The organism is aff. Roholtiella sp. LEGE 12411 (assembly GCF_015206995.1).
Lineage (GTDB): Bacteria > Cyanobacteriota > Cyanobacteriia > Cyanobacteriales > Nostocaceae > Komarekiella.
In genome coordinates this window covers 115,343-198,419 of record NZ_JADEXR010000001.1, presented here as the reverse complement: position 1 = coordinate 198,419, position 83,077 = coordinate 115,343, and the positions used below count along the sequence as shown (strand labels likewise).

The window sequence follows — 83,077 nt, the reverse complement described above, 5'->3', positions numbered from 1 at the left end:
AGAGACAGGGCATAGGGGATGGGGCATGGGGAATAGCCTTTTACTATGCTTGAAGTTGTGAAAGCTAAGCTGATGGGATGTCAAGACTTGAAATAGCTGCGAGCTTGCACTTGTTCAACGAAAGACTCTATCCATTGCAAATATTGCAAACCAGCAACTACTGCTGTGTCGCTATGATCTGCTCCTGGAACTAAAAATAGCCTTTTCGGTTCAGGAGCAGCAGCATAAAGTTTTTGGCTCATGAAAGAGGGTACAGTGGAATCGTTAGCGCCATGAATGAATAAAACAGGCATTTTCAATTTGGGCAATTTTTTAATGGATTCAAACCGCTGTGTCAGGATTAAATCGACGGGAAACATCCAAAACAGGTTTCGATAAGCCACTAAGTCCCGGATGGAGGTAAAAGAGCTTTCCACAATTAATCCAGCAGCCTCTGAGTGTTTGACTGCTAAATCAATGGCTATTGCACCCCCCAGCGAATGTCCATAAATAAAAATTTGGCTGGGTGGAATCTTTTGCTGCTGTACCAAGTAATTCCAAGCGGTGGCTGCATCTTGATAAACCCGCATTTCATTGGGAAAGCTCCCTTCACTCCGACCATAACCCCGGTAATCAATCAGCAACACCGAAAACCCTAGTTGATGAAATCGGTTGGCATGAGCTATATTTGCGCCAATATTGATACCATTCCCGTGCAGGTACAGTAACACCTTGGCATTGGGTTGGTTAGCAGTGATCCACCAACCGTGGATACGTTCGACTTTGCCTGTTTTAACTGGTACAGATAACCAAACCTCTTTATAAGGGAGATTAAAAAACTCTGGTGTCTTTTCAATGACAGCATAAGGAAAGAATATGAAGCGAGGTTGCTGCACAAAAAGCAATAGACAGACCGCACAGTAGGCGATCGCTCCAACTATCCCTACCCGAAGTACGAGTCTGGATAATACTTGTATTAGAAGTAGCAGCTTGTTGGTGATCATGCACTATGTTTTTTAGATTTTGAGGTATTTATACACACAATATTTACACGCAGACTATTGGCTTTAATGTTTTCAAATCAACATTAAATTGATTATCAAAAAAATTGGCACCAATTCAATTAACTAGTGAATTTACGTATGCATGTTTAAGTAGTTTCAGTCTTTAATAGTAAAGATTAACCGATACTAGGAGAAGATTGTGAAGCTCTTAAATGAGACTCAATTAGAGCAGCTAAAGGAAATAAGTATACAATTACGACAAGTAAGACAAGAAAAATCTATACAAATAGAAGAAATAGCTGCTCAAATACTTATTCGCCCAGCTATTTTGCTAGCTTTAGAAGAACAACGATTTGAAGAATTGCCTGAGCTTGTTTTTGTGCAAGGATTCATCCGTCGCTACGGAGATGCTTTAGGTCTGGATGGGAATGCTTTAACACACACTCTTATAACCAAAATTCTCCGTCCAGATTCCAATCATGATAGTAACAAATTAGACAATAAAATAGCTAAACACATACCGATTTTTGGTATTTACATCCTATTATTAGTAGCTGCATCTATCGGACTCTTTTATACAGTTAATCCACAATTTATAGCTGAATCCCTGGCTCAGAAGCAAAAGCCACCCTCTCGATTCAGCAGTTCTCAAGACGCTCTTTAACATAGACAACTGATAGAGATGTTGCAGCCGGTCAAGTAGTCTCAATGCGTGGACTTGCAGCCGTAGGACATACGGTCAAGATGCGCGGCTTCGGGTAAATTCATTGGAATCCCCGCGAAGCAAGACTCCTCACACCTAAAGGTGTGAGGAGTGTCAAGGGTTTATATTTATTTGGTATCAGTTAGGGTCTTTTTTGGCTGACCCCATGTTATTAGTATTTAATGATCCCCGATTTTTGGATTCCAGTGAGATTCCTTAATTATTTCTTTAGATTTACTTTCGTGACGATTTATCAAGGTTTATGAATCTTCGTTTTTTTGGGGGTAATCGAGGCTCCTAAGATTTCTGATATCCAAACTTCAAAGTTGCGTATTGGATGAGAGCGAAGGGCAGCATCTGGATGAACAATTGGTTCGACTAAAATGGTAAACATCCCTAGGCGATTACCTGCTATAACATCAGTAAATAAGCGATCGCCTACCATTCCTACTTGATGCACTGGTAGATTCATGGACTTAAGTGCTGCCCTGATTTTGCGTCGAGAGGGTTTAGCTGCACCTAAGTAGTAAGGTAAGTTGAGAGAGCGGGCAATTCTACCAATTCGCGCTTCACTCAGATTGTTGCTCACCAAGCACAGTGCTGTACAGGGACGGATTTGCTCCACCCACTGCTGTAATTCTGGTGACGCTATCCCCACTCTCATTGGCACTAGAGTTTCATCTACATCTAATACCAATCCTTTCAACCCATATCGTTGAATAATGTCTGGCGTCAGATTCAATACTGAACCTTCTAATATCAAGTCAGGCTGTAAGAGATTGTTCCAGATCATAGTCAACAGTCAGGCTTAAAATGCAAATAAGATTGCTATCTTCAGAAGAACACATTCTGAGTACTTTTGTTAGTACTATTTAACTTTTATCTAAATACTATGCTAGTACTAATGAGCTTGTAGGGTGGGCATTACGATGTCCACCCTACTGTAGTTTATTTATATAATTAGAAATTCCCAATTAAAAATTTAAAAATGTTACATTTTCATTTTTAATTTTGAGATAAGTCGCCGCGGCGGCTTCCCTACGGGTTCTCCGTATCCTTTCAGGGAAGCAAGCTACGCAGAGCGTCCAGTAGGGAAAGAGTACCACCGTTGGTGCAGCCCGCCGCAATATCTGAATTTGGGGGGTTTTTAATCTTATTCGACTTCATTAAAAAGATGTTCTTCTAACAGTGGTTGCACTTGATGAAACTCTTCTGGAGATAGCAATTCGGGTTGACCTGTTTTTGATATCCGTGCAAAAAACAGTAGTGGATCAAGTGGTGTATAAATTGCATACTCTTGGTCTTCATAATAAAAGCTAGAGAGTAGCTGTAATTGCTCCGGCTCTAAATCTTCCCCTTCGTCTTCGATTTCTAAGGTAAAGAGTTCTGATTCTTCAACTGGAGGTAAATCACCTGCAACCGTTAGAGCGTAGGCTGTGTTTTTAAGTATCAGGTTTTGCTCAGATAGTACAGCTTGGGCTGTATCAAAAATTTGCTCAATTATGGCATCATCTTCTACTAGAAGCGCTTCTTCTTCCTCTTCCTCACCTTGCCAAGCAAAAATTTCTACAGGTGAGTCTACAGGAAGAAGTAAAACGTATTCTTGCCCGTCTACTGCAAGGGAATGCTCGATATAACATTCGAGCGATCGCCCTCTTTCATCGGTCAAAGTGATTGAACCCGCATGAGCGTGGTCATTTTCTTCAGGAAATTTAGAGGAAAACATAGCCGAAATGTGAAACTTTAATAAATACCAGCAACTGTCAAAATCGCTTAGCTGCTGAATGACAGATAATGCCAATCAGATAGCTTTAGATGTAGATAAAACTGCTGGGTAATCTTTTCAGAATATCATGTTAAAAGGTATCAATACTCAACAGCTACCACCGATGCTGCGGGAACTGGCTCGCCTAGCGTCCAGCCATTGTTGCAAAATCAAAGAAGCCGCCTTTCTGTCAATCAAACCTTTATGGCGTGATGGAGAGAGGTTTTCAGCGATCAGCATTTGCTCTGCTTGATATGAAGTTAATCGCTCATCCACATATTCCACAGGCAGTTTTAGAGCCTTAGCTAGCCTTGTGGCGAACTTCTGAACGTGACGCGCTTGAAATCCTAATGAGCCATCCATTGAATAGGGTAAGCCAATTACCAGGACTTGCACTTCACGTTCATCGATTATTTGTCGCATTTGATCTACATCCCGGTCAAAAGATGTACGCTCAATAGTGGTGATACCTGTGGCAATTAAACCCGTGCGATCGCACCCAGCTACGCCAACACGTTTGCTACCAACATCTAATCCCAAGGCTGAAATAAACGATTTTTGTTGCTCTTGGGGGATCACATCAATTCTCCTGCTGTGCATCTGCTGACTCCGGCTGGCTAGATGCTTCCATGCTACTGTTGTTACCCGAAAAATTAAGAGGTTCTGACTTAGCTGGCACCGATCTTTCAGATGATGGCGACTTTCCTGGCTGTACCCATGACATACCGCCCGGTATTGGTTTGCGTGCCGGTTGCAGACCTTGTAGCATCTCGCTCCACTGAATTCCTTCTAGGGAGACAAATTTAGACTCTCGTAGCTTGTGCCACACTGAGCGAGACATGATTAGTGTATGTTCTATACGTTTTGCCCCAATTCGCTCCAAATACTCTTCTCGCTCTGGCTGATAGTCTGAGGAAGCTAGTTGCAAACCTTGTTGGGGAAAATCTTGAGCTATACGAGCTAGTTGAGACAACAATTCTGGATACAGCCAGGTATAAGCAGGATGAACTGTCAGTATTGCTGCATGTGGGGCCCCGCCCTTGCGATCCAGTTGTACCTGAAAATGACCAATCGCTGCTTTGCGTTGTGGTTCAAACACGTAGCCACTCACTACTTCTGTTTTGGTCAGCCACTGCTTGACAGCATCAGTTAAAACGCCGAATAAACTAGTTTTAAAATCGCGGGTGTTGCGATCAAAGACTTGACGTACCAGAGGTGGCATTGATGCCGTATCTAGTTGATAAAGTAACTGGGCATCGGCATTACTTACTGGCAAGAGGTTAGGTAAGTCTGGCTCTCCTTGGGCCAATTCAGCCAGCAATTCTGGTTCAATTTCCCAGTATGTCATTTCCGCTAGGCGCTGAAATCCATTTTGTCGGTACAGTGCCAACGCCTCTATGTCATTGACGTTAACTTCCAGTAGCCAAGTGCGAGCTTCCAGAATCGATTCAAAGCAATGGCGTAAAAGTTGCGAGCCGATTCCTTGTTTATCAGCTCCACGTTCCAGCATCACTCGATCAATCCGCCAAGTGGTGCGTGTCCGGTTAAAGGGTGACACTTGAATCATCCCTAGAAGCATCCGCCCTTGTTCTGCTACATAGGCACAGAAGCGATACTGAAGCGGGTTAGGAAACCAACTCAAAAATTTGAGTAATCCATACCAGCGGCGTAACTGTTGCATCTGGCTGATGACAAAACGAGCTCCCTGGGGAGTGAGGGCTGCGAATGACTCTTGATTTAGGCGCTCAATTCCATCCAGATCCCGGTATTGGACTGGTCTGATGAGCACGCTGAGATTTCGAGGAAGTAATGAAGTCATTTTGATTCGAGCCGCCATTTAGCCTTAACTAACTGCTCTTTTAAGGCACTGCTGCCATCATTTTAATGGCTTTGTGCTCCTTGCTATTGTTCCAAAAGAGTGATTTTCGTAACTCAATACTTAAAAAAGCAGACCTTGTGGGAACACTATAGATGTTAACCCAACAATATCTGCTTTTATTTTATTTGAATTTTGGTTAAAAATTGTATAGATTATGAAACTTGCCGAGAAACTAGCTTTTCAAAATTGGCTTGGGTTTGATGGAGTAGTTGCTGGCGACTATCTTCAAGTGTCTGCTTCAGGGTTGGAACCAGGTTGCGAGCGTGCAGAGTCATGTGAAGTTGCAGGTGGGCGACGTATTCACTGATATCTTCGTTTGGTGCAACTGTGCCCGTTAAGAAATTTGATTCCATTGCCACTGTGTACTCCTTTTTTAATCCTGTGCCGTGTCTTTACATCACTACTACTTATCATGTTGTTTAGTTTATCTTGTTAATTTGCAATGAAGTTTAACGGTTGTTCGCAATTACAGTTTATCAATTCGTAAATTCGCATCAATCAGAACAGAGAGCGCACTTTGAGCAAACGTTGCTCCATTGGGTGATTGTTCGATGGTTGCCATCAAACTGGCTCCTCCAATCAGCAGAAGATATTGCTGCGAAAAGGATTCGGGATTTTTAATGCCAGCCTCATCTGCCAAACTCATAATAATTTGTCGAATCGACTCACGTAAATCAACTGAAACCTGATGCGCCTTATGAGAGCTATTGGCAATTTCCAAAACAGCATTGATGAACGGACAACCCCGAAAATTGGGACTTGAGTACCACTCACGCAACACATCAAACGTAGCTAATAAGCGTTCTTTAGGTGTATTGCCTCGCTCTGACACCGCAGCTTCAAACCATCGCAGCCACTGAAGTGCGCGATACTTCATCACTTCTTCAATTAACAAGTCTTTGGACGGAAACCAACGATAAAGCGTTCTTTTGGCGACGCCCGATGCTGCAATAACTTCATTAATGCCCACATGCTGAATTCCCTTCTGGTAGAAGAGTTCAGAAGCCGTTTCTAAAATTTGTTGCCGAGCGGGACTCAATTGGCCAGTCATAGTTTAAACGAGTAGACAAAGTTGTCTCCTTTGAAATACAATAACACCAACTTTAAGTAGACAGTCTTGTCTCCCTCTTCACACATTCGAGGTAACAACCAATGAAATTTACCATTCACACGATTGATACCGCCCCTGAAGACTCCAAAGCAACGTTAGTTCATGTACAACAAACGTTTGGGTTTATTCCAAATTTAGAAGGAATTTTTGCTCAAGCACCTGCATTGCTCAAAGGTTCCATGGCGCTATGGGATTTGTTTGCTACAACAAGTTTCAGTCCAATTGAACAGCAAATCATTTATTTAACGGCAAATTATGAACACGAGTGTCACTATTGCATGGCAGCTCACTCCGGCTTAGCAAAGATGATTGGCATGTCTGCTGACGATATTCAAGCCCTACGCGATGGAACACCACTGAAAAATCCAAAATTGCAAGCATTGCGCCATTTTACACAACGAATGATTCAAGCACGGGGTTGGATTGAAGATAGTGAAATTGAGGAGTTTTTAGCAGTTGGTTATGGTAAACACCAAGTACTAGAAGTTATTCTTGGCATAGCAGTTAAAGTAATGCACAACTATACAAATCACATTGCTAAAACGCCTCTCGATAAACCGTTTCAGCCGTATATTTGGTCAAAACCTGTAGTCACGTAGAGAGTATTTGACCGAATTATAGTGATGGTTTTGCTTGTGAAATTTATAAGTAGTCCCATGAAATGCAAAGCACGTTTACACTCTGCATATCATAGGTAGTTTTTGAGATATAAGGCTTCATCTACAAACAGTTCATCTGATTGGGCATCTCGGAAACAAAAGTTACACAAAACGCTATTGTAAAGACTTTTTCCCAACTAAAGATGAACAGTATTGGCTCCTAAGAGCGTTGGTGTTTATAAGCTACGGCAATCTATAGGATGCCCCAAAAATGCAGGAAGCCTTGACCAGAGAAAACTTCAAGTAGAACAGCGGATAAAAAACCAATCATTGCAAAACGACCGTTCCAATTTTCGCTTTGAGGGGTGAATCCCCAACGCAATGCATTGGGGTCTTCTGAAACCAAAGGCGTAGTCTTTTTGGTGCCTGTCATAACTAACACTCCAAGTTTTTGTGTTTTAACAGTTACATCTGTTATGTAAATAAATGTAACAGAGTTTTAAATAAATGCAACATAAACTTAGGGGTTCCGTAAATATAACTGTTCTCACTTCGTTGCAATACAACCGAAACCCCTCCCCGCAAGCGGGAAGGGGTGAAAGTGAAAGTGTGCTGAATTCAAACGAGAACCGCTATAAACCTGGTTTCCGGTATCTGGTGCATAAGTTCTGATTAATTGCTCTAAAGAATTTACATCATAGTGAGCAAATTGCTGAGAGTCAGCGTCAGGAGGAGCACCGGAACCGTTAAGCGATTTTGTCGATGGTTTCCCGTAAATTTTGATTTGTGGGGTGAAGGCTAGCTACAAACTACCTCAAGCTTTTGTTAAGAAGATTTTTTACCATCTGTGACAATCTGGGAGAGAAGGTTTCCTGTGAAATCTAGCAACTGATCCAGCAACAAGCCAATGATACCGATGTAAAGTATTATCTCGATAATGTAATCAGTATTGCCAGCTTTATAAGCATCCCAGGCGAGAAAGCCAAGTCCTCTTGTTCCTGTTAGCATTTCTGTAGCAATAACTGTAAACCATGCTACCCAAATGCCAACTTTCAAAGCATGAAATATATGAAAGATAGCTACTCGAAAGTTATTGCCCTGTCTGCGAAAATGTTGTATACCTATTGCCGTATTAATAATCACCGTCCAGAGTGTCCCAATAAAAATTACGCTCACAGCTGCCGGTTCTATCTCTTTAAATGCTATGAGTGCAATGGGTAACAAGGCTATAGGAGGGATGCTATGTGGTATCTGAAATAACCGCCTAAATATCTGATAAATCGGGTCATTTATACCTATTAAATATCCAGTAAAACTACCTAAAACAGCGGCTGGAATGTAGCCTATAAATAATCTTTGTAGGCTAGCTAAAAAGTCTAAGAATATATTATTCTCCATGCCTCAGTTCTCATTTATATTATCTGGGGAACACTGCGGCAATAACACACAATAGCAAATCGAAAAGTGACTTGAATTACACTTTTTTCCTTTCTACTACAAGTTTATCTATGCCATCTCCTCCTTGGAGATTCCTCCACAAATTTAGGTATTTTTCCAATGAGGCAGGAGTAGTCTGAAGAAGCCAGGACTTACGCAAGTGTCATATTTTTAACGCCAGAGGTTGTCCAGAGTCAAAGGTCAAAAGTCCAAAAAACCTTGATTCTTGAACGCCACTTGCTTCAAGTCGGCAGAGCCGCAAGGGCGCAGTGGCTCCCCTTGACCCTTGACCCTTGACTCTTATACCAGAAGCCTTGTGTGCCAGTTGCGTAAGTCCTAGAAGCGTTAACAATACGCTTAACTAAAATTTATCAGATAAGTGAACCCTGATTAGAAAATTAAATAAAGTTTCAATAATTCACTTACTGGACACTTTTAGGAAGTGTGAATGTGCGAAAGTTTTACTAATAAGAATTGGCAAAATCTGTTTCGAGGAATACAGATAATATATAGTAATCCCATTTGATTAGTGAATTGATTCGTAGAGACAGGGAATGGAGAATAGGGAATAGGGAATAGGGAACAGGAAAAAAGGGAGTTAGAGGTGTACGCAGTTTTTTCACTTAATCAAATAGGAATCCTATAGAAATCCAGTTTGATGTTTGAAAAAGACTCAGGGAGAATACTGAGGGGTGTACAAGTCTTACAGCAAAACAATTAAGCCGCAATGCGGATTTAGAGATTGTTCAACAAGCGATCGCATCGCAGATTACAAAGTAGCAGAAAACCTTTCACAGCAATATTTAAGTGGGAATTTTGGAATTTGACGTTTCCTAAATGTTGACGCGATCGCCCTAAAGCTTGAAACTTTTAGATCACAACTCCAAAATTTTAGCTTTGAACTAGGATATCAAGTTTTATACTCACATATCCCAGATCAAAGCTTTAAATTTCAACTTCTTTTATATGGCTAACCATGTTTACGGCTGGGCTTTCCAAGAGTTACTAGTGAACCTACACTTTATGCCAAGAATTGTAGATATTTAGCCTGACTCTCAAATTTTTACCTTCCTATTTCCCCGTCTCCAGTTGCTCTCGTTGTTTACCATACTCCCGTAGTTGCTTCAAGAGGTTTTCTTGAGATGATTTGGAGGTAGACTGACTGGGGATTAGTTCAGGAATTGTGCCAGCATTCTGAAAAGTAGCAGATGGATCAGTTGTGTAGACGCGTGAGGGCTGGTTATGAGACATTGCTTGTTGGGTTGGGACTGGACTCTTAATCGCAGCATTTGTGTCAACATCAGCTGTTACCGAATCTAAAATACCAGCAATCTGCCGTTGTTGCTGCGTTGTCGCCTGCTGGGTTGGTGCTGTCTTAATTACAGTATTTGGTTGATTCACAGCAGCTTTTATCGAGTCTAGGGTAGTAGCAACCTGCGCTTGCTGCTGCATCTGCTGGGTAGAAGACACCAAGCCACTTAAACCATTCACCAGTTGTCGGAGATTTTGCCGGAAAGCAGGATCACCTGTCAACTCATCCAAATCAGATGTAATTTTTTGGGTGTTTTCAAATGTTACCCGTGCTGAATCTAAGGTTTGTTGCAGTAGCACTACATTATTTGGATCGTTTAAGGTTTTTGTAGCATCACGTAAGTTAGCTGACGCTTGGGCTGCATTTGTCGAGAGAGTTTCTAAGTTTTGCAGTAATTGTCCTTGGGTCAACCGATTTACAGTAGGTGATAAGCTACTAACTGTAACGCGCAGTTGGTTGCTGGTTTCGGTGATGTTGTTCAAAGCGCCAACCAGGGAGGAACGGTTTGTGGTTAGCAAATTATCTAGATTGTTCAGCAAACGATTCGCTTGATTTGCAGTTGCACCAAATTGATCTACTGTTTTAGCCGTGGATGTGCTGAGTTTATTTGACGCCCGTTGCACAGAATTAGCAGTAGCTGAAAACGTGCCTAGTTGCTGCCTTAGGCTTTTAGTCAAAGCTTGGAGATCCTCACTTAGTTCAGCAAAATTGGACGCTGCTCCTGTAGTGGTTTCCAAAACTCTATTGACGTTGTTATAAAATTTGGGGTTAGTGTATGTAGTAGCTAGGTCAGTTGAGCTGCGAATCAAGTCATCAACACTGATGCCAATCTGACCTTGTAATCGAGAACCATTACAGACGATAAGGCTGGAATCGCAATTTTTCTCTAGGGGTTTAGCCAGAACAACCCCAGGCGGTAGCGTTGTTTTTGGTGTAATGTCAATAATGCTTTCGCTAATCAGTCCGCTTTGATTAGCTTCCACCGATGCATTACGCGGGATGATTAGGTCAGTTTGAGCGATTTCAATCTCTACTTCAACGGCATTTGGTTTTGGTTGAACCCTAGAAATGTTGCCTACTTTGACGCCACGATAGCGAACCGGCGCTCCTCTTTGCATCCCGCCAGCATTGGTAAATTCCACGATAGCTTTGTACGAACTTTGAGCAGCAGTGAATCTGTTCAACCACAAAAATATTAATCCAAATACCCCCAGTCCTAACAGGAGTAGCAATCCTACAGAACCTTCTCTAAATGTTCGCATAGACGCGAAGCGGCTTGTCATTAGACCTCGCATTTTTTTTCTCCACCCAATAATTAGTCCTAAGCGCTGAGTGAAAATAATTTTACTCAGAACTCAGTACTCATCACTCAGAACTGATTAGCCGACTACCTGAATCGGCCCGTGTACACTTCCACTGATGAATTGTCTAATCAATGGATGTTCTGTGCTATCTATTTCACTCACTGTACCTTGCCACTGGATTTTACCTTCATAGAGAAACACAACTCTGTCAGATGTACGGCGTATAGTACTGTCTTGGTGCGTAACAACAGCATAAGTACCACAAACTCCTTGGGCGCTTTGCAAATAGCGGATTAAATCTTCAATCACTGTTGAAGCAATTGGATCAAGTCCGGCTGTTGGTTCATCGTATAGTAAAACTTCTGGAGTGTCCGAGGGACTATCAGGGTTAGACATAATTGCACGGGCAAAACTTACCCGTTTTCGCATTCCCCCCGAAAGTTCGGCTGGGTAAAGATTGCTGATTCCCGCCAAACCTACCATCTCCAATTTTTCTTTTACCAGTTCTTGAATACGCGATCGCCTTAGTTTTGAATTTTGATAAAGTAAAAATCCCACATTCTCTTCTACCGTTAACGAATCAAATAATGCCGCCTGCTGAAACACCATACCAATACCAATCAGGTCGCTACCATCCTCAATCAAGCCGCCTCGCCGTACCCCTTGCACATAAATTTCTCCTTCATCAGGAGCCAGTAACCCCGCGATTATCCGTAAAACCGTGGATTTACCAGTCCCAGAAGGGCCAATTATCCCCAGTGCTTCTCCTCGGTAAATGGTCAAATCCACGTTATCTAAAACTTTATGGCTACCAAAGGACTTAGAAACACCTTTTAGTTCAATTAATGGTTCAGTCATTGGTTATAAATCAGTGGTCAAGGGTTAAGGGTCAAGGGTCAAGGGTCAAGGGTCAAAATAAGTTACTGTGGACTTTTAAGTTTTGACTCTGGACTCTGTAAAGCGGCAAACATGCAAGATAGTGATGTCATTGTTATTGGTAGTGGTATCGGCGGGTTATGTGCTGCTGGGTTACTTGCTCGTTATGGGAAGCGAGTTATTGTGTATGAAAGCCACACAATTGCTGGAGGTGCTGCCCATAGCTTTAAACGGCGCGGATTTGAGTTTGATTCTGGCCCCTCCTTTTATTGTGGTCTGACTGATACCCAGAGTTTGAATCCGCTAAAACAAGTTTTGGATGTTCTCGGCGAATCCATTCAAGTTATATCCTATGATCCCTTGGGACATTACCACTTTCCTGAAAGTACTTTTGCAGTTTATAGTAATGCTGAGCGTTACCGAGAACAAGTAACTAAGATTACGCCTCAAGGTGCTAAGGAACTCCAACGGTTTGAAGAACGCTTGTTAGGTTTATATAAGGCGATGAAAGGCATTCCTACCCTGGCTCTGAGAGCAGATTGGCAGGTAATTCTGGTATTGCTGAGCCGTTACCTGCCATCTTTGGGGAAAATTTTACCTAATTTGCCGCTTATCCAAGCTTCTGTAGGCGATGTGATGGATGCAACAGTGCAAGATACTTGGGTGCGGCGGCTCATCGACCTGGAATGCTTTCTGCTTTCTGGCTTAAAGGCACACGGTACGATCGCCCCAGAGGTAGCTTTTATGTTAGGAGAACGCTCCCGTGCTGGAGTTGAGTATCCTGTGGGTGGTAGTGGCGCAATTGTCAAGGCTTTAGTGCGAGGATTAGAACGCTGGGGTGGTGAGTTGCGGACGGGATGCCACGTCGAGCAAATTTTGGTGGAATCTGGTAAAGCTGTGGGTGTCAAGTTGCAAAAAGGTGAAGTTATCAAAGCGCCTGTGGTGATTTCCAATGCAACGATTTGGGATACCTACAATCACCTGTTGCGTCCTGAAGATTTACCCGCATCTTACCGCCAAGTTGCTTTAAATACACCAGCAGTTGAAAGTTTTATACATTTGCATTTAGGCATCCGGGCGGCTGGATTAGAAAATTTAACCGGACATCATGTGGTAATTCACGATTCTAGTCGGGATATCACTACACCAGGTAATACATGCATGATCTCGATTCCCAGTGTCTGGGATGCGACTCTTGCACCAGATGGACATCACGTGGTTCATGCCTATACCCTGGAACCATACACCGGATGGGAACGCAATAATAGCTATGAACAGAAGAAGCAGGAGAAAGCACAATCTTTATATCGCGCCTTAGAGCGAATTATCCCAGATATTCGCGATCGCATCGTCTTGGAACTCATCGGTACACCGCTGACTCATGCCCATTATCTACGACGCTATCAGGGAACTTATGGCCCTGCCATTTCAGCAAGTAAAGGAATGTTTCCTAGTACGCACACACCAATCCAAGGATTGTACCGCGTCGGTGACAGCACTATGCCGGGAATTGGTGTTCCAGCAGTGGCGGCTTCTGGTATTTTGTGTGCTAATAGTTTAGTGCAACCACAGCAGACAGCAGAGTTATTAGATAATTTGAGAGGTTAATTTTATCTGACTTTCCACATCCCGTGAAAAGTCAGAACAGCTTACTAGTCCCAGAGTGTCTTTATAGATTTTTTTTGCCTGACAATTGCAATTACTGGCTGTACATCATTATCTATTTCCCCTGCTTTCTGTAGCTCAGAAATTGCTTGTGTTACTTTTTTGAAAAGCCTACCCCTACCTTGTCTAAAGTCACGGATAAGATCCTTTTTCTGACTGCCGAATTCAAGAATAATAGTGTTTGCTTTTTTACGTCTACCTTCTTGAAGTTTAATTTCTTTACCCTTCTCTTCCTTCTGGCCAGATTTCCTTGATTCTAGGTCGATTAACTCCAGGATTTCCCCCTCTTTAATCCCTAATCCGTTAGCAAGAACTATTCCAGCGCCACCTTGTTGAATAGAGATGTATTTGCTGTGACAACCCTTGAGTGCCACCTTGTTGTCTCCCAATTCAACTAAGTCCAGCATCTCCCATTCTTTGATGTAATCAACCCAGGTAATGTTGCCATCTGGATGTACGCTGAGGTACTGTTCTTTAAGAGGAGCTTTCAAGGCAAATTTGCCATTTTCTAGAGTAATTAACTTGAAGGTTTCCCAGATACTATTTTGAAAACTATTCGCTAACAATGAACCACCGCCACCATTTTCCGCTACTAAATACTGTCCGTTAGTAGCCTTAAAGGCTACCAATCGGAATGGATAGCTTGTAGGTAGCTTTGAAGAAATTACTAGGTCGGGTTTTTTCGGTTCTACTTTGGGATATTTCTTAAGCGTTTGTGTTTGCTCGCTTTCTGTTGTGGATTGCTTCGGGCCAACTACAAGTGTAGCTAAGATTGAACCACCTCCTACCCCTTGAGTTTCAACTGTCCTTTCACTACCCGCAAAAGCGGCAATCAGCCCTTGTCCGTTTGCATGGGTAAGGATAATTTGATTACTCTCAGAAGCTGGATCTAAATCAACAATGGGGTTGCCATTATTAAAATAGATCGCTTTGACTCCCGCAAAAATAGGGTGGGAACTATTAATGGTTTGATTCCCACTAATGCCGTTATATTCGCCCACAAGTTTGAAACCAAAGGCATTGAGAAAAGTATTCCAACGATCGGCTTCCTGTTGCTGGCCACCCGAACCTGTTCCTGCACCCAGATAAACGTTACCCCCGGCTTTGACATAATCAATTAACACCTGATTATCAGCCGAGTCTCCACAGAGAAAGATGCCATCAAAGGTTAACAAAGTCGGCAGATCAATTTTAATATTGTTGCCAACAGTCCATGTGTAACCTGCTTTAGTCAAAGTCTCTGCTAACACAGATTCGGTCAACCCAAAGTTAGTGGAGTAGGCATGGAATTTGCCTTTGCTACGCCCCCCAGTAAACCATTTAGCAATGTTGGTGACAAAAGTCGCCGTGTCAGGCGCTTGTTTAAACCCACCATTGCTTAAAGTCCATTCGTCACAGTTGACAACAATCTTACCGAATTGGCCATTATTTAATGGCTCTAAGGGATTATTCATAATGACTAATTTGCTACGTTTTCAGGGATTGTAATTTGATACAATTCGATACACAGGACAGAAGTTTACTTCATTTTTTTGAGAAATGCTATCTTTGTATATCTTTTTTATAAAAATCATATAATTGTTACAATACAATAGGAAATTGCTAATTTAAAACTGACTATCAACCACCAATCAACGCGCTCCGTGCAAATCAAAAATATTACTTTTATAAATGTTTTAGGACTTACGCAACTGGCACACAAGGCTTCTGGTATAAGGGTCAAGGGTCAAGGGTTAAGAATCAAGGTTTTTTGGACTTTTGACCTTTGACTCTGAACAACCTCAACGAAAAAATATGACACTTGCGTAAGTCCTGTGTTTGTTCAGAGCAGACGATATACAGAAGGTTCTGTTGCCAGCCCCCTGATGACACAAACTCTTTGCCAGACTTACCAGGGTTGCAAATTGGCCATAACGCTTATATTTGCTAGCTTTTTGTTGATGTTACCATTAATTTTGATATTGTATTCTCAATAAATGGAAAAGGGCAGACTACACACTTGGAAACGATTTTGCTCCATTTGATGTTTTGAGGACTTCTGATAAAAGTTTTATAGTAATCCAGTTTGGCTGGAAACTATCGCTAGCCAAATCTAATTTGGGACGAAGCCGAACTAAATAGAAGCCATCTTTTTCTACCACGGGAGTTGTGTGCTTTTCTGACTTTATCTGATACCAAATAACTGGAAGGCTGGAACGATTATAGATTGTTAAATAGACATCATAGTTATTCAGTAATGACGAATTTATTTGCAAATTTAAAGAGCAAGCCTTATAAATAACTCCATATAAAAACTCGTTATTTGTATCTCCAACAGGTAAATATTCTTTCAAAACCCATTTTTTTGGTAGCCATTTTTGGCAAATCAGTAGAATGAATATGTAATCATTAAGACAGCGGTAAAAAATATTATCTCGTTCTATTAATTTGTTGAAGTAATCGTTGACACTACCACTATTAATTAATTGAGTATTAATAATTTGATGTTCATCGACATTGATAGCTGGTAACTCAACTTTCTCCGACCAATTATAGTATCTTATTCCTAAAGTATATTGTCCCGGATCAAGTTTTAATTGATGCCATTGTTCCAGGAAATTTGAACCATGAGATGCTATATGTTGGATAGCTTTTGCCTGAGGGAAGCTATAGATACCGATAGTCCATGATTGGGCTGAATCTAGACAAGATTTTATATCTATGGCTAAGGATTCTTTTACATCAAAGGGACCAGCACCAGCAGCAATTACATGGGGATTCCAACGGGGACCAGTAACTAGAAGAGATGTTAATATTAAAGACTTTTTAAGCATTTCACCAGAGAATACTAGCCATCTGAAAGATTGTTTTTTGTTAAAATTTGCATTGATATTTACCAGAGTGCGTAGCAACAACCTCACTGTTTTAAAAAATATCAAAGATAATAAAGCTAGCGGTACTGCATACAAAAGTTCTATATCTAAAAGGGTTTTGCTATTTCTCATTTATCAATGACCTCATGGAGTTGTGTTGCAAAAAGTCGTTGCAGAAAAAACTCCGCCTAAATTATAGCTATTTTTCCAGCGATGCCGGGTCATCTGTAGTTCTACTTTAAAAAAGTGCGTTTTTATACTTTTGTTCGAAAGCCGTAAGATATGCTCCCCAAGCATCAGTATAGAAGTGCTCGATACAAAAGGGAGCAAGCAACATTTTTGCTTAAGCCAGTACTGTATCTTTGTGGGGAGTTAGGACATAGGCTACAACTTTGCCAGTGTGACGAACAATAGCATAATTTATCACGTCGCTTTTAAACTCAGTATTGCCGTTCGGCGATCGCTTTATCTTTGGGATCATCTAACAAAATTCTATTGCTCCTGGGGCCGTCTGCCAAAATCTTCAAAATATCTGAGGCAACCCGAGACCAGCTATAATAAGTTTCACTCAGGTAACGCCCCCTCCGACCCATATCTCCAGACAAATCTGGTCTAGACAAAAGGTAATTGATCTGAGTAGCAAAAGCATGAGGGTTTTGATAATCGTTGATGAGGAGACCATTTTCGTTGGGAACGATCACCTCAGAGTTGCCACCTCTAGCAGTGGTAATGATCGATAGCCCCGTTGCCATAGCCTCATAGTGGACTCGAGCTAACGGCTCTTGCCATTGAGAAGCGCAAACAAATATATCCCCTAGAAGGAAGTAATCTGGAATCTCCACTGGAGAAATGAAACCGCTAAGGCGCACATAGTCACCCAAGCTTTGTGCTAGCTTCTTGAGTTCAAGAACGTAGGCATCTTCTTCATTCTTTCCGTACCATTTGCTGCCAACTAGCAAGAGTACTGCCGACGGATGTTGCTCAATTACTTCAGAGAAAGCAGATAGCAAAATATGAGGTCCCTTTTTCTTGGACAGACGCCCCACACTTAACACCACTTTTCTGTCCTTCAAACCATGTGCAGCTAGCAGATCCGCTCGTCGTTTAGCAGCATCTGATGCCCATGGTGGTTGGAAGCGTTTTAGGTTAACCCCAGCATAAACTGGTTGTAGCTTGTGTCGGTATTCAGGAAAGAGGTCAGCAATCCCATGAGCAATAAACTCACTAACTGTAACGACCTTCTCAACTATCTGTAGGCAATGCCGAGCTACCTCAGGAGCAATCTTGCCATCTCCAAACATCTCGTTGTGCATACTGAGTAGAAAACGACTATTCGGAGCTGCTGCTGCCACCAAAGGGAGATATTTAGGGCGATTGTAAATAATAACCCAATCAAACATCTCCCCAGCAACAAAATTGGCTACCGCCTGATAGTACGCTTCAGTATCGCCTCCGGCCCGTTCGTAGCGTATTCCATCCCGAACTTCATGTTCAGCCAGATCTGGGTCAGTCACCGAGAAAACTGTGATTTTATGTTCTCGATTCAAATAAGGCAATATCTCATCAATGTAAGTCTGAATAGCTCCACCTCGGATAAAAGGGACAGGCAACTTTTCTGTACAGACTAATAAGATCTTCACGTTATTGATTTGACCTCTTGCGTTGATGTTGCAAACAGTGATTCAAAAAAAATGTCCCTATAAATCAGAACTACTTATGGCAGAGAGACCGAAGATTTGAGCAACAATATTGTACTTTAGAACAATACCTTCGCCAATTTACGAGGGTGAGTTGATGACGCTTTCACTATTAACTCGCTGTTCACTGAGGTTTGGCAAAAACAATAAGTTCTAAAAATTCCTTTAAGGTTTCCCACAAGGTTTTTTTTTACGTATTGACCGCAGCATAAGGGTTTGAGATGACCAACTACCTTTTAAGCAAAACGCTTATGCATGGGTAATTTTGGCAAAACTGGCAAAATTTTTCTAGGCTCTGATTTTGGCAAAGGTATTGTTAGAACCGATGTGTGCCTTTTCAACCTTCTTAACTAACTTGTCCTTTGCGACAATACCTTAGGAATGGTGCAAGAATAGCTTCCCTAATAATTTGACAAAGGAAGACACATTGGGTAAGCATCTGCTATGTCAACAAGTGAATCTATCAAAGCTAAGTTTAATTCCCTTGCCCCTCATTTCAATGAGAGTCTAACACGTCTTTGGGCAGCCACAGAAGCCATTGCATTGGGCAAAGGGGGCATTAGCTAGGTATCATAAGCGACGGGTCTGTCAGCAAAAACGATTAGAGGACGAATTCGCGAGCTTGAGATTGAGGTAGATACTCCGCTCAAACACACCTGATCTGAGAAAATAATTCGTGGTATTGGTGGTAGAAGGAAACTCGTATGTTCTGCCATCGAGCTAAGACAACTGAGTTAAACATTGCTTTAATCGTTTAGGAACGTGGATTTATTAACTGACAATTTTTCTTCCTCAGATAACCTGGTATTTAAAAGTCTTTAAACCAAGTTTTGTACTTCATTAAATCCACATTCCTTAGAGGATGTCTGAAAAGTAAGAAAGCTCACGTAACGGTATCCTGTCATTAGAAAAAATACTTAAGTATGACAGAGTTACGAGAGCCATGAATCCATCGTACCCAAGTAATCTGACATCTGAGCAGTGGGAACTACTATCAGGATTAATTCCTGCGCCAAAAACAGGTGGTCGAAAACGTAGTGTTGATATGCAGGCGCTCGTTAATGCCATCCTCTGCATATTGTGTGCAGGTTGTGCATGGCGAATGCTGCAACCATGACTTTCCCAAGTGGAAAACTGTGTATCATTACTGACGGCAATGGCGAAAAGATGGAACAAGTTATAGTTTTAAAAACGCTCTAGTCCCACAGTCCCTTGTTAGATTTTTTTTGCTTGACAATCACAATAACTGGCTGCACAGAATCGCCAACTTCCCCTGCTTCCTGTAGCTCAGAAATTGCTTGTGCTACTTTTTTGAAGAGCCGACCCCTACCTTCTCGAAGATCGCGGATACGATCCTTTTTTTGGCTGCCGAATTCAAGAATAATAGTATCTGTTTTTTCAGGTTTACTGCTCGTACTGGGAGTCTTTGACATTAGCTTACCTCGCTATTTTGATTGTATTTTTACATAATTCCTCAGATTAGATGACTATCATCTTTTCTACTGAGGATTTTTATTCATCAATGAAATGAGGTGAAAATTGAGATTATTTTTTTAACTCAACATCACTCAAAATCAAAATTCATGGTCTAAACTTATTCCATTTGAGAGGATGTTTTAAAAGCTACAGAAGGTATAGTTTTTTTGTTCTAAATAGGGTCAGTTCCATCAAAAAATCCAGGTTTGATCCATGACTGAGATGCTTTGTTCCATAAAGGCGGCCGCATCTAAATTGCTCTTGATCACAATCAAGCTTGAGAAGCAACGAATAATTAGCATTTTTCGTTTTATTTATTTTCCAAGACTCAATGCGATCACTAAAATGTTTGTCAATAAGCAGGAATTAATGAGATTATTTTTATCTCTATTGAGAATAAGATGCTTTTATTGACATGACGCGGCGGCCCTATTTGTTCTACTGGCAATGAAAGGTAAAGACCCTTTTAAAACATCCTCTACAATGCGACAACTCTGCTTAACAGAGGTTATTTTTACCTATGTCTTGGAAGTACTCCCTAAATGTAGATACAAACTAAAATAGATTTAGTTTGTATATACTGTATGCCCCTCCCAACTTGGACAAAGACTTGCTCGCATTCTTATTTAAATCACGAAGCCAACCGTTTTTCTTCTTTTTGTTGGATCTTTCGTGCCGATCTAGGTAAGTTCTACTTGCTTTGACTTGAGTTTTGGCCAAACTCCTAACGCTTTTTTCCCAAGGGCTTAAAAGTTTTGACTGCTTCTTCTTCTTTTTCTTTTTTTTCCCTCGGTTACCGAAGATGGTTTCAGGGTAGCCCCCTAAGGAATCTTCGCTACGAAGTACCACAACTCGTTTAATACCCAGTTTGTTGCTCATGTCTGTTATTTTTTTACAAATTTACCTTCATCGTTTGTCTTTATCATAGTATATGATACATCACAATTAAACAAAATGAAGTAAACCGACACAATAAAACTGATGTATTTTTAGTTTTCTAAAAACTATCGAATGTCAGATTTTAAAGGTATTTTTGCCCTTATCCTGGCATTCTTGTCTTTTGCTTGTGTTCACTGCTAATGTTCCTAGACTTGTTGATAAATTACGTCTGCTTGAACAAATGCTTAAGGAAAAATACATTCCAACGCCACTTGTTGAAAAAAAACAGCGAAAAAAAGTAGAAATAGTTGAAATACTTAATAGTCGTCGCTTTTCAATCACTTATGTGATATGGCGATTTATCGTTTATTTTTTAGGTGTATCATTCCGCAGATTTATAAGAAAGCCGGATCTACAAAAAACGGCAATCGGGTTGCGAGAAATATTTGAAGAGTTAGGTGGTTTATGGGTCAAAACAGGCCAATTACTAGCATTACGAACAGATATCTTTCCTGAAGAAGTATGTGATCAATTACTACGCCTGCAATATGGCGCTCTTGGATTTCCAATGGAGTTAGTACGCTCAACTATTGAATCGGAATTGGGTGCTCCAATAGAGAAAATCTTCGTAGCTTTTGATGAGGAACCCCTGGCAGCTGCCTCTATTGCTCAAATTCACACCGCAGTTTTGTCTAAAAACCAAACCTCTGTGGTAGTTAAAGTTCAACGTCCCGGCTTAGAAGTGTCTTTCAAGCGGGATTTAGATGTCATTAAATTTTTCGCCAATTTGTTGAGATATTTGAATATTGGCAATTATCTACGTTTGGATGAAGCGGTATTAGAAGTTGAGAGAATTTTTAATGAAGAGCTAGATTACCGCTATGAGGCGTCCAATATGCGTCGGATGAAAAAGACTCTCAAAAAACACGGCATTTACACTCCGTCAGTATACAAAAAATATTCCAAACGGCGGGTTTTGGTTATGGAGTACATTCCGGGTGTATTGATGGCTGACTACATCAAAGCTTTAAATAAAGATCCTGCCAAAGTGAAGAAATGGGATGAGGAAAATAATGTAAACCGTAAAAAGCTGGGAGAAAAATTATTTTTGTCCTTATTTAGACAAATATTTGAAGATAATTTATATCATGCAGATTTACATCCTGGTAACATATTTTTGTTGCGTGATAGTAAGTTTGTGCTGATTGACATGGGGAGTGTTGGCTCCCTAGACAAAGATTTGAGGACTAACTATTTAAATTACACTAATGCACTAGGGAAAGAGGATTTTCCGAAAGCAGCCGACTATATTATCCGCTTTGCCGTAGATATTCCGAGAGTCAACATACCTAGAGTCCGTGCGGAAATGTCACGTGCAATTGAAGGTTGGGCAGATAAATCCCGGCTCGACGGGTTATCATATAAGGAAAAATCCTTAGGTGGAGCTACTAGTGAAATTTCCAAGGTTTCAGTTAAATATAGTGTGCCAACCAACTGGGGATTTTTGAAGGTAAGTAGATCTCTCATAACCTTGGATGGCTCACTCCAGTACCTCATACCAGATTTTAGTTTTTTAAAGTCTATCAAGAAGTATAGCAAACAGGCGGAGCGTCGTGCTTTAATTCAGAGTCTTCGTCTTGAAAGTATTATGGCATCCGTGAACAATTTTTTTGAGACTGTGGATGAATATAATACTTTGATTCTTCCCAAATTACGGGAGCGAACCATACCGTTTGACGGAACTATTAATAAGTTTGCTCTTTCCCTAGCCTTCGTTTTACGTACGTTCTCCTATGCAATACTAATTGGCGGAGTTATCCTAGCCTATGCTTTCCTCTTTCAGCATCATTTTGCAAGCATTAAAGTCATTCATAATCAACTGTTTGATGAAATTGCCAGACAGATCCCGCCAATACCATACCTGGAATGGATTTTGATCTTTATAGCCATGACATTTATTTTCCGAACTTTATCAGCTTGTTCAGTTATTTTGGAGCAAAAGGAATATGAAGGAAAAAGTATTTTATAAATCACCATTCGTGTAATCGCCTTTGACTAAGAGGAATTATCTACCAAGTTGCTGTTGGAGTGGCTTTTACCTTCATATCTTTAACTCGAACTCAGGTTAAATACTGATTAGACAGCCAGGGATCTCCCTTGAAAAAATCGCTCTCCTCGTAAATTGTTTTTGACAACAGTGCGTTTTTTCTCCATAAATCTGATATATGCCTACCCAGAAGTGTTGAGGGTAGGGACTGCCGCGATACGTTCAATCAGTAATGCTAATTCAGAAGCAGCTTCGATGTGGAGATTGTGTCCTCCGGAAAGAAAGACCCGTTTTGCTTGAGCCATAGCTGTTTGCTGTTGTTGTAAATCTTCTGGACGATTTAGTTGACTGCTCTCTCCATAGACTAATGTGGTGGGAACTTGAATATGTTTAAGCATTTTTATATATTGAGATCGACCTCCATTAAAGCTGTTGAAACTTAGGGTAGAACGAGTCCGAAGAATCGGGTCCCAACTCCACCTCATTCCGCCCTCACAAGGTTCTGTAATTCTTTGGGCGAGAATGTAGGAAAATTCTGCTGACAAAGCAGGTGTAACTTGACGCAGTCTCTTAGCAGCAGTTGCTACATCTGGAAATATAGGATGTTGCGGGGAAGAGGCAAAATATTCTAAAAAAGTCGTTAGCTGATTAATTGGCTCTTGCTTGTTCTCCTCACTAGGTAGCGGAGGTTCTACCAACATCAAGGCTTTTACCTTCTGAGGTCGCACACTAGCAATCATTGCGGCTAACATTGCACCCATCGAATGACCTATAAGAAATAAAGGTTGGTCTGGTAATTCCTGAATCACCCGATCTATTTGAGCCAAAAATGTCAGAGAATTATAAGCAGTGACCATCTCGAAATGAGAAGAACGTCCATGACCAAATAGATCGGGAGCCACTACCCGATAATCTTTTTCTACCAGAAGATGAGCTACTTTTTGCCAAGCTAATCCTTGTTCCAAAATTCCATGAACACAGAGAACTACAGGATTATCCTGGGAACCCCAACTACAGACGCACATCTGATTTCCTCTGAATTCCAAGAAATTTTCATCCGCAATTAAAGAAACTTTGCTTTGTAGTTCGCTCTTGGGTCTATTTAAAAGATGATCGATGGGGTTAGGTAATTCATAATTGAATTGGTTTGCAATCTGTCTTGTTTCTTCTCCTAACGGATGGGGTAATTGAATACTTTTCCACTTGTCTCCTAAACTTCCGTCTACAGAATCGTGTTTGAGAAAGTTGGGGTCGCTGATTGACAATGAACTTTGATAAACACCCTCAGTCATGCGATCGCCCTCATAAGGGCGCAACAGTGCCGTATCAAAATCAACGTTGAGGAAATCGCACAGTTCTGATAAAATACCAGAGGGATCCTTTACAAGTTCTTCATAGCGAATCTGGTGATGACGATGTGGTTCTATTTGAGCCAGAAAATTTAGTATATTCTGATTACTCTTAGTCCATACCTGCTCTGCAATCTGGTAAGGATTTTCATCACCTAACCCTGCCATTTTTTGCATCCGCATCCGCACAAATGACTCAACGACTGGATAGGGATGGCGAACTAGGTGAATGTATTTGGAGTTAGCAAATATAGCTTCTCCTCGTTCTAAGATGGCACGATTCACAGCATAGGAAGGAGATTTATCTACTAGCAGACGGGGAGCTATATTTTCCTGAAGCTTCTGATACACCTGCTGAATCGACAAATTCTGCAACTCCATATCTTTAACTAAAGTCTGGCTAGCTGTTGCATCTAGATTGAGAATTTCCATTAAAGCTTTCTGTAGCCCTTCATCCAAGTGAGAAAGGTTGAGTTGTTCCTCTCGCTCTCTCATAGTATTAAAGGGTAAAAGATGCAGTTCTGGTGGTGAAAATAGGGAAGGATGACCAGCTAGCATGACCCTCAGCAAGGTTGAACCAGACCGAGGACTTGAAAGGATAAAGATAATACCAGGGAGACGTTCTTTCCTTGGAGTTACAGGAGGCAAATTAGCGATCGCTTTTGTCTCAAACAATTCTAAAGTGGTTGGGGATGGTTGATGAGAGTTAAGCGCCACGTCTTTGTTCCACAGTTCAGCACTCAAATACTCAGTTAGGAAGTCAATTCTCGGTCGTTCATAAAATTCTCTGGGGTAAATCATGAAATCTAAGTCGCGACTGAGGTGATTTACCACTTCCATAGTCATGAGAGAATCCATACCCAATTCGATGAGATTGGTATTAGTAGGAATCTGGGATAAATTAACTCTGAGGGTCTTGGCGACTAGAGATTGCAGATAATTGCTCAAAATTTCTTGACGTTCAGTTTCTGGCGCTGCCTTTAATTTCTCTAAAATTGCTTTGTCATTTTGCTGTTTTAATACAGGTTGTTGTAATTTATCCTGCTCTAACAGTTCCAAAAGTAATGAATTTGGATTTTCTAAACTCCACTGTTGTGCCAACACCGACCAATCTGCGGGTAGTACCCCCACCTGTGATGTAGACTGGTTCATAAGAAGTTGCTCTAATACTTGGAGTCCTTGTTCTGGAGAAATAGAACCTATCCCAGCTGTTTTCAATCGGCTCTGATAGTGACTCGCTACACGAGTAGCCATCCCAGTTTGAGACCATGCTCCCCAGTTAATGCTTAATCCAGGTAATCCCATCCGGCGACGATAATCAGCTAACCCATCCATAAATGCATTAGCAGCAGCATAGTTTCCTTGGCTAGGCGAACCCAATAACGAAGCCATTGAGGAGAAGCAGACAAAGAAGTCTAGCGATCGCTGTTGAGTTAATTTATGCAGATACCAAGCGCCTTTTACTTTGGGAGCCATTACCTGAGTAAAACGCTCCCAACTCATTTGCTGGATCATCCCATCATCCAAGACTCCAGCTGCATGAATCACGCCGAGCAATGGCGGTAGGGATGTCTGCACTTGCTCTAGAATTTTCACCACATCTTGTTCGCTAGAGATATCTGCACACAAGACATGAATGCTAGCTCCTGCTTGTTCTAAACGCTCAATCGTTTTCTGCGCTTGTTCAGCAGGTTGGCGACGACCAATTAAAACTAAATGTTTGGCTCCCTTCGACACCATCCACTCGGCTGTATGTAATCCTAAAGCTCCCAGACCTCCAGTAATCAGATAAGTTGCATCAGAACGCAATGACAGGGGAACAAATTCCGGCAGAGACTGCTTGACTAAACGAGCTACATAGGTATTGAGATCGCGCACAGCTAGATGGTCTTCTTTTCCGTTGTCTGCTAACAGTTGCAGTAATGTTTGTACTTCATCTTCTGAACCTTGAGGGTCTAAATCTACCAAACCGCCCCAGAGTTGTGGATGTTCAAAAGAGATGACTCGACCTAACCCCCATAAAGATGACTGAGTGACTGTTAGTTGTTCTGTCTTTGATGAGGAGACGGGCTGCGAACCTCTAGTAACCAGCCACAATTGGGTTAAAGTAGTCTTGGGGTTTTTGACTAGAGCCTGTAACAAATGCAGTACACTACCACATCCCCAAAGTTGCGCTGACTCTAAGGCAGAAATCGTTAAATCTTGTTCACAAGTAGCATCTAGACTCCACAGATGAATTACCCTTTCTATGGGTAATGTACTTGTTTCAATAATTGCCTGATAGAGTTGTTCAAATTCCTGGAGATGCTCAGGATTGATTTGATAAATTCCTCTTTCCGGACTGTGATAAGTGTCGGCTCGATAAACTAAACTGCATTCATGTCCTTGGTGTTGCAATTGAGTCATCATATCTCGTCCTAAGCCTTCCAAGTCAGCAAAAATCAACCAATGGCTAAGTTGAAAATTCGGCTTTTGCTGACTAATCTTAAAAGGTTTCCACTGAACTTGATAGAGCCAATCTTTGATAGTTACTGTTACTAATTGTTGCTGATGTTTCTCAGCTAATACCGCTAATAAATTGGGTAATAATTTTACTTGCTCTGGTGATAAATTACCAGCTTGTGCTAGTTGTTGAGCTAGCTCTGCGGTATATCCTTGACTCAGGAGGTTAACGATAGAAGTATTCCCATTTTCTGTAGCTACAGATGTGAGGTTGTGTAGGCTTTGGATTGGTTCTCTTGGATAAAGTTGCCGTTGGAACGGATAAGTTGGCAACATTACCTTACCACGAGGATAATCTCGATCAAACCCTAACCAGTCTACCTTAGCTCCCTGCACATACAACTGCCCCAAACTAGAGAGCATTTGTTCCGAATCACTTCGGGGTGAACGCAAAGAAGGTAACCACACTTGTTGATTGTCTGGTAGACATTGACGGCCCATCCCCAATAGTATCGGCTTCGGTCCTATTTCTAAGAAAACTCTATACCCTTGCTGATGTAGCGTCTCCATACCCTGAGCAAACCTCACAGGTTGTCTAACATGACGCACCCAGTATTGATGTGTAGCAATGCTTTCATTAGCTCGTTTGCCCGTCACATTAGATATTAGCGGAATTTGAGGCTGATGGTAGGTGACTTGTTGAGCTACTGCTTCAAATTCCCTTAGCATTGGCTCCATCAGTGGTGAGTGGAAAGCGTGGGATACCTGTAGGGGTTTGATCTTGATTGCTTGGGATTCTAGGTGGCTACAGATTGCCCCAATAGCTTCAATTGCTCCGGAAATCACTATACTTTCAGGACTGTTAAAAGCAGCAATTGCTACTTGTGAAGTATAAGATGCGATCGCTTCTCTTACCTGAGACTCCGATGCCAGCACCGACACCATTTCACCACCTGCGGATAATTGTTGCATTAACCGTCCCCTAGTGGCAATCAGCTTGAGACCATCTTCCAGACTAAAGACTCCGGCTATAGTTGCGGCAACATATTCTCCCACACTGTGACCCATCACCACATCTGGCTCGATTCCCCAGGATTTCCACAACTGTACTAAGGCATATTCCAGAGCAAACAAAGCTGGTTGAGTGTATGCGGTTTCATTCAGAAGATGAGATTGTTTTCCTACTTCTGTGTGAGGATAAAGTACTTCTAATAGAGGGATTTTTAGGTAAGGTTGCAGAATGCGATCGCATTGCTCCAAAGCTTGACGAAAAATCGGTTGAGTCTGGTATAACTCCCATCCCATTCGTATATACTGAGAGCCTTGACCTGTGAACAGGAAAGCTATTTTTGGTTGACTGCTGGTGTTCCTGAGTTGACTTGAGAACAACCCTAGCGTTTCGTTATTGGTACTGAAATCTCCCAACTTTTCCCTCAGTTCCGCTTTTGAAGCCGTTAGCACAGCTAGACGATACTGAAAATGAGACCGTCCAGTATTAGCGGTGTAACAGATATCTTCCAATCTTTGTTCTGGATGAATTTTCAAATGATTATAATAAGAACTGCCTAGGTCTTCCAGAGCCTTTTGAGTTTTCGCCGATAGAGTTAGTAAATGGACAGGACGTTCTAAAGAATCCTCACTTCCAACTATTGACTTTGGACTTTTAACCTGTTCTGGAGCTTCTTGCAAAATCACATGAACGTTGCTCCCACTCATACCAAAGGAACTCACTCCCGCCATTCGGGGCTGTTCTCCCCGCAGCCAGGGAATTCCGGTAGTGGGAACAACCACAGGAATTTCATTCCAAGGTATGTAAGGATTAGGCTCTGTAAAGTGCAAATGAGGCGGTATCTCCTGATGGTAAAGCGCCAACACAACTTTCATTAAAGATGATACGCCAGCCGCCGCTTCCAGGTGTCCGAAGTTGGTCTTGACCGAACCAACTACCAACGGTTCACTGTGAGGACGGTTTTTTCCATATACTGCTGCTAAGGATTCTAGCTCAATGGGGTCGCCAAGGGTAGTGCCAGTGCCGTGAGCTTCCACATAGCTCACCTGATGCGGCTCCACCCTGGCATTTTCTAGTGCTTGCTGGATGACTTCCTTTTGAGCTTTCTTATTGGGCACAGTTAAACCACCGCTAGGCCCATCGTGGTTGGTAGCCGAACCTCGAATCACTGCTAAAACTGAATCACCATCGGCTAGAGCATCTGAGAGACGCTTCAGGACGACCATCCCACATCCTTCTCCCTGACCATAACCGTCTGCCGAAGCAGCAAAAGTTTTGCAGCGGCCATCAGGAGCCAGAGCCTTCATCTTACAACGAGCTATGGTGTTGCCAGGGAACAGAATCGCATTAACTCCGCCTACGAGAGCGAGATTGCATTCTTTTAAACGTAAACTTTGGCAAGCGAGATGCACAGCTACTAGAGAGGAGGAACAAGCAGTATCTAACTGAATATTGGGTCCTTGCAACCCAAGTAAATGGGAAATACGACCCACTGCTATGCTGCGGGCAACACCTATGCCAGTGTAGCCATCAACCTCTTGATTTTGACTAGATGGGGTAAATGAGTTGATAACTGCGTTGACTGTTTGGTTAGACACATGGTCGTCTGTGCAAATGCCCACATACACACCAGTTCGGCTGTTTCTCAACTTATTTGGTGCAAGTCCGGCGTTTTCTAGAGCTTCCCAGCTAACTTCTAAAAGCAGCCTTTGCTGGGGGTCTAAACTCGCTGCTTCCCGAGGCGACATGCCAAAAAATTGAGGGTCGAACTGATCAATTTCTTGAATAAAGCTACCGTTGCGGGTGTACGACTTGGAAGGAGCTTCGGGATCTGGGTCGTAGAAGGCATCAACATCCCAGCGATCTGTTGGTATTTCGCTAACAGCATCTACACCATCTTGCAGTAAATGCCATAATGAAGCGGGGCCGTTGGCGTTCCCAGGAAATCGGCAACCCATTCCAATAATCGCTATTGGTTCGGTTTTTTCTCGATGGACTGCTTCTAGTTTATTGTGAACTTGCTCTAGAAGCTCAAACAACTGCTGGGATGAAAGAGGTTGATTCATATCATACCTCCTTATTGAGTAAGTTTTGTATCTGTTGTAATTTGGCTGCGATCGCGTATGTATCTGGCTCTTGGGAGGTTGGTTTCTCACCAGAAACATTTGCTAGCGGTTGTTGCTTACCATTGTCAGAAATCTTCTCCGTCGCTTCTAGTTTTCCTGCCAAAACATCTGTGGTTAAATACTCAGCCAGAGACTCAATATTGGAGTATTCAAACAAAATTGTTGCAGAAACAGCACAACTCAAACTGGTTTGTAGCAAATTCCTTAACTCTAAAGCCAGCAAAGAATCCATCCCGATATCAAAAAATCCTAGCTGTGGGTCTAGCATTTGAGAGTCAGGGAATCCTAGTAACTTACCCACAACACCTTGGAGGTAATTCGTCATTAGTTGGAGGCGATCGCTTGCTTTGGCTGCTTTGAGTTGTGCCAAAAACTCACTGGTTTTAGTTTCTTGGGCTACAGACTGCGAACCAATAAATGCTGACAACACTGGCATCTTCATCTCTGTCGGCAATTGTGTCACAAACACAGACCAGTTCACAGGAAACACCCCTACTGAGGTCGCCGATTCTCCCAACAACCGATCCAAAATTTGTAACCCTTGCTCTGGAGGAATACTACTCATACCCAGAGAACGAATCCGGTTCTGGAACTGATCTGCCAAACGGGCTGCCATACCCCCTTCTCCCCAAGCGCCCCAGTTGACGCTCAATCCTGGTAAACCCAGCGATCGCCGATGATCAGCCAAGCCATCCAGAAAAGCGTTCGCCGCTGCATAATTACCTTGACCAGCTGAACCTAATAAAGATGCTGCTGAGGAGAAACAGACAAAGAAGTCCAATGGCAACTCTTGGGTTAATTGGTGCAGATGCCATCCGCCTTGAATTTTCGGAGCCATCACTTTTGTAAACCGTTCCCAGTTCATCTGCTGTAAAACCCCATCATCCAAAACTCCTGCGGCATGAATCACACCTCGCAATGGTGGTAGGGATGCGTTCACCTGTGCCAAAATACTAGCTGCATCTTGTTTGACAGAGATATCACCTAACAGCACAGAGACTTCCACTCCGGCTTTTTCTAGTTGGGTGATGGTTTGTTGTGCTGTTTGTGAGGGTTGGCGACGCCCACTCAGTACCAAATGTTTAGCGCCCTTATCCGCCAGCCACTGAGCCAATTGTAATCCCAGAGCACCCAATCCACCAGTAATCAGGTAACTACCTTCAGGAACAATGGTGATCTCTGGCTGTGGTTCAGTGGTTGTCTGTCGGCGCACCAGTCGCGCTACCCGACGTTCTCCATGACGGTAAGCAATCTGGTTTTCGTCGTCTTTTGAGATGAGTTCTTGATGTAGCCACCTCACCATTTCTTCGGCTTTGCTGTTCAATTCCAAGTCGAGTAATCGACATTGCAATTCTGGATGTTCCAAAGCTACTACCCGGCCTAATCCCCACACTGGTGTTTGTTGCACTTGCACTGCTTCCCGGTCTGTACCCGCACTCATCGCACCTTGGGTCACTACCCACAGAGGTGCTACCTGCTGCTGTTGTATCTGTACCAAGGCTTGCACCAGATGTAGCAGACTGGCACAACCATGTTCTATGGCTGTTTCTAACTGACTGTTAGTTGTTGGCACAGTCCACAGATGAACAATTCCCTGGAATTGTGAGTTTTGAGCAGTGATTTCACCCAACAGACGTTTAAATTCTTCTGGAACAGTGGGGTTGAGTTGGTAGTGTTTTTTGTCTATCTGCTGATAACTTAAACCAGGAGATACTAAAATACATCCTTCACCCAATTTTTTCACTAATCCTTCCGCCACAGCACCTGGTTCTATAAACACCAACCAGTTCCCTGTAGTCTGTTCTGGAAGAATTGATGATTTCTGGGGTTGCCATTCTAGTTCGTAGAGCCAACGCTGTGGTGTTACCTCTGAGTAAGACGACAACTGAGCTAACATTTGTTGATTCCACTCAGCTATTTTCTCTTTAGATAACTGCTGTTGCTTTTGAGCTGTTAGCAACACATAGCTGGCTATTCCCTTGCTGAGAACTTTCCCTAATTGATAGTAGGATTTGAACCCTGCTTTGACGTTTTCGTCACGATTTTTTTGATACAACTGTTCCAAACGTTGCTCAAAGTCTGCGTCGTACAAAAAGTTAGATATTTCTGGGCTTACATCAATAGCTGCGACTAACTGTAGTTGATGTTCAGATAGTAGCTCTACCCATTCCGATTTGGTAATAAAGTAGGAAGATGTTTCCTGATGATCGATGGTAAATTCGCTGTTAGAGATGAAGTCTGCCAACACTAAATATCCCTGTTGGTTCAAATGATTGCCAATATTCGTAAATAATGATTTTTTATCTAGAATATGGTGGGCTACCTCAAACCCGAATACCAAATCATACTGTTCGGGAAACTCATCTTTGGCACTATCTCGATTAAATATTTTTACCCGCCCTTGGAGTTGATTTTCTTCAACTTTTGTGCTGCCAAGTTTGGCTTGTTCGCTGGAAATCGTGTAGCCATTCAATTGCAGATGCTCATGTTTTTTGGCTAGCTGAATTAAATCCGAAGCGTATCCGCAGCCAAAGTCTAAAACTTTTTGACAAGCTGAGAAATTTACTTGAGCAAACAATAATTTTCTCAACTCTTTTTGAGAATCAACAATCATCTGACGTGATTTTTCTTGATTCGGCTCTGTGAGACATTTAATCCAAGAAAAATCAGGAACTTTTTCTGGAAATAAACCAAAGGTTAAGAATGCTGATTCCGAGTGGGCATCTGCTTGATTTCCAGCTTGCTCTTGACCCAAAATTGCTACGGCATTGTAATATTCGTGAACTATACCCCCTTTGAATTCCAGATAATTTTGCTGCCGTTTCACCAAAAGTCCGAGTAGCTTTGGCAGTAATTCTCGCTCTTGTTCGCTCAGTTCTCCTGCCAGTTCTAATTCCTTAGCTAACCCCTCGGTTGCACCTTGGTTGAGCAATTGGACAATTGGTGTAGAGACAGTTTGATCTTTGTTGTCTGCTACTTCCCGCCAATAGCGTTGCTTTTGAAACGGATAGGTTGGTAGTGTCACTTTGCGACGGGGATAATCACAGTCAAATCCTGACCAGTCTACTCCTAGTCCTTGTGTGTATAGTTGCCCTAAACTTGAGAGTATTTGTTGCCAATCTTCTTGAGGGGGACGTAATGAAGGCAGCCAGGTGCCGACCTCTTCTGGTAGACATTGACGACCCATTCCCAGGAGTATTGGCTTTGGTCCAATTTCTAGGAACAGTTTATATCCTTCCCAATGCAGAGTTTGCATACTCTGAGCAAAATGCACGGGTTGTCGGACATGGTTCACCCAATATTCCGGGGTGGCGATTTTTTCTGTTGCCTGTTGTCCGGTGACATTAGAAATTAGGGGGATTCGAGGCTGATTGTAGGTAACTTCTTTGGCGACAGCTTCAAACTCCGCTAGCATCGGTTCCATCAGCGGGGAGTGGAAAGCATGGGAGACTTGTAGGGGTTTGGTCGTGATGCCCATTTCTGCCAAACTGCGACCAATTTCTTGGATTGCTTCACCAACACCGGAAATCACAATGCTGTTGGGGCCATTGATGGCTGCGATCGCTACCTTGGCTGTATAAGAGGCAATTACTTCTCGTACCTGCAACTCTGATGCCAACACAGATACCATCTCTCCGCCACTAGGCAACTGCTGCATTAATCTTCCCCTAGTCGCAATCAGTCTCAGTCCTTCTTCTAGGCTGAATACTCCTGCTACAGTTGCTGCCACATATTCCCCTACACTATGACCCATGACCACATCGGGTTTGATGCCCCAAGATTGCCACAACTGAGCCAAAGCATATTCTATTGCAAACAGGGCAGGTTGAGTGTAGGCAGTTTGATCTAGAACTGAGGAATTTTCTGCAAGTGCTGTTGACTGTGGATATAGCACTGACAACAAAGGCTTCTCTAGGTAGGGTCGCAGAATTTCATCACATTTATCTAGGGTTTGACGAAAAGTGGGTTGAGTTTGGTATAGTTGCCAACCCATATTTACATACTGGCTACCCTGACCTGTAAACAGAAAAGCTACTTTGGGTGAACTCGTGCTGTTAGAGATTTGACCAGAAAATAGTCCGGTAACCTCCTGACCTGCTGTCAGATTGCTGAGTTTGGTAGCTAGTTCAGCTTTGTCGGAGGTAATGATTGCTAGTCGATGATTGAAATGAGAGCGCCCTGTATTTGCAGTGTTACAGATGTCTTCTAGCTCTAATTCTGGATAATTTTCCAGATGATGGGCATAACTAGCAACTAATTCTTCTAGAGCCTTTGGAGTTTTTGCTGAGAGAGATAATATATGTAATTTACGCTCTAAAGATTTTTGAAGTTGGACTTGTTCTGGCGCTTCTTCCAAGATTATATGCACGTTTGTCCCACTAATCCCGAAGGCACTGATACCTGCAATCCTGGGCTGATTGCCTACATTCCAGGGAATTGCTGAAGTAGGAACTACCAGAGGAAGTTGATGCCAAGGAATGTGGGGATTGGGTTTGTTTAGGTGCAAATGGGGCGGTATTTCTTGATTCTGAAGCGATAAAACCACCTTAATCAAACCTGAAATTCCTGCTGCTGCTTCCAAATGCCCAAAATTGGTTTTTACTGAACCAACTACCAAGGGTTGATTTATGGGGCGGTTTTTGCCATAAACTGCTGCCAAAGACTCTAACTCAATGGGGTCTCCAAGGGATGTTCCTGTCCCGTGAGCTTCCACATAACTCACCTGATTGGGCTCCACTCTCGCATTTTGTAGTGCTTGCTGAATCACTTCTTTCTGAGCTATTTTGTTGGGAACTGTCAGACCGCTGCTAGGTCCGTCATGGTTAACAGCAGAACCTCGAATCACCGCTAAAATTGCATCTCCATCGGCTATAGCATCCGAAAGACGCTTCAGGACTACCATCCCACATCCTTCTCCCTGTCCATAACCATCTGCCGAAACATCAAATGTTTTGCAGCGTCCATCTGGAGCTAAGGCTTTCAATTGGCAACGACCGATAGTGCTAAGAGGCCATAAAATCAGATTGACTCCACCGGCGAGGGCGAGATTGGATTCTTTAGAACGCAAACTTTGGCAAGCTAGATGTACAGTTAGTAATGAAGAGGAACAGGCTGTATCTAGCTGAATATTTGGTCCTTGTAAGCCCAGGAAGTGAGAAATGCGACCTACAGCCATGCTGCGGGCATTACCCGTGCCAGAATGACTATCAAATAAGTGGAGCTTTTCCAGATTCGTAAACCGTTGTGCATAGTCGTCTGTACAAATGCCCACATATACGCCTGTTTGGCTATTTCTGAGTTTTGTTGGTGTTTGCCCGGCATTTTCCAGGGCTTCCCAGGTAACTTCTAAAAGCAGTCTTTGTTGGGGGTCTAAACTCACTGCTTCTCTAGGGGAAATACCAAAAAATAAGGGGTCGAACTGGTCTACTTGTTGGATGAAGCCACCTTGTTTGGTGTAGGTTTTCCCAGGAGTGTTGGGGTTTGGATCGTAGAAGGCATCAACATCCCATCGGCCAGGTGGAACTTCTGTTACACCATCAATACCTTCATGTAATAAACGCCAAAATGAGTCAGGGTCATTTGCATTACCTGGAAATCGGCAACCTAAACCAATAATCGCGATTGGTTCAGTTTTTTCTTTATTGACTGCTTCAAGTCTAGTTCGCATCTCTTTGATAGTTTGAAGCACTTGTTGGGAAGAAACAACTTGTTGTTCTGTCTCTGAATTATTGGTCATATTATATTTCCTGGTTAAGTAGAAGTTGAATTTCTTTAAGTTCATCTTGAAGAGCCGTCGCAATTAATTCCTCTTTAATGGCATTCGCGATCGCATCTTCACATAGTGGTTTAAGTTCACTATCAACAACAGGTTGTTGATGCTCATAGTTATCTATCTCAATTTTTTCCTCAAATTCCCCTACAAAAATCTTATTTATTAAATACTTAGCAAGCTGTTGAATATTAAAATGTTCAAACAATGTTGTGACTGAAATAGAACAACCCAAACTGGTCTCTAAGATATTCCTGAGTTCCAGCATCGTCGAATAGTTCATGCCCATATCAAAGAATCCTAACTGTAAATCTGGGCTTTGGGAGTCATGAAATTCTAACAATTTACCAACCACTCCTTGCAAGTAATGTATTATTAACTGCTGGTGTTCTCTCTGGGGAGTTTTCTCAAGTTGTTGTAAAATGCTTAGGCATTGTTCTGAAGATTCAGGATCATCTGAATGCTGATTAATTAAAATCTTTAGCAGTTTAGGCAGCAATTTTTGCTCTTCTTCGGTCAATTTTTCCGCAAGATTCAAATCTTGAACTAGCCCTTCTGAATTAAATTGATTCAGTAGGTTAACAATTCGACTTGAGCTATTTTCTCGGATATCTTTTTGATGTCCATTTTCAGATGTTTCCAACCAATAGCGTTGTCTTTGAAATGGATAAGTAGGCAGTGCTACTTTGCGACGGGAATAATCTTGGTCAAACCCTGACCAATCAACCTTCACCCCTTTCATATACAACTGCCCTAAACTAGAGAGCATCTGTTGCCAATCTTTTTGCCCTGGGTGTAATGAAGGCAACCAGATACCCACTTCTTCTGGCAAACATTGACTATCCATATCCAGAAGTATTGGCTTTGGTCCGATTTCTAAGAACAGTTTATATCCTTCTCGATGCAGGGTTTGCATACTCTCTACAAAATGCACAGGTTGATGGATATCGTTCATCCAGTATTCTGGAGTAGCAATTTTGTCTGTTACCTGTTGTCCAGTTACACAAGAAATTAGGGGGATTCGCGGCTGACTGTAGGTTATTTCTTTGGCTACAGCTTCAAACTCTCCTGAGATAGATTCCATTAGCCTTGCCCTAGTGGCAATCAGTTTCAGTCCATCTTCTAGGCTGAGGACTCCTGCTACGGTTGCTGCCACATATTCGCCGACACCATAACCCATGACCACATCTGGTTTGATGCCCCAAGATTGCCACAACTGAGCTAAGCCATATTCTATTGCAAACAGAGCTGGTTGAGTGTATGTGGTTCGCTCTAAAAGTGAGGAATTTTCTGCAAGTGCTGTTGACTGTGGATATAGCACGGACAACAAGGGTTTTTCTATATAAGCTCGCAAAATTTGGTCGCATTTCTCCAAAGTTTGACGAAACCTGGGTTGAGTTTGGTATAATTGCCAACCCATATTTACATACTGAGAACCCTCACCCGTAAAGATAAAACCTACTTTTGGACTTTCGCCTCTTACTTGTCCTCTCACCAGTCCATTTGTTTGATTAACCTTGAGGGAAACTTCCAGTTGTTTCTGTAATTCAACGTTAGATTCAGCTACTACAGCTAATCTTTGTTCAAAATGGGCACGCCCTGTATTAGCTGTAAAGCAAATATTTGCTATTGATGCTTCTTGATGTAACCGCAAATATCCTTGATATTTTTTTACCAGTTCCGTTAAAGCTGTCTCATTCTTTGCCGAAAGAGTCAAGATGTGTAAGGGACGCTCAAATTCTACCTTCTGAGTTTTTGGTTCTGGTGCCTCTTCAATAACCACGTGAGCATTCACACCCCCAACCCCAAATGAGCTTACACCTGCTCGCCGAGGTATGACTTCTCCATCTGGCGTTTTTAACTGCTGCCATTCTTGAGTTTCAGAAACTATATAAAAGGGGCTATTATCTAAGTCAATACGTGGATTTAATTGCTGAAAATTTAGAATCTTGGGCAATTTTTTCTGCTTCATTGCTAACAGGACTTTGATCACCCCAGCAATTCCTGCTGCTCCTTCCAAATGTCCAATATTGGTTTTAACTGTCCCCACACCACAATAATTTTTTTCAGATTTAGGCAGTTTATAATCTTGATATAGTTGTCTAAACCCTCTTTTCAGGGCATTAATTTCAATTGGGTCTCCTAAGGGAGTACCAGTGCCATGAGCTTCAATATAAGAAACTGTATTAGGAGCAACATTGGCTTTGCTATACGCAGCACGCACCACTTGGGCTTGGGCATAAATATTGGGAGAAGTCAGAGTTCGTGATTTTCCACTATGATTGACAGCACTTCCTCTAATCACACCATAAATATGATCTTGATCCTCAATAGCTTTCGCCAGAGGTTTTAATAATATTATCCCTGCTCCTTCCCCACGTACATAACCATCTGCATCACTATCAAAAGTTCGGCACTGTCCTGTGGGGGACAACATCCCTAATTTACTCATTTGGATGTATATTCTTGGCGTATTCAAAATACTAATTCCACCCACCAGTGCTATTTCACATTCCTTTTCTTTAAGAGCATTAATAGCCAGATGGAGCGCTACGAGTGAACTGGAGCAAGCTGTGTCTATAGGAACACTCGGACCACGAAAATCAAAGAAGTAAGAAATTCGGTTAGGAATCATGCAAGTCCAAGTTCCTGTTGCAATATGCCCCTCTATGTTTTCTTGATCCTGGTTCATTACAAGGATTGAATCGTAATTACAAGCTCCAATAAAAACACCAACTGGGCTTCTTGACAGTTGAGATGGTGAATATCCAGCATCTTCTAAACAAGACCAACTCAACTCAAGCATGATTCTCTGCTGCGGGTCGAGCATTTTAGCTTCACGAGGGGAGATACCAAAAAATTGAGCATCGAACTCGTCTGAAGCTTCAATCAGTCCAGACCACTTACTAATACTTTTATTTCGCTCTTGAGGATTGGGAGAATAATACTTCTGGACATCCCATCTCTGGGAAGCAATTTCGCTGATGCTATTGACTCCTGCTTCCAGGTTGAGCCAAAATTGTTCGTAGTCATTAGCTCCGGGAAAGCGACAACCAATGCCTATGATAGCGATCGCTTCACTCTTGTGGTGCGCTCTGTCTTCGATTTGGGTGCTTGCTTGCTTTTTGACTTCAACTTCTTCTTGGCTGGAAGAAAAGTCCTCTTTATCTGGTTGGGAATTTTGATTCATCTCAAAACTTCACTGTGGTGCGGAAACCTTAAGTCTTTCAATATAGGTCTTTCAATAAAGGAGGAAGCAGGAAACGAGCGTTTTAATCGCTGTCTAGCTATGGGGAACGAGTTGTCAGATTTCAATTGACAATCCAGAAAAAAATATTAACTGATTCAATGTTAAAGCTTCTTAAATCAAGGCTTTCAAACTATTTGCCATCAAATTTACAGATAATAATATTGTTTGCAATTTTTACTCTAGTATAAAAAACAAGTTTAGCATAGCACTTAACATCATCTTGTAAATGCAAGGACATACACACACCAAAATATAGCTTGAAACCACTTTGGTAAAAAATTACACTTCATTCATAACCCACATTCAGCACTTCAACTTGAAGTATAAAAAATAACAGTTAAGCTCAACGCGAAAAGTTGGGATAATTAAGAGAATAATTCTGAATTAATATGATCAAGGACGAGAAATAATCAAACATCAAAAATTGGACTCATAAAGGAGGTTATTTAAGCATTAAACCCCGTCTATTTTGAAACCTGGAGTTTTTAAGGAGAGTGTATTATTCTCTTGTGGCTTGAGTTCTGAGCTTTACTCTAATTCCAAAAAACTATGGTTTTCAAGGTAGACGCGGTTTAAAAATTGGAGGAGCCATAAATTTTCCTTCGGATATCGATCAACTTTTATCGAGTCAGGCAGTCTTGCTGAGGGCAGCTTTGCTGGAGGAAAACTGCCCTCTGTAACAGCCTGCGACCAAACGGGTCTTGGGTTTAAGACCCCGACCAAATTAAAAATTTGGTCGCTCTTATTCAGGAGGAGTCTGAATCCCCTTCTGAGGTAAAACCTCCTGCCTCCTGCCTCCTTCAATCACTCTCCAAACGTTGTTTAGATTAAAATAGGAGATAATATTTTTGACAAAATGATGGCAGATAATCCAATATGAAATGACGTTATGACCAATTTGATTAATACCATTTAAAGTCAAAATATGAATACCTTGAAAACATTGAAATACCCATCTTAATATTGGACAATTCGTTAACTTTCCTAGTTGATTTTTGATTCTTCATTAACCCATCTTAACCCACAGTAAAATCTGTAAACTGTCTTTTATAAGGCTATCGAGAAGAGACATTTAAGTAATCGAAACTAACACCAAGTTTGTACAACACGACCTTGTAACTGTTGTCCTAACCAAGGTGTATTATTAGAAAGTGTGTACAGATTTTTCCTTTCGACTTTCCAGGTTTCTTGAGGATTAAATAGAGTGAGTTCTGCTAATTGATTGGAAGTAATTGCACTCACTTTCTGACCCAAACATTTTGCCGGTCGAGTGCTCAAAGCTTGCCATAATTCTAAAGCTGTAAATTCCCCAGTTTCTACCAGATATTGCCATAACAGCGGCAATGCTAATTCTAAACCAATTGCTCCTGGTGGCGCTTCGGCGAAGGCTTGGACTTTTTCCTCGTAGGTGTAGGGTGTATGGTCAATAGCGATCGCATCCACAATACCCGCACGCACCCCCGCACGCAATCCTGCTACATCACCGGGATTGCCTAAAGGTGGGTCTAAATGCAAGCTAGTATGATAACTTTTAACCGCTTTTGTATCCAATAAAAGGTGCATCCAAGTAGTGCTGGCGGTGATGGGTAATCCAGCGGCTTTTGCTGAGGCGATCAGTTCCACACTGCGAGTTGTAGAGACACGCATGATGTGTACTGGTGTACTTGTAGCTGACACCAATTCTAACAAAGCAGCGATCGCAGTAGTTTCAGCGCTGGCGGGTATAGGTGGTAAACCGAGACGAAGTGCTTGTGAGCCTTCTCTGATGACTCCGTTTGCTGTTAATTGGCGATCGCTAGGCCAAAATGCTACTGGTTTGCTCAACGGCTGGAGATATTCCAACACCCGCCGCACCAACGCCAAATTTTCCCAAGGTAAACCATCACTAAAACCAACAACTCCAGCATTTCCTAACTCTGCCAATTCCGTCATTTGCTTTCCAGCAACATCCAGAGTAACAGCACCCCAAATGTAAAGATGGGGGGAGCGGGAAAGGGAGGGATGGGGGGAATGTTTCTCCCACTCTTCCACTCTCTTTTTCTGCAACTGCGCCACCAAAGCCGGGTTATCGATGGATGGAGATGTATCAGGTAAAATGCTAACTCTAGTAAAACCGCCAGCAGCAGCAGCTTGCAACAGAGACAACAGAGTTTCCCGTTCTTCAAACCCCGGTTCACCAGAGTGGCTATATAAATCCACTAACCCAGGCCCAAGAACTAATCCTCGACAATCTCTGATTTGGGTATCGGGAATAATGTCAGAAATGTGCGTGGCGATCGCTTGGATTTCACCATCAGCAATTAGCACATCAGCTATTTGATCAGTTCCAGAAACTGGGTCAATCACTCGTACTTGTTGCAGCAGTTCAGTCATAACAGTTATTAGTTATCAGTTAGGAGATGAGAGTTAAGATTACAAGTTATTTACTCTTTGCTCCCGCCTCCTGACTCCTCACTTTTTTTACAATGCCCCAGCTGCTGTTTTATCTAGTACACCTCCACCCAAGTGAGTGGTGATGTTCATCGCTTGCAATACTGGTAAACCATTTATACCAGATGGGTAGTCAATAACACTGACTGCTCCATTACCCTGGCGAAAATTCCAGAAATTTTCTAGTGATAAACCGAGAACATAACAAAGCAAGGTTTTGTTAGTAGCGTCGTGAGCTACTACTAATAAAGTTTTGAGTTGATTAGTTGATGCTGCTTCCACGATTGATTGCCAAGCGGCGACGCTGCGATCCCACACATGTTGCAAATTTTCTCCTTCCGGCATTTGGACTTCTGTTGGTACTGTGCGCCAGCGGTGCAATTCACCTGGAAACTCTTGCTCTATTTCTGTTTCCAATTTTCCTTCCCAGAGTCCGTGACCGATTTCTCTTAAACCATCTTGTAATTCCAACTCTACACTAGGATGGTGTTTTAGGATAATCTCTGCTGTTTCTTTAGGACGCAGCATTGGGCTACTCACTGCAAAATCAATCGCTATCTCTTGGAGGAATTCACCTGTTTTCTGCGACTGTTGTCTACCATTGTCGTTGAGGGGAACATCAATTTGTCCTTGAAACCTGGTTTGGCGATTCCATTCAGTTTCCCCGTGACGTACCAGCAACAATCTTATTCCTTGGTGATCTGGTCGTAATGAAGGTAGAGTTTCTCCAGTGTGTTGTGTTTGATTCAAAGACTCTAGCTGGACTGGTTCCCCCAATCCCCCAGAAAAATTTAGTACGGTAATACCGCAGTTAGATTGCTGTAATGAATGATAGCGACTTGGGGGAATATTCAGCGCTGTACTAATGAGAGCGCGATTAATGCCGTTATGTCCGACTATGAGAATGGTTTGATCTTGATGGCGAGGCAAAATTTCTTGCCAAAATTGCTCTGCCTGTTTGTACAAAGCCAGGACGGGAAAATGCTCTTTTGTTCCCTCTGCGTCTTTCAAAAGCATCCGCAGTTCATGAGGGCGTTCATGCCAGGTGCGGTAGTCTTCGGCAAACTTCTCCTTGACATCAGCAGTAATCATTGCTTCCCACAAAGGGAGATCAATTTCCAGCAGATGATCACAAGCTTGGGGGACAGTAGACTGTCCAGAATGAGTCGCTAACTCACTGTGGATAATATCTGCTGTGTGTTTTGCTCGCTGTAAGGGACTACTGTAAATCGCATTAAAGAAAATATTGCTGAGGGCTTTGCCTACTTTACTGGCATCGTTACGACCTTTTTCTGTTAATTTCGACGCATCAGTGCGCCCCTGAATACGCCGCTCGGTGTTATAGCCGCTTTGACCGTGGCGCACAATGATGACACGAGTCATCTATCTTGCCCTCCTCTATCTAAAGGACTAATTTTACTGCAAAATGTCTGCACAATTATCTAGTAGATAGATTTGGTATTTGAATCTAGTAGAAGCGTTGCAATGCAACGTCTCTATACTGCGTTTGTCTCCGTATAACATGCATATTTTTTTACAGTTTATTAAATCGGCATAACATGACTACTTATCCGTCAATCTTTATACCTAATTACTCATTGCCTAGATCCAACTGCAATCTCACTCCTTGATTATCGTCCCCAGATTCAACTGGTACTAGAAAAACAGAATTGTCTGGCAGTGATGGTGATTCGTTGAGACGTAATTTAACTGGAGTAGCATTATCTCTTCGGTTATTGATAAAGTTGCTTCCTAGATTATTTGGCTCAAAAAACATGAGGAAGTCATCTTGTGTTGTTTTACTCTCAATTCCGTTTAGAGAATTACCAGTTGTTTTGTATTGTACTGTGTTTGAGTTTGACTCTGGTGATTGTGCATACACCGAGTTTCCAAAGCTTGCAAAGATCAGCATCATCCCTAAGGAAGCAATAGTTTTGGTGTTCATTTGTTTTATCCAAGTTCTATTTATATTGCTTGGCTTTAATTCTATAAGCAAATTATTTTGGTAAACTCTATCATCAGGCTCGATGTAAAAACAATTGTATTTCGTATATACGTAGGTTGTCAATGATGGCTGTTTTGTCTTTGGTCAATTAAATAGACAAAATCCAATTTAAAAAATGTAGCGAATAATGCAAAAAGCCAATATTTTCTTGCCAAAACTTTAAAATGACTAATTCTATTTGTGAGCAGCTATTCTTAGGGTTATTCAGTTTTAAATTAGATAATCAATAGAACTTTTTTCTACAATTAAGACGTAAGTAAAGCAATTCCAATTGAGTTGTGGAATGTTAGCAGGGAAGGCAGAGAAGGAATTATCAATTTATTCAAAAGTTATTTTGCCAGTTTTGCGGGATATCTGATTGAAGTGGTTTTTTTGCTAGGGCTAGTAGGCGATGGAGTGGGTGAGTGGGGGAGTGGGGGAAGAAAGAAAATAATTAATAACCGTTAACTCTTGGTTGATTTTGCTGTCAAGCCTTTTAGTGTGTAAAGTTGATAAAGCAGTACCTAGTTTTTTGCAAATAGCTACGAATATGATGTTATGTATGCCAAATTCAAAGCTCTAGTAACTGCAAATTTAAGATTACGCTATAAAATTTAAGATTCTTAAGCCAAGATTATGGAGCAAAGTCAGCAAACACATCGCCACGCCGCCGCAAAAGATTTTTTTCAGTCACTCGATCAATTGGAGGATATTTTGCAAGAGAATCCGGCTGAGGATGAAAAAACACCAGAATTGCATACTGATAGTGTCAGTGATCCCGAACTAGTGGAAAATTTGGCAGAAATTGATCTAGCGGCTTTTGAAGACGCAGTTGCTGACATTGAACAATATCTGGAAGAAAAAACAAAATCCAAATAGGGGTTTAAAATTGTGACTTAAATTCTACCAATATATAGACAAACTTTTTGGTCAAAGTATCCTGAAAAGTATTTAGGTAAGCCCAAAATGCCTGGATACAAGCATAAAGAGCGTGGTAGAAATATTGTCATTTATCCAATAGATGCAATATCTAAACCATCTCTAACCAAAGGAATTATCAAGCTCTCTCAAACTAATATTGAGTTTCCAAGCAGGGCTAAAAATGTAGACCCTTCGGGTTCGGCAGTCCCCCATCGACGGGAACCGCCAAGACGGGGGCTGCCTCACCAAGTAAGGATTGTTCCGAAGCTTGACCACTATGTTATTACTGAGGAAAGTTACACGAGTATTGCCAGTGCTTTAGATGGTGATACCTTGCCTGTTTACAAGACCAAAAAAGATACCAAACCTGTGTTTAGTGGTAAAAGAATTAAACGTGGTCTATACAAAACGAACACTGGCAGAATCATTAATGCTGATACAAACGGAAGTATAAATATAGCCAGAAAAGTAATCCCAAATTTTCTGGATGGGATAGTGGCACTGCCGTTTGTGCCTGTAGTTTTAGGTCTTTGGACTAAGATTACAAACGTAGCTGTCTAGATTTGTCTACTCTTGGGTAGTTTTGTCCAGATCCCTCCGAACGGTAAAAAGTTATAATCTATTACTTGGCAAATATTTGTCGCTGGGCTTCGTATAACATCAAAGCGGCAGCGATCGCTACATTCAAAGATTCTACTCCTGGACTTAGGGGAATTTTTACTTGTTTGTCTGCGATCGCTGCTAAATCTGCCGATAAACCAGCACCTTCGTTACCCAATAAAATCAGAGTGGGTTTTTGCCAGTCTACTTCCCAATAAGTCAAGGTTGCACTGGGCAAAGTTGCAACTACTTGCATTCCTGCTTGCTGGCTTTCTTGGACTGTAGCTTTTAAATCTTCAGTTACCGCCGTTGCTAAGCGAAACCACTGCCCAGCAGAAGCGCGTAAAACTTTTGGGTTGTCGAGATCTACACTATCTTCAGTTATCCATAACCCCGATGCTCCAGCCGCAGCCGCAGTGCGAATCATCGTACCCAAGTTGCCTGGATCTTGCACAGTTTCTAAAGCTAGGACTATACCAGTAAATGGCACTTGAGTTTGGCGAGTATCCCGCTTTGCCGTTGCAACTACACCATCTGGTTGTACTGTGGTTGCGATCGCCTGCAAAACTTCTTCACTGACAATTTCTGCGCGATCGCACCGACTCAGAGCCTTTTGCCATAGTGAGGGATGGGCTATTTGCCAATTTGGGGTACAAAATACAGTTACTAGCGGGTAATTAACCGCACAAGCTTCCTCTAACAGATGCGTCCCTTCTAGTAAAAATAACTGCTGCTTTTGCCGCTCTTTGGTAGAGTGCAGTTTGCGGATTTGTTTTACTAGGGAATTCTGTAAACTGGTTAACACGATTTTAGGTTTTGGATTTAAGATTTTAGATTAATTCAAAATCGGCAATCTAAAATCCAAAATTGATATGCGGAACCCGGGACTTGAACCCGGAAGCCTTGCGGCACTAGAACCTGAATCTAGCGCGTCTGCCAATTCCGCCAGTTCCGCTGGTATTTGAGCGACAATTTTTTATTATTACTAAATTATTGGCATTTGTCAAGATACTGCTGTCCATAATCGGGGCATGGGGCATGGGAAAGAAGCTATCAATGCCCTATACGCTCAGTACAAGTGCCCAAAGCGGCGGGGCGACTATTCCTCTACAGACACCTGGGGATGGATTTTCCCGTCGCTTACACCCATTTAATATGAAATTTGCCAATGTCCATAAGGCTGAATGCGACGTGTTTTCAGCCGTCAGTTTACACTTAAGAAACCATTGAGCAATGCAAGATGTAGTTTCCAAATTGTGGACAAATTGAATCTTTACTGTAGAATCAAAACCAACTTCAAACCTTGTAATTATGTATTTATTTTTTTGGAGGTAGGTTTATTAATTCTTCTAGCAGCTTACCAGATGCCAAATTTACTCCAGAGGCAGACTCCTCAGTCTTGCAAATTTGGGGTGGGCATCCTTTGCGAGGTCATGTAAAAATTAGTGGAGCAAAAAATTCAGCACTGGTGATCATGGCTGGAACCTTGCTATGTTCAGGAGATTGTCGCATCCGCAATGTTCCTTTATTGGCTGACGTAGACCGAATGGGTCAGGTTTTATCGGCTTTGGGTATTCGCTTAACACGACACGGCGACATCTTAGATATTAATGCCAGCGAAATTACAACATCAAAAGCTCCCTACCAACTAGTTACCCAACTACGGGCAAGTTTTTTTGCCATTGGGCCGATTCTGGCACGACTAGGAGTAGCACAGATGCCTTTACCGGGCGGTTGTGCAATTGGGGCTAGACCAGTTGATTTGCATGTCCGAGGACTGCAAGCAATGGGAGCCGAGGTGCAGATTGAACATGGCATTTGTAATGCTTATGTTCCTGGTAGCAGTAACAGATTAAAAGGAGCCAAGATTTATCTGGACACTCCCAGCGTGGGAGCAACGGAAACTTTGATGATGGCGGCTACTTTAGCAGATGGTGAAACGATCATCGAAAATGCTGCACGAGAGCCAGAGGTAGTTGATCTGGCGAATTTTTGTAACGCGATGGGAGCAAAGATTCAAGGTGCAGGGACGAGTACGATTACAATCGTTGGCGTTCCTAAGTTGCATTCCATAGATTACACAATTATTCCCGATCGCATTGAAACAGGAACATTTCTGGTTGCTGGTGCTATCACTCGCTCAGAACTTACCCTGTCGCCAGTGCTACCAGAGCATTTGATTCCAGTGATTGCCAAGCTGCGGGAAATTGGAGTAACGATAATTGAGGAATCGCCGAACTGCTTACGCATCCTACCTGCGGAAACTTTCAAGGCAACGGACATTGAAACTTTGCCCCATCCAGGCTTTCCCACAGATATGCAAGCACCATTTATGGCTTTGCTAACATTGGCTGAAGGTGACAGCCTAATCAACGAATCTGTGTTTGAAAACCGCTTGCGTCATGCCTCAGAACTAAATCGTTTAGGAGCAGACATTCGCGTTAAAGGCAACGCAGCCTTTGTGCGAGGAGTGAAGATGTTGTCTGGCGCACCAGTATTAGGCACAGACTTGCGGGCATCAGCAGCGTTAGTCTTAGCAGGACTGGCAGCTGAAGGACAAACTACAGTTCAGGGATTGCACCACCTTGATCGCGGCTATGATCGATTTGATATGAAGTTACAGCAATTAGGAGCTAGAATCCTGCGTGTGGGAGATGTACCAGCAGATACAGAATTAGCTTCCAATAGCAGTAATCCCCCAGCATCGATTTCGACTTAGTGGTTAGGTGGGCAATGCCCACCCTACTTAATCGTTATACTATCTGTGGGAGGTTGTTTTAGATAAACAGCCAGATTCCACAGTTGCGTTTTTTATAGCTTGCTGCACCATGTCCTTTTTTAAAACCCCGCTGATTGGTTTAAAAGCCGACTCATTTCGTCACCCATTAGATCTGGAAGCTACCAAAACTCTCAAGCAGATACCAGGCATAGACATGATGGTACGAAACTGGCTTGGGCCAATGGCAGAGCAGGTTTTTTATGTGGAAAATATTGCCTCCAGCATTTTGGTGGGTGAAAAACAACTGCCCGATTTACACAAGTTGTTATTAGAAGCTTGCAAAATTCTGGATATAGAGCCACCTCAGTTGTATGTCCGGCAACATCCGGCTCCTAATGCCTACACCTTTGCTGTCAGGGGTAAACAGCCTTTTATTGTGCTGCACACCTCGCTGATTGATATTCTGACACCAGAAGAAATACAGGCAGTAATTGCCCATGAATTGGGGCATCTCAAGTGTGACCACAGCGTTTATTTGACGCCTGTAAATTTATTAATATTAGCAGCAGCAATTGTGCCTAATGTCGGAACCTTCCTGGCCCAAGCGATACAAGCACAACTTTTAGAATGGGTACGCTGTGCTGAGTTTACCTGCGATCGCGCCGCTTTATTAGCAACTCAAGACCCCAAAGTTGTCATGTCAGTGTTGATGAAATTGGCTGGTGGTTCTCCAATCTTGGCACCGCAACTTAATCTGGATGCCTTTGTTGATCAAGCTCGCGCTTACGATGATATCAGCAAGACTGAACTAGGTGAAATGGTTAAGGTAGCCCGCACAGCCCAATTAACCCATCCAGTACCAGTGCTGCGAGCGCGAGAAATTGACCGCTGGGCTAGTAGCACAGAATATCAATCTTTATTGCAAGGTCAAGAAACAAAATATACTGAGGAAATCTCACCCAAAGGTGGATGGCGCAACTGGTAGACTTACTAGAACTTTGCTTGTAAGGTAGGCATTGTAATACCCACCCTACTATGGTGTATTCTATCGATTTTGATTTGATATTTATTTACAAACCAAGATGTAAAAATAACAAGAGATTTAGCCTCTAGAGCATCGATTCAATAATCGCAAAAACCCGATTTATTTTAGGTAAAACGACCAATTATCGTTGACTGTAGAGACGTTGCATTGCAACGTCTCTACAGTTGCATTGCAACGTCTCTACGAAATAATCGGTTTTTCTCGCCCCTATCTTGAATACTGAATCGGTGTTCTAGGCTTATCTAAACCATATTGGGACAACAGTTGAGCGATTTGCTGATTAATAGTTGTTACATCAAAACGCTGACTAGCGATCGCCTGAGCATTATTAGCCATAGTTGCAGTTGTTTCTACCTCCTGAAGACAGGTTGTAATCACTTGTGCAAGTTCTTGGGGTTTTCCTGGTGTCACTAGAAAACCATTGATCCCATGTTCTACTAATTCTATTGCACCCCCAGCTTTTGCTGCTACTACAGGGCGTCCGCATAGCATCGCCTCAATAATTACTCTACCAAATGGTTCTGGGGCGGTGGAGGTATGTGCCACTAATTCACAAGCGCCCATTAACTGGGGAATATCTGAACGAAATCCTAAAAATTTAACACGGTTTTCTAAGCCCATTTCAGCAATTTGTTGATGCAACTGTTGGACATAATCATGTTCGCCAAATAATGCATCACCAACTAAAAGTGCTGTCACCTGTGGCGGACACTCAGCAAGTGCAGTAATTAAAATATGTTGCCCTTTCCAAGGTGCAAGACGGCTAAAGTGTCCGACTACAAATTGCCCTTCTAATCCTAACTGTTGCTTTAATTGCTTAATATCAGATTTGCTAGTTTGATATATTTTTGGTTCAAAGCCGTTATAAACAACTTTGATAATATCTGGGTTTCCTCCCGCTTGTACAAAGGCTGTTTTACTAGCTTGAGAATTGGCAATTACTAATGATGCAAAACGATTAGCTAGATTAATAGCAATGCGAAGGTTAGTTTGGCTGAAATGTTCTATAGAAAGAATATCATGTAAATGATAAACCAGAGGACGGCGAGTGAAGAAACTAGCCAATGCTCCTACAACTAATGCTTTTTGGGTGTTGGCATAAATCAAATCGTATTTACTAGCTATTTTTACTACTTTAGTAATGAGAGGTACAATTTGCTCCAGACTCTTTAATCCTTGAGCCAAACTGCTTTCTTTGCGAACCTGGATTGCTTGATTAGCGAGAACTTCTACCGGGATATGGTTTTGCTCTAGTAATTTTCTAAAAGACCCATCCGCAAATAGTCCGACAAGAGCGCGATCGCGATATGGTTTAGCAATATCTATTAAACATAATTCTGCACCACCTGGTTTACCACTTTGGTCTAAAAAAAGAATTTTCATATCATCTCCTATTAGTACCCCATTTTCAATTTATTATCTAGATTGGAGAGCTAAATCACATTTATTTAAGCTAATAGAATATTCCGTACTTCCTGGGCAATTTTATTCCAGTCGTAGTGTGTAGTAGCGTATTGACGACAGGCTTCTCGTGAAGGTATGGGTATATTTCCCAAAAGGACATTTTCTAATTTTTCTGTGATACTTGAAGCTTCAATAGAAGTAGTAATTAAATCTGGGGAAAAGGCTTCTAAAATTTCCGGCATTCCTCCAACTGGAGTACACATAACGGGAGTACCACAGGCTAAAGATTCAACTATTGCTAATCCAAATCCTTCAAAAGATTGACTGGGCATAACTGTTAAATCAGCAGCTTGGTAAGCTATAGGTAACTGCTCATCAGGGATGAAACCTAAAAATTTAACGTTATCATCTAGCCCTAATTCTGTTGCTTGTTGTTGTAGTGTAGCTTGTATGTGACCACGACCTGCGATCGCCAGCCAAATATCTGGAATTCTCGGCTTAATTGTCGCCATAGCTTCCAATAATTTATCAAGTCCTACTCGATGTACTAAACGGCGAGATGTAAACAAGATACGGCGATTACTGGGCCAACCTAGCTGTATTCGAGCTTCTTGAGGTGATAAGTTGGTTTGAAATTTGCTAAGATCCACTCCACCGGGAATAACATGAATTTTACTCCACGGAATTTGATATTGTTGATGTAAAATTTTGCCAAATGCTTTACTAAGAACAATAAAGCGATCGCAGCAATTATAAGTGCTTTGTTCTATTAGCCAATGCTTAAGAACAATACTCAGTCTTTTATTAACAACCTCTTGTTGACTCTCAGAAGCCCAAGGGCCATGAAAGTTAAACGTAATTGGTACTCCTTTAGGCAAAAGGTCTAAAATTGGAAAACTGTATAATGCAAAATGCAGATTAATAGCATCTGGTTTACTAACTCTTGTTTTCTTGAAATTAGTGCGAATTGACCATAGACGTTGCCAAATAGCACTATCAGGAGAAGCGAGGTTAGTCAGCTTGATTGGCAAATTTTGTTCAGCTTCTGGTAGACCAACTCCACATAATTCAACCTGGTCTTGATTAGCTGCTAATTTATGAGTTAGTTCATAAATATACCTTTCTAAACCTCCGGGTGTTTGAGGAAACCATCCTAATCCTAGAGTTAGAATTGATGCAGATGCTGAATCAAAACTTTCTTTGTTACTTTTCAAAAACGTGTCCTCTATAATCTATTGAGCGTGAGTCAATTTACTTTTGCACCAAGCTCAACCGCCTTTTTTAAATTCAGTAGTGTTTCCTGCTATTCTATGCATTATCCACATTTTTAAAGTTATCTTCCATACAGATTTAATTTTTATTTATGGATAAATTAGAAATTTAACTTATTAAAATTCAATTTGCACATACATTAGAAAAAAGATTTTATTTTTTCAAAGGACACTACTTTATAAACTATTTATATTTTTCTGTCAACAAGGCAATTCAAACATCTATTTTGTTAAAAAAATAACATTGATCATGATGTATATGATACTTGCCGAATAATTGTATATCTAAGCTTTTACAATACTCTTAGGCTTTTTACCTATAAGAATCAACCTTAATCTTAAAAATTCAATTTGGATAAAAGCAATTGAAATGCAAACAATTTTGTATTAATATTTACCAATAGCATTATTAAAAAGTAAATATTAATACCTCAACATTTTTTGCTTATAACTATTAGCATAACCTTGAAAAGTTGGTGTGGTTTTCATAAAGTTTTGGTAAAAGCAAAATTATTCATACCAATTGTTTGTTATTTATATATGTGTACTGTTAAATAGATAGTAAATAATTAGGTTTTCAAAATCCTTCTTTATTACTTAGATAATTGTAAGTAGACGGGTGCAAATAGTTATAACAGTACAACTTGGTCAATAATCTCTACGTCAGCATTGATATTATCAGGGCTTTAAATATTATACAGTGGTACTGATTTGCATCAGCATACTTAATAACACATATAATTAGTCAATACACATTTGAAAAATGCAGGTGTGGCAGAAAAATATACATTAAACTTGTGATATTTAGCTGTTAATTACTAATTTATATGCAGTGATGTATATACAGTCAATCAAAACAATGTTTTTTTGGAATTCCAGAAATAATGATCGTTCAAAAGAAATTATAAGCTGAGGAATTTTATGAAAAACAAATTACTGCCACAGTTAGGTAAATTCTGTCAAAAGCTCAATCAGCGCATCAAGAAGCTATCTCAAACTAGACATTGGCACAAGAGCAAAATTTTCAACTTTTTACTGAGTCTAACTGTTGGAGTAATTGTTACTTCCATTGGGATTACAACAGATTGGGCTACAACAGGAACATCTGCACTCACGTACAAAACATCTTGGATAGGTAATACTTTTGGTAGTGGAAACCTGCGGGTACAAAACAATATAGAAGCAATGTATGTTGCTGCCGATGGCACAGTCTATACTAACAGCCATTGGGATGAAGCTGGAACAGAAGCAGAAATATATAAAGATGGCAAAGTAATTAGTGCTATTGGTGATACTCACGGCTGGAGTCGTAGTGGTGGTAAAGCCGTGACTGTAAATAGTAAATATATTTACATTGCCATGATTCAAGGTGCAATGGGTGAGACAAAAGAGGATTATCCTGCTGAAGGAACAAATTGGTACTGCGTCAGACGTTACGACTTATCTGGGAAACCTGCACCATTTCCTGAAGGGCGTGGCTGGGATAAAAGTATGTTAATCACCAGCACTAAAAGTGAAGTCACTGGATTAGCGACTGCGGGAAGCGAGTTGTATGTGAGTGATTTTGCTAGCGATCGCATTCGTGTTTACAATACTGACACGATGAAAGAACTTCGCAGCTTTAGCGTTGCTCGTCCGGGAGCGATAACTGTTGATAGACAAGAAAATCTGTGGATTATTCAAAGCGAAAATAGTAGTAACTCTGCCAAGATTCTGCATTATTCTCAGACTGGAAAGCAATTGCCTCAACAGATTACAGATGTTATCGAACCAACAGCGATCGCACTTGATAATCAAGGTAGGTTGTTAGTGGCAGAAAATGGGCCACGTCAACAAATGTTGACTTACGACATCAAAGATAAACCAGTACAGGTGAGTAGTTTCGGTCGAAAAGGCGGTATTTATGCAGGTATTCCGGGTGAAGTTCAAGATTTGAAACTTTATGGTCTTACCGGAGTAGGTACAGATAGCTCAGGTAATATCTATATAAATAGTAATGGTTTTAACAAATCTGGGACGGATTTACGGAAATTCTCACCATCGGGAAAACTGTTGTGGCAATTACTAGGATTGATATTTGTTGATAATGCTGATGCTGATCCTAAAACTGATGGTATAGACGTATTCACCAAGCACGAACACTATTTGATGGATTACAGTCAGCCTGCTGGTAAGCAATGGACTTATAAGAGCTATACTTTAAACGCTGTCAAATATCCTCAAGATCCCCGATTGCATACATCACCAGATGGAACCTTTGTTCGTCGCATCAAAGGTAAGCCCTTTTTGTTCCTCACAAATATGTATGGCAGCTTTCTGCAAATATATCGTTTCAATCAAGCTACAGATGGCAAAATTGCCATACCATCTGGGATGTTTGTAGGTACTAATGGCGAAGATAAAAAATCGATTGGGGGAACTTGGCCACCACAACAACCGGAAAAAGGAGAGTGGATATGGCGGGATAGTAACGGCAATGGGACGTTTGAAAAAAATGAGTATGATGGTAGCAAAGATTATCCCTTCATCGGCGGCTGGTGGGTAGACAGCAAAGGAGATGTTTGGAAAACCTTACGAACTCAAGATGGTACTGGCATTAGACATTATCCTTTACAAGGAATAGATACCAAGGGTAATCCCATCTATTCTTATAGTTCGATGCAAAAGCAAACCACTCCGAAGATATTTACAGATTTGCGGCGGATCGAATATTTCCCAGAAACAGATACTATGTATTTGTCAGGCTTCACAGAAGATCATCCTGCGATCGGTGATGATAACGGAGTCGTTGGTTCTGAAATTGCACGTTTTGACAATTGGAGCCAAGGAAATCGCACTCCCCGTTATCGGATTGTGATTCCACACGATACTACTGGCAAACGTGAAGTGTCCACAGCTGCTATGAGTGTAGCTGGAGAATATGTATTCGCCGTGACAATGAAAACGGCGGAGGTATACGTCTACAACATAGCAACGGGAACGCAAGTACAAAAGCTAAAACCCGGCCCAGAAGTTGGAGGTGAGAGTGGCTGGATTGATATACCTTATGGTATCCGCGCTTTTCGGCGTTCAAAGGGTGAGCACCTAGTGTTTGTAGAAGAAGATTGGAAAGGAAAAGTGATTATGTATAGGCTGATGGGGTAAGCAAGTAGGGGCAATTGATGAATTGCCCCTACAACAGATGTGGTTCCAATACATGAAAAGTGCTATAAGTTGACACCAATACATTGCAATGCCTATCATACAAGCTTTGCATAGAAAAATAATTTTTAATTTAAAAAATTATTAATTAATATTTTATACAGCAGATTTCAGGTATATGAAGTACATAAATAAAACCCGAAACCCTGTAGAGACGTTACATGTAACGTCTCTATGTATGATTCATGAAAATGCTAACTGCTGGAAATTAAAAATTCGAGGATTTTATCAATAAAAATACATTAATTAATCAGTTATTTTTTATGTCTAATCTGATAAATTTACATAGATTTTATATAGTGCAAATTATTAATTGCATTATGATAATAATATATTATACAGCAGCTAAAAAGTATTAAATTAATCAAACTAGTTTTTTGAAAAAATGAGATATTTAAGCAAGTATATAAATCAAATACATACCCTCATACTTTACTAAAAACGACAGTAATCATGAATCTCAAAACAAAGCTTCAACTGTTAGAAAAACTAATTCCAAATACATGGCTTTATCAGATGCAGTATATCCATTCCAGCTTACTAGTTCAATGGATTTTACGCTGGGGAAGTAAGCCATTAGTATTTAGCCAAAAATCGGCGATCGTGTTTTCTCCCCACCAAGATGATGAAACGTTTGGCTGTGGTGGGATGATTGCTATGAAACGCGAACATGAGATACCAGTAATAGTTGTTTTTCTGACAGATGGACAAGGGTCGGGTAGTTCAGAGCCAAGTTCTCAAGAAAAAATCAGCCAAATTCGTAAACGAGAAGCGGTTACAGCATTAGGAATTTTGGGAGTAAGTCCTTCAGAAATACACTTTTTGGAAAAACCAGATGGGACTTTGCAAGATTTAAAGAATGAGGAACGGCAACAGATAATTGAACAGATTATTGAACTTCTAAAGTATTATAAATCAGAGGAAGTTTATGTGCCCCATCGCAAAGACTGCCATAAAGATCATGAGGAAACTTATAAATTAATTCAAAAAGCAATTGCTCAATCAGAAATCACAATTGAAGTATTGCAATACCCTATCTGGTTATTATGGAGAGCACCTCTATTTATTATATTGAAGTTGCAGGATATAGCAAAAGCTTACTATCTTCCAATTACATCAGTTAAAGACAAGAAAAACAGAGCGATCGCCTCATATATTTCTCAAACTCAAAGTCTACCTCATGGCTTTATCAAGCAATTTTTAGGGACGCAAGAAATCTTCTTTAAAGCTGAATCTTAGTATCCAAAGCTGATGGGCGTCTAGATCAAATATTCTTGTGGTTAGGCTGTCCAAGATCAAGAGTCCAAAGTCCAAGCTAGCTTTTGACTCTTGACAACCTCAGCGCGAAATATACAAGTTTATTTGCGTAACAGCTTAATTATAGATTGCATTTCTACAGGTGAAACTTATCGATTCGCTACAAATAACCGCTGTGGAGAACATATAAATGCGTATATTACATATTACAAATCATATCCAAAAAATTGGTAATGGTATTGTGAATGTGGCCGTAGACTTGGCATGTTTGCAATCAAAAGACGGTCATGATGTTGCTGTAGCGTCTGCTGGGGGAGAATATAAAGCATTACTAGAATCTCATGGTGTCACCCACTTTCAACTAGATCAGTCACGAACACCGCTGAATCTGATTAAAGCTGCTTGGCGTTATCAGGAGATAGTAAAAAAGTTTCAGCCGGATATAGTCCATGCACACATGATGACAGGAGTTGTGCTAGCAGGAGTACTTAGAAGGCGTTGTGAATATGGTTTGGTTTCTACTGTACACAATGAATTTCAGCGTAGTGCGGTACTGATGGGATTAGCAGACCGGGTAATTGCAGTTAGTCATGCGGTAGCTGATTCTATGGTACAGCGTCGTATACCTAAGAGCAAATTACGAGTAGTCTCCAATGGCACATTAGACAGTCCCAGGCATAAGAGTATTAAAGATTACCAGCCACTACCATTGTACCGTCCAGCGATCGCTACAGTAGCAGGGATGTATTCTCGTAAAGGTATTGTTGAGTTAATTGAAGCCTTCGTCAAAATTGCGGCAGACTTTCCACAAGTACATCTATATTTAATAGGAGATGGGCCAGAACGCTCTATGTTTGAGGCGATGGTGCAAAAAATACCTTTTCGCTGCGGCGAACTGCGCCAACGCATTCATTTTGAAGGTTTCCAGCCAGAGCCACAACGTTATATGCTAGCCACTGATATCTTTGTTCTAGCTTCACACCACGAATCTTTTGGCTTGGTGCTAACAGAAGCGCGGGAAGCAGGCTGTGCAATTATTGCCAGTGATGTAGATGGCATTCCTGAGACTTTAGATAATCGAGAGGCTGGTCTTTTGGTGCCACCTAAAGATAGCCTAACTTTAGCAGATGCTTTGGTGCAATTGCTCAGCGACCCCAAACAGATGCACAAGTGGAAATCCCGCGCCAAACAAAACCTAGAACGGTTTAGCGCCAAGCGGGTGAGTAAGGAAACACTAGCTGTATACGGTGAATTAATCACGAACTACCTTGAAAACAGGATAGTAAAAATAGCAGCAGTTTTAGTTAGTAAATAGATTGCGATCGCTGCCGGATTGTTGTAACTTATAAGCATTAATAATCATCAAGCAACTGCTTCTGAGTTAAATGCATAGCAATTCCTTTCTCATAGTAAGCTGCTTCATTGATGAATATGGGATAAACAGTGGACACTCCCTCATAGAGAATATCCTTTCCTTCAAAAGTCAGAAATATTGGATCACCTGGATTCAGAGGTTCATAATCTCTAAATTGAAGCTGGGGATGAATCATGGCTTGAATTTCACCGCGTTCATTTCTCGGATAATCGATAACTCCAGTGTATTGATAAATTGTAAGCGTGCTATTTTTCTGCGGAATTTTGCCTAGATTGCATCCTTCAAAATAGTCCAAAACTGCATAAATCAGCTGCTCTGTTTGTTGAAATAATTCAGCATCTAAAACACCTTGAGGTACAGCACCAACTTCTATCACAAAACCCAATTCGCACATCGAACGAAGAAAGCCACTTCTTCTAGTTTGTTGATGAAAATAGACTTTTACTAAAGGATTTATCGAACTCAGATGAGCTGCTAACTGTAGTAATAAAGGATGCATATTACTCAAAAGAAGGCTTAAACCCATGTTGGCAGTTGTAGTGTGCAAATCAACAATTACATCTACGAAAGGCTGATTTTGTGGGTGTAGTATTTGTTGAATTTCTTTCGCTCGTATATCTTCATAACTTGATAGTGACGAACTTTGTAAGCCCTGATTAGTGAAGCAACGATTTAAATCCTTGTCAATGTATCGTCTACCTTTTTCAATAGCTTTAGGATTGCCGAATAATACCAATGTTTCAAAACTCGATCTCTTAATTAAATTCGGATACTGCTGAAACTTCTTGACTAAATATACTCCTATTAATTCATTACCGTGACTTCCTCCAACAATCGCAGCTCGGTTGATTTTAGTCATAATAACCTCATATAGTAATCCGATTTGATTCGTGAACTGACTTGTAGAGATAGGGAATTGGGGATAGGGAATGGGGCATGGGGAAGAAGTAATAAAGGTGTACTGAATTTTTTTTTAAATCAAATATTAGTCCTATATATGAAAAATTTATCAGAAATGTGATACTAATGCATAACTGCACAGGGGTATGTGTCGGTGCTAAAAAGTTCTCAGATGATGTGAGTTTAGATCAAATATTCTCGCGCTTAGACTGTCCCAGTTTAAGAGTTAAAAGTCCAAGCTAGCTTTTGACTGTGGACTTTTGACTCTTGACAACCTCAGCGCGAAATATACAAGTTTATTTGCGTAACAGCTTATCACTCTTTAATATGTTGTAATTGGAAAACTTTAATTTACTAAGGTGGATTTATATGATGAAATAGGTCTGTAACTTGGTTTATTTTTGCAATAAACATGGAGTCTTTTCACTGCTTAGAGGTTTACTTTCTGCCTTTAAATTAATGTAATTAACCGGAAGTTGATCAATAAAGGGAATAAACTTAAGCACCAAAACTTTGCTTCATCTCGAAAAGCAGATTTGCTATGGACTCCCCGCGAATAATAGAACCATGCATTGTTGCAAGATATTTAATGGGTAACTTTTCTACAGCCTCAATTCCCTGAGTGAAACTTTTACCTTCACACATGAACCCAACTTTTTGCTGAAACTTGATGATGGATTCTGTAAGATCTTTATCGGTAACAGGCTCATCAAATTGACCTGGATGAGCTGCGAGATCAGAACAAAAAAGGATCTCTTCTTGCGGCTGATAAAATACGCAGCTCTCCCATCCATGAGGAAAATGGGGAGTCTCGATCAGTATTATCTCTCTTTTGCCTAAGGAAAGAGCTTTATTCTTCTTAAGAACAGTTGTCGGCCTCAATGCAAAATCATCTATGTTCGATTGATTGAGACGACTCACGATTGTTTCTGCTTGCGGAGCTGCTTCAAGCCACCGATTAAGGGAGCCGCATTCGTCAGCCTCAAGGTGAGAGAAAGCAATGTATCGAAGCTTTGAAGCATCGCACACAGACGAAACAAGCTCATAAATTTGGTCAAACCATTCTGCTCGACCCGTATGAATGAGTATAGGGCATTCATCAAGGATGAGGAACTGGCTAAAAATAAATTTTTTATCGTTTGAGACAGAAAGCTTATATATACCAGGAACTATCTCATCTATCCGTGTGAACTTCGCCTTGAAACGTGTAAACATACTTTCTTCTTCAGGTACACAAAAAAGATACGTACTTTTTTATTGTCGAATTAATAATGGTCGAGATTCATTAGCCAGAAACAATTAGAGCTATTTTTTAATGCAACTACCTCCTAAAACTAAACAACTACTTAGATAGTTATAGATAAAATTAAATACCAATTCATATCAATAACTCTCCAAATTATATGTCTTTGGGAACAAGACTAGAACTAAATAAGTTTGATTTAATCAGTCTAACCAATTACATAATAATCAATATTCACCACTAAAGTATCGATTCAGCAATAGCAAAAACCCGATTCGTTTTCAGTAAAATGACCAATTTTCGTTGACTGTATAGATGTGGCATGACGCGTCTCTAGGAAAGAATCAATTTTCTAGGTAATTGGTTGTCGTTTGACCATGAAATCTCTACTAAAACTTCACAATGCCAATAAGTACTTATACATAAAGTTCATATTTTTTTTGTTATGAATATTAGGTGCTCACCTCTACAATAATGTCAAATTTCTTAGAAACTTAATAATGATTAGTTTATGCTATGGGATTCCTATTTGATTTTTGAAAGAACTGCGTACACCTCTAACTCCTTTTTTTCCCATTCCCTATCCCCTATCCCCCATTCCCTGTCTCTACAAGTCAGTTCACGAATCAAATCAGATTACTATAACTATGCTTATAAAGTTAATCTGGAATTAGACATCACATAATTAATACATTGGTATCAACATAATGCAACTTTATACATCTATTGAAATTGAACAAATTCAAAAGGATATTTCCTACTTAAGTGAAATCATGGAGTGGGTTAAAAGTTTTTTAGGAAGGCATCATCCTGATTTGGGGAGGCCTGGCCCAGTTTGCCCTTTTGTGCCTTACGCTCTCAAATCAAACAATATTCAAATGGCGGTTATTCGCACAAACAACTTAGATTCACAGCAATTAGAAGATATTGTTAAACGTTACCGAGATATTTTCCTGGAGATAGCTTCACAAGATAAAGGATTAGCCATATACATGGCATTTTTACTTATTTTCCCTGATATCCAGATCCAGGAAACTTCTAAACTAATTGATGGGATTCAAGAAAAACTTAAACCTTTGTTTGTCGAGTCAGGACTAATGATTGGGGAGTTTCACAAGCGCAATGAAAGTTCTGGACTGCACAACCCAAACTTCCGTCCGCTTCGTAGCCCCGTTCCCTTACTGGCTATCCGTTTTATGGTTGAATCTGATCTGCCTTTTCTTCAGAGTCCAGATAGCCCACACTTACGTATTAGGTATCTCGAAGCTTATTTAAAGCATTTTGCTCATCAGCATATAGATAAAACAAAGTTAAACGAAGTTTATCAAGCATTAACATTAGCTAAAGAACAAGTTAAAGAAGAAACTTTAGTAAAGTATTGACATATATAAAATGAGTATTAATATTAGGAACTCAGAACATAAGCAAGACATTGAGTTAAATACCTTGACTCACTTCATCGGCGGTCAAGTTCTACAAGAATGGCATCACACTCAAACATTTGATATCCAGAATCTGTGCATTCATCAAATGTTTGAGCTTCAGGTAGAGCGATCGCCTGACACAATCGCTGTAGTATTTGAAAACACCCAACTTACTTATCGGCAGTTAAACCAACGGGCAAATCAGCTAGCCCATCACCTACGTACCTTGGGCGTTAAACCAGAGGTACTTGTTGGTATCTGTCTAGAGCGCTCTTTAGAAATGATCGTCGGACTGTTGGGAATTCTCAAGGCTGGAGGAGCGTATGTACCTTTAGATCCGGCATATCCAAAAGACCGCTTAGCCTTTATCTTAGAGGACACTCAAATACCAGTGATGCTGACCACACAGCGACTGGTAAACAGTCTACCTACTCATGAAACTAGAACGCAAGTCGTTTGTCTAGATTCAGATTGGGAAATCACCCAGAATAGCCAAGATAATCTGTTCTGTAATGCCACACCTGATAACCTAATCTACACGATTTACACTTCTGGTTCTACAGGAAAGCCCAAAGGTGTCATGATTCCTCACCGTGGAATCTACAACCAACTGCAATGGCGGCAAACAACCTTTAGATTAACTCCAGCAGACAAAGTTTTACAGACTATTTCTTTTAGCTTCGACCCTTCGGTGTGGCAGATATTTTGGCCGTTGTGCTTCGGAGCGCAATTGATTATGGCTCGTCCTGGTGGGCATCAGGATACCGCATACCTCGTTAAACTAATTACCGAACAGCAAATCACCGTCATTGGTTTAGTACCTTCAATACTCCGTGTATTACTAGATGAGCAGGGAATTGAGAATTGTCAATCACTCAAACACATTACCTGTGGTGGTGAAGCTTTACCTGTCGAACTCATAGAGCGTTTCTTTACCAAATTGAACTTGGACAATGTTCTATATAATTGCTATGGCCCGACAGAAGCTTCCATTGATGCCACTTTCTGGAGATGTCAGCGCGGCAAAAATTATATCCTTGCTCCCATTGGTTGTCCCGTTACCAATACACAGATTTATATCCTGAATAAGGATTTACAGCCTGTGCCTGTTGGTGAATCTGGGGAATTGTATATTGGTGGTGCTGGACTGGCTCGCGGCTACCTCAAACGTCCTGACTTGACTAAAGAGAAATTTATTCTCAACCCTTTCAGCAAAGAGCCAGGAACACAACTGTATAAAACTGGCGATTTAGCTCGTTACCTCGATGATGGCAATATTGAGTATATTGGTCGCCTTGACTCCCAGATCAAAATCCGAGGCTTCCGCGTCGAACTAGGCGAAATTGAGGCAGTACTATCTCAACACCCATCTGTGGAGCAGTCTGTAGTAACAGTGCGGGAAGATGTCCCTGGTGATAAGCGTCTAGTAGCTTATGTTGTTCTTGACTCTGAGCAGACAGCCATTATTGATAGACTACGGCACTTTCTCAAACAAAGATTGCCTGACTATATGGTTCCTTCAGCTTTTGTGATGTTGGAAGCTTTGCCAATGACACCTAACGGCAAGGTAGACCGGCGTTCTCTACCAGAACCCCCTCAAACCAGACAAGAAGCAGAAGCGATTATAGCTCCTCGCGATCATGTAGAACTCCAATTAGCAAAGATTTGGGAAAAAGTTCTGGGTATTCAGCCTATTGGCATCAGGGATAACTTCTTTGATTTAGGAGGAAACTCTCTGTTAGCTTTGCGCCTAGTTGCACAAGTGGAGAAAGCTTTTAAGAAAAATTTGCCCCTAGCTACGTTTTTCCAAAATCCCACTATTGAGCAACTAGCTAAAATTCTGTGCCAATCAGGATTACCGACATCTTTGTCCTACTTAGTACCGATTCAACCCAATGGTTCCAAACCACCTTTATTCTTATGTCAAGGTGTTAGCTTATATCAACCTCTAATTTCTTATTTAGGTTTAGACCAACCTGTTTATGGCTTGATAGCAGAGGATGGACAAGGAAGGCCAGTTTATTTAAATCGAATCGAGGAATTAGCAGCTCACTACATTGAAGAAATAAAAACTCTCCAACCTGAAGGCCCTTATCTTTTGGGAGGCTTATCTTTTGGAGGAGTTATAGCATTTGAAGTAGCTCAGCAATTGCTCTCACAAGGTGAGCAGGTAGCTTTGTTAGCTTTGTTTGATTCTTCTTTACCAGGGACCCAAAAAGTGTTGCCAGCGCCAATATCCAAGAGACTCTCACATCACTTGAATCAGTTTTTACAAGTTGGCCCTACTTATTTTTTAGAAATGCTCAAGCGGAAGATGAGCATTTATTATGGAAAAATTGCCTTAAAAAATGAGTTTTTTAGGATTAAAAATCTCGAACATTTAGTTAGGCGAGAGGCATACAACCAAGGAGTAAAAAAATATTCAATAAACTACGTACCGCAAATTTATCCCGACCGTGTAACCCTGTTCAAAGCTACTGAAAAGGATGTTACTAGTATTGTTGAGGTAGAGGTTGAGCCTGGACTAGGTTGGACTAAATTGGCGGCTGGAGGATTAGATATCCATGATATTCCTGGTGATCATCATGGCATTTTGAAAGACCCTAACGTCCAGTTGTTGGCTGAAAAATTGCGGCTCTCGATAGACAAGAGCATAAAAAGTTCTGACTGCTAAGTAGACTTATATCTTGAAAAGTTTTGCGCTCCTGTTACCCGGACGCCCAAATTTTTCGCTATTTTCATCTGTGGTTTTAAATAAAAAATTAGGATTTTTGCAAGATTTCTAGTGAATTTTCTATCTACTAGAACACCGATTCAGTATTCAAGAAAGGGGCGATAAAAACCGATTTGTTCGTAGAGACGTTGCATTGCAACGTCTCTACAGTCAACGAAAATTGGTCGTTTTACCGAAGATAGATCGGGTTTTTGCAATTACTGAATCGATGCTCTAGGACTTACGCAAAAATTGCTAAAAAGCTTAATAGACTCGTCCGAAAATTTGCAACACGCTCTGAGTCTGGTTTTGTCCAGTGTTAAGTATTAACCAAAACCAACGTAATAATTAGGGTTAGAGATAGTTACTGATAGCAACTATCTGTAAATATGCTGGAAACTAATTCATGGCAGATTTCATGTTTACAACACGTATTAAAATGGTAAAATTAATGCACCAATTCTTAGTCTCACCAATCCACAAATAGTAAGAATCACCTGATCATAAGTCCGAGAATTAAGTGGAAATCTTTGTCGGGCAATTGGGAAGATTTTGACAAGTCTAATTACGTGTTCAACAAAGATGCGTTTACTAGAAAACTCTTTATTTTCTGCTTTTTGCTTTGCAGTTAATTCTCTGTTACGTGGCTTCTTGTAAGGAGTCTTTATATTCTCTCCTCCTTGATACGCTTTATCTCCTTCAAACATTTGTAAGGATTCAAACTTTTCTTGTTGCTCTCGAAACAAGCTAATATCACTGGTTGGTCCTTTTTCTCCCACCTCTACATCTACAATATCTTTTCCTTCTGGTAAGGTAATAAATTGGTTTTTAAATGTGTGCTGTTTCTTCTTACCGGAAAAATACTCTTTCTGTTCTTGATTGTCGCAAGGGCGTTCCCGTGGCTGTTCCATACTGTCCACGATTAATTTAAATTCCTTCAATAATTCTATTGCGATCGCATAATCACTATCATTTTTTTCAACTTGTTCGAGCAGACTGGCTGGTAATATTTTTCGTAGGATTCCAAGCCAGTAATGAAATGTATCGTTAGCCTCAGTTTTGGAAATTCCAAATTGTAACCCTAAAACCTCGAATGTTGGCATTTGTCTTAAATAAAATAGACATAAACAGACTTCTTCGGAAATCTCCAATTTCGGCTTCCGGCCTCCTCCTTTCTCATTTAGCATACTGCCAAGAAATAAATGCCCAGCCGTCAAACAAGCGATCCTCAACACCCACGAATAATTTCAACACACGGCTGGGCATTTATTTTTATGGATCACTCTTATACGTACCTTCTGAGGTTCTATCTCTGATTGAAGTAAGTTATGATGCATTTCGGCAATGTTCAACAAATTATGAAACTGGTCATTGGTTATTCCCAAAATTTGTTTTGTTCGCTGCGGATATTCTTGAATATAATGAAGTGGATTTTTCATTTTGGTAGACGGTCAAAAACCCGTTCTACCATTTTTTTGACCCCTAGTTAATATTCCGGACGTGTCTAAAGGATGCTACGTCTTTTGATAACGATGACCGTAGATCCTCTATATGCCAATTCAGACGAGCATCCTGTGTTGCGACAACATTCGCCAGCCATGAACGCCAACTCTCAACATCTAGCCCTCTACTCCGGAGTGTCCCGCTTCCTTCTTGATGCTGGCTAAAGGGGCCAACATATAGCCCGTCAAACTCTAGTACTGAAACGCAAAAGTCGATTAGTGGGTTAAAGCTATAATTAAAGCCCCACGGAGATTCTGTTCCTAAAGGAATCATTACCCCTGCCCTTGTTGAGTGAGTGAAGACTGTGACTCGGCAGCATTAACAATCAAGTGTATCAAAGCATCAATTAGGCGATCGCTTTCCATCGGAATAATATCTTTGCCATGCATCACATCCTGAGTAATATGAAAATAAACTAATGTCCCTAAAAGAATCCTCGCTGTTGCCTCTGGGTCAGTTATATTCAGTTCAGGATGAGCAGCTAAGTACTGACTGAGGGTTTCCAACAAGGGTTTAACCATCGCCCGAACACAAATCTGAGTTAACTCAGGAAAACGACCAGATTCACCGATTAACACTCGCATAAATGCACAATGTTCTTGGTCTTTAGTCATCTGCTCCAATGCGTTGGTTGCTGATTGGCGCAGTACAATTAGTGGTTCTCCCTCAAGGGGTTCGGTTCCAAAGATTAACTGGAACTTTTTGCGTGCTAGCTGCTCTATTAGCGCTTTAAATAATCCTTCTTTATCTTGAAAGTGGCTGTAGACTGTCGCTTTAGAAACACCCGCTGCTACTGCTACCCGATCCATACTTGTGCCAGAGTAGCCTTGTTTGAGAAACTCCTGCATTGCCCCTTGCAGAATTTGTTCCACTTTATCAACGGAATTGTCTCGGTCAACTTCGCCAACTTTGATCTGTGCCATTTATTAATTATCCTCTTCTATAAATAATTTTAATAGATGTTGGAAAGTACTCTACGCGATGAATCCCAATTGGGATAAGCATTCTGGGAGATAATTCCAGGCAAATTTAATCGGTGTAGCTTTAGCTGCATTCGCTTGACTAAACTAGTCAGTTTAGTTTAGCATATAATAAACTGAACGGTTTAGTTCGAGCTACTAGTAAGAGGGGAATACTATGGCGCAAAACCGGAAGATAGAAACTTTAAAGTCTTCCCAGAATTTTTTCCGATCGCATATTTGGTTAGTAATAATTGCATCTTTAGCTGTAGGCGGAGCTAGTGTTTACACGGTGCTACAGTTTCAGGCGAAGGCTAATCAGAAGCAAGAAGCGCCAGTAGCCGTTCAACCAGTAGTAAAAACAGTCACAGCATTAGGTCGGTTAGAACCAAACGAAGAGGTCATAAAACTTTCTGCACCTTCTTCTAATGAAGGGAATCTAGTGGAAAAACTGTTAGTAAAAGAAGGCGATCGCGTCAAAGCTGGGCAAGTAATTGCGATTATGGATAGTCGCGATCGCCTCCGAGCAAGTTTGGGTGAAGCACAACAACAAGTTCAAGTTGCCAAATCTCGCCTTGAACAAGTCAAAGCGGGAGCAAAACAGGGAGAAATTGGAGCGCGACAGGCGACTATCAAACGTCTGCAAGTTGAACTAGAGGGAAACATTAAAACTCAGCAAGCCACAATTAATCGCCTAGAAGCGGAACTGCAAGGACAAAAACAGCAGCTAGAAGCAACAGTGGCTCGCGTCGCCGCCCAGAGACAAAACGCCCAAGCAGACTTTCAACGCTACGAGACTTTATACAAAGATGGGGCAATTTCCAGTCAGGAAGTTGATAGCAGACGTCTAAGTGCAGAAACATCCTCTCAGCAGTTAATCGAAAGCCAAGCCACCAAAGCCAGAACTATAGCCACTCTAGAACAGCAGCTTAACGAAGCCAAAGCCAACAAAGACCAAACTCTTGCCAGTTTGCAACAGCAAATTAACGAAGCCAAAGCTACCCTGAATCAAACAACTGAGATCCGTCCCACGGATATAGCAAACGCACAAGCAGAAGTAGACAGCGCTCAAGCCACCGTGGAAAAAATTAAAGCGCAACTTCAGCAAGCATACATCCACGCTCCCAAAGCCGGGCAAATTTTAAAGATTAATACACGAGCCGGAGAAACCGTTAGTGAAGAGGGAATTGTCGATTTAGGTCAAACCGATCAGATGTATGCAGTGGCAGAAGTATACCAAAGTGATATTCACAAAGTACGTCAGGGACAGTCGGTACGGATAAGTAGCAATTCTCTACCCAACGAATTAATGGGAAGGGTGGATTGGATTGGTATGCAAGTACAGCGGCAAAATTTAATCAACAGTGATCCCTCTAGCAATATTGATGCCAGAGTAGTGGAAGTCCATGTACAACTGAATAAACTATCTAGCGAGAAAGCTTCTAATTTAACAAATCTGCAAGTCAAGGCGGTAATTGAACTGTGATTGGATTTATTCAGCAATTACGACAACGAACCCCCCTTGGTTGGCTGCAACTGAGTCACGAAAGGGGTCGTCTCTTGGTAGCATTGTCAGGCATTGCCTTCGCTGATGTCTTAATGTTTATGCAGTTAGGGTTTCAATCTGCTCTGTTTGAAAGTAACACCATGTTGCATCGCAGTATGCAGGGTGACATGTTTATGATCAGTCCCCAAGCGCGTAACCTGGCAAATATGTCCACCTTTGCAAGGCGGCGACTGTATCAAGCAATGGATGTACCAGGGATAAAGTCGGCGGAAGCCATTTATGTCAACTTTATCGATTGGAAGAATCCCCAAACACACCAAAAGACAACAATATTAGTTATGGGGTTCAATCCTGATCAGCAAGTGTTTAACTTAGCTGATGTGAACCGCCAGAAAGATCTTGTGAAGTTACCAGATACCGTTCTGTTTGATCGCGCTTCTAGGGGAGATTATAAAGAAGTGATCGCCCAAATTGAACAAGGAAAACCCGTTACAACTGAAATTGACCGCCGGACGATTACCATTGGCGGCTTATTTCCAGTTGGGGCTTCCTTTATTGCCGATGGTAACTTAATCACCAGCGACCAAAACTTTTTGCGACTATTTCCTAGGCGCGAAGCCAGCAGTGTCAGTCTTGGTTTGGTTAATTTGCAACCAGGCTATGATCCCAAGCAGATCAAAGCAAATTTAAAAGCTTATTTAGGTGATGATGTCAAAATATTGACCCGCGAAGAATTTATTGAATTTGAAAAAGATTATTGGAAAAAAAATACTGCCATCGGGTTTATTTTCAGTCTGGGTGTAACCATGGGTTTTTTAGTAGGCGTGATTATCGTCTATCAAGTTCTTTCTACAGATGTGAATGCCCATCTCAAAGAATACGCCACCTTCAAAGCAATGGGGTATAATAATTTCTACTTACTAAGTGTGGTGTTTGAAGAAGCGATAATTTTGGCAGTACTGGGTTTTATACCAGGAGTAATTGTGCCCTTTGGACTTTATCATCTAACTCGTAATGCCACTAATCTGCCACTTTACATGACCTTAGCGCGAGCCATTACAGTGTTAGTGCTGACTATGATTATGTGTATAATTTCGGGTGCGATCGCCACGCGTAAACTTCAATCTGCTGACCCCGCAGATATGTTTTAAAATTGTCATTTGTCATTTGTCGTTTGTTACTACTAAGGATTAAGGATAAATGACCGACAATTCCGAACATGGTACAGAGCGAGCAGATTTATCTGTGGAATCAATCCAAAATCCGTCTTGAAAAGTTTGCTAGGTCGGGAAACCCTCCTTACAACCTTTCGCCCAATTCAAAATTTAAAATTGAATGACTAGCGAACCCGTTATCTCTATTAAAAATCTCGACCACTACTTTGGTCAAGGTCAACTTCGTAAACAAGTTCTGTTTGATATCAACCTGGAGATTAATGCTGGCGAAATTATCATTATGACTGGGCCGTCTGGTTCTGGTAAAACTACACTTCTCACCTTAGTGGGTGGGTTGCGTTCTGCTCAATCCGGCAGTTTGCAGATATTGGGACAAGAACTTTGTGGCGCTAGTGCAGCACAACTTACTCAAGCGCGACGCAGTAACGGTTATATTTTCCAAGCGCACAATCTACACGGTAGCCTGACAGCCCTTCAAAACGTCAAAATGGGCTTGGAACTGCACAATAATATGTCTTCGCTACAAATGAAAGCCCAATCAGCGCAAATGTTGGAAGAGGTAGGATTAGGGGATCGGCTCAATTACTATCCTGATGATTTATCGGGGGGACAAAAACAAAGGGTAGCGATCGCCCGCGCCTTAGTAAGTCATCCTAAAATTGTTCTAGCGGATGAACCCACCGCCGCCCTTGATAGTAAATCGGGTCGCGATGTGGTCAACCTCATGCAACAATTGGCTAAAGAACAAGGCTGTACTATTCTTTTAGTGACTCATGACAACCGCATTTTAGACATTGCTGATCGCATCGTCCACATGGAAGATGGCAAGCTAGTAAATGACCGGGCTGTTGTCTCAGCAGTTTAGGCGAACAGAGTAGAGACGTTGCATTGCAACGTCTCTACTACATGGTCTATCTGTCACATTCTTTTGCCCCAGGGCGAATTACGAATTATTTTAAATCCTGTAAAACTGCGGCGGCTGATTGATAGCGATCGCTAAAATTGTAGCAAACCATCTTATCTAAAATTACTGCTAATTCTTCGCTGACTTGCTCTTGTCGCCACATCACATTACCCGTTTGTGGATCTGGTTGAAGTTCCTGCGGTAGTATTCCAGTAATTGCTTGAATGCCAATCATTCCTAAAGCGTAAATGTCACTGCACAAGCGGGGATGTCCGACAAATTGTTCTGGTGGCGTATAACCTCGCGTTCCAATGGCTACCGTTGCTAATTCTGTTTGCTCACTTGGTGGTTGCATCAATTTGACTGCACCAAAGTCAATCAGTACTAGCCGATTATCTTGAGCGCGTCTAATAATATTAGTCGGTTTGATATCTCGATGAATCACTCGATGTTGGTGAACAAATGCCAGAACTTCTAAAACTCCTTTGAGCATATCAATCACAAAGGATTCGTTTTTTACGTTCTGCACAGGTGGTAATTCCTCACTCAAAGTATGTCCTTGAATATATTCTTCAACTAAATAGAATTCTTGGTTATCTTCAAAATAGGCAAGTAGTTCTGGAATTTGATGATGTCTACCTAAAACTTCTAAAATTTCAGCTTCGGTATTAAATAATCTGCGAGCAACTTGCAAAAATTTTGGATCTTGGCGGGCTGGCATTAACTTTTTAACTACACAAACAGGATTACCCGGTCGTTGAGTATCTTTTGCTAAATAAACGCGACCAAATCCACCTGTACCGATAATTTTGGAGATTTTATAGCGTCGATTCAAAAGGAAGTCATCAGCGCTTTGTTCTGGTGTATCAATTGTGGGAATCAGGTCAAGTTGTGAGTCGGGAATTGCTGTTTTGTCTTCTAAAAGTATATTTAATTGCGCGATCGCTTCTTGTTGCTGTTCAACTTGCAGAATAATCAGCTGAGTTTGCTGCTGAGTTCGGTAGCTAGTATAAGCCATAACGGTTGCACTACTGACGATGAAGGCGATCGCAGGCGGAATAATCGGTATCCATCCAGCTTGGAAAAACAAAACAACGCAGATTACCACCAAGATAATTAGGGTTGCACCTCCCACCATCAGCAGCAGCAAAGGATGTTGTAAGCGCCATGCTAAAGCACTACCCACCAATGACCAGCCCCATACCCAAACCAATTCAGCCCAGTCTGGCCAGTACCAAATTAGAGGTCGCTGATCCAGCACTGTACTGATGATCTGACTAGCTATTTGTGCATGAATAAATAAAGCAGGCATTCTTGCTGGTTGATCTGGTAAAGCGCTGTAGGGCGTATAGAAGCCAGGTGGAGGAAGACTTGCTACCGTAGTGCCGATAATTACAAGACGGTCTTTGATTAAACTGGGATTTACTTGATTATCTAAGACTTGCGTGAGGGTTACTTGGTCGGCGAGGTGATCGGGATGACGGTAATTTAACAGTATTTGATAGCCAGCCGCATCTAGATGTTGATAGCTACCAGAATTAGCTTCTAGGCGGGGAAAAAGAGTTTTACCTAACTGAAAAGTTCCTTCGGGAGTGAAGTTATACTTAATGCCTTGTTTATTCAGATAATTAATAGCAATTAAAGAACCAAATGAAAATGATGTTGTACATTTGTTGTCTGTAGAATTAGCAAATAACAAACCACGACGGAGAATTTGATCATTCTCGTTGTCGGTAATTACATCGCTAAACCCTACACTATCTGTAGGGAAATTGGGTGGCGGCGGAATTTCATCTCTACCTTTGCTGCTAAACAAGCAGGTGCTGATGATATGAACTTGATTTTGCAGATTAGCCGCTAAATTTTTCTGATCTGGACGAAAAAGATATAAACCAATGACACGCGGTTGATATAACTCTAGTTTTTTTAACAACTGATTAATTCTGCGATCTGAGATATTCCATTTCTCTGGTTCTAGATCCTCTTCAGTAATTTTTACCAGCAAGATCCGCTTATCGGGTGCTTTCGTCGGACGCGATCGCAACATTTGATCATAAACTATTAACTCCCACGGCTGCATCCATTTGAGTTCACGAACTCCCCAGATAAAGGCAGTGACTACCACACTGGTAACTAGGATAATTTGCAGCCAGTTATCCCTAGGGGAAGTTTCACGGGAACCTTGATCTGTTACGAACGCGGTACGGAGTTTTTCTAATAGTCCACTAATCACGGCGTTGCGGCGGTAGCCTGAATTGGGTAAATGCTCTCATTTAATTTAGCAATTTACTTGCCGTTTCGAGGCGATCGCTCATTGGCTTATCATTACCCTTAATCATTTGTTTCAGATGCTTGAACATCTTCAACTAGACTAGGAATTGCGAAAGAAATAGGGTCGGTGGATTGAGTTGGTAAATCTAACTGGGGTTGTTCGGGTGATGCTTGGATACTTGTATCACCGGAATAGGAGCCAATAATCTTGTCGTAGTTAGAAGCAACGGCTAAAAAAGCCCCACCCAAAATATAGATGGGTAATGGTAGATTAAATTCTTGCAACCAGTCAAACAGTTCTGCTAAGGCAAACAGTACCAAAAAGCAGGCAAGCCAAACCCTCATCTTTTCATCCCCTGCATTGAAACATCTCTATAGTAGGGTAAATAGCTTGCATGATACTTGAATATGTAACCTAACCACAATGTTAGCAGTATACAATCAAGGAGCGATCGCACCAAAATTGAGCGCTGAAAACACAGTAGAGGCTACTGCTAAAAATCTCTAAGGTAAAGTACCAGAAGTTGTTGTCAACCAATTGACAATCCACGAGAGAAAACTGAAGTCCAAATTATTCACACTACGGAAAATATTAAAGATGAATTTAATAAGGTTATAGATTAGTCTCCAATGCAAATTGCAATTTTATTGTTAGCTGAAGATTGATAATTAAAATAATTTACTCCACTATAGGAATCATATTTGATTTCTGAAAAAAATTCAGTATATCTTTATTACTTCTTTTCCATGCCCCATTCCCTATTCTCCATTCCCTGTCTCTACGAGTCAGTTCACGAATCAAATCAGATTACTATATGCTTTTAGTAAGTGGAGTTTTTGTCTTCGATTGAAGTGTGAAAAGGTGTAGTTATTAATAACTCGGCTTTAACCATAATTTTCCTGTCGATTCAACTAATAACTAGCACGCCCAGCCAATAAGTTCCATAAAAATATAGCAACTATTGCACCAAGAATAGCAACAATTACACCAGGGATACTGAGGGCTGCTGCGGTGAGTTGCAGTCTTCCTGTCTCTAAGAGAGTAACTATAGTACCCCCTATCAAAGCACCTACAATACCTAAAATCATGGTTGTAAGAATTCCACCTCCCTGACGACCAGGATAAATTGCTTTAGCTATTGCTCCAGCAATCAGGCCCAGAATTATCCAAGCGATAATGTTCATAAATTTAATCTACAAAGACTTTACGTCTAGCCTATTAATTAAAATACTGTTTTCCTTCTACCGTAAGAGATAGCTATTAAAAACCTCTTAACGCTCAAATCATTTGTAGATATTCAATTGGTACATTATCTGCTAACCAAACACCATTATTGGAACAGTAGAAGATGTAACTTGCTTGATGCATTATCGCAGCATTCACAGTAAAAACCACACTCTTTATCAGGTATTGCTACTAAGTTTTTGAATAGTTTTACATTCCGTAGATGAATAAAATTTGTTTCACTATCAAGGCTAATGCAACTCCAATCATCACAGTGAGTGTCACCTTACCACCAGGAACAAGTGGTTGATTCGTAGTATTTAAGTTTTCCTGCTCTTGACGTTGCTTCCAACTCATTAACGCCGGAATAATTCCGCCTAAAACTGAAACACTGAATGTTCCAGTGTAGTCTAAGGCTGCAAAAAAGATAGTGGGATTAAGCGCCCCAAGACTCATAGGAGGGAAAAGAACCAGTGAATATAGGGGTAGGCGATTAGAAGATTCACCCTGGGTAATTAGAGAAATATCTTTGAAGAAATCCAACAACCCGTACACAAATCCAATAAATGAGGTGACGATCGCAAACTCTGAGAAAATCGATACTAGCACTCCTAACCATTCTCCTGCATCACCAGATCGCAGAATTTGTAGTGGGTCAAAAACGGTTCTGCCATCAGAGATGCCTTGTAATACATCGGAACTGACACTTCCCAAAATCACGGCATTCCATGCCAAGAACATGATTAGAGGAATCGCAGAACCAATGAAGATAGAATTACGAATCTTGCGGACATCTCCTTCTAGTTGGGTTACAACTACAGGCACAACATTATGGTAGAACAGGGCGACACACATGACTGAAACGGCGCTACCAAGGGCACTCCAGTTCTGAAATAAAAATTGGGCGCTTTTAACTTGTCCTCCTCCTAGGAGCAACAGTCCCAAAAATGAAATAATTACAATCCCCACAAAGGCGCTGTTTAATTTCTCAATAAACTTTTCTCGTCCAACATACATAATACCGCCAAATAAAAGAGTGAAAGTCGTTGTCCCCACCCATGTAGGTAAAACGTTCTGCACACCCCAGATTTTTGCAATTGCAGATACTAAAATTTCTCCACCTTGAGTAATGTATGCCACCAGCAGCGCATAATGCATGAATAGATAAGCGCCGCCAGCAATTCGCGCTCCCTGCTTACCAAGGGTCTTCTGAACAATTGCCAACAAGCCTACACTCGGACGCCCCTCTAGATGCATTGCATTCAAAGTTACTTCTGCAATCAACAAACCTGAGACTAAAGCGTAGAGCCAAACAGCAATTAGCAGGGCTGTGGATGGCAAAATCCCAGATGGCAAAGTCACCGCAGGTAGGGCGAGAATTCCAGCCCCAACCGTAGTTCCCGCTATCAGCGCAGTACTCCCTAATACACTACCCGGTTGATGATTGAGCTTATTTCCATCAAATTCGAGGTGAGAAAACAACCGAGTGACTTGCTCTTGATTTGATTTGAGAACAGTCTTCATAAGGGTAATACTAAAACATACACGCCCAAGCCAAGTATACAATGTTAACATCTGTAAACATTTGAGCAAAAATTCTTGACTTACTGCTCTTTCAACTAAATTTTAGGTGTTATGGGGCGATCGCTCACTTCATAATTAATACAACTTTCTGAGTGGGGGCGTAATTCGGTAACACTAGATTAAGCTTTGCTTGCTTGAGATGCAGATGACGTTCCAACACAGCAGAGATTACATCCCGGAAATTTAGATATGATAACTAGTACCTTAAGTTTTTATATCCATCCGTGTTATTACGTATATTTATGAGACTGCATGGATAGAAAAAGGTTCCAATGCATACTCCAAGTCAGGAAAATAATTTACCAACTTGTGCCAAATCTACATTTCCACCGCTGATGATTACACCAATCTTTGTCTGTGGTGCTTTAACTACACCTTCTAGTAAAGCTGCTGCTGCTAGTGCGCCGGTGGGTTCAACTACAATTTTGAGGCGTTCCCACAAAAAAAACATGGTACGAATAATCGCTTCTTCCGAGACTGTCACCATATCATCGACGTAATGCAGCACTAAGGGAAAGGTAATCTTACCAAGGCTGGGAGTGCGAGCACCATCGGCGATGGTATCAGGATTTTTAACAGTTTGTAGAGTTTTGCTGTGGAAGGAACGGGTAGCATCGTCGGCTAGTTCTGGTTCTACGCCAATTACTTTACAATTGGGTAAAAGTGCTTTAGTGGCGATCGCACACCCGGAAATTAATCCACCACCGCCACAGCAAACTAATAGTAAATCGAGTTGACCAACTTCTGCAATTAGTTCTAAAGCCGTTGTCCCTTGTCCCGCGACTACATGCGGATGATCGTAAGGGGGAATGAGTGTGAGCGCGCGATGCCTGCGGCTGGCTGCGCCTACGCGTGCTAAGTTTTGAGTTAATTCCTCCCTGTTTGTTTCTTGGCGATTGTACAGAATCACCTCAGCACCGTAGCTACGAGTAGCAGTCTGCTTGACTGCGGGAGCATCGTCAGGCATGACAATTGTAGCGGGAATATTTAGCAGCTTTCCAGCTAAGGCGATCGCTTGAGCATGATTCCCCGATGAATAGGTAATCACGCCTTTTTGTTTTTGTGCTGCGGATAGTTGCAAGAGTGCATTGTAAGCACCTCTAAATTTGAATGCTCCTGTGCGTTGAAAATTTTCGCACTTAAAAAACACTTGGCTATGGGTGCGATCGTTGACTATTCTGGAAGTTAGCACAGGTGTACGATGGGCAATTCCCAAAAGCCGCTCTTGGGCTGCTTGCACATCAGTTATGGTGACGGAGTTATACTGAGGCATTGATAGCAGTGTTGTCACTTAAAGATTAATTATATTTCTCAATGCTGGCTTCTATACATAAATGCAGAGCGTTTTTTCATTAAATATCGCCCTCAAAACTTCATTTTTTGAGCTTGGAACTCGGAATATCAAGCTCAGAACTTGAAACATCAAGCTCAGAACTCGAAACATTGAGATCAAAACTCGGAATATCAAGCTCAGAACTTGAAACATCAAGCTTATAACTCGAAACATCGAGAGCAGAACTCGGAATTTTAAGCTTTAATCTCCAAAATTTAAGCTCAAAATTCTAACTTTTGACTTTTTAAGCAGAATTACCGAGATAATAACTTTGATGTTATTTTCCTAAACTTTCGTCATTAACAGTTGTGCTGCTCATTTGTTCTCGCAAAACTACAACTTGAGAAAGCATAATTTTCTCCATAGCACCAGTTTCCATCACTCCCATCCAGCGAACCATCGACGAGATAAATAGTTCTTTAAGGTACGCAAAGGAGAAGCCATCTGTCAGTTCAGTTATCTGGCTCAAGGCTTCATCAGATAAGCGCATCGGAGTTTTCAGTTTATTGTTCCACAAAGCGATATAAGCTTCTCTTTCGAGAATCTCTGGTAATTCAAAGTGATACTTGCGATCAAAGCGGCTGGGGCGATCGCAAATTGCCGCATCTAAGCGCTCTGGATGATTAGTACTAGCAATGGTGACAATTCCCTGGTTTAAAGCGAAGCCATCAAGTTCATTCAGGAAAAAAGAGCGATTCTCGTCATTTAATAGAGAATCGATATCTTCTAATATCAAAATACAAGGGGCAGACTGCCGTGCTTGTTTGAAAACTCTCCGGATATTTTCGCTATCGGTAGCATATTCAGACTTGAAACTTTTTACATACAAGCAAGGCTGCTGCATTTGATTAATCAATGCTTTGATCGTGTGAGTTTTGCCATTTCCTGGTGAGCCAATTAGCAAAATTCCGCGCTTCCAAGGAACACCATAATCTGCGTAAGTTTCTCGACAGGTAAAGAAGTTTATCAAGTCATCTTGAATATCTTGCTTGAGAGTACCATGCAAGATCAGATTCTTAAAATTTGCACCTTTGATAGATTGAAAAAGGTCTGGATTTTTATCCCAGTAACCATCTTCAAAAACTAAAACTTCGTCACGAATTTCTGAGTTCCATTCACAAACAGCAGCAAAAAAATTCTCAGCTAACTCTTTGCTATCAGCCAAAATCCAGTGATAGCGAGTTTTACAATAACCCTCCTGCCAACTCATTAAAAGTACATCGAATTTATTTTCTTGCCATGTCACTTCAAAGCTGGCATTTTCTGTATAGTTATAAATTTCGTTATCCATTCCATTCCAACCAGTGATAATCTGATTATGGATATAAGCGTCATATTGAATATTACAGAGGTTTGCTTTAGCATAGTTCTCTAAATTAAACGAAGAATCGCTACTTTCTAGCAGTGCTTTCTGAGGATAAATTGCTGCTAACTCTTGACTGACGTGGTAGGCGATCGCGCTATTAGGTAAGCTCAGTGCTTCTGTAATCAATTGTTGGATTGTCACAGTGATTTAGTCTGTTGGGTGGTAGAAATGTAGGAATCCTGATATTAGCAATTAGCTACAATACATTTCAAACAGATTCCAGATAATAAATTAAAAAGTTCGGTATTCACATAACATACAAGCCAAAATATGTCTCAAAACACGAAGCGATTCATACAGATTGCAGCTATGACCTTGATGGCTGTTTTTTATTCAACCAGTGGAGCGATGGCAACACAAGCTACGGATATCAAAGCAAGACTTCTAGCTGAAATTGCTTATCAGTACGCTCAGATTAAAGAAACTCAACGGGCGAGTAAAGTATTAGATCAAGCTATCGAGTCGATAGCAGCAATGAGCAACCAGTGTTTCAAAGCCAACCCTCTAGCGAAAGTGGCTGGCGGCTACTTCCTAGTTGGAGAAAAGGATAAAAGCAAACAACTTTTTGCAACTGCCATCCAAACTGCTCAAACCCAAACTAAAACCGGCTGTAGTAGTAGTGCTACTTCTCCTATCGAATCATTACTTAACCGTGCCAAAGAGTACGCCGCCGAAGGGCACATCGATTGGGCGCTCCAGATCAGCACTACAGTGGGCGATCCGCTCACGCTGAACGAGATAGCCGCTCAGTTATTTAAAGCGGGCAAGTCCCAGCAAGCAACTCAAATCTTGAATCAGTCTATCGAGCTAGCCCAACGTATAGACAATCCCGATTACAGAACCCTGCTTTTCATCAACATGAGTATACGGCTCAGTCAAATTCAAGCAAAACAGGAGGTAGTGTTATTGCTGGAGCGGGCGTTAGAGAGTACCACTGCCATTGGCTCAACTCAAGGAGAAGATGCCATTACACAGAGTCAGCAAATACTGTATATTGCAAAACAATTCGCAGTCATTGGCGAAAAAGGTCGTACGCTCAAGATTCTTGAGCAAGCCTTGCCCAAAATTCGGACGCTCACCAGTCAGCAGTTTCCGTTGGATAAAATAATTCAGCTAATTGACATTGCACTTGAGTATGCCGCGCTGGATCAGAAAAACCAGGCAGTTGCAATAATGGCCCAAGCCCGAACTGCGGCGCAGATCATTCCCCCAAACGTCAGCAAAAGTCGAGAAGATGCTTTAGGCAAAGTTGCTGAAGGATATGCAAAACTTGGTGACTTTGAGCAAGCCCTGGAAATTGCTCGCTCAATTGTGCCAATAGTAGAGCGAGATGTAGCGTTGCAGAAAATTGCGCTCGTTTACGTGGAGAGGGGAAACGTGGAGGAAGGCGTGAAGTTAGCGCAATCAACCAGCAATAGCAATTACGCATTGACTGAGATTGTTAGATATTATCTCACGCTCGACCAGCCCGCTCAAGCTTGGAATTTGGTTCAAACTAAGCAAGTCAAGGGCATTTCTTCAGAGCTAGCACTCAGTTATCTCAAAGCCAGACAACCTCAAATGGCGTTACAAATCGTTCAGACTGGAAATATAAAAGGCTTCACAAACGAAATTGTCCGCAGCTATGTAGATGTAGGGCAGACCAACCTAGCTCTGCAACTAGTGAGGGAGCAACCCGTCGTAGATGAATGGATGTTCCCTGACATTGCTAGTGGATTTGCCAAGGAAGGACAATTCGACCAGGCGATTGCTATAACTCAATCCATAAACAACAAAATTTATAAAGCTGAGGCGTTGATTGCGATTGCCAAAGTATACGCTTCAAACGGCTTAGCAGAGCAAGGAGTCAGCCAATCTATACTTTCTGCCATTGCTAATTTCTTTGAGTCCCTTTTTGGCAACTCTCGTCACGACAAAGCCAATGAAATGTTGGAGAAAGCGCTTGGGGTAACTATGTCCATCACATCCAAAGATTTTCCCTAGTCATTTTCCTTGTCGACTTTAGACTACAGGTTTATTTTATACAAACCACTGCATAAACTCGTACATTAAATCTACCCTGCCTTTACGTAACATCGCTGAATCTAATCTTTCAGTAGTTTTACAAGTCATACACATTAACCTTAACTAAAAAGCCCGCTAATGCGGGCTTTCTAAATCAATTAAGAATTTTTACTTAGCGTTTTGCCAACTTCTTCGCCATTTTCCGCAGACGAATCGACTTAGGTGTAACTTCCACCAATTCATCTGGGCCGATGTACTCTAAAGCACGTTCTAAACTCATGTCGATTGGTGCTTGCAACTGCACCAGTTCATCGCCACCAGCAGCCCGGTGGTTGGTTAACTGCTTGGTCTTACAGACATTTAGCTCCAAATCTTGGGGGCGATTGTGTTCTCCAACAATCATGCCTCTGTAAACCTTAGTACCGGGAGTAATAAAGAATGAGCCTCTATCTTCGGCATTCTTCATAGCATAGAAGGTAGAGATGCCCTCTTCAAAGGAGATTAAAACGCCTTTATTACGGGCTTCAATATCGCCACTAAGTTGACGGTAGTCTAAGAAGCTGTGGTTCATGATGCCTTCACCACGAGTCATCCGCATGAATTCACCCCGGAAGCCAATTAAGCCACGGGCGGGAATGACAAACTCTAGCTGGGTGCGATCGCTACTACCTGGCTGCATATCTTGCATTTCGCCTTTGCGTTGTCCTAAGCGTTCAATGCAACTACCGACACCATCAGCAGGAACGTCTAATACTAGGAGTTCAAAGGGTTCACAAGGTTGCCCGCTGACTTCCCGGTAAATTACTTGTGGCTGAGATACTTGAAACTCGAAGCCTTCCCGGCGCATGGTTTCGATTAAGATGCCCAAGTGTAATTCTCCACGACCAGAAACCAGGAATTTCTCAGGAGAATCGGTTTCTTCGACGCGCAGGGCGACGTTGGTTTCTAGCTCGCGGAATAGGCGATCGCGTACTTGTCGTGAAGTTACCAACTTACCTTCTTGACCAGCAAAGGGTGAATCATTCACCCAAAAGGTCATTTGTAATGTTGGTTCGTCCACTTTAATTAGTGGCAAAGCTTGGGGTTCATTGGGATCAGTTATTGTTTCCCCAATATAAGCGTCAGCAAAACCAGCCACCGCAACAATATAACCTGCGGTTGCTTCTTCCATTTCCACCCGCTTTAGCCCCTCAAAACCCATCAACTTGCTGATTTTACCTTTGACAATACTGCCATTTTCTGTTATCAAAGCAGCTTGCTGCCCCGTGCGGATAGTACCGTTATGGATTCTACCGATCACAATTCGCCCCAGATATTCAGAATAATCGAGGGTTGTGACTTGCAATTGCAAAGGCTTATTGCTATCGCCTACAGGTGGTGGAACATGTTGCAGAATTGCATTAAACAGAGGTTGCATATCTACCGATTCTGCTTCCAAGCTTTCCTTGGCATAACCTCCCATACCGGAGGCAAACAAATAGGTAAAATCACACTGGTCTTCATCTGCTCCTAATTCCAAGAACAGATCCAAAACTTTATCAACAGCAACATGAGGGTCAGCTTGGCCACGGTCGATTTTGTTGACAACAACAATCGGGCGCAGACCTTTTTCCAAAGCTTTTTTCAGTACAAAGCGCGTTTGGGGCATGGGGCCTTCGTTGGCATCGACAATTAGAAGACACCCATCAACCATACCGAGTACGCGTTCAACTTCGCCGCCGAAGTCAGCGTGTCCAGGAGTATCGACAATGTTGATCAGCGTCTCTCTGTAGCGAACCGCTGTATTTTTGGACAGAATGGTAATCCCCCGCTCCCGTTCTAGAGCGTTGGAGTCCATGACACAATCCGGAACGTCTTCGCCTTCGCGGAAAATACCGGATTGTTTGAGAAGTGCATCAACCAAGGTGGTTTTGCCGTGGTCAACGTGGGCAATGATGGCGACGTTACGAATTGGGAGCGTCATAGAGGTTTTTGGTGAACTCTAGAAGGGGTTTTGAGATTTACATTTGAGTACTAGGCTTTTCTAACAGAATTGGGAATGGTCAACAATTTCTGTAAAGAACCTTTAACAATTCTAGCGTAATCGTCACAATTCCGGGGAGTTTTGTAAACGTTATTAAGCCAAAAGATCAAGTAAGCTGAATTTTGTACTTAGTTTTGAGATATTTGCACAGTAAAAACTAATTAAAGACTTGAGTTTTTTTGGATAAGGCAAGTTTAATTCTGCCTAGTAACCTAGTAACACACTCCACACACTGACAGGCAGCTAACAGTACAGCAAATTTCAGGTACAAGAAGTACATAAATAAAACCCAAAACCCAGTAGAGACGTTACATGTAACGTCTCTACTGCTGTGAATTATTCCTCTGCGCCCCTTAAAAGTTATCAGCCTAGTTTGATTGATTAGTAGACATAGTTTTTTTAGCTTTTTCAAATCTTGCTCGACGAATTTTTTCTATTGGATCTGATACGAATTTGATTAATAAATATGCCGTACCAAATGATAATATTGTTGCCAATTCACCTCTGTAAGTTTCAATTCCCAACTTATCAGTAAATGGGGTGATTGCCTGGATAACAATTCTATGACCAATATAGATGGGATACGAAAATTCTCCTAAGTGCATATCAAACTTGGAATTTTTTGTAACCTTAAAAATAAAGGGTATTGAAAAGCAAGAAAGTAGATAATAAATCCATATATTAGAAAAAGCCGGAATAAACTGATAAAAAATAGTAATTATAATAAAACCTACCGTAATTGATAATTCTATCTTTCCAGACTTTTTGCTATTGGCAATTTTTGAATAAATCCTATAAGAAATAGTGCCAAAAAGGAATAAAGCCAGTTCTGTAGGAAAGAATCTGTGAATCCACGGATCATTAGTCCATCCCAAAGAGAAATAAATATATCCTCTAAGTAGTAAACTCAAAAGTATTAAAGTTAATATTGTCGATGTCTTTCTACGGACAATAAAAGGAGCAATTAAATAAAACGTTAACTCAACTCCTAAAGTCCATGCTTGAGGAATAAATGAAAACCTCCAAAGTTGAGGATCAGTCTCGAAATAATTATTGGTAAAAAATAAATTACCTGTTTCGGTATTTAACCCTAGAAACATAATAATATCTTGCCCAAATAACATGATGTTCATGATTACTGTAAACAAGAAAGTACCAAGGCTCATTTCATGAAAATAATCAATGTAATAAGAGAGAGTTACAGGTTTATTTATCAAAAAAATCGCAAATAAATTTATGATAATTGTGAGCGCAAGTACTACCCAATAGATAGGAAATAGTCGAAGTAGTCTATTGGAAATAAATAATTTATAGCTGCCTTCTCCAATATACTTATTCTCTAAAATCATCGACATATAAAAGCCAGATATAATAAAAAATGTCTGGACAGCAACTACTCCTCCTCCAAACTCAATTCCAAAAATAGCGTTAGAATGAGCTACTACAACTGTTAATGCTAAAAGAACTCTTATTAATCCCATGTTGTTTCCCCATTACATATTTAGCAATACAACTAACTTCAAAGGTTTAATACACTTAGTTAATTGATCAAAATCTGCTCATAATAAAGTATCAAGATATTCTTGATATGTTGTAAAAATTTGAAATCTGATAATTTACTTAATTTTAGAAATTTTCTATTTGTCAACTTTAATTGGACGAACTGCTATCAAGGTAAAAAAATTACCGTAAACGGTTCGGTTTTGACGGATTAAAAATTGGTAAAAATTTACACAATTAAAAAATATAGTCTTTACAGTTCGCACTCAAATTTACACTAAAACTAGTGCGATCGCCTAATTTTTTAGCTAAAGTGCGATCGCAAATTACAATATAACTGGTTCCAACACAATGCTTTCAGAACGCTTTACCGCAGCTCTTACTTACGCTACACAACTCCATGCTAACCAAGTTCGTAAAAGTTCAGGCATCCCTTATGTTGCCCACTTGTTAGGTGTCACCAGTATTGCTTTAGAATACGGAGCAAATGAAGATGAAGCCATAGCAGCACTATTACACGATGCTGTAGAAGACCAAGGCGGTGCTGCAACACGCGAAGAAATTCGCCGCCGCTTTGGGGACAATGTGACAGCAATTGTAGATGGTTGTACTGACGCTGACACCACACCTAAACCACCTTGGCGAAAGCGCAAGGAAGCATACATTGCTCATATTCCTACTGCATCCCCATCAGTGCTACTTGTA

The 83,077-nt window shown here is 41.2% G+C and carries 58 protein-coding genes, 1 tRNA gene and 1 pseudogene (1 of these 60 only partly in view); 21 read left to right on the top strand and 39 right to left on the bottom strand.

Annotated features, from left to right (window positions below):
* Positions 1-80 precede the first annotated feature (80 nt).
* A complete protein-coding gene (locus IQ246_RS00755) occupies positions 81-983 on the bottom strand; it encodes an alpha/beta hydrolase (RefSeq protein ID WP_193999179.1) in 903 nt (300 codons plus the stop codon).
* A 199-nt stretch (positions 984-1,182) separates the two neighbouring features.
* Between IQ246_RS00755 and IQ246_RS00750 the strand changes: the two genes are divergently transcribed.
* Entirely contained in the window at positions 1,183-1,647 is a 465-nt protein-coding gene (locus IQ246_RS00750; protein WP_193999177.1) for a helix-turn-helix domain-containing protein, read from the top strand.
* A 292-nt stretch (positions 1,648-1,939) separates the two neighbouring features.
* On the opposite strand, the gene IQ246_RS00745 is transcribed toward IQ246_RS00750, so the two are convergent.
* The 6 genes from IQ246_RS00745 to IQ246_RS00720 all read right to left on the bottom strand — a co-directional run bounded on the left by IQ246_RS00745 (position 1,940) and on the right by IQ246_RS00720 (position 6,381).
* Positions 1,940-2,479 carry a YqeG family HAD IIIA-type phosphatase gene (locus IQ246_RS00745; protein WP_193999175.1) on the bottom strand — a complete coding sequence of 180 codons (540 nt, stop codon included), beginning with the start codon at positions 2,477-2,479 and terminating at the stop codon, positions 1,940-1,942.
* Between the two features lie 360 nt (positions 2,480-2,839).
* Positions 2,840-3,412 carry a DUF3727 domain-containing protein gene (locus IQ246_RS00740; protein ID WP_193999173.1) on the bottom strand — a complete coding sequence of 191 codons (573 nt, stop codon included), beginning with the start codon at positions 3,410-3,412 and terminating at the stop codon, positions 2,840-2,842.
* A gap of 147 nt (positions 3,413-3,559) precedes the next feature.
* Positions 3,560-4,051 (bottom strand): Holliday junction resolvase RuvX, encoded by a 492-nt coding sequence (gene ruvX / locus IQ246_RS00735; protein WP_208491940.1) that lies wholly within the window; start codon positions 4,049-4,051, stop codon positions 3,560-3,562.
* The gene (locus tag IQ246_RS00730; RefSeq protein WP_193999172.1) at positions 4,032-5,288 is read right to left on the bottom strand and encodes a GNAT family N-acetyltransferase; all 1,257 of its coding nucleotides are present in this window, start codon (positions 5,286-5,288) and stop codon (positions 4,032-4,034) included. The genes ruvX and IQ246_RS00730 overlap by 20 nt, the downstream gene beginning before the upstream one ends.
* 194 nt (positions 5,289-5,482) lie before the next feature.
* A complete protein-coding gene (locus tag IQ246_RS00725) occupies positions 5,483-5,683 on the bottom strand; it encodes a hypothetical protein (protein ID WP_162397663.1) in 201 nt (66 codons plus the stop codon).
* Positions 5,684-5,796: 113 nt separating this feature from the next.
* Positions 5,797-6,381 (bottom strand): TetR/AcrR family transcriptional regulator, encoded by a 585-nt coding sequence (locus IQ246_RS00720; protein WP_193999170.1) that lies wholly within the window; start codon positions 6,379-6,381, stop codon positions 5,797-5,799.
* Between the two features lie 101 nt (positions 6,382-6,482).
* Between IQ246_RS00720 and IQ246_RS00715 the strand changes: the two genes are divergently transcribed.
* A complete protein-coding gene (locus tag IQ246_RS00715) occupies positions 6,483-7,040 on the top strand; it encodes a carboxymuconolactone decarboxylase family protein (RefSeq protein WP_193999168.1) in 558 nt (185 codons plus the stop codon).
* A gap of 253 nt (positions 7,041-7,293) precedes the next feature.
* Here IQ246_RS00715 and IQ246_RS00710 read toward each other — a convergent pair whose 3' ends face one another.
* The 4 genes from IQ246_RS00710 to IQ246_RS00695 form a co-directional block, all read right to left on the bottom strand.
* Entirely contained in the window at positions 7,294-7,473 is a 180-nt protein-coding gene (locus IQ246_RS00710; RefSeq protein ID WP_162397189.1) for a high light inducible protein, read from the bottom strand.
* A gap of 392 nt (positions 7,474-7,865) precedes the next feature.
* Positions 7,866-8,438 (bottom strand): nitrate transporter, encoded by a 573-nt coding sequence (locus IQ246_RS00705; protein WP_193999166.1) that lies wholly within the window; start codon positions 8,436-8,438, stop codon positions 7,866-7,868.
* 1,110 nt (positions 8,439-9,548) lie between these two features.
* The gene (locus tag IQ246_RS00700; RefSeq protein ID WP_193999165.1) at positions 9,549-11,084 is read right to left on the bottom strand and encodes an MlaD family protein; all 1,536 of its coding nucleotides are present in this window, start codon (positions 11,082-11,084) and stop codon (positions 9,549-9,551) included.
* An 84-nt stretch (positions 11,085-11,168) separates the two neighbouring features.
* Entirely contained in the window at positions 11,169-11,951 is a 783-nt protein-coding gene (locus IQ246_RS00695) for an ABC transporter ATP-binding protein (RefSeq protein ID WP_193999163.1), read from the bottom strand.
* A gap of 111 nt (positions 11,952-12,062) precedes the next feature.
* On the opposite strand from IQ246_RS00695, the gene IQ246_RS00690 reads away from it, so the two are divergent.
* Entirely contained in the window at positions 12,063-13,577 is a 1,515-nt protein-coding gene (locus tag IQ246_RS00690; RefSeq protein WP_193999161.1) for an NAD(P)/FAD-dependent oxidoreductase, read from the top strand.
* Positions 13,578-13,621: 44 nt separating this feature from the next.
* On the opposite strand, the gene IQ246_RS29810 is transcribed toward IQ246_RS00690, so the two are convergent.
* From IQ246_RS29810 to IQ246_RS00675, 3 genes are all read right to left on the bottom strand, one after another.
* Entirely contained in the window at positions 13,622-15,088 is a 1,467-nt protein-coding gene (locus tag IQ246_RS29810; RefSeq protein ID WP_208491939.1) for a hypothetical protein, read from the bottom strand.
* 537 nt (positions 15,089-15,625) lie between these two features.
* Positions 15,626-16,618, bottom strand: coding sequence for a DUF6208 family protein (locus IQ246_RS00680; RefSeq protein ID WP_193999159.1), 993 nt, complete (start codon positions 16,616-16,618; stop codon positions 15,626-15,628).
* Between the two features lie 308 nt (positions 16,619-16,926).
* Positions 16,927-18,126: a glycosyltransferase family 4 protein gene (locus tag IQ246_RS00675; RefSeq protein ID WP_193999157.1), complete on the bottom strand. Its 1,200-nt coding sequence runs from the start codon at positions 18,124-18,126 to the stop codon at positions 16,927-16,929.
* Between the two features lie 501 nt (positions 18,127-18,627).
* On the opposite strand from IQ246_RS00675, the gene IQ246_RS30725 reads away from it, so the two are divergent.
* Positions 18,628-18,750: a hypothetical protein gene (locus IQ246_RS30725; protein WP_255515416.1), complete on the top strand. Its 123-nt coding sequence runs from the start codon at positions 18,628-18,630 to the stop codon at positions 18,748-18,750.
* A 376-nt stretch (positions 18,751-19,126) separates the two neighbouring features.
* A complete protein-coding gene (locus IQ246_RS00670) occupies positions 19,127-19,300 on the top strand; it encodes a transposase (protein WP_193999155.1) in 174 nt (57 codons plus the stop codon).
* 79 nt (positions 19,301-19,379) lie between these two features.
* Here IQ246_RS00670 and IQ246_RS00665 read toward each other — a convergent pair whose 3' ends face one another.
* Together IQ246_RS00665 and IQ246_RS00660 are read right to left on the bottom strand one after the other, a co-directional pair.
* Positions 19,380-19,616, bottom strand: a complete 237-nt coding sequence (locus tag IQ246_RS00665; RefSeq protein WP_193999153.1) for a hypothetical protein — start codon at positions 19,614-19,616, stop codon at positions 19,380-19,382.
* 598 nt (positions 19,617-20,214) lie between these two features.
* Positions 20,215-20,538 (bottom strand): hypothetical protein, encoded by a 324-nt coding sequence (locus IQ246_RS00660; RefSeq protein ID WP_193999151.1) that lies wholly within the window; start codon positions 20,536-20,538, stop codon positions 20,215-20,217.
* Positions 20,539-20,725: 187 nt separating this feature from the next.
* Here IQ246_RS00660 and IQ246_RS00655 point away from each other — a divergent pair, with 187 nt between their 5' ends.
* Positions 20,726-22,567: an AarF/UbiB family protein gene (locus IQ246_RS00655; RefSeq protein WP_208491938.1), complete on the top strand. Its 1,842-nt coding sequence runs from the start codon at positions 20,726-20,728 to the stop codon at positions 22,565-22,567.
* Between the two features lie 200 nt (positions 22,568-22,767).
* Here the strand turns inward: IQ246_RS00655 and IQ246_RS00650 are convergent, their stop codons facing one another.
* The 7 genes and pseudogenes from IQ246_RS00650 to IQ246_RS00625 form a co-directional block, all read right to left on the bottom strand.
* Positions 22,768-29,451: a type I polyketide synthase gene (locus IQ246_RS00650; RefSeq protein WP_193999149.1), complete on the bottom strand. Its 6,684-nt coding sequence runs from the start codon at positions 29,449-29,451 to the stop codon at positions 22,768-22,770.
* A gap of 1 nt (position 29,452) precedes the next feature.
* Positions 29,453-35,248 (bottom strand): type I polyketide synthase, encoded by a 5,796-nt coding sequence (locus IQ246_RS00645; RefSeq protein ID WP_193999147.1) that lies wholly within the window; start codon positions 35,246-35,248, stop codon positions 29,453-29,455.
* A gap of 1 nt (position 35,249) precedes the next feature.
* Positions 35,250-38,471, bottom strand: coding sequence for a type I polyketide synthase (locus IQ246_RS00640; protein WP_193999145.1), 3,222 nt, complete (start codon positions 38,469-38,471; stop codon positions 35,250-35,252).
* Between the two features lie 887 nt (positions 38,472-39,358).
* Positions 39,359-39,531 (bottom strand): annotated as a pseudogene (locus IQ246_RS30080) (IS1634 family transposase); the annotation flags it as partial.
* 86 nt (positions 39,532-39,617) lie between these two features.
* Positions 39,618-40,904, bottom strand: a complete 1,287-nt coding sequence (locus IQ246_RS00635; RefSeq protein WP_193999126.1) for a dihydroorotase — start codon at positions 40,902-40,904, stop codon at positions 39,618-39,620.
* A gap of 87 nt (positions 40,905-40,991) precedes the next feature.
* Positions 40,992-42,344 (bottom strand): histidine phosphatase family protein, encoded by a 1,353-nt coding sequence (locus tag IQ246_RS00630; protein WP_193999124.1) that lies wholly within the window; start codon positions 42,342-42,344, stop codon positions 40,992-40,994.
* A gap of 208 nt (positions 42,345-42,552) precedes the next feature.
* Positions 42,553-42,906 (bottom strand): hypothetical protein, encoded by a 354-nt coding sequence (locus tag IQ246_RS00625; protein ID WP_193999122.1) that lies wholly within the window; start codon positions 42,904-42,906, stop codon positions 42,553-42,555.
* 675 nt (positions 42,907-43,581) lie between these two features.
* On the opposite strand from IQ246_RS00625, the gene IQ246_RS00620 reads away from it, so the two are divergent.
* Together IQ246_RS00620 and IQ246_RS31145 are read left to right on the top strand one after the other, a co-directional pair.
* Positions 43,582-43,824, top strand: a complete 243-nt coding sequence (locus IQ246_RS00620; RefSeq protein WP_193999120.1) for a hypothetical protein — start codon at positions 43,582-43,584, stop codon at positions 43,822-43,824.
* A gap of 87 nt (positions 43,825-43,911) precedes the next feature.
* Complete coding sequence (locus IQ246_RS31145) at positions 43,912-44,427, top strand: hypothetical protein (RefSeq protein WP_339379179.1); 516 nt, start codon at positions 43,912-43,914, stop codon at positions 44,425-44,427.
* Between the two features lie 61 nt (positions 44,428-44,488).
* Here IQ246_RS31145 and IQ246_RS00610 read toward each other — a convergent pair whose 3' ends face one another.
* Together IQ246_RS00610 and IQ246_RS00605 are read right to left on the bottom strand one after the other, a co-directional pair.
* Entirely contained in the window at positions 44,489-45,271 is a 783-nt protein-coding gene (locus IQ246_RS00610) for an RNA methyltransferase (protein WP_193999118.1), read from the bottom strand.
* Positions 45,272-45,339: 68 nt separating this feature from the next.
* A tRNA-Leu gene (locus tag IQ246_RS00605) sits at positions 45,340-45,421 on the bottom strand.
* A gap of 83 nt (positions 45,422-45,504) precedes the next feature.
* On the opposite strand from IQ246_RS00605, the gene IQ246_RS00600 reads away from it, so the two are divergent.
* From IQ246_RS00600 to IQ246_RS00590, 3 genes are all read left to right on the top strand, one after another.
* Positions 45,505-45,696: a hypothetical protein gene (locus IQ246_RS00600; RefSeq protein WP_193999116.1), complete on the top strand. Its 192-nt coding sequence runs from the start codon at positions 45,505-45,507 to the stop codon at positions 45,694-45,696.
* Positions 45,697-45,805: 109 nt separating this feature from the next.
* A complete protein-coding gene (murA, locus tag IQ246_RS00595) occupies positions 45,806-47,185 on the top strand; it encodes a UDP-N-acetylglucosamine 1-carboxyvinyltransferase (RefSeq protein WP_193999198.1) in 1,380 nt (459 codons plus the stop codon).
* Between the two features lie 109 nt (positions 47,186-47,294).
* Positions 47,295-48,170, top strand: coding sequence for a M48 family metallopeptidase (locus IQ246_RS00590; RefSeq protein WP_193999114.1), 876 nt, complete (start codon positions 47,295-47,297; stop codon positions 48,168-48,170).
* A 267-nt stretch (positions 48,171-48,437) separates the two neighbouring features.
* Here the strand turns inward: IQ246_RS00590 and IQ246_RS00585 are convergent, their stop codons facing one another.
* On the bottom strand, positions 48,438-49,613 hold the full coding sequence (locus tag IQ246_RS00585; RefSeq protein ID WP_193999112.1) for a glycosyltransferase: 1,176 nt from the start codon (positions 49,611-49,613) through the stop codon (positions 48,438-48,440).
* Positions 49,614-49,678: 65 nt separating this feature from the next.
* On the bottom strand, positions 49,679-50,848 hold the full coding sequence (locus IQ246_RS00580) for a glycosyltransferase family 4 protein (RefSeq protein ID WP_193999110.1): 1,170 nt from the start codon (positions 50,846-50,848) through the stop codon (positions 49,679-49,681).
* 978 nt (positions 50,849-51,826) lie between these two features.
* Here IQ246_RS00580 and IQ246_RS00575 point away from each other — a divergent pair.
* From IQ246_RS00575 to IQ246_RS00565, 3 genes are all read left to right on the top strand, one after another.
* Positions 51,827-54,049, top strand: coding sequence for a hypothetical protein (locus IQ246_RS00575; RefSeq protein ID WP_193999108.1), 2,223 nt, complete (start codon positions 51,827-51,829; stop codon positions 54,047-54,049).
* A 510-nt stretch (positions 54,050-54,559) separates the two neighbouring features.
* Positions 54,560-55,345: a PIG-L deacetylase family protein gene (locus IQ246_RS00570; protein WP_193999106.1), complete on the top strand. Its 786-nt coding sequence runs from the start codon at positions 54,560-54,562 to the stop codon at positions 55,343-55,345.
* Positions 55,346-55,553: 208 nt separating this feature from the next.
* Entirely contained in the window at positions 55,554-56,678 is a 1,125-nt protein-coding gene (locus IQ246_RS00565; protein WP_193999104.1) for a glycosyltransferase family 4 protein, read from the top strand.
* Positions 56,679-56,715: 37 nt separating this feature from the next.
* Here IQ246_RS00565 and IQ246_RS00560 read toward each other — a convergent pair whose 3' ends face one another.
* On the bottom strand, positions 56,716-57,597 hold the full coding sequence (locus IQ246_RS00560; protein ID WP_193999102.1) for an aspartoacylase: 882 nt from the start codon (positions 57,595-57,597) through the stop codon (positions 56,716-56,718).
* Positions 57,598-58,136: 539 nt separating this feature from the next.
* Positions 58,137-58,853 (bottom strand): hypothetical protein, encoded by a 717-nt coding sequence (locus IQ246_RS00555; protein ID WP_193999100.1) that lies wholly within the window; start codon positions 58,851-58,853, stop codon positions 58,137-58,139.
* 735 nt (positions 58,854-59,588) lie between these two features.
* Between IQ246_RS00555 and IQ246_RS00550 the strand changes: the two genes are divergently transcribed.
* Both IQ246_RS00550 and IQ246_RS00545 read left to right on the top strand, forming a co-directional pair.
* On the top strand, positions 59,589-60,263 hold the full coding sequence (locus IQ246_RS00550; RefSeq protein WP_193999098.1) for a DUF6875 domain-containing protein: 675 nt from the start codon (positions 59,589-59,591) through the stop codon (positions 60,261-60,263).
* 10 nt (positions 60,264-60,273) lie between these two features.
* Entirely contained in the window at positions 60,274-62,979 is a 2,706-nt protein-coding gene (locus IQ246_RS00545) for an amino acid adenylation domain-containing protein (protein ID WP_244141888.1), read from the top strand.
* Between the two features lie 473 nt (positions 62,980-63,452).
* Here the strand turns inward: IQ246_RS00545 and IQ246_RS00540 are convergent, their stop codons facing one another.
* Positions 63,453-64,169, bottom strand: coding sequence for a transposase (locus IQ246_RS00540; RefSeq protein WP_244141887.1), 717 nt, complete (start codon positions 64,167-64,169; stop codon positions 63,453-63,455).
* Between the two features lie 624 nt (positions 64,170-64,793).
* Positions 64,794-65,444: a TetR/AcrR family transcriptional regulator gene (locus tag IQ246_RS00530; RefSeq protein WP_193999096.1), complete on the bottom strand. Its 651-nt coding sequence runs from the start codon at positions 65,442-65,444 to the stop codon at positions 64,794-64,796.
* 214 nt (positions 65,445-65,658) lie between these two features.
* Here IQ246_RS00530 and IQ246_RS00525 point away from each other — a divergent pair, with 214 nt between their 5' ends.
* The 3 genes from IQ246_RS00525 (at position 65,659) to IQ246_RS00515 (ending at position 69,027) form a co-directional block, all read left to right on the top strand.
* Positions 65,659-66,966: an ABC exporter membrane fusion protein gene (locus IQ246_RS00525; RefSeq protein ID WP_193999094.1), complete on the top strand. Its 1,308-nt coding sequence runs from the start codon at positions 65,659-65,661 to the stop codon at positions 66,964-66,966.
* On the top strand, positions 66,963-68,138 hold the full coding sequence (gene devC, locus IQ246_RS00520) for an ABC transporter permease DevC (RefSeq protein WP_193999092.1): 1,176 nt from the start codon (positions 66,963-66,965) through the stop codon (positions 68,136-68,138). The genes IQ246_RS00525 and devC overlap by 4 nt, the downstream gene beginning before the upstream one ends.
* Before the next feature lie 184 nt (positions 68,139-68,322).
* Positions 68,323-69,027: a DevA family ABC transporter ATP-binding protein gene (locus IQ246_RS00515; RefSeq protein ID WP_193999090.1), complete on the top strand. Its 705-nt coding sequence runs from the start codon at positions 68,323-68,325 to the stop codon at positions 69,025-69,027.
* Positions 69,028-69,112: 85 nt separating this feature from the next.
* On the opposite strand, the gene IQ246_RS00510 is transcribed toward IQ246_RS00515, so the two are convergent.
* The 6 genes from IQ246_RS00510 to IQ246_RS00485 all read right to left on the bottom strand — a co-directional run bounded on the left by IQ246_RS00510 (position 69,113) and on the right by IQ246_RS00485 (position 76,986).
* Entirely contained in the window at positions 69,113-71,299 is a 2,187-nt protein-coding gene (locus tag IQ246_RS00510) for a CHASE2 domain-containing serine/threonine-protein kinase (protein ID WP_193999088.1), read from the bottom strand.
* Between the two features lie 98 nt (positions 71,300-71,397).
* Positions 71,398-71,682, bottom strand: coding sequence for a hypothetical protein (locus tag IQ246_RS00505; RefSeq protein ID WP_193999086.1), 285 nt, complete (start codon positions 71,680-71,682; stop codon positions 71,398-71,400).
* 567 nt (positions 71,683-72,249) lie between these two features.
* Positions 72,250-72,522 (bottom strand): GlsB/YeaQ/YmgE family stress response membrane protein, encoded by a 273-nt coding sequence (locus IQ246_RS00500; protein ID WP_193999084.1) that lies wholly within the window; start codon positions 72,520-72,522, stop codon positions 72,250-72,252.
* Between the two features lie 250 nt (positions 72,523-72,772).
* Positions 72,773-74,086, bottom strand: coding sequence for an amino acid permease (locus tag IQ246_RS00495; RefSeq protein WP_193999082.1), 1,314 nt, complete (start codon positions 74,084-74,086; stop codon positions 72,773-72,775).
* A 346-nt stretch (positions 74,087-74,432) separates the two neighbouring features.
* A complete protein-coding gene (locus IQ246_RS00490; protein ID WP_193999080.1) occupies positions 74,433-75,419 on the bottom strand; it encodes a threo-3-hydroxy-L-aspartate ammonia-lyase in 987 nt (328 codons plus the stop codon).
* Between the two features lie 337 nt (positions 75,420-75,756).
* Positions 75,757-76,986: an AAA family ATPase gene (locus IQ246_RS00485; protein ID WP_193999078.1), complete on the bottom strand. Its 1,230-nt coding sequence runs from the start codon at positions 76,984-76,986 to the stop codon at positions 75,757-75,759.
* A 129-nt stretch (positions 76,987-77,115) separates the two neighbouring features.
* Between IQ246_RS00485 and IQ246_RS00480 the strand changes: the two genes are divergently transcribed.
* Positions 77,116-78,828: a hypothetical protein gene (locus IQ246_RS00480; protein WP_193999076.1), complete on the top strand. Its 1,713-nt coding sequence runs from the start codon at positions 77,116-77,118 to the stop codon at positions 78,826-78,828.
* Between the two features lie 193 nt (positions 78,829-79,021).
* On the opposite strand, the gene typA is transcribed toward IQ246_RS00480, so the two are convergent.
* Positions 79,022-80,812 carry a translational GTPase TypA gene (gene typA, locus IQ246_RS00475; protein WP_193999074.1) on the bottom strand — a complete coding sequence of 597 codons (1,791 nt, stop codon included), beginning with the start codon at positions 80,810-80,812 and terminating at the stop codon, positions 79,022-79,024.
* A gap of 428 nt (positions 80,813-81,240) precedes the next feature.
* A complete protein-coding gene (locus IQ246_RS00470; protein ID WP_193999072.1) occupies positions 81,241-82,353 on the bottom strand; it encodes an acyltransferase in 1,113 nt (370 codons plus the stop codon).
* 370 nt (positions 82,354-82,723) lie between these two features.
* On the opposite strand from IQ246_RS00470, the gene IQ246_RS00465 reads away from it, so the two are divergent.
* Positions 82,724-83,077, top strand: partial view of an HD domain-containing protein gene (locus IQ246_RS00465; RefSeq protein ID WP_193999071.1) — the 5' portion only. Its footprint extends 219 nt past the window's final position; the window shows 354 of its 573 coding nt (coding positions 1-354); it begins with the start codon at positions 82,724-82,726; the stop codon falls past the right edge of the window.

Bases quoted from the DNA above. Each gene is read 5' to 3' on its own strand.
- IQ246_RS00490 (WP_193999080.1), bottom strand. From the start codon at position 75,419: ATGCCTCAGTATAACTCCGTCACCATAACTGATGTGCAAGCAGCCCAA.
- IQ246_RS00555 (WP_193999100.1), bottom strand. From the start codon at position 58,853: ATGTTTACACGTTTCAAGGCGAAGTTCACACGGATAGATGAGATAGTT.
- typA (WP_193999074.1), bottom strand. From the start codon at position 80,812: ATGACGCTCCCAATTCGTAACGTCGCCATCATTGCCCACGTTGACCAC.
- IQ246_RS00550 (WP_193999098.1), top strand. From the start codon at position 59,589: ATGCAACTTTATACATCTATTGAAATTGAACAAATTCAAAAGGATATT.
- IQ246_RS00500 (WP_193999084.1), bottom strand. From the start codon at position 72,522: ATGAACATTATCGCTTGGATAATTCTGGGCCTGATTGCTGGAGCAATA.
- IQ246_RS00480 (WP_193999076.1), top strand. From the start codon at position 77,116: ATGTCTCAAAACACGAAGCGATTCATACAGATTGCAGCTATGACCTTG.
- IQ246_RS00515 (WP_193999090.1), top strand. From the start codon at position 68,323: ATGACTAGCGAACCCGTTATCTCTATTAAAAATCTCGACCACTACTTT.
- IQ246_RS00660 (WP_193999151.1), bottom strand. From the start codon at position 20,538: ATGAGCAACAAACTGGGTATTAAACGAGTTGTGGTACTTCGTAGCGAA.
- IQ246_RS00745 (WP_193999175.1), bottom strand. From the start codon at position 2,479: ATGATCTGGAACAATCTCTTACAGCCTGACTTGATATTAGAAGGTTCA.
- IQ246_RS00705 (WP_193999166.1), bottom strand. From the start codon at position 8,438: ATGGAGAATAATATATTCTTAGACTTTTTAGCTAGCCTACAAAGATTA.
- IQ246_RS00495 (WP_193999082.1), bottom strand. From the start codon at position 74,086: ATGAAGACTGTTCTCAAATCAAATCAAGAGCAAGTCACTCGGTTGTTT.
- IQ246_RS00505 (WP_193999086.1), bottom strand. From the start codon at position 71,682: ATGAGGGTTTGGCTTGCCTGCTTTTTGGTACTGTTTGCCTTAGCAGAA.
- IQ246_RS00710 (WP_162397189.1), bottom strand. From the start codon at position 7,473: ATGACAGGCACCAAAAAGACTACGCCTTTGGTTTCAGAAGACCCCAAT.
- IQ246_RS00585 (WP_193999112.1), bottom strand. From the start codon at position 49,613: ATGAAAATTCTTTTTTTAGACCAAAGTGGTAAACCAGGTGGTGCAGAA.
- IQ246_RS00755 (WP_193999179.1), bottom strand. From the start codon at position 983: ATGATCACCAACAAGCTGCTACTTCTAATACAAGTATTATCCAGACTC.
- IQ246_RS00470 (WP_193999072.1), bottom strand. From the start codon at position 82,353: ATGGGATTAATAAGAGTTCTTTTAGCATTAACAGTTGTAGTAGCTCAT.
- IQ246_RS00525 (WP_193999094.1), top strand. From the start codon at position 65,659: ATGGCGCAAAACCGGAAGATAGAAACTTTAAAGTCTTCCCAGAATTTT.
- IQ246_RS00715 (WP_193999168.1), top strand. From the start codon at position 6,483: ATGAAATTTACCATTCACACGATTGATACCGCCCCTGAAGACTCCAAA.
- ruvX (WP_208491940.1), bottom strand. From the start codon at position 4,051: ATGCACAGCAGGAGAATTGATGTGATCCCCCAAGAGCAACAAAAATCG.
- IQ246_RS00630 (WP_193999124.1), bottom strand. From the start codon at position 42,344: ATGACTCGTGTCATCATTGTGCGCCACGGTCAAAGCGGCTATAACACC.
- IQ246_RS00620 (WP_193999120.1), top strand. From the start codon at position 43,582: ATGGAGCAAAGTCAGCAAACACATCGCCACGCCGCCGCAAAAGATTTT.
- IQ246_RS00695 (WP_193999163.1), bottom strand. From the start codon at position 11,951: ATGACTGAACCATTAATTGAACTAAAAGGTGTTTCTAAGTCCTTTGGT.
- IQ246_RS00575 (WP_193999108.1), top strand. From the start codon at position 51,827: ATGAAAAACAAATTACTGCCACAGTTAGGTAAATTCTGTCAAAAGCTC.
- IQ246_RS00565 (WP_193999104.1), top strand. From the start codon at position 55,554: ATGCGTATATTACATATTACAAATCATATCCAAAAAATTGGTAATGGT.
- IQ246_RS00725 (WP_162397663.1), bottom strand. From the start codon at position 5,683: ATGGAATCAAATTTCTTAACGGGCACAGTTGCACCAAACGAAGATATC.
- IQ246_RS00640 (WP_193999145.1), bottom strand. From the start codon at position 38,471: ATGAATCAAAATTCCCAACCAGATAAAGAGGACTTTTCTTCCAGCCAA.
- IQ246_RS00670 (WP_193999155.1), top strand. From the start codon at position 19,127: ATGAATCCATCGTACCCAAGTAATCTGACATCTGAGCAGTGGGAACTA.
- IQ246_RS29810 (WP_208491939.1), bottom strand. From the start codon at position 15,088: ATGAATAATCCCTTAGAGCCATTAAATAATGGCCAATTCGGTAAGATT.
- IQ246_RS00590 (WP_193999114.1), top strand. From the start codon at position 47,295: ATGTCCTTTTTTAAAACCCCGCTGATTGGTTTAAAAGCCGACTCATTT.
- IQ246_RS00560 (WP_193999102.1), bottom strand. From the start codon at position 57,597: ATGACTAAAATCAACCGAGCTGCGATTGTTGGAGGAAGTCACGGTAAT.
- IQ246_RS00545 (WP_244141888.1), top strand. From the start codon at position 60,274: ATGAGTATTAATATTAGGAACTCAGAACATAAGCAAGACATTGAGTTA.
- IQ246_RS00700 (WP_193999165.1), bottom strand. From the start codon at position 11,084: ATGCGAGGTCTAATGACAAGCCGCTTCGCGTCTATGCGAACATTTAGA.
- IQ246_RS31145 (WP_339379179.1), top strand. From the start codon at position 43,912: ATGCCTGGATACAAGCATAAAGAGCGTGGTAGAAATATTGTCATTTAT.
- IQ246_RS30725 (WP_255515416.1), top strand. From the start codon at position 18,628: ATGTCAACAAGTGAATCTATCAAAGCTAAGTTTAATTCCCTTGCCCCT.
- IQ246_RS00570 (WP_193999106.1), top strand. From the start codon at position 54,560: ATGAATCTCAAAACAAAGCTTCAACTGTTAGAAAAACTAATTCCAAAT.
- IQ246_RS00740 (WP_193999173.1), bottom strand. From the start codon at position 3,412: ATGTTTTCCTCTAAATTTCCTGAAGAAAATGACCACGCTCATGCGGGT.
- IQ246_RS00650 (WP_193999149.1), bottom strand. From the start codon at position 29,451: ATGAATCAACCTCTTTCATCCCAGCAGTTGTTTGAGCTTCTAGAGCAA.
- IQ246_RS00645 (WP_193999147.1), bottom strand. From the start codon at position 35,248: ATGACCAATAATTCAGAGACAGAACAACAAGTTGTTTCTTCCCAACAA.
- IQ246_RS00665 (WP_193999153.1), bottom strand. From the start codon at position 19,616: ATGTCAAAGACTCCCAGTACGAGCAGTAAACCTGAAAAAACAGATACT.
- IQ246_RS00680 (WP_193999159.1), bottom strand. From the start codon at position 16,618: ATGAGAAATAGCAAAACCCTTTTAGATATAGAACTTTTGTATGCAGTA.
- IQ246_RS00600 (WP_193999116.1), top strand. From the start codon at position 45,505: ATGGGAAAGAAGCTATCAATGCCCTATACGCTCAGTACAAGTGCCCAA.
- IQ246_RS00720 (WP_193999170.1), bottom strand. From the start codon at position 6,381: ATGACTGGCCAATTGAGTCCCGCTCGGCAACAAATTTTAGAAACGGCT.
- IQ246_RS00690 (WP_193999161.1), top strand. From the start codon at position 12,063: ATGCAAGATAGTGATGTCATTGTTATTGGTAGTGGTATCGGCGGGTTA.
- IQ246_RS00530 (WP_193999096.1), bottom strand. From the start codon at position 65,444: ATGGCACAGATCAAAGTTGGCGAAGTTGACCGAGACAATTCCGTTGAT.
- IQ246_RS00730 (WP_193999172.1), bottom strand. From the start codon at position 5,288: ATGGCGGCTCGAATCAAAATGACTTCATTACTTCCTCGAAATCTCAGC.
- IQ246_RS00625 (WP_193999122.1), bottom strand. From the start codon at position 42,906: ATGAACACCAAAACTATTGCTTCCTTAGGGATGATGCTGATCTTTGCA.
- IQ246_RS00635 (WP_193999126.1), bottom strand. From the start codon at position 40,904: ATGACTGAACTGCTGCAACAAGTACGAGTGATTGACCCAGTTTCTGGA.